The organism is Burkholderia sp. LMU1-1-1.1 (assembly GCF_040675865.1).
Lineage (GTDB): Bacteria > Pseudomonadota > Gammaproteobacteria > Burkholderiales > Burkholderiaceae_D > Rugamonas.
In genome coordinates this window covers 56,571-169,454 of the sequence record NZ_JBEGHG010000078.1, presented here as the reverse complement: position 1 = coordinate 169,454, position 112,884 = coordinate 56,571, and the positions used below count along the sequence as shown (strand labels likewise).

General features: G+C 63.6%; 106 protein-coding genes (2 of these 106 running past the window's edge). 54 read left to right on the top strand and 52 right to left on the bottom strand.

Going from position 1 to position 112,884, the window contains the following annotated elements; all coding sequences use genetic code 11:
* On the top strand, positions 1–1,564 hold the 3' portion of the coding sequence (locus tag MRBLMU1_RS30380) for a hypothetical protein (protein WP_363509920.1). Its footprint begins 56 nt before the window's first position; only the last 1,564 of its 1,620 coding nucleotides appear in the window; the start codon falls outside the window, past its left edge; the stop codon is at positions 1,562–1,564.
* 1,461 nt (positions 1,565–3,025) lie between these two features.
* Here the strand turns inward: MRBLMU1_RS30380 and MRBLMU1_RS30375 are convergent.
* Together MRBLMU1_RS30375 and MRBLMU1_RS30370 are read right to left on the bottom strand one after the other, a co-directional pair.
* Entirely contained in the window at positions 3,026–3,586 is a 561-nt protein-coding gene (locus MRBLMU1_RS30375) for a hypothetical protein (RefSeq protein WP_363509918.1), read from the bottom strand.
* A 2-nt stretch (positions 3,587–3,588) separates the two neighbouring features.
* Positions 3,589–4,974, bottom strand: coding sequence for a hypothetical protein (locus MRBLMU1_RS30370; protein ID WP_363509916.1), 1,386 nt, complete (start codon positions 4,972–4,974; stop codon positions 3,589–3,591).
* Positions 4,975–5,474: 500 nt separating this feature from the next.
* Between MRBLMU1_RS30370 and MRBLMU1_RS30365 the strand changes: the two genes are divergently transcribed.
* The 10 genes from MRBLMU1_RS30365 to MRBLMU1_RS30320 all read left to right on the top strand — a co-directional run bounded on the left by MRBLMU1_RS30365 (position 5,475) and on the right by MRBLMU1_RS30320 (position 12,263).
* Positions 5,475–6,131, top strand: a complete 657-nt coding sequence (locus MRBLMU1_RS30365) for a recombinase family protein (protein ID WP_363509914.1) — start codon at positions 5,475–5,477, stop codon at positions 6,129–6,131.
* A gap of 400 nt (positions 6,132–6,531) precedes the next feature.
* Positions 6,532–7,515 (top strand): hypothetical protein, encoded by a 984-nt coding sequence (locus MRBLMU1_RS30360; RefSeq protein ID WP_363509912.1) that lies wholly within the window; start codon positions 6,532–6,534, stop codon positions 7,513–7,515.
* A gap of 242 nt (positions 7,516–7,757) precedes the next feature.
* Positions 7,758–7,943: a hypothetical protein gene (locus MRBLMU1_RS30355; RefSeq protein ID WP_363509910.1), complete on the top strand. Its 186-nt coding sequence runs from the start codon at positions 7,758–7,760 to the stop codon at positions 7,941–7,943.
* A gap of 753 nt (positions 7,944–8,696) precedes the next feature.
* The gene (locus MRBLMU1_RS30350) at positions 8,697–8,762 is read left to right on the top strand and encodes a hypothetical protein (protein ID WP_363510261.1); all 66 of its coding nucleotides are present in this window, start codon (positions 8,697–8,699) and stop codon (positions 8,760–8,762) included.
* Between the two features lie 341 nt (positions 8,763–9,103).
* A complete protein-coding gene (locus MRBLMU1_RS30345) occupies positions 9,104–9,520 on the top strand; it encodes a PAAR domain-containing protein (protein WP_363509908.1) in 417 nt (138 codons plus the stop codon).
* Entirely contained in the window at positions 9,517–10,011 is a 495-nt protein-coding gene (locus MRBLMU1_RS30340) for a DUF4123 domain-containing protein (RefSeq protein ID WP_363509906.1), read from the top strand. The genes MRBLMU1_RS30345 and MRBLMU1_RS30340 overlap by 4 nt, the downstream gene beginning before the upstream one ends.
* 1 nt (position 10,012) lies before the next feature.
* The gene (locus MRBLMU1_RS30335; RefSeq protein WP_363509904.1) at positions 10,013–10,360 is read left to right on the top strand and encodes a hypothetical protein; all 348 of its coding nucleotides are present in this window, start codon (positions 10,013–10,015) and stop codon (positions 10,358–10,360) included.
* Entirely contained in the window at positions 10,360–10,962 is a 603-nt protein-coding gene (locus tag MRBLMU1_RS30330; RefSeq protein ID WP_363509902.1) for a restriction endonuclease fold toxin 5 domain-containing protein, read from the top strand. Before MRBLMU1_RS30335 ends, MRBLMU1_RS30330 begins: the two co-directional genes overlap by 1 nt.
* Positions 10,959–11,711 (top strand): immunity 52 family protein, encoded by a 753-nt coding sequence (locus tag MRBLMU1_RS30325; RefSeq protein ID WP_363509900.1) that lies wholly within the window; start codon positions 10,959–10,961, stop codon positions 11,709–11,711. Before MRBLMU1_RS30330 ends, MRBLMU1_RS30325 begins: the two co-directional genes overlap by 4 nt.
* Before the next feature lie 9 nt (positions 11,712–11,720).
* Positions 11,721–12,263 carry a serine/threonine protein kinase gene (locus MRBLMU1_RS30320; RefSeq protein WP_363509898.1) on the top strand — a complete coding sequence of 181 codons (543 nt, stop codon included), beginning with the start codon at positions 11,721–11,723 and terminating at the stop codon, positions 12,261–12,263.
* Positions 12,264–12,436: 173 nt separating this feature from the next.
* Here MRBLMU1_RS30320 and MRBLMU1_RS30315 read toward each other — a convergent pair whose 3' ends face one another.
* From MRBLMU1_RS30315 to MRBLMU1_RS30305, 3 genes are read right to left on the bottom strand one after another with little or no spacing between them, the layout of a single operon-like run.
* Positions 12,437–12,667 carry a hypothetical protein gene (locus MRBLMU1_RS30315; RefSeq protein WP_363509896.1) on the bottom strand — a complete coding sequence of 77 codons (231 nt, stop codon included), beginning with the start codon at positions 12,665–12,667 and terminating at the stop codon, positions 12,437–12,439.
* A gap of 15 nt (positions 12,668–12,682) precedes the next feature.
* A complete protein-coding gene (locus tag MRBLMU1_RS30310; RefSeq protein WP_363509894.1) occupies positions 12,683–13,414 on the bottom strand; it encodes a hypothetical protein in 732 nt (243 codons plus the stop codon).
* 19 nt (positions 13,415–13,433) lie between these two features.
* The gene (locus tag MRBLMU1_RS30305) at positions 13,434–14,543 is read right to left on the bottom strand and encodes a hypothetical protein (protein ID WP_363509892.1); all 1,110 of its coding nucleotides are present in this window, start codon (positions 14,541–14,543) and stop codon (positions 13,434–13,436) included.
* Between the two features lie 119 nt (positions 14,544–14,662).
* On the opposite strand from MRBLMU1_RS30305, the gene MRBLMU1_RS30300 reads away from it, so the two are divergent.
* On the top strand, positions 14,663–14,968 hold the full coding sequence (locus tag MRBLMU1_RS30300) for a helix-turn-helix domain-containing protein (RefSeq protein WP_363509890.1): 306 nt from the start codon (positions 14,663–14,665) through the stop codon (positions 14,966–14,968).
* Between the two features lie 294 nt (positions 14,969–15,262).
* On the opposite strand, the gene MRBLMU1_RS30295 is transcribed toward MRBLMU1_RS30300, so the two are convergent.
* Positions 15,263–15,457, bottom strand: coding sequence for a hypothetical protein (locus MRBLMU1_RS30295; protein WP_363509888.1), 195 nt, complete (start codon positions 15,455–15,457; stop codon positions 15,263–15,265).
* Between the two features lie 189 nt (positions 15,458–15,646).
* On the opposite strand from MRBLMU1_RS30295, the gene MRBLMU1_RS30290 reads away from it, so the two are divergent.
* The 4 genes from MRBLMU1_RS30290 to MRBLMU1_RS30275 all read left to right on the top strand — a co-directional run bounded on the left by MRBLMU1_RS30290 (position 15,647) and on the right by MRBLMU1_RS30275 (position 18,005).
* Positions 15,647–16,153 (top strand): hypothetical protein, encoded by a 507-nt coding sequence (locus MRBLMU1_RS30290; protein WP_363509886.1) that lies wholly within the window; start codon positions 15,647–15,649, stop codon positions 16,151–16,153.
* A gap of 138 nt (positions 16,154–16,291) precedes the next feature.
* Positions 16,292–17,008 carry a choice-of-anchor J family PEP-CTERM protein gene (locus tag MRBLMU1_RS30285; RefSeq protein WP_363509884.1) on the top strand — a complete coding sequence of 239 codons (717 nt, stop codon included), beginning with the start codon at positions 16,292–16,294 and terminating at the stop codon, positions 17,006–17,008.
* Positions 17,009–17,069: 61 nt separating this feature from the next.
* Entirely contained in the window at positions 17,070–17,393 is a 324-nt protein-coding gene (locus tag MRBLMU1_RS30280) for a hypothetical protein (protein WP_363509882.1), read from the top strand.
* A gap of 99 nt (positions 17,394–17,492) precedes the next feature.
* Positions 17,493–18,005 (top strand): glycine zipper 2TM domain-containing protein, encoded by a 513-nt coding sequence (locus tag MRBLMU1_RS30275; protein WP_363509880.1) that lies wholly within the window; start codon positions 17,493–17,495, stop codon positions 18,003–18,005.
* Between the two features lie 48 nt (positions 18,006–18,053).
* Here the strand turns inward: MRBLMU1_RS30275 and MRBLMU1_RS30270 are convergent, their stop codons facing one another.
* Both MRBLMU1_RS30270 and MRBLMU1_RS30265 read right to left on the bottom strand, forming a co-directional pair.
* On the bottom strand, positions 18,054–19,598 hold the full coding sequence (locus MRBLMU1_RS30270; RefSeq protein ID WP_363509878.1) for a S10 family peptidase: 1,545 nt from the start codon (positions 19,596–19,598) through the stop codon (positions 18,054–18,056).
* Positions 19,599–19,719: 121 nt separating this feature from the next.
* The gene (locus tag MRBLMU1_RS30265) at positions 19,720–21,051 is read right to left on the bottom strand and encodes a BNR repeat-containing protein (protein WP_363509876.1); all 1,332 of its coding nucleotides are present in this window, start codon (positions 21,049–21,051) and stop codon (positions 19,720–19,722) included.
* 103 nt (positions 21,052–21,154) lie between these two features.
* On the opposite strand from MRBLMU1_RS30265, the gene MRBLMU1_RS30260 reads away from it, so the two are divergent.
* Positions 21,155–21,601, top strand: coding sequence for a hypothetical protein (locus MRBLMU1_RS30260; protein WP_363509874.1), 447 nt, complete (start codon positions 21,155–21,157; stop codon positions 21,599–21,601).
* A 19-nt stretch (positions 21,602–21,620) separates the two neighbouring features.
* Here the strand turns inward: MRBLMU1_RS30260 and MRBLMU1_RS30255 are convergent, their stop codons facing one another.
* The 3 genes from MRBLMU1_RS30255 to MRBLMU1_RS30245 are packed head-to-tail and all read right to left on the bottom strand — an operon-like array spanning position 21,621 to position 24,852.
* The gene (locus tag MRBLMU1_RS30255) at positions 21,621–22,844 is read right to left on the bottom strand and encodes an ABC transporter permease (RefSeq protein ID WP_363509872.1); all 1,224 of its coding nucleotides are present in this window, start codon (positions 22,842–22,844) and stop codon (positions 21,621–21,623) included.
* Positions 22,841–23,635, bottom strand: coding sequence for an ABC transporter ATP-binding protein (locus MRBLMU1_RS30250; RefSeq protein ID WP_363509870.1), 795 nt, complete (start codon positions 23,633–23,635; stop codon positions 22,841–22,843). Before MRBLMU1_RS30250 ends, MRBLMU1_RS30255 begins: the two co-directional genes overlap by 4 nt.
* Positions 23,632–24,852, bottom strand: coding sequence for an efflux RND transporter periplasmic adaptor subunit (locus tag MRBLMU1_RS30245; RefSeq protein ID WP_363509868.1), 1,221 nt, complete (start codon positions 24,850–24,852; stop codon positions 23,632–23,634). Before MRBLMU1_RS30245 ends, MRBLMU1_RS30250 begins: the two co-directional genes overlap by 4 nt.
* Positions 24,853–25,142: 290 nt before the next feature.
* Here MRBLMU1_RS30245 and MRBLMU1_RS30240 point away from each other — a divergent pair, with 290 nt between their 5' ends.
* From MRBLMU1_RS30240 to MRBLMU1_RS30225, 4 genes are all read left to right on the top strand, one after another.
* Entirely contained in the window at positions 25,143–25,859 is a 717-nt protein-coding gene (locus tag MRBLMU1_RS30240; protein WP_363509866.1) for a dienelactone hydrolase family protein, read from the top strand.
* A gap of 34 nt (positions 25,860–25,893) precedes the next feature.
* Positions 25,894–26,880, top strand: coding sequence for an alpha/beta fold hydrolase (locus tag MRBLMU1_RS30235; protein WP_363509864.1), 987 nt, complete (start codon positions 25,894–25,896; stop codon positions 26,878–26,880).
* A 98-nt stretch (positions 26,881–26,978) separates the two neighbouring features.
* A complete protein-coding gene (locus MRBLMU1_RS30230) occupies positions 26,979–29,600 on the top strand; it encodes an MHYT domain-containing protein (protein ID WP_363509862.1) in 2,622 nt (873 codons plus the stop codon).
* Positions 29,597–30,595: an HD-GYP domain-containing protein gene (locus MRBLMU1_RS30225; RefSeq protein WP_363509860.1), complete on the top strand. Its 999-nt coding sequence runs from the start codon at positions 29,597–29,599 to the stop codon at positions 30,593–30,595. Before MRBLMU1_RS30230 ends, MRBLMU1_RS30225 begins: the two co-directional genes overlap by 4 nt.
* A gap of 19 nt (positions 30,596–30,614) precedes the next feature.
* On the opposite strand, the gene MRBLMU1_RS30220 is transcribed toward MRBLMU1_RS30225, so the two are convergent.
* The 9 genes from MRBLMU1_RS30220 to MRBLMU1_RS30180 all read right to left on the bottom strand — a co-directional run bounded on the left by MRBLMU1_RS30220 (position 30,615) and on the right by MRBLMU1_RS30180 (position 42,774).
* On the bottom strand, positions 30,615–31,880 hold the full coding sequence (locus tag MRBLMU1_RS30220) for an aminotransferase class I/II-fold pyridoxal phosphate-dependent enzyme (protein WP_363509858.1): 1,266 nt from the start codon (positions 31,878–31,880) through the stop codon (positions 30,615–30,617).
* Positions 31,881–31,940: 60 nt separating this feature from the next.
* Positions 31,941–33,365, bottom strand: coding sequence for a sensor histidine kinase (locus MRBLMU1_RS30215; RefSeq protein ID WP_363509856.1), 1,425 nt, complete (start codon positions 33,363–33,365; stop codon positions 31,941–31,943).
* A 10-nt stretch (positions 33,366–33,375) separates the two neighbouring features.
* Positions 33,376–34,095 (bottom strand): response regulator transcription factor, encoded by a 720-nt coding sequence (locus tag MRBLMU1_RS30210; protein ID WP_363510259.1) that lies wholly within the window; start codon positions 34,093–34,095, stop codon positions 33,376–33,378.
* A gap of 190 nt (positions 34,096–34,285) precedes the next feature.
* Positions 34,286–35,437 carry a glycosyltransferase family 4 protein gene (locus MRBLMU1_RS30205; protein ID WP_363509854.1) on the bottom strand — a complete coding sequence of 384 codons (1,152 nt, stop codon included), beginning with the start codon at positions 35,435–35,437 and terminating at the stop codon, positions 34,286–34,288.
* Between the two features lie 44 nt (positions 35,438–35,481).
* On the bottom strand, positions 35,482–36,648 hold the full coding sequence (locus MRBLMU1_RS30200) for a glycosyltransferase family 4 protein (protein WP_363509852.1): 1,167 nt from the start codon (positions 36,646–36,648) through the stop codon (positions 35,482–35,484).
* A gap of 5 nt (positions 36,649–36,653) precedes the next feature.
* Positions 36,654–37,574 carry a GDP-mannose 4,6-dehydratase gene (locus MRBLMU1_RS30195; protein ID WP_363509850.1) on the bottom strand — a complete coding sequence of 307 codons (921 nt, stop codon included), beginning with the start codon at positions 37,572–37,574 and terminating at the stop codon, positions 36,654–36,656.
* Between the two features lie 10 nt (positions 37,575–37,584).
* A complete protein-coding gene (gene gmd / locus MRBLMU1_RS30190) occupies positions 37,585–38,628 on the bottom strand; it encodes a GDP-mannose 4,6-dehydratase (protein ID WP_363509848.1) in 1,044 nt (347 codons plus the stop codon).
* A gap of 178 nt (positions 38,629–38,806) precedes the next feature.
* Positions 38,807–41,125, bottom strand: a complete 2,319-nt coding sequence (locus tag MRBLMU1_RS30185; protein WP_363509846.1) for an NADP-dependent malic enzyme — start codon at positions 41,123–41,125, stop codon at positions 38,807–38,809.
* Positions 41,126–41,388: 263 nt separating this feature from the next.
* Positions 41,389–42,774: an MFS transporter gene (locus MRBLMU1_RS30180; RefSeq protein WP_363509844.1), complete on the bottom strand. Its 1,386-nt coding sequence runs from the start codon at positions 42,772–42,774 to the stop codon at positions 41,389–41,391.
* Between the two features lie 260 nt (positions 42,775–43,034).
* Here MRBLMU1_RS30180 and MRBLMU1_RS30175 point away from each other — a divergent pair, with 260 nt between their 5' ends.
* From MRBLMU1_RS30175 to thiL, 4 genes are all read left to right on the top strand, one after another.
* Positions 43,035–43,988, top strand: a complete 954-nt coding sequence (locus tag MRBLMU1_RS30175; protein WP_363510257.1) for a 2-hydroxyacid dehydrogenase — start codon at positions 43,035–43,037, stop codon at positions 43,986–43,988.
* An 83-nt stretch (positions 43,989–44,071) separates the two neighbouring features.
* Positions 44,072–44,980, top strand: a complete 909-nt coding sequence (locus MRBLMU1_RS30170) for a LysR family transcriptional regulator (protein WP_363509842.1) — start codon at positions 44,072–44,074, stop codon at positions 44,978–44,980.
* Between the two features lie 34 nt (positions 44,981–45,014).
* Positions 45,015–46,136: a porin gene (locus MRBLMU1_RS30165; RefSeq protein WP_363509840.1), complete on the top strand. Its 1,122-nt coding sequence runs from the start codon at positions 45,015–45,017 to the stop codon at positions 46,134–46,136.
* Between the two features lie 75 nt (positions 46,137–46,211).
* The gene (gene thiL / locus MRBLMU1_RS30160; RefSeq protein ID WP_363509838.1) at positions 46,212–47,180 is read left to right on the top strand and encodes a thiamine-phosphate kinase; all 969 of its coding nucleotides are present in this window, start codon (positions 46,212–46,214) and stop codon (positions 47,178–47,180) included.
* On the opposite strand, the gene MRBLMU1_RS30155 is transcribed toward thiL, so the two are convergent.
* A complete protein-coding gene (locus tag MRBLMU1_RS30155) occupies positions 47,165–49,771 on the bottom strand; it encodes an EAL domain-containing protein (protein WP_363509836.1) in 2,607 nt (868 codons plus the stop codon). The genes thiL and MRBLMU1_RS30155 overlap by 16 nt on opposite strands.
* A 307-nt stretch (positions 49,772–50,078) precedes the next feature.
* On the opposite strand from MRBLMU1_RS30155, the gene MRBLMU1_RS30150 reads away from it, so the two are divergent.
* From MRBLMU1_RS30150 to MRBLMU1_RS30130, 5 genes are all read left to right on the top strand, one after another.
* Entirely contained in the window at positions 50,079–50,585 is a 507-nt protein-coding gene (locus MRBLMU1_RS30150; RefSeq protein ID WP_363509835.1) for a CinA family protein, read from the top strand.
* A gap of 138 nt (positions 50,586–50,723) precedes the next feature.
* Positions 50,724–51,476 (top strand): hypothetical protein, encoded by a 753-nt coding sequence (locus tag MRBLMU1_RS30145; RefSeq protein WP_363509833.1) that lies wholly within the window; start codon positions 50,724–50,726, stop codon positions 51,474–51,476.
* A 6-nt stretch (positions 51,477–51,482) separates the two neighbouring features.
* Complete coding sequence (locus tag MRBLMU1_RS30140; protein ID WP_363509831.1) at positions 51,483–52,049, top strand: hypothetical protein; 567 nt, start codon at positions 51,483–51,485, stop codon at positions 52,047–52,049.
* Between the two features lie 100 nt (positions 52,050–52,149).
* The gene (locus MRBLMU1_RS30135) at positions 52,150–52,476 is read left to right on the top strand and encodes an ArsR/SmtB family transcription factor (RefSeq protein WP_363509829.1); all 327 of its coding nucleotides are present in this window, start codon (positions 52,150–52,152) and stop codon (positions 52,474–52,476) included.
* Positions 52,473–53,510 (top strand): cation diffusion facilitator family transporter, encoded by a 1,038-nt coding sequence (locus MRBLMU1_RS30130; protein ID WP_363509827.1) that lies wholly within the window; start codon positions 52,473–52,475, stop codon positions 53,508–53,510. Before MRBLMU1_RS30135 ends, MRBLMU1_RS30130 begins: the two co-directional genes overlap by 4 nt.
* Here MRBLMU1_RS30130 and cysK read toward each other — a convergent pair.
* From cysK to tcdA, 3 genes are all read right to left on the bottom strand, one after another.
* Complete coding sequence (cysK, locus tag MRBLMU1_RS30125) at positions 53,507–54,439, bottom strand: cysteine synthase A (protein WP_363509825.1); 933 nt, start codon at positions 54,437–54,439, stop codon at positions 53,507–53,509. The genes MRBLMU1_RS30130 and cysK overlap by 4 nt on opposite strands.
* 71 nt (positions 54,440–54,510) lie before the next feature.
* Complete coding sequence (locus MRBLMU1_RS30120; RefSeq protein WP_363510255.1) at positions 54,511–55,035, bottom strand: FKBP-type peptidyl-prolyl cis-trans isomerase; 525 nt, start codon at positions 55,033–55,035, stop codon at positions 54,511–54,513.
* 215 nt (positions 55,036–55,250) lie between these two features.
* Complete coding sequence (gene tcdA, locus MRBLMU1_RS30115) at positions 55,251–56,084, bottom strand: tRNA cyclic N6-threonylcarbamoyladenosine(37) synthase TcdA (RefSeq protein ID WP_363509823.1); 834 nt, start codon at positions 56,082–56,084, stop codon at positions 55,251–55,253.
* A 72-nt stretch (positions 56,085–56,156) separates the two neighbouring features.
* On the opposite strand from tcdA, the gene pdxH reads away from it, so the two are divergent.
* On the top strand, positions 56,157–57,404 hold the full coding sequence (pdxH, locus tag MRBLMU1_RS30110; protein ID WP_363509821.1) for a pyridoxamine 5'-phosphate oxidase: 1,248 nt from the start codon (positions 56,157–56,159) through the stop codon (positions 57,402–57,404).
* Between the two features lie 93 nt (positions 57,405–57,497).
* Positions 57,498–58,751 (top strand): cyclopropane-fatty-acyl-phospholipid synthase family protein, encoded by a 1,254-nt coding sequence (locus MRBLMU1_RS30105; RefSeq protein ID WP_363510253.1) that lies wholly within the window; start codon positions 57,498–57,500, stop codon positions 58,749–58,751.
* Here the strand turns inward: MRBLMU1_RS30105 and msrA are convergent.
* Entirely contained in the window at positions 58,720–59,271 is a 552-nt protein-coding gene (msrA, locus tag MRBLMU1_RS30100) for a peptide-methionine (S)-S-oxide reductase MsrA (protein WP_363509819.1), read from the bottom strand. The two genes, MRBLMU1_RS30105 and msrA, sit on opposite strands and share 32 nt — an antisense overlap.
* A 146-nt stretch (positions 59,272–59,417) precedes the next feature.
* Here msrA and MRBLMU1_RS30095 point away from each other — a divergent pair, with 146 nt between their 5' ends.
* On the top strand, positions 59,418–59,921 hold the full coding sequence (locus MRBLMU1_RS30095) for a flavin reductase family protein (protein ID WP_363509817.1): 504 nt from the start codon (positions 59,418–59,420) through the stop codon (positions 59,919–59,921).
* 88 nt (positions 59,922–60,009) lie between these two features.
* Positions 60,010–61,194: an acyl-CoA dehydrogenase gene (locus MRBLMU1_RS30090; RefSeq protein ID WP_363509815.1), complete on the top strand. Its 1,185-nt coding sequence runs from the start codon at positions 60,010–60,012 to the stop codon at positions 61,192–61,194.
* Between the two features lie 45 nt (positions 61,195–61,239).
* Here the strand turns inward: MRBLMU1_RS30090 and MRBLMU1_RS30085 are convergent, their stop codons facing one another.
* From MRBLMU1_RS30085 to MRBLMU1_RS30025, 13 genes are all read right to left on the bottom strand, one after another.
* Positions 61,240–62,658: a serine hydrolase gene (locus tag MRBLMU1_RS30085; RefSeq protein ID WP_363509813.1), complete on the bottom strand. Its 1,419-nt coding sequence runs from the start codon at positions 62,656–62,658 to the stop codon at positions 61,240–61,242.
* Positions 62,659–62,790: 132 nt separating this feature from the next.
* Complete coding sequence (locus MRBLMU1_RS30080; RefSeq protein ID WP_363509811.1) at positions 62,791–63,489, bottom strand: OmpW/AlkL family protein; 699 nt, start codon at positions 63,487–63,489, stop codon at positions 62,791–62,793.
* 71 nt (positions 63,490–63,560) lie between these two features.
* The gene (locus MRBLMU1_RS30075; RefSeq protein WP_363509809.1) at positions 63,561–64,940 is read right to left on the bottom strand and encodes an esterase; all 1,380 of its coding nucleotides are present in this window, start codon (positions 64,938–64,940) and stop codon (positions 63,561–63,563) included.
* A 184-nt stretch (positions 64,941–65,124) separates the two neighbouring features.
* Positions 65,125–66,636: an alpha/beta hydrolase family protein gene (locus MRBLMU1_RS30070; protein ID WP_363509807.1), complete on the bottom strand. Its 1,512-nt coding sequence runs from the start codon at positions 66,634–66,636 to the stop codon at positions 65,125–65,127.
* Between the two features lie 121 nt (positions 66,637–66,757).
* On the bottom strand, positions 66,758–67,828 hold the full coding sequence (locus MRBLMU1_RS30065; protein WP_363509805.1) for an L-threonylcarbamoyladenylate synthase: 1,071 nt from the start codon (positions 67,826–67,828) through the stop codon (positions 66,758–66,760).
* Positions 67,825–69,030 (bottom strand): 5-(carboxyamino)imidazole ribonucleotide synthase, encoded by a 1,206-nt coding sequence (locus MRBLMU1_RS30060; RefSeq protein WP_363509803.1) that lies wholly within the window; start codon positions 69,028–69,030, stop codon positions 67,825–67,827. Before MRBLMU1_RS30060 ends, MRBLMU1_RS30065 begins: the two co-directional genes overlap by 4 nt.
* Before the next feature lie 16 nt (positions 69,031–69,046).
* Positions 69,047–69,553, bottom strand: a complete 507-nt coding sequence (purE, locus tag MRBLMU1_RS30055; protein WP_363509801.1) for a 5-(carboxyamino)imidazole ribonucleotide mutase — start codon at positions 69,551–69,553, stop codon at positions 69,047–69,049.
* Between the two features lies 1 nt (position 69,554).
* Positions 69,555–70,448, bottom strand: a complete 894-nt coding sequence (locus tag MRBLMU1_RS30050) for a phosphoribosylaminoimidazolesuccinocarboxamide synthase (RefSeq protein ID WP_363509799.1) — start codon at positions 70,446–70,448, stop codon at positions 69,555–69,557.
* 107 nt (positions 70,449–70,555) lie between these two features.
* Positions 70,556–71,620: a class II fructose-bisphosphate aldolase gene (fba, locus tag MRBLMU1_RS30045; protein WP_090325362.1), complete on the bottom strand. Its 1,065-nt coding sequence runs from the start codon at positions 71,618–71,620 to the stop codon at positions 70,556–70,558.
* Positions 71,621–71,697: 77 nt separating this feature from the next.
* Positions 71,698–73,143, bottom strand: coding sequence for a pyruvate kinase (gene pyk / locus MRBLMU1_RS30040; RefSeq protein WP_363509797.1), 1,446 nt, complete (start codon positions 73,141–73,143; stop codon positions 71,698–71,700).
* A gap of 263 nt (positions 73,144–73,406) precedes the next feature.
* On the bottom strand, positions 73,407–74,624 hold the full coding sequence (locus tag MRBLMU1_RS30035) for a phosphoglycerate kinase (RefSeq protein WP_315222350.1): 1,218 nt from the start codon (positions 74,622–74,624) through the stop codon (positions 73,407–73,409).
* A gap of 67 nt (positions 74,625–74,691) precedes the next feature.
* Entirely contained in the window at positions 74,692–75,048 is a 357-nt protein-coding gene (locus MRBLMU1_RS30030) for an AzlD domain-containing protein (protein WP_363509795.1), read from the bottom strand.
* Positions 75,041–75,811 (bottom strand): AzlC family ABC transporter permease, encoded by a 771-nt coding sequence (locus MRBLMU1_RS30025; protein ID WP_363509794.1) that lies wholly within the window; start codon positions 75,809–75,811, stop codon positions 75,041–75,043. The genes MRBLMU1_RS30030 and MRBLMU1_RS30025 overlap by 8 nt, the downstream gene beginning before the upstream one ends.
* 147 nt (positions 75,812–75,958) lie before the next feature.
* Here MRBLMU1_RS30025 and MRBLMU1_RS30020 point away from each other — a divergent pair, with 147 nt between their 5' ends.
* The 4 genes from MRBLMU1_RS30020 to MRBLMU1_RS30005 are packed head-to-tail and all read left to right on the top strand — an operon-like array spanning position 75,959 to position 78,251.
* The gene (locus tag MRBLMU1_RS30020; RefSeq protein ID WP_363509792.1) at positions 75,959–76,171 is read left to right on the top strand and encodes a zinc-finger domain-containing protein; all 213 of its coding nucleotides are present in this window, start codon (positions 75,959–75,961) and stop codon (positions 76,169–76,171) included.
* A gap of 39 nt (positions 76,172–76,210) precedes the next feature.
* Positions 76,211–76,639 (top strand): YybH family protein, encoded by a 429-nt coding sequence (locus tag MRBLMU1_RS30015; protein WP_363509790.1) that lies wholly within the window; start codon positions 76,211–76,213, stop codon positions 76,637–76,639.
* A gap of 21 nt (positions 76,640–76,660) precedes the next feature.
* Positions 76,661–77,653, top strand: a complete 993-nt coding sequence (locus MRBLMU1_RS30010; protein WP_363509788.1) for a YheT family hydrolase — start codon at positions 76,661–76,663, stop codon at positions 77,651–77,653.
* Positions 77,646–78,251, top strand: coding sequence for a DUF2946 family protein (locus MRBLMU1_RS30005; RefSeq protein WP_363509786.1), 606 nt, complete (start codon positions 77,646–77,648; stop codon positions 78,249–78,251). The genes MRBLMU1_RS30010 and MRBLMU1_RS30005 overlap by 8 nt, the downstream gene beginning before the upstream one ends.
* Here MRBLMU1_RS30005 and MRBLMU1_RS30000 read toward each other — a convergent pair.
* A complete protein-coding gene (locus MRBLMU1_RS30000; RefSeq protein WP_363510251.1) occupies positions 78,226–79,941 on the bottom strand; it encodes a M48 family metalloprotease in 1,716 nt (571 codons plus the stop codon). The genes MRBLMU1_RS30005 and MRBLMU1_RS30000 overlap by 26 nt on opposite strands.
* Positions 79,942–80,065: 124 nt before the next feature.
* On the opposite strand from MRBLMU1_RS30000, the gene moaC reads away from it, so the two are divergent.
* Positions 80,066–80,572 (top strand): cyclic pyranopterin monophosphate synthase MoaC, encoded by a 507-nt coding sequence (gene moaC / locus MRBLMU1_RS29995; RefSeq protein WP_363509785.1) that lies wholly within the window; start codon positions 80,066–80,068, stop codon positions 80,570–80,572.
* Positions 80,573–80,616: 44 nt separating this feature from the next.
* Here the strand turns inward: moaC and MRBLMU1_RS29990 are convergent, their stop codons facing one another.
* A complete protein-coding gene (locus tag MRBLMU1_RS29990; RefSeq protein WP_363509783.1) occupies positions 80,617–81,039 on the bottom strand; it encodes a hypothetical protein in 423 nt (140 codons plus the stop codon).
* A 349-nt stretch (positions 81,040–81,388) separates the two neighbouring features.
* On the opposite strand from MRBLMU1_RS29990, the gene MRBLMU1_RS29985 reads away from it, so the two are divergent.
* Entirely contained in the window at positions 81,389–82,099 is a 711-nt protein-coding gene (locus MRBLMU1_RS29985) for a flagellar brake protein (RefSeq protein WP_363509781.1), read from the top strand.
* Positions 82,100–82,260: 161 nt separating this feature from the next.
* Here the strand turns inward: MRBLMU1_RS29985 and MRBLMU1_RS29980 are convergent, their stop codons facing one another.
* The 7 genes from MRBLMU1_RS29980 to recA form a co-directional block, all read right to left on the bottom strand.
* Positions 82,261–82,731: a pilin gene (locus tag MRBLMU1_RS29980; protein ID WP_363509779.1), complete on the bottom strand. Its 471-nt coding sequence runs from the start codon at positions 82,729–82,731 to the stop codon at positions 82,261–82,263.
* A gap of 190 nt (positions 82,732–82,921) precedes the next feature.
* The gene (locus tag MRBLMU1_RS29975; protein WP_363509777.1) at positions 82,922–83,497 is read right to left on the bottom strand and encodes an FHA domain-containing protein; all 576 of its coding nucleotides are present in this window, start codon (positions 83,495–83,497) and stop codon (positions 82,922–82,924) included.
* Between the two features lie 68 nt (positions 83,498–83,565).
* Positions 83,566–84,447 carry a succinate--CoA ligase subunit alpha gene (gene sucD / locus MRBLMU1_RS29970; RefSeq protein WP_019923788.1) on the bottom strand — a complete coding sequence of 294 codons (882 nt, stop codon included), beginning with the start codon at positions 84,445–84,447 and terminating at the stop codon, positions 83,566–83,568.
* 13 nt (positions 84,448–84,460) lie between these two features.
* On the bottom strand, positions 84,461–85,630 hold the full coding sequence (sucC, locus tag MRBLMU1_RS29965) for an ADP-forming succinate--CoA ligase subunit beta (protein ID WP_363509775.1): 1,170 nt from the start codon (positions 85,628–85,630) through the stop codon (positions 84,461–84,463).
* Positions 85,631–86,159: 529 nt separating this feature from the next.
* Positions 86,160–87,758, bottom strand: a complete 1,599-nt coding sequence (locus MRBLMU1_RS29960; RefSeq protein WP_363509773.1) for a phosphoethanolamine transferase — start codon at positions 87,756–87,758, stop codon at positions 86,160–86,162.
* A gap of 86 nt (positions 87,759–87,844) precedes the next feature.
* The gene (recX, locus tag MRBLMU1_RS29955; RefSeq protein WP_363509771.1) at positions 87,845–88,303 is read right to left on the bottom strand and encodes a recombination regulator RecX; all 459 of its coding nucleotides are present in this window, start codon (positions 88,301–88,303) and stop codon (positions 87,845–87,847) included.
* 102 nt (positions 88,304–88,405) lie between these two features.
* Complete coding sequence (gene recA / locus MRBLMU1_RS29950) at positions 88,406–89,515, bottom strand: recombinase RecA (RefSeq protein WP_363509769.1); 1,110 nt, start codon at positions 89,513–89,515, stop codon at positions 88,406–88,408.
* A 173-nt stretch (positions 89,516–89,688) separates the two neighbouring features.
* On the opposite strand from recA, the gene MRBLMU1_RS29945 reads away from it, so the two are divergent.
* The 9 genes from MRBLMU1_RS29945 (at position 89,689) to MRBLMU1_RS29905 (ending at position 101,436) form a co-directional block, all read left to right on the top strand.
* Positions 89,689–90,405 (top strand): response regulator transcription factor, encoded by a 717-nt coding sequence (locus tag MRBLMU1_RS29945; protein ID WP_363509768.1) that lies wholly within the window; start codon positions 89,689–89,691, stop codon positions 90,403–90,405.
* Positions 90,406–90,428: 23 nt separating this feature from the next.
* The gene (locus MRBLMU1_RS29940; protein WP_363510249.1) at positions 90,429–91,946 is read left to right on the top strand and encodes a sensor histidine kinase; all 1,518 of its coding nucleotides are present in this window, start codon (positions 90,429–90,431) and stop codon (positions 91,944–91,946) included.
* A gap of 4 nt (positions 91,947–91,950) precedes the next feature.
* Positions 91,951–92,238: a DUF4212 domain-containing protein gene (locus tag MRBLMU1_RS29935; protein WP_363509766.1), complete on the top strand. Its 288-nt coding sequence runs from the start codon at positions 91,951–91,953 to the stop codon at positions 92,236–92,238.
* Positions 92,235–94,298 carry a sodium:solute symporter family protein gene (locus MRBLMU1_RS29930; RefSeq protein ID WP_363509764.1) on the top strand — a complete coding sequence of 688 codons (2,064 nt, stop codon included), beginning with the start codon at positions 92,235–92,237 and terminating at the stop codon, positions 94,296–94,298. The genes MRBLMU1_RS29935 and MRBLMU1_RS29930 overlap by 4 nt, the downstream gene beginning before the upstream one ends.
* 86 nt (positions 94,299–94,384) lie before the next feature.
* Positions 94,385–96,457 (top strand): alpha/beta hydrolase family protein, encoded by a 2,073-nt coding sequence (locus tag MRBLMU1_RS29925; RefSeq protein WP_363509762.1) that lies wholly within the window; start codon positions 94,385–94,387, stop codon positions 96,455–96,457.
* Positions 96,458–96,546: 89 nt separating this feature from the next.
* Positions 96,547–98,592: an alpha/beta hydrolase family protein gene (locus MRBLMU1_RS29920; protein WP_363509760.1), complete on the top strand. Its 2,046-nt coding sequence runs from the start codon at positions 96,547–96,549 to the stop codon at positions 98,590–98,592.
* A gap of 196 nt (positions 98,593–98,788) precedes the next feature.
* Positions 98,789–100,003, top strand: coding sequence for a 6-phosphofructokinase (locus tag MRBLMU1_RS29915; RefSeq protein WP_363509758.1), 1,215 nt, complete (start codon positions 98,789–98,791; stop codon positions 100,001–100,003).
* Between the two features lie 12 nt (positions 100,004–100,015).
* Entirely contained in the window at positions 100,016–100,696 is a 681-nt protein-coding gene (locus MRBLMU1_RS29910) for a polyphenol oxidase family protein (protein ID WP_363509756.1), read from the top strand.
* Entirely contained in the window at positions 100,693–101,436 is a 744-nt protein-coding gene (locus tag MRBLMU1_RS29905) for a hypothetical protein (RefSeq protein ID WP_363509754.1), read from the top strand. Before MRBLMU1_RS29910 ends, MRBLMU1_RS29905 begins: the two co-directional genes overlap by 4 nt.
* A gap of 208 nt (positions 101,437–101,644) precedes the next feature.
* On the opposite strand, the gene purM is transcribed toward MRBLMU1_RS29905, so the two are convergent.
* The gene (gene purM, locus MRBLMU1_RS29900; protein ID WP_363509752.1) at positions 101,645–102,688 is read right to left on the bottom strand and encodes a phosphoribosylformylglycinamidine cyclo-ligase; all 1,044 of its coding nucleotides are present in this window, start codon (positions 102,686–102,688) and stop codon (positions 101,645–101,647) included.
* Positions 102,689–103,047: 359 nt separating this feature from the next.
* Here purM and hda point away from each other — a divergent pair, with 359 nt between their 5' ends.
* From hda to panB, 5 genes are all read left to right on the top strand, one after another.
* Entirely contained in the window at positions 103,048–103,734 is a 687-nt protein-coding gene (hda, locus tag MRBLMU1_RS29895; protein ID WP_363509750.1) for a DnaA regulatory inactivator Hda, read from the top strand.
* A gap of 10 nt (positions 103,735–103,744) precedes the next feature.
* Entirely contained in the window at positions 103,745–104,416 is a 672-nt protein-coding gene (locus MRBLMU1_RS29890; protein WP_363509748.1) for an HAD family hydrolase, read from the top strand.
* Positions 104,409–105,827, top strand: coding sequence for a polynucleotide adenylyltransferase PcnB (gene pcnB, locus MRBLMU1_RS29885; RefSeq protein ID WP_363509746.1), 1,419 nt, complete (start codon positions 104,409–104,411; stop codon positions 105,825–105,827). Before MRBLMU1_RS29890 ends, pcnB begins: the two co-directional genes overlap by 8 nt.
* 15 nt (positions 105,828–105,842) lie before the next feature.
* Positions 105,843–106,358 (top strand): 2-amino-4-hydroxy-6-hydroxymethyldihydropteridine diphosphokinase, encoded by a 516-nt coding sequence (folK, locus tag MRBLMU1_RS29880; RefSeq protein WP_363509744.1) that lies wholly within the window; start codon positions 105,843–105,845, stop codon positions 106,356–106,358.
* Positions 106,359–106,425: 67 nt separating this feature from the next.
* Positions 106,426–107,304, top strand: a complete 879-nt coding sequence (gene panB, locus MRBLMU1_RS29875; RefSeq protein WP_363509742.1) for a 3-methyl-2-oxobutanoate hydroxymethyltransferase — start codon at positions 106,426–106,428, stop codon at positions 107,302–107,304.
* Positions 107,305–107,473: 169 nt separating this feature from the next.
* On the opposite strand, the gene MRBLMU1_RS29870 is transcribed toward panB, so the two are convergent.
* The 4 genes in view from MRBLMU1_RS29870 to MRBLMU1_RS29855 are tightly spaced (at most 15 nt apart) and all read right to left on the bottom strand, a layout consistent with a single transcriptional unit that may run on beyond the window.
* Complete coding sequence (locus MRBLMU1_RS29870) at positions 107,474–108,835, bottom strand: aspartate aminotransferase family protein (protein WP_363509740.1); 1,362 nt, start codon at positions 108,833–108,835, stop codon at positions 107,474–107,476.
* Between the two features lie 10 nt (positions 108,836–108,845).
* Entirely contained in the window at positions 108,846–110,183 is a 1,338-nt protein-coding gene (locus MRBLMU1_RS29865; protein ID WP_363509738.1) for a glutamine synthetase family protein, read from the bottom strand.
* Positions 110,184–110,195: 12 nt separating this feature from the next.
* Positions 110,196–111,530: a type III glutamate--ammonia ligase gene (gene glnT, locus MRBLMU1_RS29860; RefSeq protein WP_363509736.1), complete on the bottom strand. Its 1,335-nt coding sequence runs from the start codon at positions 111,528–111,530 to the stop codon at positions 110,196–110,198.
* 15 nt (positions 111,531–111,545) lie between these two features.
* A protein-coding gene (locus MRBLMU1_RS29855; protein ID WP_363510247.1) for an aldehyde dehydrogenase crosses the window boundary here: on the bottom strand, positions 111,546–112,884 show its 3' portion. It continues 149 nt past the right edge of the window; the window shows 1,339 of its 1,488 coding nt (coding positions 150–1,488); its start codon lies off the right edge, out of view; the stop codon is at positions 111,546–111,548.

Below are 112,884 nucleotides of genomic sequence, written 5' to 3'. Positions count from 1 at the left end.
GCAACTGGAAAATAACATAAGGGCAAAGGGAAAGATGACACCTGACGTCGTCGATGCGATCAAAGTACAATTTACAAGCTTGGGAGTGGATTACATTATCCGGGAGACAGGTGTAGTCCTGAACGAGCTTACGCCAGCGGAGCGCGCAATCGTATTTGCGATCGGGGAGTATGCAGCCGTAATGAAGCGGCAGGGGAAAACGCCAAATCGCACATTACCTCAAATCCGTTCGCGCGGTTTAATCGACGCTGCTGAAGTTTCTGTCTCGAAGAGCAAGCCGACCCAAGGCTACCAAGTTTTGGAGGAAGCGGATCTTGAGGATCTATCGTATGAAAGCATCATTCTGGAACATCCAGATGAGTTCTCCCCCAGAGCCACTTGGTATGCGCGTCGCACGCTCGGCCTAGCGAACATCAGTGACAGGCCTCCAGCGCCGACTTATAGCGATGTAAATACGCGCACAGCCAAATTGATCACTTGGCTCAAAGAGAGAACCTTTCAAGCCGGTGGACGAATCCCCCCGTTTTCCAATGCCGATGCCGCTACAGCGATTGGCCTCGGAACGCTGCAAAAATATGGGCGAGTCCATGGGAACATCCAGTCGCGTATCGATTTCGCCTGCTATCTTTGTGATTTACCTCCGCTGGGATGTGCAGCGGTGACTCCGTTCGATAAAGCCTGGTCCCAGGAGGGCCGCGCCTGGGCTTACCCGATTCCCGAGCTTCAGCAAGCAGCGCAAGGCCGTACATGGTCTCCTGATGAATTTGACCGCGTTCAGTCCGCTGTTGCAAAGCTGCCTGGCATTGCTCATCTGCCTTGGCGCGACACTCTTAGGTCCCATGAGTATCGCATTCGCAATTGGGTCACGCGATGGGCGAAATCGATAACCGAACTACCGGGCGGCGAGCGGCATCTTCAACGACTTTCGGCAGAGACCTTATCACGAGCCACACCTGAGTTTGTTTGGGCTGCGGTGCAGCGATTCTTGAACGGCTATACCAGCGAACGTTTTGCTCCTTCAACTGACTTCGACCTTATCGCGGACGATCGATGTTTTCCGCCGAAAGCAGTATTTGGTCTGGCTTTATCCTTGGCGCTTGATGATCCAGATATCGGGCCAAAACATTTCTCCGGCGGAGAGGATTCGACCTGCTTCCGCCTGCTCCGGCAAGCCGACTACTTGGTTGTGCCGAAGGGCCACGCTATCGAGGCCAAGAGTCCTTCACGGCAAGACCAAGAGGAATGGCAAGAAGGCGGCGGTCATATGGTTCCGCATTGGCGTAAAGAGCGCGCAGCTGGTCTGGCAAAGGCGAAAAAGGCGCAGCATCGGCGCGTTCACGGGAAGCTCATCTGTGAACGATGCTACATGGACCCAGTGGAACATTACAAAACCGAAGATGCTGAATCTTGCATCGAGGTACACCATGCGAAAGTTCAAGTGCGCGAAATGGAAGCCGGCCATTTGACTACGCTTGAGGATTTGCAGTGCCTCTGCGCGAATTGTCATCGTCTGGTCCATAGACTAATGGCGCTAAACACGTCAGTCGAAACGAAAGCGGTTTAAGGCACTTTGGGGCACAGAAACGGCGTCTAGCAGGCGGCACATGCGATAGCTGAGTTGCTTGACCTAGCGGTTGGCTAGGAATACCGTCGACGCGGCTTTGGACAACAATGCAGAGGAGTTGATGAGGTGGGCCTGATCGGCCGACACTGCCTCGCTCCCGCCGTTAGCAAGTACAACAAAGCGATGCGCGGCAAGATGACTGCCTGGCGTTCGCGACGCTGAAACGCTCCTAATCGCTTGTATGGTCTGACCGGGAACGAAGAAGCGGTGCCATACGGGGCCGATCTGGGTACGGTCAACGACCTGATCAATGATTGGGCGCAACTCGCCGCTGAGGGATTGGCCTCTGGGTGTCGAATTTCGCGATCCCCGACAAGGGCTTCCAAGGCGAGCTTGCATATCAGCCTCGCCGTACGCTTCCATGCACCATCCGCAGTGGAGCGTGCGCGATTGGCACGGTTCAAACTCATAGACCGTATGGGGCGGCCCTCCACGCGACGGAATACGGGTTGGCTACCTCGTGCTTGGCGCACGCGCTATCTGCGCTTGGCGGGGCGCCTGGACGGGCTGTCGGGGATGCAGTGCAGTGAAGTGCCTCAGCGGTTGGAACGTGTGACCAGGAGCGGCTGGCTCGAGGCACGCGGCTCGGCCACATCACCCGGTGATACAAACCGCATTCGGCCTATGGCCAGTAACAGGTACGTAGCGTTTACCTGTCATCGCTCGCACAGCCGCCGCTGCCACGAACTGCTAAAGCGCAGCACGCTGCGGCGGCGGTAGAGCGCGCGCGGCTTGTCCCGCTCAATCTTGCGAAGCGAATGGGCGGGCTTCCAGGCGACGCGTTACCAGCCCGGTTACTTGGTGCTGGCGCGCGCGATACGGACACCTCGCCGCCCGACTGGTGCCCTTGACGGGCATTCATAAAGCTCATGTGCGTCAGGGGTTGGAACATGGCGGGTAGTGAGTGCGAGCGGTCGATCCGATAGGGGCTGCTCGACCGGGTGCACGACTACCATCGGTATCGCCCTGGCAAAGTTGCAAGCCAAGAGTGTTTCTACGTTTGTGCATTGCTAGCTTACGCGACCGCCCAATTCATGCGATGCGCATGAGGCGCTGCAGTGTCGGAGCGACTGCCGGTCCCTGCACAAGCTCTTGGGGGGCATGTGGTGCGATGAAGGATCTGCCCCACTCGTGCTTGGCGCGCTCGACACGGCGCTTGGAGAGTCGCGATGGCCGGCACCACGACAATCGATTCGCAATAACAGCTGTTTGTGTACTGCTTCCCTGCGTTACCATTTACCCGACATGATGAAGTGCGAGGCTAGCGTCCGAGGTGCGTCAGGCTAGCGAATGCAATTATGCGATTCTGCAACACATTGAAATAATAAAATCAAATATGACCGCAGGTCCTTGTGAGGACGCTGTAGACCTTTGCGATAAGATTCAATGTGTTCAGATCGATCACTGCGCGCACTGGCTCTTGTCGTACTGAATCAGCACGTTTAAGGTCGAACTTTCAATAGATCTCCCTTCCAGTTGATATCCACAAGGCACTCTAAGCTTGCGTTGCGCTCCCGCTCCCGACATTTGAAGCCATAACGTATGCTCTTCATTAGCCGGCAAGCTCCCGCCAACATTCGGTTCGCGGCGAGGCGACATTGAGTCGCCGGGTTTTTGAGATCGTACTATTCTGATATATGTTTCACCTGACTTTTCCTTTGGTGAATCCTGCCTCGTTACTGTTATAGTCGCGTTGCTGCCCGAGTGATTTCCAAATAGTATCTGCTCGTTACCCGACCGAATACTTACGTTTGTGCCAGCTGCGCCGGATAAAATTAGCTGCAATTTTACCATATCTGCGTGCAAATCCGCCTGCCCCTTTATCAGCTCAACTTTGGCACGGTTCAGTTCTTCATCGGTTTTAGTTGTTGATTTTTGTAATTCTCGAAATTCACTTATTGGCGCACAGCCATTAATAATAAACAAAACAACTAAAATCGCGGAGATTAGACGTGGTTTCATCGTCAAGCTTTCCAGTTCAGCGTCAAATCCGGGTTAGGGGATTTCGGCAATGGCTCACAGACAAAACCGATTATTTGCATTCCTGCGCACTCTATGCCCGCTGCGGTGCGCACGAAATCGTGAGTTTTTCTATCCGTACTCCTGCTGTAGTTGCCCTTAACTGAAAAAGGCCCCCAACCCACACTCCCACTGGCAGACATCTGAGTTGCCACATGTGAATTTTCTTCGCTGGTCAAATCTATCCCGACTTTGAGATTTCTGGCAACGATGAGGGCAGTGGGATACATCCCCATTTCGCCTTTAGGCGGCATAGTTCCCTCACTGAGAACCAAATTGGAAATTTGGGGATCGAATTTCCATCCTCTATCCCAGAATACAGTTGGGTCCCACCAGCTCCTGCGGATAGGCACGCGAATTAACTCAACGTCAAACGTGGACAATTGTCCATCGCTCTTAAAATGTTGTTTTTGTTCGGCGTAAGAGGCGCTAGCGCTTAGGCTCCACATACCGAACGATGTCCCACCTCCTCCACCATAATTCGTTGTGCTGCTTTCATCCACCGTATGCAGTTCCTCATGAGACATGCTGAACTTCGTCCAGGAACTTGCGTGCGCTTCATCCCAAAATGCGGACGGAAAATATTTTGTGAAGTAGAACTCCTGACCTTCCGAGGTCTGTTGAACCCCAGCACGAAGCATTTCCAGCATATGGCTCCACCGTTCGCCCGTTCCCCTACCAAGCTCTTCAATGGTATTAATTGCAGCTTCAATTTGTATTTTCCCACCAGCGATCCAACGCTTGTATTTTGCTTCCACCTGTTTCTTTAGCACAGGTCCCTGTGAAAACCATTTTGCTTGAGCGCTTAGATCTGTCGGGCGCTGAAGAAAATCCGCCTGCAAACTCTTATAACTCATCAAGGCGTTAAGATAATCTTGTTGGCGATCTTGATAGGCTTCATATAGTGGCGTGTCCGCAGGAACTTGCTTAGTCCCTCCGGTCGTCAGATCGATAGCATCAACCAGTCGCGTTAGTGATTGCTGGGCAACCAAGAGCCTTTTCTTTTCGTCATCCGATAGTTCAACGACCGGCCGTATTGACTCATTTAGTACCCTCGAGTAATAGCTCTCAACCTTTCTATTACTAGGCTGCCAACGCCCCGAATTAGGGGGGACAGAATTTACCAAACTGGAAAAGTCAGCAGCAACATCCATCTTCGCTAGATCAATAAAACTAAAGTCGAGGTCTTCTTTCTCTATCGGAATGCCTGGGAGCGTGAATGACGCAATTGCGCCCCGATTGGCATCGATTCCATTTATATCATCTGTACCAACGACGACAGCGTAAATTTTATCGAGGAGAGAAAGCATCAAATCTTTATCGGTCGCCACGTCAACCTCCTTATTTAATTTTAGATGTAAAATTAATAACAATATGATAGTCTGATTATTACCTCGTTTTGTCAAGTAAACTTAGAATTTTTTCATGTCATATCAACAAATTCTGACATAGCGTTGTTCCTCTCATACATTCGCCATCGACAAAAGCTCGATTCCGAGTCAATGACGTCGAAGACGCCCCTCGTGCAACAGCTTTAGACCACCTGTGCTGGTGTGTTAAAAAATAGTGCTTACAGATATCGACACGCTGATTATCGTTATTTCGTTTTGAGCATTTCGAGAGCGCGGCACGACGGTATGTGGGTGCACCCGGGTTTGGCCATAAGAGGCAATATGTCGCGCTCATCTCTAAGCAGGCACCAGCCTATCAAAGGGCTTGCCCCACTGATCGGCAGGCAACGGTGAAATAAATCGATCAGTAGGGTTGTAAACGAGTCCGATAGTCAGCATTATCAATGCATCTTAATCCTATTAATAAACGGAATGCGAACATGACCATCTACGGATATGCCCGAACCTCAACCTTCGACCAGCAGTACGGGCTTGCTGACCAAGTCGAGCAGTTGAAGCGTGCCGGGTGCGATAAGATCGTCTCGGAACAGGTTAGCGCCACGGACATGGCTGGGCGCGCCCAATGGGCGACGATGATGAAGGAGCTGGAGCGCGGCGATGTTGTGACGATCACCAAGATCGACCGCGCAGCCCGCAATATCGCCGACATGGTCAACATCACCAAGCAACTGGCCGAAATCGGCGCGTCGATCCGCATCCTCGACATGAACATCGACACGACTACGGCCACGGGCACGCTGATGCTGAATATCTTCGCCAGCGTGGCACAGTTTGAACGCGACCAGATGCTGGTGCGCCAGCGTATCGGTATCGAGGCGGCAAAGGCCAAGGACAAGACATTGCCACTTGAACAGCGGACCTACAAAGGCGCGGCGCCCACGGCTCGCGCAAAGGCCGCAGAGGTGCACGCGCTGCTCGCAGCGGGCCGCAGCAAGGAGCAGGTAGCCAAGGCGTTGAACATCGGGGTCGCAAGCGTGTACCGCATCGTTCAGGCCAAGCGGAAAGAGGCGCAGAATGGTGTGCACGTGCTGACAGCACAACCGCATGAGGCGGTCACCCGTGCATCGACGGATTGAGTCCGAGGGCGGCGGTGGCGTGAGGTGGGGCAAGCCTACCGGCAGGGGGCGCACATCGCATCCATTCCCGGCGGCGAGGGTCAAATAGTCGGTCGAATAGCTAGGCGCCTGACACGATGTTGACATCACCCTCACGCGGCTTGGCCGACTACCGTATGTTCAAATCTCCCTTTCGCCGCGTGATGCGCACGCCTCCGCTGATCTCGACGGCTGACGCCTCGAAGGACGCCGCACCAAGTAAACCGCCAGACCATCTTGGCGGCATCGTACAGTCACTCCTCATGCGTTTTGATGACATATTGCTCAAGCTGGACCGTATCGAAGCAAAGGTCAATTTGCTTCCCCATGCAATGCGTGTCCCGCCGTGTAGTGACGATACGGTTCGGAATCAACGGCGTAAATGACGATGTTTCCTGGGTACAAACCCGTTCCCACGGAGAATTTTCTGCAAGAAAAGGAACGATTCCAGGACACCGGTCAGGCTTCCGCTATCGGCTGGAAACCGACAATCCGATCTGTGAAACAATCTGTTCTGAGACATAATTCCCACAACCGTATTCGCCCCTGCGGTATCGGCAGTTCTTTCATGTTAGCAATCAGAATTTCTGTCAAGATAATAGCAAATCGATATATGATGCATGCTAAGTTGCAATTGTTTTTTTACCATACGGGAGCGAGGATGTTTAAAGGACGAGGCAAGCTGATCAACCGAGCGGCTGCTCTAACAATATTTGCAGGCGTACTAGTGGGCTGTTCCGATCCACATAAGTTCGAGATCGCAAAGCTGACTGAGGAACAGAAGCAAGAGGTAGGTAAGAAGCTCACTGCCGAGGAAGGGCAGAAGCTTACTGGCTATATCATGCGAACTTCATTTGCAAGTAAGGAACTGCCCGCAGGCGTCACGGTTGGCCAAGCGATCAAAGACCAAGAGCTGTGGATCGAGAACCAGAAGGCTGAGGCCGCAAAGGCAGAAGAGCTAAAGAAGAAGGTTGAGGCCGAGCGTAAGGCCAAGCAGGAAGCCTTCGCCAAAATGCTATCCGTAGCACTCGTCGAGAAGCGCAACAACCTCGGCGAATACGACCAGCGCATGGTTATGCTCGACTTAGCCTATGAGAACAAAAGCGACAAGGATATTGCCGGCGTGAAAGGCATTCTTCATCTTAACGATATGTTCGGCGATAAAATCATAAACATACGTTGGTCATCCGACGGGGGTATTGGTGCTAAACAAACTGCCGTGGAGCGGGGAAGTGGCATCAAAATTAATCAATTCATGGATGACCATATGAAGCTTTGGAGTACGGACCAAGCCAAGATAAAAGCCAACTACGAGGTGCAGACTATCGTGTTTAAGGACGGCACTCGTCTCGACGCACCGGAGTAATAACCCGCGCTCAGGTACACGCATCCGTCAAGATAACTTCGATCATTGCATGTTGGGATCGAGACTTCCATGACCACGAAAGCACCGCACGAAGGTTCGTCGCCGATCCCGCTCGCATCGTGATCGATGATGACGTTGATCATGACTGCCAGGCCGCCTTTTGCGATAGATAGGGGAAGTTATCAAGGCGAGTCTGTCGACCACTTCGGCCTCTCTGATGCGGTTATCGAGCGCAACGAGATATGCGCGTCAAGATGATTGCCGGCGTGCGCCAAGCTGAGACCTTCCTGACCCGCCCGTCTGGCCTGACCCGCAACGAGTACGTCCTGTTGTACGCGGCCGCCAACAACGCCGATCTGGTCGACGTCAACGCCTTGTTGTGCCGCCCTACGCCGCCGGGAAGGTCGGCGGGTTGCCGCCGTTCGTGACCGCTGACCAAGGGGGGGGGAGGCAAAGGGCCACTCCCGCCTGCTCGCTCGCACCGGTCGATCCGTCAAAATTTTTCGCGCACAGATTATAAAAAAAATTTGCCGCGTTCGGTCGAATTGGTCGCGTCCTCGACAATGTTATTTTTGGCGGGTACCCGTCGCCGATCCGAACGGCTCGACGTAGACATCGGCAAGGCCAAAGCGTCCATCTGCCGGGCTGGCTATTTCAAATTATATGGGCCTGATCGACCGCTACGGCCTCGTTGGGCGGCGAGCAAGCCGCTCCAGTAAATGGCTTATACTTCTCCTACATTCAAACCCGGAGAACACCGTGTACGATCGATTAGCACACGCATGTGACGAAATGAAGAATGCAGTGATACGGGCGATTCTGGTAATGGCTTTGTTTCAAACAGCCGCTGTCGCCTGCGCCCTGGTCTGGTTTAGGTGAGCCGACGCTAGAAGCTGCTGCCTCGCCTTGCATAGCGCCTCCTTTTAAGGGGGCAGCCGAAGGCTCCCCGGGCCTACACGCAGCACACCGGTCGGTCCCTCAAAGTTTTTCGCGCATAAAATATGAAAAATTTTCTGGTGCCGCACTGGGTCGAATTGACATCGATGCCTTGAAGGCATTGCTGTTGGCCAGCGAGCGCCTCCTGCAAGAGCGTGACGAGCGATTGGCTGGCATGGCCGAACAACTGAACACGCGCCGTCGAGATCGAGCATCTCAAATCGCAGATCGCCAAACCGCGATGCATGCAGTTCGGTCGCAAGTCGGAAAAGTTCGGCCACCAGATCGAGAAGTTGGAGCTATCCACTTGAGGACTGCAAGCCGACGAGGCCAAGGCGGCGCGCGAGATGCCGGGCTTCGATCAGGCGCCACGCAAGAAGTCGGTGTGCCGGCCATCGCCCGAGCATCTACCGCGTGACGAGAAGGTGTATGCGCCGACGGAGTTTACTTTTCCGGCGTGTGGTGGCGGCCTGCGGCGTATGCAGAAGGTGATGTGATAATTGGTGAGCCTTTGCATTCAGGCAAGATGGTATCCTAGTTCGCAGCCAGAGTGCGCCCACAAGCAGACGTTCATCGTGCGCACTATACAAATTTACCAAGAATGCTATAGTAGCAACATATTTCATCACAGCATCCTATACTGGAGCATTTTGTGGATAAACCCCTCATCGTCATGGGCGATAAGACCAGCCACGGTGGAACAGTCATCACCGCCGATCTCACCTTCGACATCAACGGTAAATATGTCGCGCGCGTCGGCGACATGACGGTATGCCCCAAGTGCAAAGGAACGTTTCCCATCACATCCGGGCCGAGCGACTTAGTGGACAGCGGCGGCAACGGATACGCGCGTCATATGGACTCAACCGCTTGCGGTGCGAAATTAATTTCGAGTCAAATCACCACGACTTGGTCGGACGAATCGTCAGCGGGGGATCCGGCCGCAGAAGACAAGTCCGAAGCGCTGGCGGCCGCCTCCACAATCGCGGCGCCCACCACATCGGGCATCTGTCTAGACTGCCTGCTCAAGGCGGCCGCCACCGGTAGCGCGACCGTGGTGCGCGATTGAAGGGGCCGCACGATGTGGTGGCGCGGCTCGCGCAGTTACATCAGAGCACGGACGCGCTACGCTTGTACGCGCTGGTCGATGGCGTGCAGTATCGAAAACGGCTCGGTGAGCCTTGCACCGCTGGGGAGGGTTGCTACTCCCTATTCACCGACACGCCGGACGAGGCCCTTGCACACGCCGGGCCTTGGCTGATCGATGCCGAGCACGTCGGCGCAACGCTGGTCGACGCGTTGGTGGCTCTGGAGCAAACGGCACCCGCAGTGAGCTGGCTAATTGCTGCGCAAACCCTTGAAGGCTTGGCGCAACTGCTGCAATTGAACCTCGACACCGAATTGCCGGACGGACGCACTGCGCTGCTACGCTTTTGGGACCCGCGTGTGCTGGCCACCTTGGCCGAGGTGCTGGCGCCCGGGCAGCGTGAAACGTTCTTTGGCCACGTTCATGAATGGCATCTGCTGCACCGTGGCCAGCGCACAAGGATCGGGAGATAACGTGCTCAAGCTCAGTAAATCCCAATGGGAGCAACTTCAGGCGCGCGACACGCACCAGTTCGTCGCTGCGGTACGCGACCAGTTCTTGGGCAACCGGCCCGAGATGGGCGAGCAGCCCGGCCGCGAGGCGGTACTGACGCGCATGCAGGCCGCCTATGACTACGCCGCAATCGCCGGCTTCACCAGCACGGCACACATCGTGCGTCTGATGTACTTGGCGGCCGACGCGCCATGCATCCATGACGATCCGCAGGTCGATCGATACCTGCGCAAACCAGGCGCGACACCGGAACAGCGGCTCGATGACCTTGATGCGGTCATCAAACACAATCTACAGGGAGATCATTGATGGGAGCTTTGGCGATACCGCTCATCGAAGGAGCCGCTGCGCGAATACTGACCGCGTTGGGCGTGGGCGCTGTCGGTGGCTTGGCGGCCGAGGCAAGGGAGCGGGCTCGCAAGCGCCAAGAGGAGGCCGATAAAGCCAAGTCCACACCCATCGCCCGCGCCGACGCCACAACTACGGAACGTAAGAAGTGCAAAGACTGCCCACCGGACAAAGGCATACCGTTCCAGCGCAACTTCAAAATACGCAAAGAATGGGTAGACTATCAGGCAAGGATTACCGGAATGCCCAATGGTCCCACATTCATCATGGAATGGGATTTCGCTGGCACTAAGTTCGATGGTTTCGTGTCAGGCGAGTGCTTGTTACAGGAAGCCAAAGCCGGGTACGACCAGTTCTTTAACATATGGGGGGAGTTCAATTACGACTTCCAAGAAAATATCTTTATAGACATGTTAGCGGAGGCCGTCGCCCAGAACGCCAAGGCAATTCCGAAGCCGCCCGTTCAGCTACGGTGGTACTTCCAGCAGCCTGTCTCCTACAGACATATGCAAAAGGTTCTGCTGGCGGCGACCCCACAAATTGAAGTGACATATCAACCATGAACCCTAATCTGAACCATCAGCTCGAAGTACGTTTCAAGACAGCCGAGGAAAATGGGGCCTCCTTTGACTACCTCCTGCGTCAGATACAGCAGTTTTTGCGCACGGCCTCCGAATTTGACCCGCTGCTCAAAGACACGGAATGGTTAATCGCCACCGGCGATAAAGAAACCTCCTCCCTCTACCCTGTGTTCGACGCGAACGGGCCAACGACAGCGGCGCTGGCTGTGTTGCGTGAGCGGGCCAAGAAAAACGACATCGTCAAGTCGTTGTCTCTGTGGAACGGCCAGGAAGATCGCGCCAAAGGCGCATCCATCGCCTGTATATTCGGACGCCAAGACGGCGTCGCAAGCAGCTTCAAACTATCCATACGATCACCCCGCGAGCAGATGCGGCTGGGAGGTTGGAGCCAGGTGGCCGAGGCGCTTGGCGCCGCAGCGAAAATCTTCGCTCCGATATATGGGGTGGTGGAAACGATGTATTACGACCCCGTCTTCAAGGACCGCCCTGGCGTCGGCTGGATGCTCTACCTACCCCAGTTACTCACTGCCCAACAAGTGCCAGAGGCGCGTGCATTAATGCCTGTCATGTTCACCGGTGAAAAGGGCAAGGACAAGCAGGTTGGCACGATCATTGTCAGCGTCACCGACGAACCGTTTACCGAAGATAACCCGGAACACGTCAAAATCGCAAACGCCATCGAAATCCGACTGGTCGATCAGGACTTGCTGCCCCGATATACCGACCTCTGAGAGCAGACGATGAGCGATAACGTGACCTGGATCGTGGACTTGGACGCCTCACTTCAGGACGCTCCAAAACTTGCCGAACAAGTGAAGGCATGGCTTATCGCGCAAGGCGTTGTATCAGCAACTCCATGCCAAGCGTCCGGTGCAGACCACCTGTTGAGCAGAGGGGCATCGGCCGCCGAGTGGGATGCCTATCCTCACATATCCCCAGTCTTGATGTGTGGCCTGGAAGTCACGACTCAGCGGCAAGTTTTTCACACAGGCGACAACGGCATTGACAGTATCCGCTGTCCAGATTGCGGCGTGAGCCACAATCCCGATGAACTGCCTTGGAGTGACGCGGTAGGTTCGTGGTTTGAAGACGACGCTAACCACTGCATGACGTGTCCAGACTGCGGCGCAAGCCGAAGCATAGTGGAGTGGGAGTTCCATCATCCTTGGGGCTTCGGCAATCTCGCGTTCGGGTTCTGGAATTGGCCGATCACCGACCGACTTATGGTCGAGATATCGGCCATAACCAGCCATCGTTGCCGCCTAGTTCACGAGCACATCTGATCCGCGCCCCTTGCATGTGAAACCCTGCGTTGAACGCGTCGGAAACGATCAAATATTCTTACCGAAAAACCCTAGAATGGTAATGCAGCGCAGCGACGACCTGTTGTCGACAACAACACGGCGGCGTCAAAGCGGAGCCACATTCAGCTCCGCCAGCGCCACGCGAACTCTTGTCAGTCATCAGACCTATGTAGCTTGTAGGCCAGAACACGGAGCAGCTTGCAACCCCAATCCCCGTCGAGGCCGTCGAGCGCATTGAGGCGCTTGATATGGTCGAACCGACGCGGGCCAGTGGCTATGCGCTGAAGAAGTTCCTCGCGCTCAATGGCTCGTTCTGCTGGCGTCGGAATTGGCGGGCCGATGTCACCTATGCGAGCAATCAGCTTTTTCAGGAATAGCTTCATTGGCAGGTCACCGCACTAAATGGGTTGGAGCAGCGTGGTGCGCTGCCGTGCCAGCCGATCGATCTTGCTCGCCTTTACCTCCGAGTACCCATCCGGCACCACGGCCGCCAAGACCGCTACAGCCTCGTCAAAACGCCCCAGTTGGCGCAGCAGCTCGCCGCGCGCTACCTGCTCCTTGGGATCGTGCTCAAGCAGCTCCACGAGCCTCTGCGCGTTCGCGCGGGCAATCTCTTCCGCAACGGCTGGCTGACGCATGGCGCTTGCCTCGCTGGCGGTCACGCGGAGGTGATCGTTCGACGCCCACCACAATCGCTGGCGCAGGTGTTTTTCGCGGTCGGCCACATCCGACGGCAACGCTGCCAGCGCTTCGATGAAGTCGTCGGCGCATTTGAGGCCGTCAATCTGCTCGGCGTTCCTAATGCCAGCGGGCAGCGAATCCCATACCCGCTCATCCCGTAGGCATCCACCACGGTCACCAGTAAGTCGATGCCACGCGCGGCTCATTGGGCCAATCGGACGGGGCCTGTGAGGCGCCCGCATGATCTCGTCGGCGTCGGCGAGCCAGACAATGCCCGTGCACACTGGGCAGCGTCCGACCGAACCGCTGGCATTCGCCCACCACTGACCGCTTTTCCCGTCTGACCACTCGGTTACGGTGTCAAAGAACAACGAAATCAGCGCGTAGCGCTTGAAGTACCCTGCGCATGCTGGGCATTGATGGATGATGGGGGGCGAGAAGCGGGTCATAGTAGCAGCAGTCGATTGCCTAAATTAAAAAATCTCGCGTTGCTGCCTTTGAGCGGTTGGCTCCCTTCCATAGAGGCCGAACGTTCGTGTGATGAAAAAGTGCGATGACTTCCGCCCCTGTAGCCGCGCTACTTAGCGGCACAATATGATCTAATTCCCACTCCCCATAATTCTCCCACCTCATCCCGTCGGCGAACTGCCGGGTGATATGATCTTTGAACTCGGCAATGGTGCAACCAAGGATTGCCTGAAGCTTTGTATCTTTTTTATGCTGGTGGTTTCTAAGTGTATTACGAAGCAGAGTTTTGGTATTCCATTTCAATTTGACGAGAGGCATTTCTTTGATGCTCGTCAGTAGCCGCTGGCGCACTTCCGGCCTGCAATTGTATTCGCGCATTTGAACAAGACGTCGTTCTCTAACATCGGGCCTGCGATTGCGCTCGGATTCATACACGATGCGATGCTGCCTGAACTCAGGATCGACTGCGTAGCGATCACGATTCCTCTTGCTTGAGCAAAGCGCACATTCACTATTGCCGACGTACCTCGGTCCTATATGACCGTTCTTGCAGACTTCACGCGAGTAATAGCGAGGCAAATTTTGGGCCAACGCTTCCTCACGAGAGACGAGTGGCCACTCAGGTAATGCAGGCTGCGCCGTCGCTCCATTGAGCGCACAGAATAAGTGTTCTTTCCTTTGTTCATTAGAACCAGAACGCTTTTGCCATTCGCAGGCGACACAGGCCCCACTGGCTACCCGGCGTAAATCGATATGCCCGTGCTTGCAGATCTCGCCGGTAAAGTACCGTTGGCTACCGCTGAGAACCGCCGCTTTCAGCGGCTTCAGCGAATAAATCTGCAATAACATCTCCAGCGTCGGCCACCCGCCCAATAAAGTCGGGGCCGCTACTAAACGCTCGTTTGCTTGATCAAGACCGCCATCGCCTGCCTTAACTTGTTTGACCCGTTGTCGTTGCCGCTTTGCATTGATGCGATGGCATTCGACACAGTGCTGACCAACGACGCGTCGTTCGGCGACGTGCCCGTTAGTGCAGGGAACTCCGGTAAAGAAGCGCTTCGCGCCAATTGCCGTTGCCTCCCATAACGAGACCAACTTTTTAGACGACATACACCCTCCACCTAAAGAAAGAAGATAACTCAATCAAATGACCAGCCTCCCTCAACTAAGGAATCCTTAGTGCGCGGTCAACAGAATACTCAGAACATCTTAGTCTTTTTGGGCTACGAATGTCTGTATTCGCCGAACGGCTGAAAGAGGCGCGCATGCGCGCAGGACTGTCACAAGAAAAGCTGGGCGTGCTTGCTGGCATCGATGAGATGTCATCCAGTGCGAGGATGAACCAGTATGAGAAGGCGAAGCACGAACCAGATTTTTCCATGGTGGCGAGAATAGCCAAGGTGCTGGACGTGCCGGAGTCCTATTTCTATGCAGTCGATGACGAGGCCGCATGGCTGCTGGTCGTTTTCCATCGTCTGCCCTACCAGGCACGTCAACAGGTGCTTCAGGCTATACGTACGATGGTCGGCGATTAGGCAAAACTGCTGCAACTACCGCTGGTACAGCGCGCTCATGCTACACTCTCGGCACTGCGTTGGGATGAGACAGCCTGAGCAACATTTTGATTTGACGGTATTTTTGGCGGTACGCTACTGGGCAGCAAAGCAGCTAGGCCAGAATGGATGCGGGATGCAGAGCATTATTCGATTCCGGCTCCCGGCACCATGAATACGAATTAAGTACGAATTACACCGCACCAAACGACAAAACCCGCATCGCCATCGGCGCTGCGGGTTTTTTGTTTGTATGGCGCTAGCGCGCCAGGGCCGTCACTGGTGGCGGCGGAGGGCGTCGCTCTTGCGTCGGGTCTCCGGATAGGCCAGCACGCGGCGGATCGCTTCGGTGGGGACCTTATACGTTTGCATATACGCCCACGCGATCGCGCTCCCCTGCGACTCGGCCAACCAAATTCCATGTTCCACCGCCGCGCTCAGCGAAGCGTTGTGTCGTTGTTCTGTTTGCATGTGCTCTCTCCCAATGGACACGCAAGTTATCATAAAAATAAAAAGAGTGTCGCATGCGAATTAAAGTACCCGCTATTATACTGTATAAAAAAACAATTTCCCCATGGGAGCCGCCAAACCTTCGTTAGGCCCCGAACAGACGCCGCCCCGCTTCCCTTTTACGCTGAGCTTTTTAACTCGGGAGCAGTCATGGGCTTTGACCTCGGAAACTTATTGCAGCAGTTCGCGGGACATCCAACCGCAACCGATCCGGAAGGCGTCGCGCAGGCGTTCTCGCACGTTGTCGGCGATACGCCGCGCTCTTCCATCGCGCAGGGATTGGCGTCGGCGTTTTTGTCGAACGAGACGCCGCCTTTCGGCCAACTGGTCAGCCAATTATTCGTGCGCAGCGATCCGCAGTTGCAGGCGGGCTTGCTGAACCAATTGCTTGACGACGTCAGCCCGGCGATGTTGACCGCCCTCGCCGGCAGCGTCGGCGAACTGTTCACCGCCAACGGCCACGCGACACTGACACCCGCACAGGTCGCGGAAATCACCCCGCCACAAGTGGCCGAAATCGCCACCACCGCGCAACAGCACAACCCGGGCGTCGTCGAGCGCGTCGCGACCTTTTTTGCGGACCACCCGCAACTGCTCAATTCGCTGGACAGTGCCAGCTTGAAGGTCGCGCTGGGCAAAATGGCTCAGTTGCACTAACGGGCGCTGCCGCGACGACGAAGCAGGAATTAAACTACGGCCGGGTTGTTTTGAGTTTAATGCCAATAAATTAAGCATGCTATTTTGACCATGACGGTGGGCGTCCGCTCGCCGTTTTCCACATTACTGGAGGTTAAGATGGCTGTTCCGTTCAAATCCGCTTTGATTTCGGCTTGCGCGTTGGCGTTGTCCTTGGGCCTGAGTACCGGCGCCTCGGCCGATCCGTTGACCGAAAACTTCGACACCGGCCTGCCCGCAGGCTGGACCGTCAACAACCTGAGCCAACCGCCCGGCACGCTAGGCTGGTTCCAGGGCAACGAGTTCGTCTTTGAAGCGCACCAGGGCGCCCCGAACTCCTACCTCGCCGCCAATTTTGAATCGGGCGCGGAGGTCTCCACCCTCAGCAACTGGCTGATACTGCCCACCTCCACCTACCGCAATGGCGACACGCTGTCCTTCTACAGCCGCACCGCCGCCTTTTCGGAATGGCCGGACCGGCTGGAAGTCCGCTTCAGCAACGTCGGCGGCACCGATGTCGGCACCACCGCGACCAGCGTGGGCACCTTCTCCACGCTTCTCATCAGCATCAATCCCACGCTGCAGGTGGGCGGCTATCCGGAAGACTGGACGCGCTACAGCGCCACCTTGAGCGGCCTGACGGGCCCGACCACCGGGGCGTTCGCGTTCCGCTACACGGTGACGGACGCCGGACTGTTCGGCGCCAATTCGAACTACATCGGTATCGACACGGTACAAATCACCGCCGCCGCCGTGCCAGAACCGGGCACGTACGTGATGATGGCGTTCGGGCTGGGCATGGTCGGCTACATGCGCAGGCGTCGGTCCCGCGCTTGAGCGGGTGCCTGTGGGGCGGGCGCGCCATCCGGCGGGTCCGCCTCCGGCGTAGAATGTCGCCATGGCTACCAAATCCCCGAAATCCCCCACCTTTCCCGGTCCGTTGACGGCGCGCGGCGCCGTGCTGGCGGTGCTGCTTTCCGAGAGCGACCAATCCGGCAACCCGCCGCTGCAGGGCCGCACCTCGCTGGCCGCCATCATCAAGAGCCTGAAGCGCAAATATCACTGGCCGGTCGAGGTGAGCAGCTTTCCGTCGAACGGCGCCGATGGCCGCGCCACCTGGGCCACCGTCTACAGCCTGCCGGCGGCCGTGGTGGAACGCGCGCTCGATCGGGGCGGACGCGAATGGCTGGAGCGCCGGACCGTCGCCAAAAACGCGCCGTAACATCTGCTTACTCTCGAAACACTTTCCACGTCACCCTATTTCCTCCCGGCCCCGTTATAGGGGCAAGCGCCACACATGGCGATATCTGGAGAGAAGAAAATGGAACATACCGTACCCAACCGCATGCACCCACTGCTGGCCGTCGCCGCGTTTTCCGTGACCCTCGTCAGCCTGGTCGGCGCCGCCTCCATTCTCGGCCTGCTGCCGTACTCGCAAGCGAAGGGCAGCGCGGCGCCGGAAATCAGCGCCGTCGCCACGCCGGCAATGCAGGCGAACCAGCCACTGACCGCGCAAGCGCAGGCGCCGCAACCACAGCCGCAGCCACGCCAGGTCGTCGAGCACCGCACGGTCGTGCATCATACGTATGCGCCGGCCCGCCAGGCCAGCCGCAATGACGATCGCACCGAGGTCGCGCAAGCGCCGGTGCAGCGCGCGCCGGCTCCGGCGCCGCAGAACAGCGCCGTGGGGATCGGCCTGGGCGCGGTGGTCGGTGGGCTGCTGGGCAACCAGGTGGGCGACGGCAAAGGCCGGACGCTGGCAACCATCGCCGGCGCGGTGGGCGGCGCCTACGCCGGCAACGAAATCGCCAAGCGCAATCAACAAGAACAGTAATCCAGGGTTCCTGGTCCGGCGCTATCACGCGCCGAACCAGGAACCGGTTTAGTACTTGGCCGGCGCGTTGGGCGCCGGTGTCGCTTGGCGGATGAAGTCGCGCAGATCGTCGTTGGCGCTCGCCAAATCCTCCGACCGCAAATACATCATGTGGCCGCTGCGGTAGCCCTCAAAGCGCAGGCGGTCCTTCATCTTGCCGCTCGGGTCCAGCTGCCACATCGTGTACTTGGCGTCGAAGTAGGTGCAGGCGCCGTCGTAGTAGCCCGACTGGATCATCACCTTCAGGTAGGGATTGGCGGCCATCGCCAGGCGCAGGTTCTCGCCGGTCTTCTCGTTCTTGAAATCCCATGGATGGACGTCGCCGAACAGGTTGTACTTGATGTCGGTCTTGTAGCCCAGATCCACGCGCAAATACTGGTTGATGGCCGGCGTGAACGAGTGCAGCCACGACGTCAGTTCGGCGTTGTAATCGACCTTGTCGCCCGAATCGGTCTTGTCGATACCGAGGTAGCGCGAGTCGAGCCGGCCGACGGTCTTGCCCTGCTTGCGCAGCAGCTCCTTCCAAAAACTGTCCACCGGCACCGACAGATTATTCTGCAGCACATAGGCTTCCGACAGGCCGGAGTAGCGCGCGAATTTGGCCGCGATCTGTGCCTTCTTCTGCGGATCGATAAAGCCGCCGCGCGCCGTCGCCGGCAGCAGCTCGTCGACGGTGAAGGCTTCGACCTCCGGCAGCAAATCCTTCAGGTCGCGCGCCTGCAGGTCGGCCGGCAGCACCTTTTGATACCACGCCGTGGCGGCGAAGTAAGGCAGCGCCAGCGCGTCGGCGACGATGCCGTCGCGCTTGAGGCCCAGTTCCGTCGGCGACACCAGCACCACGCCGTTCAAATACATCCACTGGGCGTTCTGCAATTCCAGCGCCAGGCCGGCCACGCGCGACGTGCCGTAGCTCTCCCCGATCAGGTACTTCGGCGACGTCCAGCGGCCCTCGCGCGAGACGAAGGTGCTGACCCACTCGGCCAGATACGCGATGTCGGCATTGACGCCGAAGAAGCGCGCGCGGTCGCTCTTGCCGTCCAATACGCGCGAGAAGCCGGTGTTGACCGGATCGATGAAGATGATGTCGGCGACGTCGAGGATCGAATGCGGGTTGTCGCGCACGCCGTAGGGTTGGGTCGGATAGCCTTCGGCGTCGAGGTTCAACACCTTGGGGCCGGTGTAGGCGACGTGCATCCACACCGACGCCGATCCCGGGCCGCCGTTAAACGACAGCACCAGCGGACGCTTGCTCTTGTCGGCGACGTCGGTGCGCTGATAGTAAGTGTAGAACAAGGTCGCGCTGACCTTGCCATCCTTGTCCCACACCGGCTGCGTGCCCGCCGTGACCTTGTACGGCACCGCCTTGCCCTTGATGGTGACGGTCGCGGTTTTGCTCACGCGCGAGTCGGCCTTGATGACGCGCTCGTTGGCCAGCAGATCGGCCGCGCGCTCCTTGCCCAGCGCCGGCGGGGACTGTGCTTTGTCGGTATCGTGGTCCTGGGCGCAGACGGCCGCGCTGATGGTCAGCAGCATTAGGGCAAGCTTGGATTTCATGGGCTACTCTTGACGTTAAAGAATCAATGGTAGTCCAATCAAATACCAACCGACAACAAAATACCTGCCACCGGCGGTACCGATTTGTCACGTATTGTTTCAATGAGGTTTCAATGCGGTTTCAGCGTGGCCGCCAGTCCAGCACCCGCACCGGCCGGGGCGGCACCGCCGCCTGTCCCTCGCCGTCGACCTGCTGCACGTCCTGCACGAACAGGCTGAGCACACCGTTGCGCCGCCACAACTCGGTATCGAAACTGGGCTCCCACGCGCCCACCGAGGCGGCCGTCAAATCGCTGACCTGCCACTTGCCGCCGACAAAATCGCTGATGCTGACCACCGACACCTTGCTGCCGCGCTCCTCGTCGCGGAACACCAGCAGGCCGCCCGGCTTGCCGTCGCCGGGACCGGAATCGACCATGATTTGCGGGCGCGCGATCGGGATGCGCTTGGTGCCCTGCCCGCTCAGCGAAAACGCCGTCTTGCGGAAATCGAGCGCGCGCGCCGTCCAGCCGGCGCCGCTGTGGAACACCACGTGGTACTGCGGCACCGCCGAGCCGGCGTCGCGCCAGTAGCTGGCGATGTAGGGGTTGCCGTCGCGGTCGGCCGCCATCGAGGTCTGGTTGATCAGCTCGCTGTTCTGCGGGATGCGCAGCGCGTACTCGGCGCTGTCCGCGCTGATCGGCAAGGTGTAGGGCCGGCCGTCCGATGTCTCCCACGTCACGCCGCCGTCGCGCGAGCGCGCGTAGGCCAGGTCGTGGTTGCTGGCCACATCCGGCGATTCGCGCCACACCCAGGACAGATGCAGGGTGCCTTTGTGGTCGAGGAAGGCTTGCCAGTAGGCGTTGCGCTTGCCTTCGCCGGTGATCAGGTTGGTGTGCAGCCGCGACCAGCGCCGCGCCGCCGCGTCGTAGCGGTTGATGACCAGGTCGCCCCGGCCGGAACCGCCGAGGCGGTAGAAGAACAGCAGGTTGCCGTCGGGTAGACGATAGAACTCCGGATACGACACCGATTCCTCGTCGGCGCCGACCATGGACAGCTTGGCGCCCAGCTCCAGCGAACCGGGCTTGACGCCGCGCGCATAGCGCAGCGCGTTGTTGTGGTGGTCCCAGGACACGTGCAGATAGCCGGCGCCGTCGAGCATCAGGCTGATGGCGTTGTGGGCGTCGGCGGCGTTGCCGCGATACGGCGTGCGTCGCGTGGTCCAGCGCGACGTGCCCAGCTTGCGCTTGCCCAGCACCAGGTAGCGCTCGGCGTCGTAATAGCCGACGTACTGCGTGTGCTGGTCCGAGACGAGCGAATTCTTGCGGAACACCACGGCGTTGACCGAATTATTGGCCCAGCCGGGTCCGACCACCGATTCCGTCGGCGCCTTGGCGGGATCGGCTGCGGCCACCGGCCCCGCGGCGGCGACACACGCCGCCAGCAACGCCGCCGGCAACAAGATTCTGTTCATTTTAACAATCCTCATTAACGCACGACAACCGCAACTTTAGTTTCCACAGGGAAAATATGCCATATAATATCCTTCGCACCACCCGCGCCCAAAAAATGCCGCCATGACAACCGAAGCCCTCGACACCATCCCCAACGACGCCCCTCTGGAATTCTGGGAGCACCGCATCAAAGCCAGCCGGTGGTTGATCACCAAGACCATGGCGCTGGGCGCCTGCGCGGCCGTGCTGGGCGTTTTGGGCCAGGGCTGGCTGGAGGACGCGGCGCCGCTGTTCCCCTTCATCAGCCAGAATTATGGCATCTGGCAATCCGCCTATCTGCTCTCTCTCGTGATCATTTTCCTGATCTGGGCAGCCGCGATGCGGCAAAAAATGGGACTGCTGGCAAACAGCAAGAAGGGTTTTCAAGTGCAGTTGCGCATTGCCGAGTACAACGAGCGCCGCGCGCAGCAGGCGCGCGAGGCCCGCGAACGGCGCCAGAAACTGGAAGAGGACCGCGACCCGGTGCTGTTCTTCAAGAGCGCCACGCGCAGCAAAAAGTTCGACTACTAGGTTCGACTACCACGCCGTCTCACTCATAGCGCAGGCAATCGACCGGCAGCAGCTTCGACGCCCGGCGCGCCGGATAGAAACCAAAGAACACGCCCACCAGGCTGGAAAAGCCGCACGCCACCACCACCGCCTGCAAGGTGATGAACACGTCGAACTTGCCGGTGGCGGTGATCGCGGCCGCCGCCGCCGTGGCCAGCACTATCCCGAACACCCCGCCCACCAGGCAGATGACCACCGCCTCCGTCAGGAACTGCAGCAGCACGTCGCGCGGCTTGGCGCCGATCGCCATGCGGATGCCGATCTCGCGGGTGCGCTCGGTCACCGACACCAGCATGATGTTCATGATGCCGATCCCGCCGACGATCAGCGAGATCGCGCCGATCAGGCCAAGCAGCGCGGCCAGGCCGGCGCTGATGGTCTTGGCCGTCTCCGCGAACGAGGCCAGGTTATCGATGCGGAAGTCGTCCGGCTGCTCGAACTTGATGCGATGGCGGTCGCGCAGCGTTTCGTTGATGTCCTGGATGGCGTCCTGCAGGTTGCCGCCGGATTTGCCCTGCGCGACCACGTAGTGCACATTGCCGGGGAACTGCATCTTCACCAGGTTGGCGGCGGCGGCGGTGATCGGCACCAGCACGTAGTCGCTCAAATCGCCGCCGTCGACCTGCTTGCCCTCGCCGTACAGCACCCCCACCACCTGGAACGAGACGTTCTCGATGCGGATGTACTTGCCCAGCGGGTCGATCTTGTAGAAGAACTGGTCGGCGATCTTGCGGCCGATGACCACCATGCGCGCGGCCGAGCGCACGTCGGCGTCGCTGAAGGCGCTGCCCTTGTCGATCTTCCAGCCACGGATCTTGAACATGTCCGGCGTGACGCCATGCACCGTCTTCGACGCGTTCTCGTTGCCGACCGCCAGATTGAAGCCTCCCTGCAAGGTCGGCGCCGCGCCGGCCAGCGACGGCAGCCGGTTCAGCGCCGCCGCGTCGAGCATCGTCAGCGCCGGCGCGGCGCCGTTGCGCAGGCGCTGCTGCTGCGCGCGGTCGCCGCCGGGGGAGATGAACAGCATGTTGGTGCCCAGTTGCTCCAGCTGTTTGGAGATGAAGCGTTTCATGCTGTCGCCGACGGCCAGCAGCAGCACCACCGAGGCGATGCCGATGATAATGCCCAGCATCGTCAGCAAGGTGCGCAGGCGGTTCGCCAGCATCGAGCGGAACGCCTCTATCGTGATCTGTAAAGGGTTCATGGCGCCGGCACGCTGGTCGTTGGATGGGGTGGAAGCGGTGGATGGCCGAGGGCCGCCTCCTGGCCCAGCGCCATCTCGCGCAAGCCTTCGGCGGCCGGGCCGTCGTACAGCACATGACCGTCCTTGAGGCGCATCAGCCGCTTGCTGTAGGCGGCGATGTCCGGCTCGTGGGTGACCAGCAGGATGGTGATGCCGCGCTCCTGGTTCAACTGCTGGAACGAGCGCATGATCTCCTCGCTGGTCTGCGTATCGAGATTGCCGGTCGGTTCGTCGGCCAGGATCAGCGGCGGATCGCCGACCAGCGCGCGGGCGATCGCCACGCGCTGCTGCTGGCCGCCGGACAGCTGGTTCGGCGTGCGCTTGGCGTACTCCTTCAGGCCCACGCGCTCCAGTTCCACCAGCGCCTTGGCGTGCGCCTTCGCGCGCGAGACGCCGGCGTAGATCAATGGCAGCGCGACGTTCTCCGCCACGCTCATGCGCTTGATCAGGTTGAAGCTCTGGAACACGAAGCCGATGGTGCGGTTGCGGATGGTGGCCAGTTCCGCGCGCGACAGGGTCAGGGTGTCGACGCCGTTGAGGAAGTAGCTGCCGCCGGTGGCCTGGTCCAGGCAGCCGAAGATGTTCATCAAGGTCGACTTGCCGGAGCCGGACTGCCCCATCACCGCCAGGAAATCGCCGCGCGGCACCGCCAGGTCGATCCCGAACAGCACCTTGGTCTCGACGCCGCCGGAGAAGTAGCTCTTGGTGACGCCGCGTATGTCGATCAGCGGACTGCCAACTTCCGCGGTCAACGCACACCGTCCTTGTTCTCGGCGATCGCGCGGGTGACGACCTTGTCGCCCTTTTTCAAGGCGCCGCCCAACACCTCCGTGTAGCGGAAGTTCGACAGGCCGATCTTGATGTCCATCGGCTGCGGCTGATTCTTGGCGTCGAGCGTGTAGATCTTGAAGGTGCGCGTCAGATCGGCCTTGGTGCGGAAGGCGGCGTCGTCGTCCGGCGGCGGCGCGTCCAGCGCGGTGTCGGTGTCGGCGCCGGTCTTCGCGCCCTTGGCCGACCTGGCCTGCCGTTCGAGCTCCTCGTCGCTGAGGCGGAAACGCAGCGCGGCGGTCGGGATGCGCAGCACGTTTTCGCGGTTGCCCACCAGCAGGCGCACCTGCGCGGTCATGCCCGGCTTGAGCAGCTCGTCCTGGTTGTCGACGTCGAGCACCACGTTGTAGGTGACGACGTTCTGCACCACGTTGGCGGCCAGGCGGAACTGCCGCATGCGCGCCTCGAATTCCCGGTCCGGATAGGCGTCGACGACGAAGCGCGCCTGCTGCCCCTCCTTCAGCGCGCCGACGTCCGCCTCCGAGACGCTGGTGTCGATCTGCATCTTGGTCAGGTCCTGCGCGATCTGGAACAGGGTCGGCGTGGTGAACGACGCCGCCACCGTCTGCCCCAGGTCCACGGTGCGCTTGATGATCACGCCGTCGATCGGCGAGCGGATCACGCTGTTGTTCAGGTCCGCCTGCGCGCGCGCCAGCTGCGCCTGCGTCAGCTGGATGTTCGCCTGCGCCACATCGACCTCGCGCTTGGACTGGTCCAGCGCCAGCGGCGAGATGAAGCTTTGCGTCACGAGGGTCTGGTTGCGCTGGTGCGTGGCCTGCGCCAGCCGCAGCGAGGCGCGCGCCGACGCCAGCTGCGCCTCGCTCTGGCGTATCTGCGCGTTGAAAATGGTCGGGTCTAGCGTCAGCAGGACCTGGCCCTTTTTCACGCGGTCGTTGAAGTCCGCCTTCAGCACGTTGACCGTGCCCGACACCTGCGAACCGATGTTGATCAAGGCGACCGGGTTGATGGTGCCGGTGGCCGTCACCGTCTGCGTGATGGTGCCGGTGTCGATCGCCGCGACGCGGAACCGTGGCGGCTCCACCACAGGGGTCTGGCTTTTGGCATAGAACGCCAGCGCGGCGCCGCCGATCGCGATCACGCCAACCGCCAGCGCGATCTTCTTCCTGGTGAAAAAGGCCATCGTTTTTTATCTGTCTCATAGTGGAGATCCGGCCATATGCGGATCAGCCCGGCAAGTATTGAGCAGTTTTGCAAAAAACGCAATCCGGCGCTGGCAACCGCCGTCCCGCAAAGGGGGATGGCGGCCCGTATCACTTACGGGATGGGGCCCCGCCCCCTGATGGCGGGATATGCAATTTTGCAATCCAACTTTGCAGGAATGGCCGTTCCCAGCGGCGAAAATCGGGCCTACCATGCACTCCATCGCCAGGCCACAACGGCCCGAGCGGCCCAACACCACGGAGCAAAAACATGAACGCATCCTTCAAAGAATCCCTCACCGTCACGGTCGCCGACGGCAGCTTCCAGTGCTACGTCGCCCGCCCGTCCGCCGCCACGGCCGGCGGCGCGCCGGTCATCGTCGTGCTGCAGGAGATCTTCGGCGTCAACGCCGGCATCCGCAGCATCTGCGACGACTACGCCGCCAAGGGCTACATCGCCGTCGGCCCCGACCTGTTCTGGCGCGCCGCGCCGGGCCTGGACATGTCCGAGGCCAACCCCGGCGACTGGGAACGCGGCTTCTCGCTGTACAGCGCCTATGACTTCGGCGCCGGCGTCGGCGACATCGCCGCCACCGTGGCCGCGGCCCGCACGATGACCGGCGCCTCCGGCAAGGTCGGCGTGACCGGCTACTGCCTCGGCGGGCTGATGACCTTCCTCACCGCCGCCCGCGCCGACGCCGACGCCTTCGTCGCCTACTACGGCGGCGCCACCGAAAACTACGCGGCCGAAGGCGCCAACGTCAAACGCCCGCTGCTCTACCACCTGGCCGGCGAAGACGAATACATCGGCAAGGACGCGCAGGCGGTCATCCACGCCGCCCTCAAGGACAACGCCAACATCGAGATGCACACCTACCCGGGCTGCAACCACGCCTTCGCCCGCCCGGGCGGCGACCACTACGACGCCGAGGCGGCAACGCTGGCCAACGGCCGCACCGACGCCTTCTTCAAGCGCCACCTGAACTGATTTTCAAACTTCATCAACAACAAGGCAAAACACCATGTCCAACAACGATAACAATCAAGTCAATCCATCGCGCCGCTCCGCCATGGTCGGCGGCGCCTTTGCCGCCGCCGCGGCCGTCGCCACCGCGCTGCCGCTGGCCGCCGTCAGCGCCGACAGCCAGGCCGCGACCGCCGGCAAGATCCAGAAGACCGCCAGCATCATCACCACCCGCGACGGCGTCGAGATCTATTACAAGGACTGGGGCCCGCGCAACGGCCAACCGGTGATCCTCAGCCACGGCTGGCCGCTCAACGCCGACAGCTGGGAATCGGCCGCCTTCCATCTGGCGAACAACGGCTTCCGCGTCGTCAGCCACGACCGCCGTGGCCACGGCCGTTCGAGCCAGCCCTGGGACGGCAACGACATGGACCACTACGCCGACGACCTGGCGCAGCTGATCGAGGCGCTCAACCTGAACAACATCATCCTGGCCGGCTTCTCCACCGGCGGCGGCGAGGTGGCGCGCTACGTCGGCCGCCACGGCACCAAGCGCATCGCCAAGCTGGCGCTGATTTCGGCCGTCACGCCGCTGATGCTCAAGACCGACACCAATCCGGGCGGCCTGCCGCTGTCGGTGTTCGACGGCATCCGCGCGGCGTCCGAAGCCAATCGTGGCCAGCTGTACCTGGACTTCGCCTCCGGCCCGTTCTACGGCTACAACCGTCCGGGCGCCAAGCCGTCGCAGGGCCTGATCAACGCCTTCTACAGCCAGGGCATGCAGGCCGGCCACAAGAACACCTACGATTCGATCGCCGCGTTCGCCCAGACCGACTTCCGCGACGACCTGAAAAAATTCGACAAGCCGACCCTGATCATCGCCGGCGAGGACGACCAGGTGGTGCCGATCGACGCCGCCGCCCGCGCCGCCGCCAAGATCGTCAAGCATGCCAAGCTGATCACCTATCCGGGCGCGCCGCACGGCCTGACCGACACCCACAAGGAAAAGTTCAACGCCGACTTCCTGGCCTTCGCCAAGTCCTGACAGGACGCGAAACAACAGTTCTCCAAAAACCGCCTTCGGGCGGTTTTTTATGTGATATGGTCGCGGTTCTGCAGAAACCATGCAGCACCAGCTATCACATGACTATCAACCCCCTGCCGCAACTGTTCTCGCCGCCGGCCGATCCATCGCTGATCAACTACGGCGGCTACACCCCCTCGCTGGTCGCGCTCTCCATCCTGGTTGCCATCTTTTCATCATGGATGGCTTTGCAAGTGGTCGGCCTGGCGCAGGCCAGCACCAGCCGCGGGCGCGGCCTGCGCACCGTCATGCTCGGCAGCGGCAGCCTGGCGCTGGGCTGCGGCGTATGGGCCATGCACTTCATCGGCATGCTCGCCTTTAACCTGTGCACCGTGGTCGATTACGATCCCGGCACCACCCTGCTGTCGGTGCTGCCCAGCCTCGGCTCCTCCGGCGTCGCGCTGGCGATCATCAGCCGCCGCCAGCTGGGCACCGCCGCGCTGCTGACCGGCGGCCTGCTGGTGGGCGCCGGCATCGGCGCCATGCACTACACCGGCATGGCGGCGATGCGGATGGATCTCGCCCTGCGCTACGACCCGGCGATGTTCGCCTTGTCGATCGTGGTCGCCGTGGTGCTGGCCACCCTGGCGCTGTGGATCCGTTTCGGCCTGCGCGCCCTGCGCGGCCGGCTGCACCGGCACGTGCTGGATCTGATCAGCGCCAGCGTGATGGGCTGCGCCATCGCCGGCATGCACTACACCGGCATGGCGGCGGCGCGTTTCGTCGGCCGGCTGCCTCCCGGCGCCGTGCCGGAGACGCGCGGCACCTTCCTGGCGCTGGCGATCACCCTGATCACGGTCGCCATCACCATCTTCATCATGTCGGCCAACGGCATGCTGCGCTACCGCGAACTGTTCCGCCAGAAAAGCGAAAGCGAGAACTGGATGCGCGCCCTGCTCACCACCACCATCGACGGCGTCATCACCATCGACCGCGCCGGCACCATCCACGAGTTCAACATCTCAGCCGAGCGCATCTTCGGCTGGACGCGGGCACAGATCGTCGGCCGCGATATCCGCCTGCTGATGGCCGACCAGGAACGCGCCGAGCGCGAGGGCCTGCTCAAATACCTGGGGGAGGACGCCGCCACGCTCACCACCAAGGGCCGCGAGGTGCTGGGGGTGCGCAAGGACGGCTCCATCGTGCCGATACGGTTGGCGGTCGGCCACGCGGCGCTGGCCGACCGCGATCTGTTCGTGCTGTTCATCACCGACATCACCGAACGGCGCGCCATCATGCAAGCCTTGCGCGACAGCGAACTGCAATTGCGCTCCCTGATCGGCAACATCCCCGGCATCTCCTTCCGCAGCAGCATGGAGTTCGACGCGCCGCCGCTGTTCATCAGCGAAGGCATCGAGCGCCTGACGGGCTACCCGGCCAGCGATTTCACCGGTGCCGGGCGCACCCGCAAACTGAGCTCCCTGATCATGCCCGAGGACCGCGCCGGCGTGGCGGCGGAGATCGGGCGCAGCATCGCCGCGCTGGCGCCCTACAAGGTGGAGTACCGTATCGTCCACGCCGACGGCGGCATCCGCTGGGTGTGGGAAAACGGCGCCGTCACGCGCGACGAGGACCGGCCGGAGATCGTCTGGATCGACGGCGTGATCCTCGACATCACCGAACGCCATCAGATGGAGCAGGCGCTGCGCAAGGCCAAGGAGATCGCCGAACAGGCGGCGGCGGCGCGCGCCAGCTTCGTCGCCAACATGAGCCACGAGATCCGCACGCCGCTCAACGCCATCCTCGGCTTCACCAAGGTGCTGCTCGACACCGATCTCGACGCCAGCCAGCGCCACCAGCTCGGCACCGTGCACAAGGCCGGCCGCTCGCTGCTACGCCTGCTCAACGGCGTACTCGACACGGCCAAGCTGGACAAGGGCGCGGTGGAACTGGAGAACGCCGACTACAACCTGGCGGAGCTGATCGACGAACTGGCGTCCACCTTCGGCGGCAACGCCAGCAACAAGGGCTTGCGCATCGAGGTCGATTACGACGCCGCGCTGCCGGCATGGCTGCACGGCGACCAGCTGCGCATGCGCCAGGTCATCGGCAACCTGGTCGACAACGCCATCAAGTTCACCGAGGCCGGCGCCGTCACGCTGCGCGCGCGCCGCGACGACGGTTGCCTGTGCATCGAAGTCGAGGACACCGGCATCGGCATCGCGCCGGAACGGCTGCAAGCGATCTTCGACCAGTTCACCCAGGCCGACGCCTCGATGACGCGCCGCTTCGGCGGCACGGGCCTGGGCACCACCATCAGCCGCCAGCTGGTCACCCTGATGGGCGGCCGGATCTGGGCCGAGAGCGTACCGGGACGGGGCGCCACCTTCCATGTGAGACTGCCGCTGAAGGCGGCACGCGACCCGGGCGGCCTGCGCGCCGGGGCCGGCCTCCATGCGTCCGCGCCGCCGCAGGCCACAGGCAGAACGCCGCCACCGGCCGCGTACGACGCCGCGCTGGTGCGCGCCAAGGCCGGCCTGCTGCTGCCGGCGCTCGCGCGCGGAGAATTGAACGACGCCGCGCTGGCGGCGCTGGCGGCCGGCATCGGCGGCGCCGGCGCGCCGGCCGCGCTGACGCGGCGCCTGGCCGACATCGAGAACGCCCTGAACGACTTTGACCTACCGCTCGCGCACGCGACACTGGAAGCCATGCTGGAGAGCCTGGAGAAGGAAAACCCATGATCACCACCCACCAACCGAACATGCCGCTGATCCTGGCGGTGGACGACGAAGCCAACAATCTGCAGCTGCTGCGCCACATCCTGCAGGACCATTACCGCCTGCTGTACGCCAAGGACGGCGCGCGCGCGCTGGAGCTGGCGCGCCAGGAGCTGCCGCAACTGATCCTGCTCGACGTGATGATGCCGGGGATGACCGGCTACGACGTCTGCCGCGCGCTCAAGGCCGACGGCGCCACCGCCGACATCCCGGTCATCTTCGTCACCGCGCTGACCGAGGGCGAGGACGAGGTCATCGGCTTCGACGCCGGCGCCGTCGACTACATCACCAAACCGGTCAACCCGGCGATCGTGCGCGCGCGCGTGCGCACCCACCTGTCGCTGGTGCGCGTCGACGAACTCAAACGCACGCGCCTGGAGATCGTCCAGCGCCTCGGCCTGGCCGCCGAATACAAGGACAACGAGACCGGCCGCCACGTGATCCGCATGAGCCACTATTCGCGCATCCTCGGCCTGGCGCTGGGCATGGGCGAGGCCGAGGCGGACGACCTGCTGCACGCGGCGCCGATGCACGATGTCGGCAAGATCGGCATCCCGGACAGCATCCTGCGCAAACCGGGGCCGCTGGACGCGGACGAATGGAAGATCATGCAATCGCACGCCACCATCGGCGGCGAGATCATCGGCAAGCACGCGCACGGCATGCTGGCGATGGCGCACCAGCTGGCCGTGACGCACCACGAGAAATGGGATGGCAGCGGCTATCCGAACGGGCTGGCCGGCGAACAGATTCCGCTGGTGGGGCGCATCGTCGCCATCGCCGACGTGTTCGACGCGCTGACGTCGGCGCGCCCCTACAAGGAAGCGTGGCCGGTGGAAAAGGCGGCCGAGCATTTGCTGCAGCAGCGCGGCAAGCATTTCCAGCCGGAGCTGGTCGACCTGTTCCTGAAACAGATGCCCGCGCTCCTCGAAGTCAAGGAGCGCTGGGCAGAGCATTGAGTAGTGGCGAGCCCCGGCGTCAGGCCACCAGGCGCAGCTCGCGCCCGGCCATGCGCGCCATCACGCCGACCACGTGGTCGATCTGCGCCCGGGTGTGGCCGGCGTTCATCATGAAGCGCAGGCGCGCCTGGCCCACCGGCGCGGCCGGGAACTGGATCGCGTCGACATGGATGCCCTCGCGCCGCAGTTCGATGGCGTAGCGCTGGCAGGTCTCGGCGTCGCCGATCAAGACCGGCAGGATCGGCGTCTGCGTCGAGATGATGGTGTAGCCCAGCGGCGCCATCTTCTCGATGAAGTAGCGCTGGTTGTCCCACAGACGCTCGCGGCGCTGCGGCTCCTCTTCCAGCAAATCCAATGCCGCCAGCAGCGCCGCCGCCTGGTCCGGCGGCGGCGGGCAGGTGAAGCCGTAGGCGGAACTGGTCAGCCGGATCACATCGGCGACGTCGCGCTCGACGGCGACGAAGCCGCCGATCGACCCGAGCGCCTTGCTCAGGGTCCCCATCTGCATGATGTTCTCGCTGTAGCAGTTGAAATGCTCGGAGGTGCCGCCGCCGTTGGCGCCCAGGATGCCGGTGGCGTGGGCGTCGTCGATGTACAGCAGCGCGCCGTAGCGCTCGGCCAGCGCCACCAGGTCCGGCAGCGGCGCGATCGTGCCTTCCATGCTGAACACGCCGTCGCTGACGATCAGCGGCGTGGTGCCCTCCCCGGCACCGGCCTTCAGCAGCTCCTCCAGATGGTTCATGTCGCAGTGGCGGTAGTTGTAGCGCAGCGCGCCGGACATCTGGATGCCTTCGCGGATGCTGATGTGATTGAACTCGTCCGAGTAGTAGGCGTACTTGTGGCGCTTCTTGGTGCGGAAGCCGTGCAGCCGCGCCAAGGTGGCCGCCTTGACGATCGACGACAGCACGCCGATGTTGGTCATGTAGCCGGTCACGAACAGCACCGCGTCGCTCTTGTGCTTGAGCGCCCCGAGGCGCCGTTCCAGCTCGCGGTAGACTTCCAGGTCGCCGCCCAGCAAGCGCGATTCGCAGTTGCCGACGCCATAGCGGTCCAGGCCCTGCTTGGCCGCCGCCACCAGGCGCGGATGGTTGGCCAGCGCCAGGTAGTTGTTGGTGCTGAAGGAGACCACGGTCTCGCCGCGCGTGACGAAGGTCGGATCGGGCAAGGTGCTGTGCACCAGCGAGTCGTGGTGGATAGGGTGGTGCCGCAGCCAGTGGGCGATGTCGCTTAAATCATGCATGATGGTGGAGAGTCGAGTGATCGTGAAGCCATGATAGGACCGCACGCCTCTCCGCAAGATTGCGGTCACATTACGGCTAGGATAGCTTGCCGCCGCCCCCCGCCGTCACCCCGGCGCCAGCGGCAGCAGGATGCGCGCCACCAGCCCGGGCGCGCCGTCCTCCAGCGTCAGCGAGCCGCCGTGCGAAGTGGCGGTGGCGCTAACGATGGACAAACCCAGGCCGTTGCCGGGCAGATGGCGGCTCTTGTCGAGGCGATAGAACCGCTGCGTCACCTTGTCGCGCTCCGCCTCCGGGATGCCGGGGCCGTTGTCGTGGATGGCGATCGACGCCTGGCCGTGGTGCAGGCCGGCGCGCACGCGGATGGCGGCGCCCGGGCCGGCGTACTTGATGGCGTTGTCGAGCAGGCTGGCGACGGCGCTGGCCAGCAGGTTGCGGTCGCCGTCGACGTACAGCGAGGCCGGCGCGTCGACCGTCAGCGCGATGCCGCCATCCTCGGCGATGGCCTCGTACATCTCGCCGATGTCGGCCACCACCCGTCCCAGGTCGAGCCGCTCGAACAGGCGCGCGCGCATGCCCGATTCGGCCTCGGCGATCTGCAGCAGGCGCTCGAACAGGCGTATCAGATCGTCGATGTCGTCGATGGCGTCGTGGGCGGCGCCGGACAGGCGCGGCACCGTCATCTCGTGGCGCAGCGCGTCGTCGAGCCGGCCGCGGATGCGGCTGAGCGGCGTGCGCAGGTCGTGGGCGATGGCGTTGGAGACGTGGCGGATGCCCTCCATCAGCAGCTCGATGCGGTCGAGCATGCGGTTGATGTCGCGGTTGAGCAGCGCGAATTCATCGCCGCCGGAGACGGGAATGCGGTGACTGAGATTGCCCGCCTCGATCTGGGCGGCGGTGCGGCGGATCTCGCCCAGCCGCCCCTCGATGCCTCGGCGGAACAGCAGCGCGCCGCCCACCGTCAGCAGCAGCGAAACGCCGGCGCCGGCCAGCAGCGCGCGCCAGATCACCTCGCGCACCGCGTGCTGCTCGCTCAGGTCGCGCCCGACGATCAGCAGGCCGCCATCGGCCATCGGCCGCAGGTACAGGCGCGCCGGCCGCTCATGGCCATCGCGCTTGACGACGGTGGTGACCATCATCGCGCGGGGCTGCGGCGCGGGCTTGGCGCCGGCCGGCACGGCATCGAGGTTGCCGGCGGCGGGCACGCCGTTGCCGGTGATGAGCTGGAAGATCTCGCGGTCGCTGTCGACGCCGTCGGCCAGCTGGCGCCGCACTTCCTCCACCAGCGCGCCATGGCCGGGGAAGCGCGAGTGTTCGATCAAACGCTCCGACTGCATGACGATCTTGCCGTCGAGGTTATCGTCGAGCACTCCGATGGTGCCGGTGTAGAACACCGCCGACACCACCACGATAGAGAAGGTGCCCAGCAGGCCGTAGCCCAGCGCCAGCTTGGCGGCGATCGAGGCCCGTCCGAGCGGCCCGAAAGGCCGCTTGACGGGGAACCTGGCGGACAAGGAGGACAAGGAGGACAAGGAGGACCTATTAGCCAAGCGCCTGCCCCGTCTCGTCGGACGCGCCGACGCCCATGCGGTAGCCGACGCCGCGCAGCGTGTGGATCAGCATCACCGGGAAATCCTTGTCCACCTTGGCGCGCAGGCGGCTGATCTGGACGTCGATCACATTGGTCTGCGGGTCGAAGTGATAGTCCCACACCGATTCGAGCAGCATGGTGCGGGTGACGACCTGGTTCTCGTTGCGCATCAGGTACTCGAGCAGCCGGTACTCGCGCGGCTGCAGCGTGATGACCTTGGGGCCGCGCGTGACGCGCATGGTGCGCAGGTCCAGCGTGAGGTCGGCCACCTGCAGCTGGGTGCTGTCGGCGCCGGGGGCGCTGCGCCGCATCAGCGCCTCGACCCGCGCCAGCAGCTCGGAGAAGGCGAAAGGCTTGGACAGGTAGTCGTCGGCGCCGCCGCGCAGGCCCGTCACGCGGGCGTCGATGGTGGTCAGCGCGCTGACGATGATGACGGGCGTCTGCTTGCCCAGCGCGCGCAGCTTGTCGACGATGGACAGGCCGTCGATGCGGCCCGGCAGCATGCGGTCGAGGATGATCAGGTCCCACTGCTCGCCGGTGGCGTAATCGAGCCCGTCCGGACCGGTCGCGCAGGCGGTGACCAGATAGCCCGCTTCGCGCAGGCCCTTGCAGATGTAGTTCGAGGTTTCTACTTCATCTTCGATGACCAGGCAGCGCACGCGGTTCTCCATCATTGGGGGTGATGGGCGTATTTTACCCGCTTGGGGGAAGGACCACGTGGTGAACTCCCGCCCGGCCGACGTCGTTGCGTCGCACAGGGGGTGGCGTCATCATGGTAGCGCCATCAATGAGGACCGTCGGCAGGGCGCGGAGTTCGGTGCCCATGATAGCCGCCGGCCTCGGCCGAAACTTTGCGCCAGATCAAATAGCGCGGCCGCGCGGGGCCGCGCGCTTGCCACTGTGGCGCGCCGACAACTCGCGGTACAGCGCGTGGTAGTTCTCGGCCATGCGCTCGGCGGTGAACAACTCCCAGTAGCGCGCCTCGGCGCGGCGCCCCATCTCGGCGGCGCGCTCCGGCTGCTCCCACAGCAGGCGCATGGCGCCGCTGAAGGCCTGCGGGTCGTTGGGTGGCACCACCAGCCCGGTCTCGTTGTCGATGTTGATGTAGGTGGTGCCGGTGCCGATCTCGCTCGAGATCATCGGCTTGCCGAACATCGCGCCCTCCAGCAGCGAGATGCCGAACGCCTCCGAGCGCAGGTGCGACGGGAACACCATCGCGTAGCACAGCCGCAGCAGCGCGATCTTGTCCTCCTCCTCCACCGCGCCGACGAACGTCACGTGGGTCAGCCCCAGGCGGGCGGCGTGCTCCTTGAGTTCCTGCTCGATCGGGCCGGCGCCGACGATCACCACCGGATAATCGATGTTGGCCATGGCGTCGAGCAGGATGTGCAGGCCCTTGTAGTAGCGCAGCACGCCGACGAACAGGAAGAAGCGCTCGCCGCAGCGTTCGCGCCATTTGTCCATCACCGCCGCCGACGGCTGCGGATAGATGCTCTTATCGAGGCCGTAGGTGATGGTGCGGGTCTTGTGTTCGAAGCGCTTGAGCACCGGCGACGAGGCCAGATAGTTCGGCGAGGTGGCGATGATGGTGTCGACGCTGCGCAGGAAGCGGCGCTTGAGCGGGCTGTAGACGCGCAGCAGGTTCTTCTGGCGCACGATGTCCGAATGGTAGGTCACCACGCTGGGCTTGTCGATCCGGGCCATGAAGTGGGCGATGTCCATGAACGGCCACGGAAAATGGTAGTGGATCACGTCGGCCTTGCGCGCCAGCCGCGCCAACGCGCGGATCGCCCCGAACGAGAATCCCGTCGAGGCGATCTCGAAGTCCATGCGGACGCGGTGCACGGTGTGGCCCTCGAACTCGATTTGCGCCGGGCCGCTGTCGCGGGTCAGTGTCAGCACCTCGTTGGTCACACCCAGGCGGCCGGTTCCCACGCACATCTGGCGGATGACTTGCTCGATTCCGCCCCAGGTGTCGGGGTAGTAGGTCTTGTAGAAATGAAGGACGCGCATGGCTTTTGGTCGGGCTGCTCGGCGCAGCCGGGGTTAATGTGGCATTAGTGTGACAGGACGTCATGATACACGGCGGCCGTGCGCCGGGCCGCCTCGTCCCAGGTCAGTTCCAGCGCGCGGCGGTGGCCGGCGGCGACCAGGCGCTGGCGCAGCGCGTCGTCGCGGGCGATGGACGTCATGGCGGCGGTCATCTCCGGCACCGACAGCGGATCGAATTCGAGCGCGGCGCCCTGCGCCACCTCCGGCAGCGAGGTGGCGTTGGAGGTGGCCACCGGAATGCCGCTGGCGAAAGCCTCGACCAGCGGCAGGCCGAAGCCCTCGTACAGCGACGGGAAGACGAAGGCGCCGGCGCCGGCATACAGGTGGCGCAGCTGGCCGTGGTCGGTCAGCTTGTCGAGCCAGACGACGTTCTCGCCGCGCTGCCGCGCGGCCTTGACGCGGTTGACCAGCTCCTCGCTGCGCCAGCCCGGCGCGCCGACGATGACCAGCTGGCGCGACGAGCGCAGCACCGGCGGCAGCGCCAGATAGGCCTCCAGCAGGCGCGCGATGTTTTTACGGGGCTGCAGCGTGCCGACGAACAGGAAGTAGCCGGCCTGCAGCCGGTATTGCGCCAGCGTGGCGTCGCGCTGCGCCGCCTCCGGGGCGTCGAACCATTCGGCGCCGACGCCGTGGTGGACCACGCTGATGCGGCGCTCGTCGACGCCGAAGCACTCGACCAGTTCGCGGATCGAGTAGCGCGAGCCGGTGATCACATGCCGCGCCTTGCGGGCGGCCTTGACCTGCAACCAGTTCTTCAGGCGCCGCATCTTCGGGCTGCACCACTCGGGATGGGAAATCGGCAACGCGTCGTGCAAGGTCGCCACGACCGGGCAATCCATGCGCACGATGCGGTAGTCGGTGGCGTGGAACAGGTCGAGCGGCGGCGCGTCCCTGCCCATCACGCGGCTCGCGTGCAGGTGCACGCTGGCCGGCAGGATCAAGTCGCCCAGGGTCGCCAGCGGAAACGACAGCGGCAGCGCGCGGCCCACCGTCAGGCGGCCGGCGTCGCCCGGTGGGGCAAAGCTGAATGGCAGCACCTCGCAGCCGGCGCCGGGCAGATGGTCGAGCAAGGCGCGGCTGTAGACGCCGATACCGTCCAGGCGGCCGCCGGTGAGCACCGGTTCGACGGTGGTGGTGGACAGGCCGACGCGCAGCCGGGGCGTGGCGCCCACGGCACTCAAGCCTGGTACATCCAGCGCAGCGTGTCGGCCAGCGGCACGGTGGCGACCGGGCCGGTGACGGCGGCCAGGCGGCGGTTGTCGCCGACCAGCCGCACCACTTCATTGGCGCGCACAAAGGCCGGATTGACGTGGACATTGATCTTGTAGCCGGCGATGTCGGCCATCATGTCGAGCGCCTCGGCGAGCGAATAGGCGTGGCCGGAACAGATGTTGAACGCCTGACCGGCGGCGGCCGGCGCGGCCAGCAGCCGGCGGTAGCTTTGGGCCACCATGCGCACGTCGGAGAAGTCGCGCCACACGTGCAGGTTGCCCAATTCGATGTCGGCGGCCTTGCGGCGGAAGTGCGAGACGATCTTCGGCAGCAGGAAGTTCTCGTGCTGGCCGACGCCAGTGTAGTTGAACGGGCGCGCCACGATCAGCGGCAGCTTGTCCTGCCACAGGCGCGCCATGTATTCCATCGCCAGCTTGCTGACGGCGTAATCGTTGGCCGGCGCGGCCGGAACGTTCTCGTCGATCACGCCGACGTCGGTGTTGCCGTAGATATTGGCGCTCGACGCCAGCAGCACGGCCGACGGTTTTTGCTCCAGGCCGGCCAGCGCCTCGAGCAGATTGCGGGTGCCGGCGACATTGACGCGGTAGATTTGCTCGACGTCGCCATGGCCGACGAAGGCGATGGCCGCCAGGTGCGCCACCACATCGGGTCGCACCTCTTGCACCACGGCGGCCAGGCCGGCGCGGTCGTTCAAGTCGACGGGGTAGCGCCCTTCGGCCGGCGCGCCATCCGGCGAAATGGTGCCGAATACTTCATAGCCGGCCGCGCGCAGCTCCCGCTCGACGTACAGGCCGGTGAAGCCGGACAGGCCGGTGATCAGGGCCCGCTTGCCGCTACCCTCGCCGCCCTCCAGCGCCGCCGTCACCGTGTCCACCTTAGAAGGAGAAGCCGGCTTTGTTGCGGCGCAGGTCGGCGTCGACCATCATCTGGCACAGCTCTTCGAGCGTGGTCTTCGGCTTCCAGCCCAGTTTTTCGGTGGCCTTGGCCGGGTCGCCGATCAGCAGCTCGACTTCGGCCGGACGGTAGAACTTCGGATTGACACGCACCAGCACCTTGCCGGTTTTTTTGCAGGTGCCGATCTCGTTGTCGGCCGCGCCGCTCCATTCGATGGCCACGTCGATCGCCTTGAAGGCCATGCTGACGAAGTCGCGCACGGTCTCGGTGCGGTTGGTGGCCAGCACGAACGTGTCCGGCTCGTCCGCCTGCAGGATGCGCCACATGCCTTCGACGTACTCCTTGGCGTAGCCCCAGTCGCGCTTGGCGTCCATATTGCCCAGTTCGAGCACCTCGAGCTGGCCCAGATGGATCTTGGCGACCGAGTCGGTGATCTTGCGGGTGACGAACTCACGGCCGCGCAGCGGCGACTCGTGGTTGAACAGGATGCCCGACGAGCCGAAAATACCATACGACTCGCGGTAGTTCACCGTCATCCAGTGGGCGTACAGCTTGGCCACGCCGTACGGGCTGCGCGGGTAGAACGGGGTGTCTTCCTTTTGCGGCACGGCCTGCACCTTGCCGAACATTTCCGAGGTCGACGCCTGGTAGAAGCGGATCTTCGGGTTGACGATGCGGATCGCCTCGAGCAGGTGGACCGGGCCGACGCCGGTGATCTCGGCGGTGGTCAGCGGCTGGTCGAACGACACGCCGACGAAACTCTGGGCGGCCAGGTTGTACACCTCGTCCGGCTGCACCGTCTGCATCAGGCGGATGCTCGACGCCAGGTCGGTCAGGTCGTACTCGACCAGGTTCAGGTTCGGGTGCGACTGGATGCCGAGCTCTTCGATGCGCCAGAAGTTCACCGAGCTGGTGCGACGATAGGTGCCGGTGACCTGGTACCCCTTTTCCAGCAGCAGTTCGGCCAGATAGGCGCCATCTTGACCGGTGATGCCTGTGATCAGAGCTTTTTTTGTTGTCGTCATGGTATGTGGCTACAAATATAAGTAAAAATAGTCGGTTATTGTAACAGGGTCGTCACATCCCGCGGCTCGCGCGGGAAGCGAACATTACATAAATTACATCCGGTTACAGTCCCCGCGCCATGAAAAAAACCGGCCGCGCTCCGGGGGAGAGCGCGGCCGGTTCGGCGTGGCGCGCGGCTTAAGCCTTGCGCTGGGCGACCGAGTCGACCACGCACAGCGCGGTCATGTTGACGATGCGGCGCACCGTGGCCGACGGCGTCAGGATGTGCACCGCCTGCGCGCAGCCGAGCAGGATCGGGCCGACCGCGATGCCGTTGCCGGCCGCCGTCTTGACCAGGTTGTAGGCGATGTTGGCCGAGTCCATGTTCGGCGCCACCAGCAGGTTGGCGTCGCCGGTCAGGGTCGATTCCGGCATGATGGCGTGGCGCAGTTTCGAGTCGAGCGCGGTGTCGCCGTGCATCTCGCCGTCGATCTCCAGGGTCGGATCGAGCTTCTTGACCAGCGCCAGCGCGGCGCGCATCTTCTGCGCCGACTCGCTGTTGGACGAGCCGAAGTTCGAATGCGACAGCAGCGCGGCGCGCGGCGACAGGCCGAAACGGCGCATCTCCTCGGCCGCCATGACGGTGATGGCCGCCAGCTCGTTGGCGTTCGGGTTCTCGTTGACGTGGGTGTCGACCATGACGATCTGACGCTCCGGCATGATCAACACGTTCATCGCCGCGTAGACGCAGGCGCCCTCGCGCTTGCCCAGCACCTGGTCGATGTAGTGCAGGTGCAGCTGGGTGGTGCCGAAGGTGCCGCAGATCATGCCGTCGGCGTCGCCCTTCTTGATCATCATGGCGCCGATCAGCGTATGGCGGCGGCGCATTTCCAGCTTGGCGTATTCCTGCGTCACGCCCTTGCGGCTGGTCATGTCGTAGTAGGTCTGCCAGTAGTCGCGATAGCGGTCGTCGTGGTCCGGGTTGATGACGTCGAAATCGACGCCGTGCTTCAGGCGCAGGCCGAACTTGGCGATGCGCGTCTCCAGCACGGCCGGACGGCCGACCAGGATCGGGCGCGCCAGCTTCTCGTCGACGATGACCTGCACCGCGCGCAGCACGCGCTCCTCCTCGCCCTCGGCGTAGACGATGCGCTTGAGGCCCATCTCGGTCTTCTTGGCCACCTGGAACAACGGCTTCATGAAGGTGCCGCTGCGGTAGACGAATTGCTGCAGGCTGTCGGCGTACGCTTGCAGGTCCTTGATCGGACGGGTGGCGACGCCCGAATCCTCGGCCGCCTTGGCCACGGCCGGGGCGATCTTGATCAACAGGCGCGGATCGAACGGCATCGGGATCAGGTACTCGGGGCCGAACGACAGGTTGGTGAAGCCGTAGGTGGTGGCGACGATGTCGGACTGCTCGGCGTGCGCCAGTTCGGCGATCGCGTGGACCACGGCGATCTCCATCTCGCGCGTAATGGTGGTGGCGCCGCAATCGAGGGCGCCGCGGAAGATGTACGGGAAGCACAGCACGTTGTTGACCTGGTTCGGATAGTCCGAGCGGCCGGTGCAGATGATGGCGTCGCCGCGCACGGCCTTGACGTCGTCGGGCAGGATCTCCGGGTTCGGGTTGGCCAGCGCCAGGATCAGCGGATTCTTCGCCATGGACTTGACCATGTCCTGTTTGAGCACGCCGCCGGCCGACAGGCCGAGGAAGATGTCGGCGTCGGGAATCACCTCGGCCAGGGTGCGGGCCGAGGTGTCGCGCGCGAAGCGTTCCTTGTCCGGGTCCATCAGCTCGGTGCGGCCCTTGTAGACCACGCCGGCCAGGTCGGTGACATAGATGTTCTCCAGCGGGAAGCCGAGGTCGACGATCAGGTCCAGGCAGGCCAGCGCGGCCGCGCCGGCGCCGGAGACCACCAGTTTGCAGTGCTTGATGTCTTTGCCGACGTACTGGATGCCGTTCATGATGGCCGCGCCGACGATGATGGCGGTGCCGTGCTGGTCGTCGTGGAAGACCGGGATCTTCATGCGTTCGCGCAGCTGCCGCTCGATGTAGAAGCACTCGGGCGCCTTGATGTCTTCCAGGTTGACGCCGCCGAAGGTCGGCTCGAGCGAGGCGATGATGTCGACCAGCTTGTCCGGATCGAGCTCGTTGATCTCGATGTCGAACACGTCGATGCCGGCGAACTTCTTGAACAGCACGCCCTTGCCTTCCATGACGGGCTTGGCGGCCAGCGGGCCGATGTTGCCCAGGCCGAGCACGGCGGTGCCGTTGGTGATGACGGCCACCAGGTTGCCGCGCGCCGTGTATTTATAGGCGGCGGCCGGGTCGATGACGATTTCTTCGCACGGGGCGGCCACGCCCGGGGAGTAGGCGAGCGCCAGATCGCGCTGGTTGGTCAGTTGCTTGGTCGGCGTAACGCTGATTTTGCCTGGGGTCGGGAACTCGTGGTACTCGAGCGCGGCGACGCGCAATTGTTGACGAATTTCTTCTTTTTTCTCAGATGACGAATCCATGCTGTGCTGCCTTCCTGTTTGTGCGGTCGGAAAGCCTACGATTTTATCAGACCAATTCTTTCATTTAAGTAGGTATTTTCACCAACGGTGATAACAGTTATTGGCAGAATTTATTGTTCTCGCAGGCAATTGCCCGAATTTCTGGTGCTTTTAACGGCTTTAGGCTATCAATAGCTTCAATATCGTCACATTTCATCAATAATTCACTTTAGCTATTGCAATCCGATTTTTGATTGGGATTGTCAATATTGCGCCGGCATCCGTCAAAGTTCCGGTTCGGCCACCGGCTCGACCACGCTCGCCACCAGCACCACGCACAGCAGCGCGGTGCCCACCATGTACAGGAACACGCTGCCCCAGCCGTAATGGTCGAGCAGGATGCCCACCGTCAGCGGGGCGATCGCGCCGCCGATTTGTCCGAGGAAGTTGACGATGCCGAAGGCGGTCGGATAGGCCGACTTGGTGACCAGACCCATCGCGTACGCCGAGTAGCCGGCGAAGCCGATGCCGACCATCAGGCCGGAGACGAGCAGCGTGGCGCCGAGGTAGGCGGCGCTGTCGGGCGCCTCGATCAGCAGGCACAGCATCAAGGTCGTGCCGACCGCGCCGAGCAGCATCATCGGCTTGCGGCGGCCGTCGAGCAGGCGGTCGGAAATCAGGCCGCCGATCATATTGCCCGCCACCGCGCCGATGAACGGCGCCGACGCCAGAAAGCCCATCTTCACGGCCGCGTAGCCCTTCACCGTCACGAGATAGGTGGGAATCCACGACATGAAGATGTTGGTGATGCCGATCATGCAGCCGTAGCCGAGGGCGACACCGATGATATTCCAGGAACAAAACACCTGGGCCACCGAATCGAGCCGCACGACCCGCCGGGTGCGGTTGATGGCGTCGAGCAGCGGCATGCTGCGCAGCACCCGGCGCGGCGCGGCGCCGTAGGTGCGCGGCGCGCCGGGCGCGTCGCCGCCCTGGATATAGCGCCGCTCGGCAGGCGAGCAGAACCGGCTCTCGGAGGGCGAGTTGGTCACCATGAAGACCCACAGCACGGCGAACAGCAGGCCGGGCACGGCGAACACATAGAAGATCTCGCGCCAGCCCCAGATGGCGATGACGATCAGGCACACCGACGGCACCATCAGCGGCCCCAGCTTGGAGGCGGCGATCCACAGGCCGGTGGCCAGGCCCTTCTCCTGCGGCGGGAACCAGCGGTTGACGACGTTGGTGCAGCCGATGCCGAGCGGCCCCTCGGACAGGCCCAAGCCGATCCGGTACAGCTGCAGCAGTAGCACCGACGAGGTGGTGGCCATCAGGCCCGTGAACACCGACGTCATCACCATGCACACGGCCAGGAAGATGCCGCTGGCCTTCTCGCCGAGGCGCCGGTACAGGATGCCGACGGGAATTTGCACGATCGCATAGGCGAACGAGAACAGGCTGACGATCAAACCCGCTTCCGTATTGGTGATGTGGAATTCCTTCTTCATGTAGGGCAGCGCGACGCCGAAGTTGGCGCGGTCGGCGCAGGCGATGGCCCAGATGCAAAAGATCAGCCCCATGACCACCCAGCGGTAGTTGGTGCGCTTCTCCTCCAGCGGTTCAGGCGGGGTCGATGATTCCGGAATGCTCGCGGCAAGTTGCTGGCGCATGTGGTGTCTCCATTTTATGTGTGTTTTCTGGTGCTATTTTTTTATGCTCGGCAAATCGTCCCACCGGCCGGCGGTGGCGTCCAATCTTTTCTGGACATTAGGTGATCCGCAAATTGAATCACGCGGCACCGGTACAAACCCTGTATCAACTGATAGCGCTTTGGGATTGGACGCGTGAAAAAAAACCGCCCATGATGCGTTGCCATACCGATGCGAATTTGCCATCGACCAACAGGGAGTTTTTGATGAAGCCGACCGAAGTGAAACCCGACATCCTGCAACTGAACCCGATCCTGGTGCCAGCCATTAACGAGAAACTGAGCCAGCTCTACACCGTACACCGGCTGTTCGAGCAGGAGGACAAGGCCGCCTACCTGGACGCCCACGGCGCGGCGATCCGTGGCGTGATCACCGGCGGCCACACCGGCATCAGCAACGACATGATCGGCAAGCTGCCGGCGCTGCGGGTCATCGCCGTCAACGGCGTCGGCACCGACGCGGTTGACCTGGCCTTCGCCCGCGAACGCGGCATTCCCGTCACCGCCACTTTCGGCGCCCTCACCGAGGACGTGGCCGACCTGGCCATCGGCCTGATCCTGGCGGCCTGCCGCGAGATCTGCGCCGGCAACCAGTTCGTCAAGACCGGCGACTGGCAGCGCAATCCGCACCCGGGCGCGCTGCCATTGTCGCGCCGCTTCAGCGGCAAGCGCGTGGGCATCGTCGGCATGGGCAAGGTCGGCCGCGCCATCGCCCAGCGCGCGGCCGCGTTCGGCTGCCCGATCGCCTACACCGACCTGCGCGAGATCGGCGACGTGCCGCACCGCTTCGTTGCCGACCTGACGCAGCTGGCGCGCGACAGCGACATCCTGGTGCTGGCGGCGGCGGCCGACAAGGCGCAGGGCATCGTCAACGCCGCCGTGCTCGACGCGCTGGGCAAGGACGGCTACCTGATCAACATCGCCCGCGGCAAGCTGGTGGTCGAGGCCGACCTGGTCGACGCGCTCACGCGCGGCGCCATCGCCGGCGCCGGCCTGGACGTGTTCGTCGACGAGCCCAACGTGCCGGAGGCGCTGTTCCCCATGGACCGCGTGGTGTTGCAGGCGCACCGCGCCAGCGCCACCGTCGAGTCGCGCACGGCCATGGGCGAGATGGTGCTGGCCAGTCTGGCGGACGGCCTGGCCGGCCGGCGTCCCGAAGGCAGCCTGACCACCTGATCCAATGGGGGATGCGGTGCGCCCCCGTCCCGTTGCCGAATATCGCTATCATGGCTGACTCATCACGCCTTACGGGACACTCCATGCTAGATCTGGGACAGGTGCGCTGCTTCGTCGCGGCGGCCACAGAATTGAACTTCCGGCGCGCCGCCGCGCTGTTGAACATGACACAACCGCCGCTCAGCAGGCAGATCCAGCTGCTCGAGCACAACCTCGGCGTCGACCTGTTCGACCGCATCGGCCGCACGGTCAGGTTGACCACGGAGGGACGGATCTTCCTGGCCGACGCGATCCGCCTGCTGAACCTGGCCGAACAGGCGGAAACCACGGTGCGGCGCGCCAGCAAGGGCAAGACCGGGCGGGTGCGCATCGGCTTCACCGGCGCCGCCGGCTACGAGCTGATCCCGGGCCTGCTGGCCGCCGCAAGGCGGGCGCTGCCCGAGATCGACGTGGTGCTGTTCGAATTGATTTCGGTGGCGCAGATCGAGGCGTTCAACGCCAGCACCATCGACCTGGGCTTCATGCGGCCGGTGTCGTCGCGCCAGCAACTGGAACTGGTGCTGGTGGAGGAGGAGCCGCTGGTGGTGGCCTTGCCCAAGGCGCATCCGCTGTGCGCGTCCGCGTCGATCACGCTGGCGCAACTGAACGAGCAGCCCTTCATCATGCACTCGCCGGTGCAGGGCAAGTATTTTTATGACCGCCTGATGGGCATCTTTGCCAGCAACGATGTCCAGGTGAATATCACGCAGTACATCGACCAGAGTCCGACGATCTTGTCGATGGTGCGCGCCGGTCTGGGTCTGTCGATCCTGCCGGCGTCGGCGCAGCGCTTCCACTACGACAACGTCGAGTTCCGGCCGTTGGCCGACGTGGTGGCGCACGCCGAAATGAGCATGGCCTGGCGCCCCGACCAGGACAATCCCGCCGTCACCGCGTTCCGACTGCTGGCAATCGAGCACTTTGCCAACCAACAGCGCGAGGGTCCCGTGTAACGGCGGGGGTAGCCCCCACAATAACAGGAGACGTATGAACAACCGCCACACCCTCAGCATCGCGGCCGCCATGGCCGCCCTCTTCTCCACCCAGCCGGCGCAGGCCCAGGCGACGCCGTCGCCCAAACCGGGCCAGTCCTCCCTCACCATTTACGGCATCGCCGATATCGGCGTCGTCGGCGAACGCGGCGGCGCCGCCGGCAACGTCACCAAGATCACCAGCGGTCCCGCCTCGGCGTCGCGGCTCGGCTTCAGGGGCAGCGAGGATTTGGGGGGCGGCCTGTCCGCGTTCTTCATCCTCGAGGCGGGCTACAGCGTGGACACCGGCAACTTCGCCTCGGCCAACACGCCGTTCAACCGGCAGGCGCTGGTCGGACTGCGCAACGGCGCCGGCACGCTGAGCCTGGGCCGCCAGACGACGCCGTACCACAACGCGCTGGTGGCGGTCGCCGATCCGTTCGGCACCGGCTACGCCGGCAGCATCAAGAACGCGTTTCCCGACTGGGGCACCAACGCCCGCAGCAACAACACCGTGATGTACGCCACGCCGGACGTCAACGGTGTCAGCGCCGACATCGCCTACAGCCCCGGCGAACAGGCCGGCAGCGCCGAGGCGGGACGGCAACTGGGCGCGTCGGTCGGCTACAACGGCGGCCGCTTCAATGTGCGCCTGGCCTACAACCACAAGAACGCCGATACGGCGGCGACGGCCGAAGCGCCAGCGGTCCGGCGCGGCGCCGGCAGTAACAAGCTTTTGGCGGCCAACTACGACGTGGGCGTGGCCAGGCTGTTCTTCGCCGTCGGCGTCGACCGGGGTTTTAACAGCGCGCCGTTGGGCAACACCGGCAATCCTTATGGCGGCGTCGCGCCGACCGCCTCGACCGACGGCCGCGAAGTGCTGCTCGGCGTGACGGTGCCGCTGCCGACGGGAACGCTGATGGCGTCGGTCATGCGCAAGGACGACCGCACGCCGTTCAACCAGGACGCCGGCACGTGGGGTGTCGGCTACGTGCATCCGTTGTCAAAACGCACCAGCCTGTACGCGGCGTACGGCGCCATCTCGAACCGCAACGGCGCCGGTTACACCGTGGCCAACAACAGCGAGGCCGGCAGCGGCGACCGCGCGTACAACCTGGGCTTGCGGCACAGCTTCTAGGTAACGGCGCCCCCGTTCCGCCAGCGGTGGCATATTTTTTTCTGGCCTTCGACGAATCGCTGGGTACAATACGGCATGCTCTCCGAATTCGACCTCATCAAGGAATACTTCCAGCGCCCGCAGCAGCCGGGCCGGGCCACGCTCGGCATCGGCGACGACTGCGCGCTGCTCACCCCCACCCCCGGCATGCAGACGGCGATTTCGTCCGACATGCTGGTCGAGGGCCGCCACTTCTTCGCCGGCGAGGACGCCTATCGGCTCGGCCATAAAAGCCTGGCCGTCAACCTGTCGGACCTGGCGGCGATGGGCGCGCGGCCGGTCGGCTTCACCCTGGCGCTGGCGCTGCCCCTGGCCGACCGCGCCTGGCTGGCCGGCTTCTCGCAAGGTCTGTTCGCGCTGGCCGACGCCTTCAACATCGAGCTGATAGGCGGCGACACCACCAAAGGCCCGCTGACCATCTGCATCACCGTCTTCGGCGAGCTGCGTCCCGGCCAGGCGTTGCGCCGCGCCGCCGCGCAGGCGGGCGACGATATCTGGGTGTCCGGCACCCTGGGCGACGCGCGCCTGGCGCTGGCCGGCTACCGTCTCGAACAAACCCTGGATGCGGCCAGCCTGCATACGGCGTCGGTGCGCATGCACACGCCGGTGCCACGGGTGGAACTGGGCGCGGTGTTGGCCGAACAGGGCATCGCCCGCGCGGCCATCGATATCTCCGATGGCCTGGTTGGCGATCTCGGTCACATCTTGTCGATGTCGAACGTGGGCGCGACCTTGAATGTGGACGCGCTGCCGCCAGGCGAGGCGCTGGTCGCCTTCCCGCAGGAGCTGCGGCGCGCGTTCACCGCCGCCGGCGGCGACGATTACGAGTTGTGCTTCACCGCGCCGGCGTCGGCGCGCGCGGCGGTCATCGCCGCCGCCGGCAGCGTGGCCACGCCGGTCACGCGCGTCGGCAGCATCGAGGCGGCGCCGGGCCTGCGCCTGGTGGATGCCGCCGGCCAGCCGCTAGACCTCAAACTCGCGGGCTTCGATCACTTCACGTCCTGAAGCGCGGTCACGTCCTCGTCCGGCTGGCCGGCGCGCAGGCCGCTGCCGTGCATCAGCCAGTAGTGGTGGAACGCCAGCCGGATGTTGTCGCGCAGTTGGGTGTCGTCCCACGGCTTGGTGTAGAAGCGGTAGATGGCGCCCCGGTTGACCGAGTCGAGCACCGCGTCGAGCCCCATGTAGCCGGACAGGATGATGCGTATCGTCTCCGGATACATGTCCTTGACCTGGCCGAGGAACTCGGTGCCGTTCATGCCCGGCAGGCGCTGGTCGCACAGGATCACTTGCACCGGGTGCAGCGCCAGCAGCTCGAACGCCTCGGTGGCCGATCCGGCCGTCAAAATCTGGTAGGCGTCGCGCTGGAACAACTGGTCGAGCGACCATAAAATGTCCGGATTGTCGTCGACGATGAGCAGCGTTTGCGCCGGCTGGTTGGGCGCCGCCGGATCGACCGGCAGGCAGCGGCCCGATTCGACCAGCACCGCCATGTCGGCCGGCGCCACCGGCCGGCTGAAGAAATATCCCTGGATCTCATCGCAACGGCTGCGCCGCAGATATTCGAGCTGCGCACGCGTCTCGACGCCCTCGGCGATCACGCGCAGCTTGAGGCTGTGCGCCATGCTGATGATGGCGGTGGCGATGGCGGCGTCGTTCGGGTTGGTGGTGATCTCGCGCACGAAGGCGATGTCGATTTTGAGCTTGTCGATCGGGAAGCGCTGAAGATATGCCAGCGACGAGTAGCCGGTGCCGAAATCGTCGATCGCGACCTTGATGCCGATCGCCTTCAGATTGGTCAGCACCATGATCGTGCGCTCGGCGTTGGACATCAGCGCGGTCTCGGTCAGCTCCAGTTCCAGCAGCTCCGGCGGCACCTCGTGGCGCACCAGCGCCGAGCGCACCACCTGTTCCAGGTCGCCCTCGATGAACTGGCGGCTGGCGACGTTGACGGCCACGCGCACGGCGCCGACGCCGCTGCGCAGCCAGGCGCCGATCTGCTCGCAGGCGGCGTCGATGATCCAGGCGCCGACGCGCACGATCAGGCCCGTGTCCTCCAGCACCGGCACGAACTCGGACGGGAACACCAGGCCGAAGCCGGGCCGCTGCCAGCGCAGCAGCGCCTCGGCCCCGGCGATGGCGCCGGTGTGCAGGTTGACCTTGGGCTGGTAGTACAGCAGCAGTTCGTCGTTGTCGAGCGCGCGGCGCAGCGCCAGCTCCATGTCCAGCCGCGCCAGCACCTGCACGTTCATGCCGGCGGTGAAGAAGCGGTAGCCGTCGCGGCCCGCCTGCTTGGCGCGCTCCATCGCGGTGTCGGCGTATTTGAGCAGCGTTTCGGGATCGGTGGCGTCGTCCGGATACATGGCGATGCCAATGCTGGCGCTGAGCACCGCCGGGTGCCCGTTCAAATCGAACGGCAGGCGCAGCGCCTCGCGCACCTCGTTGGCCGTGTGGACGGCGTCCTGCTGGTCGCGCGGCATCGACAGGATCAGCGCGAATTCGTCGCCGCCCATGCGCCCGACCGTGTCGCGCAGGCGCACGCATTGCACCAGCCGGTTGCTGAACTGGCGCAGCAGCTCGTCGCCGAGCGCGGCGCCGAGCGAGTCGTTGATGTTCTTGAAGCGGTCCAGCGCGATGAACAGCACCACGATGCGCCACGATTTTTCCTGCGCCAGCGAGATGGCGTCGGCCAAGGTCTGGAAGAACAGCGTGCGGTTGGGCAGCCCCGTCAGGCTGTCGTAATGGGCCATGTGCTGCAGCAGTTCCTCCGAGTGGCGCCGCTCGCTGATGTCGCGCGCCACGCCCAGCATCACGGTCGCCTGGCCGGGCCGCGTGAGCAGCTGCCAGTAGATCTCCACCGGCACCGAGACCAGGTCGCGCCGCATCAATTCAAGTTCGGCCAGCTCCGGCGTGCGCGCCTGGCCGATGGCGGCGGCATAGTCCTCGAGCCGGTGCGCCTGCGCGCGCAGCAGCGCCTGCGTACCCAGCCCCAGCCGGCTGGCGGTCTGGCCCAGCATCTCGTCGCGCGGGTAGCCCAGCATGCGGCAGGCGCCGTCGTTGACGTCGACCAGTTCGGCGGTGGCCGCGTCGAGCAGGAAGATGGCGTCGGCGGTGGCGTCCATGGCGCTGCGGAAGCGCTGCAGTTCGACCGTGCGCTCGCGCACCGTCTGCTCCAGGCGCGCGTTGTAGTTGCGCGCCTCGCGGTGCAGCAGGCGCACCTCGAGCATGTTGCGGATGCGCGTGAGCACCTCGACCGGGTCGATCGGCTTGCTGAGGAAATCGCGCGCGCCCGATTCGAGCGCCTTCAGTTTATGGTCCGGCTGCGCCGTCACCACCAGCACCGGCAGCCAGGAATCGGCCTCGAGCGGGCGCAGCGCGTCCATCACCTCGAAGCCGTCCATGCCGGGCATCTGCAGGTCGAGGATGATGAGGTCGTAGCGGTGGCGGTTGTGCCAGTCGGCCACCACGCGCGGGTCGGTGGTGGAGGTGACGGCCTGGTAGCCGGTCGACTTGAGCAGGAATTCCAGCAACTCCACGTTGACGGCCTGGTCGTCGACGATCAAGATGCGTGCATGAAAAATATCGGTCTGGCTGATCATGGGATGCGCCTCCGGTGGGCTATCGAACCGGCGTGCTGGGCCGGATCAGTCCGCTTTCTTCCCGCAAGCGACTGCGGCTTGCCGGACTGGTGTGGGTTTCCGCGGTTTTTAGGCGGAGCCCGCCACACAGTGCTATTGAGTGTACGCAAGTTCAAATCGCCGGTCTAATGTTTTTATGCAAAGTTAGGGTAGCTGCTAACCAGCGGTGCTTCGCTGGCAACGATTGTGATCTGCATGGTACAGTGGCGGCACACCCTGCGGGAAATCCCAGCCGGCTCCCGAACGCCGCTTCAGAAGGAGAGTTTACATGAGTAACGAGACGAAATCCGATAACGCCGCCACCATCCTCGACCTCGCCGCGCAGGTCGGCAAGGCGCTGCAGGACAAGGGCCTGATCCTGGCCACCGCCGAGTCCTGCACCGGCGGCGGCGTGGCCCAGGCCATCACCGAGATCGCCGGTTCGACCGCGTGGTTCGACTGCGGCTTCATCGCCTATTCCAACGCCTCCAAGACCGAGCTGCTGGACGTGTCGGCCGCGCTGATCGCGCAGATGGGCAGCGTCTCGGAAGAGGTGGCGGCGGCGATGGCGAGCGGCGCCCTCGGGTCGAGCAACGCCCATCTGGCGGTGTCGACCACCGGCATCGCCGGCCCGACCGGCGCCGTGCCGGGCAAGCCGGTCGGCACCGTCTGCTTCGGCTGGGCCAACGCCGACACCGTCCACACCGAGCGCCTGGTGTTCACCGGCGACCGCAAGGCGGTGCGCGAGCAGACCGTGATCCACGCGCTGCAGGGCCTGCTGCGCTTCATCGACTGACGGCGCGGCCAGCGTCCCTCCCCCGCTCGACGGCGCCATCACAGCCGTGATGGTTGCCTTCCTGCCACAAAACAATTACTCTCGATGCGTTCGCGCGCGGTGGCGCGCCTATTTCCAGCAGATTCAGGGGTGATTTCGATGCAAAACACGGTACATTTTATTCTCCAGGGCAAAGGCGGCATCGGCAAGACCTTGGTCTCGACGATCCTCGCGCAATGGCTCGCCAGCAAGGACGCGGCCGGCGACCTCGAGGAGCAGCGCCAGCCGCTGCGCTGCTACGACACCGACCAGGAGAACGCCACGTTTTCGCGCTACAAGGCGATGGACGTCAAGCATGTGCCGGTGATGACCGACAGCCGCACCATCGATCCCAAACGCTTCGACGCGCTGATGATCGACATCCTCGAGGAGGAAGGCAACTGCGTCATCGACAACGGCGCCAACACCTTTTCGCCGCTGATGGGCTACCTGCTTGAAAACGATTGCTTCGCGCTGCTCGAGGAATCGGGCCGCAAGGTCTACATCCACACCATCGTCGGCGGCGGCGACACCCTGCACGACACCGCGATGGGCTTCGTGTCGACCGCCAAGGCCACCAAGGTGCCGCTGGTGCTGTGGGAAAACGAGCACTTCGGCCTGCTGCAATCGGCGTCCGGCAAGCAGTTCACCGAGTCGCAGACCTACGCCGACAATTCGTCGCGCGTGCGCGGGCGCATCGTGCTGTCGGCGCGCAACGCCGACACCTTCGGCGCCGACATCAAGAAGATGAACACGGCGCGCCTGACCGCCAACGAGGTGCGCGAAAGCGACAAGTTCAACGTCATGGAAAAGCAGCGCATCAAGGTGGTGTTCCGCGACCTGTTCGAGCAGCTCGACAAGGTCGAGTGGTAGGCGGCCATGGATCAGCAAAAGCTGCGGAGTCTGGTATTTGAGAAAACCGGCGTCAAGATCGACATCGACGACCCGATTTTTGCGCTGGTGGCGCTGAACGAGGCGGTGCTGGAGGAGGCGGTCGGGCGGCATATCGCGGCGATCGACGCGGCCTCGCTTGAGTTGACCCGGCATGCGCGGCAGGCCGGTGGCTTGCCGCCGGTGGCGGAGGTGGCGCGCAAGGCGGTGGTGCTGGATGCGACCAACGAGCCGTCGGCGGTGCCGGCCTCCCCCGGCTATGTGCCGACGCCGCCCGGTCCGGTGCGGCCGATCGCCACGCAGTCGCCGGCGATCACGCCGCGCGAGTTGCGCTTGCTGGGGGCGGCCGCCGGCATCGCCATTCTCAGTGCGCTGATCGTCGTCGGCGCGCAGGCGGTGTTTGCCAAACCGCCGCCGGCGCCGGTGATCGAGCAGGCCAAGGCGCTGACGCCGGAGCAGACGCTGGCCTTGCGCAACGCGGAGAAGTTGGCCAAGGCTATAGAGAAGCTGGACCCGAAGGTGCGCAGCCAATTGCAGGCGGAACTGCAGAAATAAGGGATGTCGGCGGACGCGTGGTCCGCCGTTTCGCGTTGTGCGTTTCTTTTTTCGTGCTAACATGTGAATACCTGTTCACATGATGAGTTGTACAAAATACATGAGCTGTCAACACGACTATACCGGCGTCGATCCCGCCATCGCGCAATTGGCCGACCTGTTCCACCTGCTGGGCGATCCGACCCGCTTGCGCATCGTGCTCGCCTGCGTGGCGGCGCCGATCGCGGTCAGCGACATCGCCACTTCCCTGGAACTGAGCAGTTCGCTCGTGAGCCACCACTTGCGCTTGCTGCGCGCGGCGCGCATTGTGAAGGCCGAGCGGCAAGGCAAACAAGTTTTCTACTCCGCCGCCGATGCGCACATCAGCGACGTCCTGAACGATATGCTGGAACATATCGCCGAACCTTCCAACGGGAACGAAGCATGAGCAAGCACCACGACCATCACGGCCATGACCACCATGATCACGAGCATGGACATGATCACGGCCACGCGCCCGCCAGGCAGGCCGCAAAAGGCCACTCCCACGATCATGGTCATGGTCATGGGCACGATCACGCGCACGGCCACCACCATCACGGCGATCCCAACACCATGGGCCGCGCCTTCGCCATCGCCATCGTGCTCAACCTGGCCTTCGTCGGCGTCGAGTTCTTCTACGGTTTCCTGGCCAACTCCACGGCGCTGATGGCCGACGCCGGCCACAACCTGTCCGACGTGCTGGGCCTAATGCTGGCCTGGGGCGCGGCCATCCTGGCCAAGCGCCTGCCCAACCAGCGCTACACCTACGGCCTGCGCAGCACCTCGATGCTGGCGGCGCTGTTCAACGCCATGCTGCTGATGGTCGCCTGTGGTGGCATCGCCTTCGAGGCCGTGCAGCAGCTGGCCCATCCCGAGCCGGTGGGCGGCCTGACGGTGTCGGTGGTGGCCGGCGTCGGCATTCTGATCAACGGTTTCTCGGCTTGGTTGTTTATGTCGGGCAGCAAAGACGACATCAATATCCGTGGCGCCTATCTGCACATGGCCGCCGACGCCGCGATCTCGCTGGGCGTGCTGGTGGCCGGCGTGATCGTCCGCTATTCCGGCTGGAACTGGGTCGACCCGGCGGTCAGCATGGTGATCGTGGCCATCATCGTCTACAGCACGTGGTCGCTGCTCAAGCAATCGCTGCGCATGATGCTGGCGGCCGTGCCGGACAATGTCGACCGCGGCGAGATCGAGCAGTTCCTGCGCGACCGTCCCGGCGTGACCGAGGTGCACGACCTGCATATCTGGGCGATGAGCACCACCGAGACCGCCCTTACCGCGCAACTGGTCACGCCGGCCGGTTATCCGGGCGACATGGCGGTCGATGACATTACCCGGCAGCTGCGCGAGGATTTCTCAATCCAGCACAGCACCTTGCAGGTACGGCTCGGCACCACGGTGCACGAGTGCTGCCTGCAGGAGCCGGCGCACTAATCAACAAACTTGGCATATAGCGCCGTGCTCAGGTAGCGCTCGCCGAACGACGGGATGATCGTGACGATCATCTTGCCGGCGCTTTCCGGTCGGCGCGCCACTTGCAGCGCGGCCCACAGCGCCGCGCCCGACGATATTCCCACCAGCAAACCCTCCTGGCTGGCCGCCTGGCGCGCGGTCTCGAAGGCGTTGTCGTTGCTCACGCCGATGATTTCGTCGTACACCCTTGTGTTGAGCACGGCCGGTACGAAACCGGCGCCGATGCCTTGCAGCGGGTGCGGCCCCTTGACGCCCTTGGCCAGCACCGGCGAGGCCTCCGGCTCGACCGCGACGCAGCGGAACTCCGGCTTGCGCGCCTTGATCACCTCGCCCACGCCGGTGATCGTGCCGCCGGTGCCAACGCCGGCCACCAGGATGTCGGCCCGGCCGTCGGTGTCGTTCCAGATTTCCTCGGCCGTGGTGCGGCGGTGCACATCCGGGTTGGCGGGGTTGTTGAATTGCTGCGGCATCAGGTAGCGGCGGTCGCTCTCGGCCAGCGCCTCGGCGCGGTGGATCGCGCCCAGCATGCCTTCGCCGCCCGGCGTGAGGATCAATTCGGCGCCGTAGGCGCGCAGCAGCATGCGGCGCTCGCGGCTCATGGTGTCCGGCATGACCAGCGTGCAGCGGTAGCCGCGCGCGGCGCACACCATCGCCAGCGCGATGCCGGTGTTGCCGCTGGTCGGTTCGAGGATGATGGTGTCGGGGTGGATCTGGCCGGCCGCCTCGGCCGCTTCGATCATGGACAGGCCGATGCGGTCTTTCACGCTGTGGGCCGGGTTGCAGTATTCCAGCTTGACCAGCACGTCGGCGGCCAGGCCCTTGGTCAAGCGATTCAATCGGACCAGCGGAGTGCGGCCGATCAGTTCAGTAACGTCGTTGGCAATTTGCATGGAAAAAACCTCCGCGCGATGGGGAGTAGTCAGTCTACTCCTCCCGCGCGGACAACGACGTATTTATACCCTTACTTCACATCCATCAGTTCGACGTCGAAGATCAGCGCCGAATTCGGCGGGATGCCGCTGCCCGGCGACGGACGCGAGCCGTAGGCCAGCTCCGACGGAATGATCAGGGTGCGCTTGCCGCCGACCTTCATGCCCTGGATGCCCTGGTCCCAGCCCTTGATGACGCGGCCGGCGCCGAGCACGAAGTCGAGCGGTTCGCCGCGTGGAATCGACGAGTCGAACTGCTTGCCGTGCATGTTTTTCGCCAGCGGACGATACAGCCAGCCGGTGTAGTGCATGTAGACGGTGGCGCCGGTGCTCGCTTCCTTGCCGGTGCCGACCTTGGTGTCGGTGACGATCAGCTGCTCGGCGGCCGGGCCCGGCGTGGCCGAACCGACGACCAGCGGTGGCGGTGGCGGCGCGACGGCGGGCGTGGCGGTGGTGGTGGGCGCCGCAGGCGCGGCTTGTGCGGCGGGGGCCGCTGGCGCGGCCGGAGCGGCGGGAGTCTGGGCCTGGGCCACGGAGGCCGTCAGCGCGCACAGCATTGCTACTAAAACGGAACTACGCGTCATGTTTTCTCTTTCAATGAGTTTCTGTGGACGGCACGGCGGCCGGGCCAGCGCGCATAATGATAGCAAACCTGCCTGGCGCACCGGATAAAATTGGCTGTTAGTTCAAACCGGTGTGCTTTTGCCTATGCGCCAGCGCTACCACTTAAGGGTCGTACCCCAAGGGGTACGACCCTGCATGGCACTGCGGGTCACGCCTGCTCCGCCGGCTGGGCGCCATCGGCCAGCTGGCGCAGCACGTGGCCGGCGGCGACCATGCCGAAGGTGGCCGTGACCACCATCGCCGAGCCGAAGCCGGCGCAATTCAAGCCGGTCACGCCGCCGGCGCGGTCGTCGCCGTCGACCGCGCACACCTCTCCCGTTTCGGGAAACTTCAGCGGTTCCATCGAGAACACCGCGTCCACATGGAACTTGGTTTTCTCGCCGCGCGGGTAGCCGTACTGGCTGCGCAAGACCTTGCGCACTTTTTTCAGCAGCGGCTCCTGCTCGGTGCGGGCCAGGTCGCGCACGGCGATCTGGGTCGGGTCGGTCTGGCCGCCGGCGCTGCCGATGATGACCAGCGGCAGCGCGTGCTGGCGGCAATACGCGATCATCGCGGCCTTGGCCTTGACGCTGTCGATGGCGTCGACCACGTAGTCGAACTTGCCGGCGCCTAGCATCTCGTCCAGGTTGTCGGCGCTGACGAAGTCCTCGATCTGGTGGACCACGCAGTAGGGATTGATCTGCGCGATGCGCTCGGCCAGCGCGCTGATCTTGGCCTGGCCGACGGTGCCGGTCAGCGCCTGGATCTGGCGGTTGATGTTCGACTCGGCCACGTTGTCGAGGTCGATCAAGGTCAGTTGCCCGATGGCGCTGCGGGCCAGCGCCTCGACGATCCAGGAACCGACGCCGCCGACGCCGACCACGCACACGTGGGCGCCACGGAAGCGCGCCAGCGCGCGTTCGCCGTACAATCGGGCAATGCCGCCGAAACGGCGGTCGAAGTCGACTTCCGCGTCGACATTTGGGTCAGAGATGCTGTTCATGCCGCCATTTTACCGGACGCGGCGACAAGAATTATTCTAGAATGACTTTCCCCCTAGCCTAAGCCCCACGCCATGAGCAACGCCGAGAATAAACCCCTGTTCGACACCGCCCCCGATTTCAGCCAGCCGATAGCAGTTTTGAAACATTGCCACGACCGCATCCGCAAGCAGTTGTCGACGATGCAAAACCTGCTGGCCCACCTGCCCGCGCACGGCGCCGACGCCGAGGCGCAAAAGGCCGCGCAGGCCGTGCTCAAATATTTCAACAACGCCGCCCACCTGCACCACGACGACGAAGAGCAAAACCTGATGCCGATGTTGCAGGCCACCGCCCGCGACGCCGACGCCGCGCTGCTCGACGAATTAGTGCCCGGCATCCTGGCCGACCACCAGCGCATGGACAAGGACTGGGAGATCGTGCGGGCGCAGCTGGAGAAAATCGCGGCCGGCGACAGCGCCGAGCTGTCCACGTCCGACGTACAGCGCTTCTGCGACGCCTACGCCGCCCACATGGCCAAGGAAGAAGCCAACATCGCGCCGATGGCCAAGCGCCTGTTCAGCCCGGAGCAGATGGCGCAACTGGGCAGCGCGATGCAATTGCGGCGCGGCATCACGCCCGAGCTGCCGCAAAGCCAGGTGCCGGAGCAGCGGCAAGTCCCCGTCGCCAACGTCGTGGCCGACGGCGTGGTGCTGGCCGACCTGCGCCTCGACTATGGCCGCGCCAGCCTGACGGAAGCGGACGTGCTCGACGACCCGATCGCCCAGTTCGGCAAATGGTTCGACGAGGCGCTGCACGCCAGGGTCAACGAGCCGAACGCGATGAGCGTGGCCACGGTGGGCGCCGACGGCAGGCCGACCTCGCGCATTGTTCTGATCAAGCAATTCGACCAGCGCGGCTTCACCTGGTACACCAATTATGACAGCCAAAAGGGTCAACAATTGCGTGACAACCCGCACGCAGCGCTGCTATTCTTTTGGAACGAACTCGAGCGTCAAGTGCGCATTGAAGGCAAGGTCGTCAAAACTTCAAGCGAGGAAAGTGATCAATACTTCTACAGCCGGCCGGTGAAGAGCCAGATCGCCGCGATCGCCTCGCGGCAGAGCGCGCCCATCGCCAACCGGGAACAGATGGAAGCCAATTACGATGCGTCGGCCGCCATCAGCGGCGAGCATCCGGTGCGGCCGGAACACTGGGGCGGTTACCGCCTCGAACCGGTGCGCATCGAGTTCTGGCAGGGGCGCCGCTCGCGCTTCCACGACCGGATCGTGTATGTCAAACAAGCGGATGGCCGCTGGATCAAGGAGCGCTTGCAGCCGTAGCCACGGCCGGCGAACGCGCGCCGATTCGGAACCGGACCATCGCTTGCGGTGGTCTTTTTATTTCTGAACCGGAGGTGTAACGTGTTCGCACAAGTGTTCGTACAAAATCGCTTCAGCGCCTGGATCGCCGGCATCCGGCGGCAGATCGCGCTCCCGCTGCGCATTGAACTATGGAACGGCCAGTGCGTCGACTTTTCCAACGAGGCGCCGCGCGTGACGATACGCCTGCCCGACGTGTCGTCCGCGCGCTACCTGCTCAAGCCGTCGCTGGCCAACCTGGGCACGGCCTATGTGGAAGGCGCGATCGAGGTCAAGGGCGCGGCGCGCGACATGATCGCCGTCGTCAACGCGCTGGCGCGCACCACGCTCAAGCCCGAGCGCAAGCTCTCGCGCCTCGCCCGAAGCATGAGGCACGACAAGCAAAAGGACGCCGAGGCGATCCGCTACCACTACGACGTCTCCAACGACTTCTACGCGCAGTTCCTCGATCCGAACATGGTCTATTCCTGCGCCTACTTCGAGGACGGCGACGAGGACCTGGCCACCGCCCAGCTCAAGAAGATCGACCACATCCTGCGCAAGATCGCGCTGCGGCCGCAACACACCCTGCTCGACATCGGCTGCGGCTGGGGCGCGCTGGTGATCCGCGCCGCGCAGCAATACCGGGTGCGCTGCGTCGGCGTCACCTTGTCGGAAAACCAGTATGCGCTGGCCAAGCAGCGCGTGCGGCTGGCCGGGCTCGAACACCTGGTCGAGATCCGCCTGCAGGACTACCGCGACGTGCGCGGACAATTCGACCGCATCACCAGCGTCGGCATGTTCGAGCATGTCGGCCTGCGGCATTTGCCGGAGTACTTCGCCGCCATCGAGCGCCTGCTGGCGCCGGACGGGCTGGTGATGAATCACGGCATCACCTCCACCGACGCGGACAACGGCGAGACGCCGTACGGCGGCGGCGAGTTCATCGACAAATATGTGTTCCCGCATGGCGAGCTGGCGCATATCGGCAGCGTGCTCAAGGCGATGCAGCAAGGCGGCCTGGAGGCCTACGACGTGGAAAACCTGCGCCGGCACTACGCCCGCACGTGCGCCATCTGGACCGACAATTTCGAAGCGCACGCCGAGCGCCTGCGCAAGCTGGCCGGGGACAAGCGCTACCGGATCTGGCACGTGTACCTGGCCGGCTGCAGCTACGCGTTCGAGCAGGACTGGATCAGCCTGTATCAAATCGTCGGCCACAAGGCGGGGCAACGCAGCGGCACGTTGCCGTGGTCGCGCAAATACATATACCCGGCCACGCCGGCCACCGTGGAACTCACTTCATCCGATGGCCATGGATCTTTCTGAACTTGGCCACCTTGGGCGCGACCACGAATGCGCAATACCCCTGCAACGGATGCCGGCGGAAATAATCCTGGTGATAATCCTCGGCCTTGTAGAACGGCCGGGCCGGCGACAACTCGGTGACGATGGGCGCGTCCCACACATTGGCCATCTCGGCGACGACCTGGCGCGCGGTCGCCTCCTGCTCCGGCGACTGGTGATAGATGACCGAGCGATACTGCGTGCCGACATCGTTGCCCTGGCGGTTCAGGGTGGTCGGGTCGTGGATCGTGAAGAAGATCTCCAGGATGTCGTGATAGGCGATGACGGACGGATCAAATTGCAGTTTCACCACTTCGGCGTGGCCGGTATCGCCGACGCACACTTGTTCATAGGTGGGATGGGGCACGGCGCCGCCGGTGTAACCGGACTCGACACTGACTATGCCCTTCACCTCCAGGTACACCGCCTCCAGGCACCAAAAGCAGCCGCCGCCCAGAACCGCCGTCTCCAGCGCCGCGCCCGGCGCCCCATCGCTGCCCATAGCCCCCTCCATATCGAAGCCGCCCGCCATGGGCCACTGTAACGCAATCGCGCGCCGCGCGCCGCTAGTTTTGCGCCGCGCGGCGGCGGCAATCCGTCGCCGCCACAAATCTTTGGCATAATGGCTAAAAGAACCCAGGCCGACCCATGCACACCATTTCCCCCCGCGCTGAAGAACGCGCTTTCGACACCGCCCATTTCCGCCAGGCCCTGGGCCAGTTCGCCACCGGCGTGACCGTGATCACCACCCGGCTGGCCGACGGCACGTTTCGCGGCCTGACCGCCAGTTCCTTCAACTCGGTCTCGCTCGATCCGCCGCTGGTGCTGTGGAGCCTGTCGAACGGCGCCAACAGCATGCCCATCTTCACGGGTAACTCGCATTATGTAATCAACGTGCTCAGCGCCGGCCAGGCCCACTTGGCCAAGCTGTTCGCCACGCGCGGCAGCAATCCGTGGGAAACCGTCGAATACGAACTGTCGCGCACCGGCCATCCCATCCTCAAGGGCGGCTCGGCCTGGTTCGAATGCCACAACCGCAGCCGCTATCCCGAGGGCGACCACGTCATTTTCGTCGGCGAGGTCGAGTTGTGCGAATTTACGCCGGCGCCGCCGCTGATCTTCCACGGCGGCCAGTTCGGCAGCCTGGGCTAAAAACGGAAATTGGTGTCGCCATTTGAAAAGCCGGGGTCTGCGGCGCGGCATAGAATGCTGGCAGCATTCACCATAATGAGAGACCACCATGAGCCAAGCCCGCGCCCAATTCCACTGGGATGACCCCTTGTTGCTGGACCAGCAACTGACCGACGACGAGCGCATGGTGCGCGACGCCGCCGCAGCCTATTGCCAGGACAAGCTGGCCCCGCGCATCCTGGAGGCGTTCCGCCGCGAGAAGATGGACACCTCGATCTTCCGCGAAATGGGCGAGCTGGGCCTGCTGGGCCCGACCATCCCCGACCAGTACGGCGGCCCCGGCCTGAACTACGTCTCCTACGGCCTGATCGCGCGCGAGGTCGAGCGCGTCGATTCCGGCTACCGCTCGATGATGAGCGTGCAGTCGTCGCTGGTGATGGTGCCAATCTTCGAATTCGGCACCGAGGCGCAGCGCCAGAAATACCTGCCGAAGCTGGCGACCGGCGAATGGATCGGCTGCTTCGGCCTGACCGAGCCCAACCACGGTTCCGACCCCGGTTCGATGATCACCCGCGCCAAAAAGGTGCCGGGCGGCTACGCGCTGACCGGCGCCAAGATGTGGATCACCAATTCGCCGGTGGCCGACGTGTTCGTGGTCTGGGCCAAGGACGACGAAGGCGCGATCCGTGGCTTCGTGCTGGAAAAAGGCATGGCCGGCCTGAGCGCGCCCGCCATCCACGGCAAGTTCGGCCTGCGCGCCTCGCTGACCGGCGAGATCGTGATGGACAACGTGTTCTGCCCCGAGGAAAACGCCTTCCCGGATGTGCGCGGTTTGAAGGGTCCGTTCACCTGCCTGAACTCGGCCCGTTACGGCATCGCCTGGGGCGCGCTGGGCGCGGCCGAGGCCTGCTGGCACATCGCCCGCCAGTACGTGCTGGACCGCTCGCAGTTCGGCCGTCCGCTGGCGGCCAACCAGTTGGTGCAAAAGAAGCTGGCCGACATGCAGACCGAAATCACCTTGGGCCTGCAGGGCTGCCTGCAACTGGGCCGCATGAAGGACGCCGGCACGGCGGCGGTGGAAATCACCTCGATGATGAAGCGCAATTCCTGCGGCAAGTCGCTGGACATCGCCCGGGTCGCACGCGATATGCTCGGCGGTAACGGCATCTCGGACGAGTTCGGCGTCATCCGCCACATGGTCAACCTCGAGGTGGTCAACACCTACGAGGGCACGCACGACATCCACGCCCTGATCCTTGGCCGCGCGCAGACCGGCATCCAGGCGTTCCAGTAAGCGGCACGACGCGGATTCGGCCCGACCGGCGAATCCGCGCCACCTTCATTTGGGCAAGCCCAGCGCCCGCGATTTCTCGTACAATTTCTTCGCCTTATCATTGTCGCCTTGCGCCTGGTAGGCCTCCGCCAGGCTATCCCAGGTATTCGCGGACGACGGGAACAACAGCGTATTCAGTTCGAACAAACGGATGGACTCGGCCACCCCGATGATTTCGCGCACCGCATAGCCGGTGCCGTTGACTGTGCCCTCCAGCGCCGCGCCCCGCACGGCGGCATTCGCGCGCAGTTTGTCGGCCTGCGCCGCCGCGTCGCCGTCGGCCGAAGGCTTGAGCGCGTAATCGATCAGTCCCGCCGACACCGCCTCGGTCGCGAACGTCCTGGGCGCCACCGCCGCCATCACGCTGTTCACCAAGGTGCGCGACCAGACATTCTTCACGCTGCCGCTGGTCAGGTAGATGAAAACATAGCCATCTCCGGCCGGACTATCCCGAAAAGCCCACCGAACCCGCACGCGCGCGCCGCCGTCATGGCCGACATGCCGGTACTCCCCGCTCTCGCCATATTCCCAGCCGGCGGCAAACACGCCGCGCTGGCCGTTGGACAAAGTCGGCGGCTGCCACAAACGCTCCAGCGTCGGTCGGCCCACCAGCGCGCCGCTGCGCAGCGCCTGAAAGAACGTGGCAAGATCATCCAAGGTCGAATACAGCTCGGCGTGGCCGTAGGCGTATTCCGGCCAAGGCACCACCGGACTGGGCTCCAGCCGGCCATTCTTGCTGGCATAAGCGGTCGCCGCCCGGTCTTTGGGCAACTCCCGGCCGCCCAGCGAGGTATGGTCGAGGCGCAGCCTATCGACGATGCGCTCACGCGCGATTTGCGCGTACGGCTTGCCGTAGCGCGCTTCAAGCAAAGCCGTCAACACCAGGTAATTGGTCTGCGTGTAGCGCGACGACGAACCCGGCGCAAACTGCAGCGGTTTGCCGGCAATGGTTGTCAGCGCGGCCGTCAAGGTGGCCGGAAACGGCGACGTCTCAAACATGTCGCTGTAATACTCCGGCACGCCGGACGTATGGTCGAGAAACTGGCGCACGGTGATCGCCTGCCACGCGGCCGGCAGCCATGGTACATGGGCGCTGGCCGGTCCATCGAGGTCGACCTCGCCCCTTTCGACCAGTTGCATGACAAGCGTGCTGGCGAACAGTTTCGCCAGCGAATACACGGGGAAGATGTCAGTGGTGCGCACCTGCCTGCCGCTAGCGATGTCGGCAGGCCCTTCGGCGCCACGGAACAACACTTTGCCGTTGTGCGCCACCAGCACGGCCTGCCCGGCGATGCCATAGCGCTGCTGGTTGACGTGCATCTGCCGGGCGATCGCAGCGGAAAGACGATCCGGCGCGGCGCGCGCCACGGCAGGCAATACCAGCGCCAGCATCAGTGCAAAACAATGGAAACGCCGTAAGCTCAAGATGTGTCCTCCGCAGATCAAATGCCCGCCGACCGGGCGCAACCCGACACAAGTATAAGATGGTATGGCAGATGCGTCCGGACGAAAAAAAACCGCTGCATATCGCAGCGGTTTTTTTTATCCCGGACACAATCAGAAATTGAACCCCTTGAAGTTGTAGCCGACGCTCACGCTCACGGCCAGCGGATCGAGGCGGATGTCCTGGGTCTGGCCGGTCGAGAAATGCACCTTGGTCTTGAGCTTGGTCTTGATCACGGTCGCATCGACAAACCACTGCTCGTTGATCTTGACGGTGCCGCCGATCTGGTAGCTGGCCGCCCATTTGTTGTCGACCTTGAAGGTCGCACCCGGACCGCCGGTGTTCAGGATCGCCGTCAATTGCCCCGAACCGCGCTCCTTCTGGAAGTACGCATACGTGATACCCAGCCCGACATATGGCCGGAACATCGCGTTGGCCGGCAGGAAGCGGTACTGGATGAACGCCGTCGGCGGCAGTACTTCCGAATCACCCAGCTTGCCCGTGCCCTCGATCGATCCCGAACCGTTCAGGTCATGCTTGTACGGCAGGCCCAGATCGATTTCGCCGGAAATGTTATCGGTGACCATGTAGGCGAACGCCACGCGCGGCTTGGTGTCCGGATCGATGTCGGCCTTGGTGCCCGGCAGCGCCGGCGCCGACACGTCGCCCGATTTGACCTTCGGCGTGATCTTGTTGATACCGGCGGTGACCAGCCAGGTGCCGGCGGTCTGTTGCGCCGACGCGGCCGTGGCCACCGACATCGCGGCGGCCAGCGCCAGCAGTTTTACGGTGGTGTTGAAACCCTTGTTCATATCGTCTCCTGATTTTTTATGGTGTTGTCCGGCGCGCGCCGCCCTGAATGGCGGCGCCCGCGACGACAGAATTACAGCCAGCCCTTGGTCACCAGGCTTCTGGACACGAAACGGGCCAGCAGCAGGTTGTTGAACGGGGTCGGGTGGACTTCATCGGCAAACGAGTAGTGGCTCACATCGCCCGACTTGAGGTTGCCGCCGTTGCACGCCAGCGACGTGCCCAGCGGGTTCTTGGCTGCGCTCAGGTCGCAAGCCGGCTCGGTCACGTTGGTCAGGCCGTAAGGGGCGGGATTGGTCGCCTGGTCGTGGCTGACGGCGAACACGTCGACAATCACCACTTTCGACTCGGCCGACAGGCCGGCGGTCAGCGCATTGTTGAAGGCGCTCACCATGGCGTTGATCAGCGCCTGGGTGGCGGCCGATTGGCTGCGGCCCGACGGCGTGGTGGCCACGTCCGGCAGATTGTTCACCGTCACGAAGTTGGCGCCGTTGGCGATGATTTGCGTCTTGACCAGATTGGCCAGTTCGGTGCCGGCGGTGGCCAGCGCGGCGACCAGTTCCGGTCCCTTGGCGGTGGCGTAATCGAGACCGGCCTTGTTGCCGGCGGCGGTGGCGTCGGCGGTGGCCTTGGCAACCATCGGACCGTACACAGCCTGCGAAGCGACGGCCGAATTGCCCGGCTGGACGGCGGCCGCGCCGATGGCGACCTGGGTGATGCTGGCCTGGGTGCTGCCGGCGCGCGCCGCTTCCGTTTGCGCGGCAAAGCCGATGGCTTGGGCGGCGGTCTGCGGATTGGTGGCGCCCGAGGCCAATTGCGGCACCAGGCTCTGAACATAAGCGGTGCCGCCGGCGGCGGTGCCGGCCGCGGTGGCGCCGGCGCTCAGCGCGGCCAGCTGGAACAGCACATCGTTACCGCCAGCCATGACGAACACCATTTCATCACCCTTGAACTTGCCGCCGACCGCCTTCAGGTGGTTGGCCACCTGGGTGACGACGGGAATGGTCAACGCGCCGAGCGCGCTGCCGGCCAATTTATTGCCGGGTCCAACCGGGTTGGTGACGCGGGCGCCGCCCTGGGCGTAGCCGTAGCAGCCGGCGTGGGCCACCTGGGGCACCGAGAATCCTTTACTGGCGTCGCCGTCAAGGCCGGTGACGGCCGCGCATGGCGCGGGCAGGCCCAGCTGGGCGGCGACCAGTTCGGTCCAGTTTTTGCCGGTCAAGGTGGAGGCGATCGCGGTGTTGTCGCCGTTGATGGTGAACTTGCCGCCTTTGAGCGCAGCCACGGTGCCGACCGCATACGAACCAACGTCGGACAGGCTGTCGCCGAACGACACTTGCGCGCTGTACTTGTTTTTGATGGTTTGATCACCCGGCTTCGGGTCGGCACTACCGCCGCAACCCGCCAGGACAGCCAGGGTCATTGCAGCCAGTGCAAATTTGGTGTTGCGCATGTTGTCTCCTGTAAATATTCTTTTATGGTTTGATACGAACGAGCGTGCTATTCGCATCCCAACTAATATGCCAGCGTTGGCGATGCTTGTATAGGAAAACACCCGACAAACTCAATAGTTGTGAGCAAAAAAGAACAGTTGCTCGGCTTTCCCGTTGCAAGTTTAATTTCCGTCAAATGACGAGCTATCGGCCTGGGGCAGAATCGAAAAACGCCCGTGCCTCGCGCAGGCAAAACGGCGCGACCAGGCCGGCATGATAACTATCCCTCACCGACTTGTTGGCGAGCCGCAGCGCCTCCTTGGCGGCCGCGAATTGCAGCCGACTGGTCAAATAAGGCGCCGCCAGCGACGTCTCCTCCAGATCGAGTCCCGTCACCGCGGCCGCGCCGTTGGCGGCGAAGTAGGCGCCAGCCGCCTTGGTGTTGGCGAAGGACACCACCGGGTCGTCGTTGCCGCCGCACAGGAACAGCGGCACGGCGGGCGCATAGGTGCGCAAATCGTTTTTCAGCAGCCAGCGGCGCAGCGCATTGGCCGGTGCGCAATCGAGCGGACGGGCGGCGCTGGCGTTGCACGGATTGGCCTTCAGATCGGCCAGGTAGGCGTCGCGGTAGGCGGTCCTGATCAAATGGTCGGCGCCGAAGAACGATGCGTAGCCCTCCGCCTGCGGCAACGAATCCTGCGCGAACAACACATCATCGGGCAACTTGCCGGCCGCCACCAGGTCGCCGAAACCGCGCGCGCCCGGCAGCAGCGTATCGATGCCGGTTGCGTACTTGGCTTCATAGATATCGGTCGTGGCGGTGTAGAGCGCGGCGCCGGCGCGCTGCCCGGCATTGATCACCAGGGGCAGGAAGCCGGTCGCCCCCACCGTCGGCGCGCCGCGGAAAATGGTATCGCCGGTCAACAGCAACGCATAAGGGCCGGACAGCGGCGCGGCGGCGGTGACGGCGAACTCGCCCGCGTAACCGGTCTGCATCGCGCGCTGCGTGGCCAATGCCACATAGCCGCCCTGCGAATAGCCGGTCAACATCAACCGGCTCGACGCGCTGGCCCTCATCGCGCCGAAGCTTGCGCGGGCGGCGCGCAGGGCGTCGACCATATCGCTTGATTGCTGGGCGGCGTCGAGGTAGGCGTGATAGCCCAGCGACGAGCCCGCATAGCCAGCGTAGTTGGGCGCCACCACGATATAGCCCTGGGCGGCGAACAAGGCGGCGATCAGCAACGGCTCGCTGGCCGACAGGTCGGCCATGTCGGCGGTCTTCTTCACGGTGGTACCGTGCGCGTACAGCAGCACCGGCCGGCCGCCCTGGCAAGCCGGATCCTTGCCGGATGGGACCATGACGGCGGTACTGGCATCGGTGGCGGCCGCCATCGCATCGACGGTGTGGTATTTGATGGTGTAAGTGGTAACGGCGCACACGGGCGTGCTGGTCACGTTGGTGCCCAGCACAACCGACGCATCGACCAGCAACTTCATTTCGGCGGGCTCCAGCGTACTGGCGGAGACGCCGCTGGCCAGCGCGGCCGGCACCAAGGTCGCGCCGCCGATGGGAGTCCCGCGCGGCGGCGGCGCTGGTGGCAAGACCGGCGGCTGCACCACCACCGTGCCGCTGCTCTGGCCGTTAGATCCACCGCCGCCGCCGCACGACGCCAGCACCAACGACAAGCAAATCACCCTCAATCCAGCCCAGCGCATATCGCCCCCATGCAAGATGGCCGGGCGAGCTTTTCGGCCGGCAACAATTCATCTTAGCACTGGATTCAAGAAATTTCCCGCAAACCGGCCGCAACAGAACACCCAAAAAAAACCTTGGGGGTTATTGCAGCAGGGAGTCGATGATGCCGGCGGAGCCGAACACCGAGCGGCGCAGGCGGTCGTTGACGCCCAGCCATTGGGAATCTTGCGGCGGAGTTTCGACCAGGATCAGATCCGAGCCGGTCTGGTCCATGTCGCGCAGGGCGGCGTAGAGGCCGTAGGCGTAGCCGGCCGGATCGGCGGGCAGCGTTTGCTGGCTCGGCGCCAGCTTTGGCAGCGCATGGCTGATGACGGCGACCTTGATGCCCTTGGCTTGCAATTGCTCCAGTTTGGCGGTCAAGGTGGCGCCGTCGAGCATCGTCACCGGGGTGCGCGGCGCGTAGTGCGATTCCAAGGTGCCCGAGGCGCGCGGCGCGGCCTGGTCCGGCGCGGCCGGCAGGCGGCCGATGACGTCGGCGATTTGCCGGGCACTGATATGGCCCGGACGCAGCAGCACCGGGCCGTGCGTCGCCAGCCGCGACAGGTCGACGATGGTCGATTCGATGCCGACCTGGCTGGGTCCGCCCTCCAGCACCGTATTCAATAATGCCGCCGAACAGGCGTCATCGCCCGTGATCGAGCCTTCATCCGCGTCGTCCAGCGCGAATTCGTCGCGCACGTGCTGGGCCGTGGTCGGGCTGACGTTGCCGAACTTGTTGGCCGACGGCGCGGCCACGCCGCCCTTGCCGCCCTTGAAGGCGCTCAGCAAGGCGATCGCGACCGGGTGCGACGGGCAGCGGATGCCGACCGTGTCCTGGCCGCCGGAGACGGCGTCGGGAATGTGGCCGGCGCGTTTCAAGATCAGGGTCAGCGGTCCCGGCCAGAAGGCGGCGACCAGTTGCCGCGCCTCGTCCGGGATGTCGGTGACCCAGTAGTCCAGATCGGCGCCGGGCGCGACGTGCACGATCACCGGGTGGTCGTTCGGGCGGCCCTTGGCTTGATAGATGCGGGCCACGGCGGCCGGGTTCTCGGCGTCGGCGCCCAGGCCGTAGACGGTCTCGGTCGGGAAGGCGACCAGGCCGCCCTCCTCCAGAACCGCCGCCGCCGCCGCGATGTCGGCCGCGTCGGCCACCGCGTGATGCTGTTTCTTCACGGCGCGATACCCAGGATGGCGCAGGCGGCGTTGAGCTGGCGCTGTGCCTCGTCCAAGGTCGGCGCGACGATGGTCAGGTGGCCCATCTTGCGGGCGCGGCGCGGATCGTCCTTGCCGTACAGATGCAGGCAGGCGCCCGGCAAAGCCAGGATGCGGTCCCAGGCCGGTTCGCGCGCAGTCTCAGCTCCCCCCCCGCTGTCGCCTTCGAACCAGACATCGCCGAGGATGTTGAGCATGACGGCCGGCGAATGCTGGCGCACGTCGCCCAGCGGCAAACGCGCCATCGCGCGGACCTGCTGCGCGAACTGGCTGGTGACGCAGGCGTCCATCGTGTAGTGGCCGCTGTTGTGCGGACGTGGCGCCATTTCGTTGACCACCAGGCTGCCGTCGGTCAGCACGAAGAATTCGATGCACAGCACGCCGACGTAGCCGAGTTCGGCCACGATGGCCTGCGCGGCCTGCTGCGCGATCTTGGCGCTGGCGTCCGAAACGTTCGGACCCGGCACCGTGGTGGTGAACAAAATGCCGTCGCGGTGGACGTTCTCGGCGATCGGATACACCACCGACACGCCATCGGCGCCACGCGCGGTCAGCACCGACACTTCGTAGGCCAGCGGCAGCATCTTTTCCAGCAGGCAGGTGACCTTGTCCATGCTTTCAAACGCGGCGCGCACGTCTTCGCGCGACTTCACGCGGACCTGGCCCTTGCCGTCGTAACCCATGCGCACGGTCTTGAGGATGCCCGGCAGCAGATCGTCGGCGATATCGTCGATATCCTGCTGCGTAGCGATCACTTTATGCGGCGCCGGCAGCACGCCCGAGCGCGGCGCGCAGTCGACGAAGAATTTCTTCTCGGCGATGCGGTCCTGCGCCACCGACACGCCATGCGCGTTGGGGGCGACGAATACACGCTCGGCCAAGCGCGACAAGCTGTCGGCCGGCACGTTCTCGAACTCGGTGGTGACGGCCAGGCATTGCGCAGCCAAGGCGTCGAGGCCGGCGGCGTCGCTGTAGCCGGCGTTGACCAGCCGCTGCGCGACCTGGCCGGCGGGACATTCATCCGCAGGCTCGAGCACGGCGACCTGATAACCCATGCTCTGGGCGGCCTGGGCGAACATGCGGCCCAGTTGGCCGCCGCCCATCACGCCCAGCCACGCCGCCGGATTGGCGGCGGGCAGAAGTGGAGAAAAATCTTTGCTCATCGATTTATTTCAAACGTTATTCAAGCGGCAGCGTCATGGCCTTGGCGGCTTCGGTTTGCGTCGCGCGGAAGGCTTCCAGCTTGTCGGCCAGCGCCTCGTCGTTGGCGGCGATCATGGCGACCGCCGTCAGCGCGGCATTGGCGGCCCCGGCCTCGCCGATGGCGAATGTCGACACCGGCACACCCTTCGGCATCTGCACGATGGACAACAGCGAATCCTCGCCGCGCAGATACTTCGACGGCACCGGCACGCCCAGCACCGGCACGATGGTCATGGCGGCGACCATGCCCGGCAGGTGGGCCGCGCCGCCGGCGCCGGCGATAATGGCGCGCAGGCCGCGCGCACGCGCGCTCTTGGCGTACGCGTACATCTCGTCCGGCATGCGGTGCGCGGAAATGACTTGCGCCTCGAACGGCACGCCGAACTGCTTGAGGATGGCGACCGCGTTTTGCATCACGTCCCAGTCCGAGGACGAGCCCATGATGACGCCGACCAGCGGTTTGGAGTTGTTAGCGTCCGCCATCTCAGGCCTTCAGCTTCTGGCCGGTCAGGCGCTCGATCGCCTCGAAATACTTGGCCTGGGTCTTGTCGATGACGTCGGCCGGCAGCGCCGGTGCCGGCGCGGTCTTGCCCCAGTCCAGCGTTTCCAGGTAATCGCGCACGAATTGCTTGTCGAACGACGGCGGCGACATGTCCGGCGCGTACGAATCCGCTGGCCAGAAGCGCGACGAGTCGGCGGTCAGCACTTCGTCCATCAGGTGCATGACGCCGTTTTCGTCCAGGCCGAATTCGAACTTGGTGTCGGCGATGATGATGCCGCGCGTGGCCGCGTAGTCGGCGGCGGCGGTGTACAGTTTGATGCTGATATCGCGCATTTTGGCGGCCAGTTCGGCGCCGATGCGGCTTTCCATGTCGGCAAAGCTGATGTTTTCGTCGTGCTCGCCCAGATCGGCCTTGGCGGCCGGGGTGAACAGCGGCTCGGGCAATTTCTCCGCCTGGCGCAGGCCCGCCGGCAATTGAATGCCGCAGATGCTGCCCGTCGCCTGGTAATCCTTCCAGCCCGAACCGATGATGTAGCCGCGCACCACCGCCTCGACCATGATCGGCTTCAGGCGCTTGGCGACCACGGCGCGGCCTTTGACCTGCTCCACCTCATCGGCTGCCACCACGGACTCGGGCGCGACGCCGGTCAGGTGGTTCGGCACGATGTGGCCCAGCTTCTCGAACCAGAAATCGCTCATCTGGTTCAAAACCATGCCCTTGCCGGGGATAGGCTCGTTCATGACAACGTCGAAGGCCGACAGGCGGTCGGTGGTGACGATCAGGATCTTGTCGTCGCCGACGGCGTAGTTGTCGCGGACTTTGCCATGGCCGAGCAGTGGCAGGGATTTGATGGAGGATTGGTAAAGGCTGTTCATAGCGGAGAATGTATTAACCAAACGTAGAAAAAGCGAAAACCGGCGACAAGGAAACCTTGCCAGCCGGTCAAGAGATTCGGGCCACCTTCGCCCGTCCAACCCGAATTTTACTTCACAATCTGTTGCAGCTCGCCGGCCTTGTAACGCTCGGCCATTTTTTCCAGCGTCACTTGCTTGATTTTCGACGCCTGGCCGGCGCAGCCGAACTGCTCGAAACGGGCGCGAACGATCTGTTCGGCGGCCAGACGGGCAGGCTTCAGGTAGTCGCGCGGGTCGAACTTCGACGGGTTCTGGAACATGAACTGACGGATCGCGGCGGTCATCGCCAGGCGGATGTCGGTGTCGATGTTGATCTTGCGAACGCCGTGACGGATGCCTTCCTGGATCTCTTCAACCGGCACGCCATAGGTTTCCTTCATGTCGCCGCCGAATTCGCGGATGATGGCCAGCAGTTCCTGCGGCACCGACGACGAACCGTGCATCACCAGGTGGGTGTTCGGGATGCGCGCGTGGATTTCCTTGATGCGGTCGATCGCCAGAATGTCGCCGGTCGGCTTGCGGGTGAACTTGTAGGCGCCGTGCGAGGTGCCGATGGCGATGGCCAGCGCGTCGCACTGGGTTTGCTTGACGAAGTCGGCGGCCTGGTTGACGTCGGTCAGCAGCTGCTCGCGGGTCATGGTGCCGTCGGCGCCGTGGCCGTCTTCCTTGTCGCCCTTCATCGTTTCCAGCGAACCCAGAACGCCCAGCTCGGCTTCAACGGTGACGCCGATGGCGTGCGAGAACTTGACCACTTCGCGCGACACTTCGACGTTGTACTCGTACGATGCGACCGACTTGCCGTCCGCTTCCAGCGAGCCGTCCATCATCACCGACGAGAAGCCGGAGCGGATGGCGGCCATGCAGACCGCCGGCGACTGGCCGTGATCCTGGTGCATGACGACCGGAATGTGTGGATAGGCTTCGATCGCGGCGTCGATCAGATGACGCAGGAACGCTTCGCCGGCATATTTGCGGGCGCCGGCCGAGGCTTGCATGATGACCGGGCTGTCGAGCGCGTCGGCGGCGGCCATGATGGCCTGCACTTGTTCCAGATTGTTGACGTTGAAAGCAGGGATGCCATAGCCGTTTTCAGCGGCGTGGTCCAGCAGTTGACGCATGGATACGAGGGACATGATGTGTACTCCAAACAATAAAAAAACTTGGTTGCCGGAGCGTTGCGCCCCCGTTCCGCGGGGGCGCGCTATCGGACTTACTTAATACCTACTTTGACGATCTTGAGCGCGTTGGTGCCGCCGGCTTGGCCCATCTGGCCGCCCCACGTCACGACGATCATATCGCCCTTCTTGACGATGCCGTTCTGCACCAACAAGTCTTCGGCCTGCTTCAGCACGGCGGCGCTATCGCCGGCCTGCGCCAGATTGTATGCCTTCACGTTGCGGTACAGCGCCGCTTTGCGCTGGGTCGTCACGCTTGGCGTCAACGCGTAGATCGGCGTGTCGATGTTGTGACGGCTCATCCACAGCGCGGTCGAACCGGACTCGGTCAGCGCGACGATCGCCTTGACCGCCAGGTGGTGCGCGGTGAACAGGGCGCCGTAGGCGATCGACTGGTCGATGCGGGTGAAGGTCACATTCAGGAAGTCGGCGTCGAGCTTGTTGTACTCGGACTGCTCGGCTTCCACGCAAATGGCGGCCATCATTTCCACGGTCTCGATCGGGTAGCGGCCCGAGGCGGTTTCCGCCGAGGTCATCACCGCGTCGGTACCGTCCAGCACGGCGTTGGCCACGTCCGACACTTCGGCGCGGGTCGGCACGGCGTTGAAGATCATCGACTCCATCATCTGGGTCGCGGTGATCGCCAGCTTGTTCGACTCGCGCGCCATCTTGATCATGCGCTTCTGCAACGCCGGCACCGCCGCGTTGCCCACTTCCACCGCCAGGTCGCCACGGGCGACCATGATGCCGTCGGAGGCGTCGAGGATCTCCTGCAGCACAGGGATCGCTTCGGCGCGCTCGATCTTGGCGATCATCATCGGCTTATGGTTGAACGGCTCGCCGGCGATGTTCGCCAGGGTGCGCGCCATTTCCATGTCGGTTGCGCTTTTCGGGAACGAGATCGCCAGATAATCGCACTGGAAACTCATCGCCGTCTTGATGTCTTCCATGTCCTTGGCGGTCAGCGCCGGCGCGGTCAGGCCGCCGCCCTGGCGGTTGATGCCCTTGTTATTGGACAGCTCGCCACCGATCTTCACGGTGGTGTAAATTTCATGGCCGACGATCTTGTCGACCACCAGCACGATCAAGCCGTCGTTCAGCAGCAGCTTGTCGTCGGCGCGCAAATCCTGCGGCAGCGCCTTGTAATCCAGACCGACGCGCTCCTGGTTGCCCAGTTCGCCGTTCTCGCCCCATTTGGCGTCCAGGATGAACTTGTCGCCATTGGCCAGATCGATCTTACCATTTTCAAATTTGCCCACGCGGATTTTAGGACCCTGCATGTCCGCCATGATCGCCACTTCGCGACCGCATTCGGCCGCCGCCTCGCGCACCAGCTTGGCGCGGTCGATATGGTCCTGCGCCTTGCCGTGCGAGAAATTCAAACGCACGACATCCACCCCGGCGCGTATCATTTTTACCAGAACGTTGAAATCTGTAGAGGCCGGGCCGATCGTTGCGACAATTTTGGTACTACGGGACATAGGATTCCTTAGCGTTGGGTCATGCGGAAAGCCCCCGCGGTAGCGGCGGAGACCAGGAAAAAACCAGGAAAGCTGCACTGTAAGCTCGTGCTGAGCTTGGTGTCGCCCGGTTCGAAGGTGCCAAAGTAGCTAACAATGTAGCCAAACTACAAATCTTTGTAGCAAACTTTCACAAACCGGGCTTTTTTCAGCTATTACTAGGATTTTACTGGCAATTTGCTACACCGCACGACCGTGCTTTTTACGTCACATTGATACTAAAGTTATTGCGCCGCAGCACGCTGCGTCAGGATCTCGACCGCTGGCAAGGTTTTACCTTCCAGGAACTCCAGGAAGGCGCCGCCGCCGGTCGAGATGTAACCGATCTGCTCGGTGATGCCGTATTTGGCGATCGCCGCCAGGGTATCGCCACCGCCGGCGATCGAGAACGCCTTGGAGTTGGCGATGGCCAGCGCCAGCGTCTTGGTGCCTTCGCCGAACTGGTCGAACTCGAACACGCCGACCGGGCCGTTCCACACGATGGTGCCGGCGGCGGCGATTTGCGCGGCCAAGGTGGCGGCGGTTTTAGGACCGATATCCAGGATCATGTCGTCGTCGGCGACGTCGGCCACGTCCTTGACGGTGGCGACGGCGGTTGGCGAGAATTCCTTGGCGCACACGACATCGACCGGGATCGGCACTTGCGCGCCGCGCTTGGCCATGATGTCGATGATGGCCTTGGCTTCTTCGACCAGTTCGTTCTCGACCAGCGATTTACCGATGTTCAGGCCGACGGCCTTCATGAAGGTGTTGGCGATGCCGCCGCCGACGATCAGGTTGTCGACCTTGTCGGCCAGCGCTTTCAGGATCGACAGCTTGGACGACACCTTGGAACCGGCGACGATGGCCAGCAGCGGACGGGCCGGGGCGCCCAGCGCCTTGCCCAACGCGTCCAGTTCGGCTGCCAGCAGCGGACCGGCCGACGCGACCGGCGCGAATTTGGCGATGCCGTGGGTCGACGCCTCGGCGCGGTGGGCGGTGCCGAAAGCGTCGTTGACATAGATATCGCACAACTTGGCCATTTTTTGCGCCAGTTCGTCGTTGTTCTTCTTCTCGCCCTTGTTGACGCGGACGTTTTCCAGCAGCACGACCTGGCCGGCTTGCAGGTTTTCCAGACCGGCGCCGTCGACCCAGTTCTGTTTCAGCTCGACCGGCTGGCCCAGCAGCTCGGACAGGCGCGCGGCGACCGGCGCCAGGCTGTCTTCCGGTTTGAACTCGCCTTCGGTCGGACGGCCCAGGTGGGACGTCACCATCACTTTGGCGCCGGCGGCCACGGCCGCTTTAATCGCCGGAACGGACGCGCGAATGCGCGTATCTTCGGTGATATTGCCCGCATCATCCTGCGGCACGTTCAAGTCGGCGCGGATGAAGACGCGCTTGCCTTGCAGCGCATTCTGGGCGATGAGATCTTGCAGACGGATGAAGTTCAAAACAGCGGACATGGCGACCCAAGGGTGAGTTGAAAGAAGAGCGCTATTTTACCGCAAGCCGAGCCGTGTTTTCTTGTTATTAAAATACAGGAACGAGGGTGGGCAGCAAGCTGGGAAGCAAGCGTAGTGCCGTAAAGAAAGCCATGCCGACAATGATCGTTTCCAGCATGTTGCGACGCAGCAAATAATAGCCTGTGGCGACCACCCCGGCGATTAATTTCAGGTTGCTGAAATCGAGGACGGCGTGACCGTCCGGGGCCAGCAGCAGATCAGGGAAGATAATCGCCGCCAGCGCGCAGGCGGGCGCATAGCGCAGCATTTCCTGCACCCGTTTGGGGATGGTGATGTGCTGGCCGATCAGCCAGAACGAGCTGCGCGTGGCGGCGGTGGCCAGCGCCAACACGCCGATGACGACCCAAATTTCCCAATCAGCCATTTTTGCCCTCCCGGCGGTTGCGCCACTTTTCCGTGCCCTCTTCCACCGCCATCGACGTCAACATGCCGACCAATACCGCCAACAATAATCCCAATTTGTACGGCAACCCTGCTGCGAGCACGGACACGCCGCCCGCGACGAGCACGCCGCACAATGCCGGCCGGCCCACCATCAGCGGGATCATCACGCAAATGATGGCCAACGTGCCGGCAAAACCCAGCCCCCACTCGGGCGGCACTGTGCTGCCGAGGAAAATGCCGGCGATCGAGCCAACCTGCCACGCGCCCCAGTTCGGATACATCAAGCCCTTCAAATAGGACAACTTTCCGACCTGCGGCGCTTCGGACGGATATTTTTGCAAAAACATCGCCACCGTGAGATCACCGGAGACATAGCCGAGCAAGAACCGCCGCGGCCAGGGAAGATGTGCGAAGTGCGGCGCCAACAGGGCCGCGAAGATGACGAAGCGGAGATTGACGACGAAGGCCGTCAGAAAGATGACCCAAATCGGCGCGCTCGCCGCGATCAGCGGCAACGCCGCCAACTGCGCCGATCCGGCGAACACCAGCAAGGTCATGCCCAGCGCCTGCGGCACGCTCAGCCCGGACTTGACCATCGCGATGCCCACCACCAAACCCCAGGCGCCGATGCCGAACAACGTGGGAGTGCCGACCTTCAGGCCTTCCCTCCAGGAAGGCTCATGATGTTCGGCCACGTAATGTTCGGGCCGGGGCGCGGAAGGGGTGCTGCTCGGTTCGGTCATGTGGCTTCAGGTGCTCGGGTGGTTGTGGCATTCACGCCACACAGCAGGCCACACCAGTATTGTGGAGGCGCTATTTTACCGATGATTTTTGCTCAATGCGCAATTCCGTTAAAATCGTGGTTTTCACGCCTTTCGGAGCATTACAACATGACCAACGCCAACACGTCCGCCGCAGCCGCCACCAACGCCGTTGAGCTGGATGGCAAGGATTTGCCGGCCCACTGCCCGAACCCGGCCATGCCGCTGTGGTCGTCGCACCCACGCGTGTTCCTGGAATTCAACCACGACGGCATCGCCAAGTGCCCGTACTGCGGCACCGCCTACCGCCTCAAGCCAGGCACCGTCGTCGGCCACCACTAATCACTATGCCCACCGCCAGCCGCGTCCCCCGGAGCCCGCATGCCCATTAAACGAGAAAAACAGTTGAACGGCAGCGCCGTCGAGGTGGAAACGGCGTTCTACGCCGCGCTCAACCGTGCCGACCTGGACGCGCTGATGGCCCTGTGGGCCGATGACGAGGAGATCGTCTGCGTCCATCCGGGCGGCACCCGCCTGATCGGCCACGCGGCGATCCGCTCGTCGTGGAGCAAGATCCTCGAACACGGCGGCCTGCACATCATGCCGTCGCAGCTGCACGAAACCCACAACCTGATGAGTTCCGTGCACACGGTGGTCGAAGGCACGACGGCCGCCAGCGGCGAACCGGCGCACCTGGTCGCCACCAACGTCTACGTCAAAACGCCGCGCGGCTGGCGCATCGTGCTGCACCACGTGTCGGTCGCCCCCGGTCCGGTGCCGGCCGACACGGCTGCGCAAATCCTGCACTAACGCCACCCTCCCCCGTCCGCCGTGAAGTACACCGCTCCGTTCTGGCTGCCTAGCGGTCACCTGCAAACCATCTACCCGGCCGTCGCCATCGCCAAGCCGGCGGTGACGTTCCGCCGGGAACGCTGGGACGCGCCGGACGGCGACTTCGTCGACGTCGATTTCGTCGACGGCCGGCCCGGGCAACCGTTCGTGGTGCTGTTCCACGGCCTGGAAGGCTCGTCCGACAGCCACTACGCGCGCGCCCTGATGGCCGACGTGGCCGCGCGCGGCTGGTCCGGCGCGGTGCCGCATTTCCGTGGCTGCTCCGGCGAGGCCAACCGCGCGCCGCGCTTCTACCATTCCGGCGACGCGACCGAAGTCGACTGGATCATCCGCCGCCTGCATGCCCGCCATGTCGAGCAAGGCGGCGGCAAGTTCTACGCCGCCGGCGTCTCGCTGGGCGGCAACGCGCTGCTGCGCTGGCTCGGCGAATCGCAGCACCAGGCCGACTTCGTCGACGCCGCTTGCTCGGTGTCGGCGCCGCTCGACCTGGCGCAGGGCGGCGTCTCGCTGTCGAGCGGCTTCAACATGATCTACACGCGCATGTTCCTGCAAACGCTCAAGCCCAAGTGCATCGCCAAGCTGCGCCAGTTTCCCGGCCTGTTCGACCTCGACGCGCTGCACGCGGCGCGCGACCTGTACGCCTTCGACAACGTCGTCACGGCGCCGCTGCACGGCTACCGCGACACCGACGACTACTGGGACCGCGCCAGCGCCAAGCACGTGCTCAACGACATCACCGTGCCGACCCTGGTGCTCAACGCTAAAAACGATCCCTTCCTGCCCGGGCGCCACCTGCCGCAGCGTGCGGCATCAAACGTGGTATTGGACTATCCTGACCACGGAGGCCATGTCGGCTTCGCGGTCGGCGGGCTGCCGGGCAAGCTGCACTGGCTGCCGCAGCGTCTGATTCACTTCATGGAAGGCGCCAACGACGGTATGGATACGAAACGGGCTACAAAGAAACATGGATGACATCGTCAAGCAGGCCCTGGCCAAATGGCCGAACGTGCCCCACTGCTACGGCTGGCTGGGTCTGGACGCGCGCGGCAACTGGCGCATGCGCGACGAGCGCGCCCAGCAGCAAAACCTACCCGGCGACAAGCTCGCGCACGAGGCGCTGATCGCCTTCATCGTGCGCAACTACGCAGCCGATGACCGGGGCTGCTGGTATTTCCAGAACGGCCCGCAGCGCGTGTACGTGAACCTGGAAGCGACGCCTTATATCGTGCGCACCGATCCGTCCTGCGGATGGCTGCTGCACACGGGCGCCGCGATGGGCGGCATCGACAAGGCGGTGTTGACGGAGACCGGCGCGCTGGTCCTGCGCAGCGGCGAAATCGTCGCCCAGCTGGACGACCGCGATTTCGCCCAGGTCCTGCCGTTGCTCAGGATGAACGACGAGCCGGTGGCCGACGAAACCTTGCTGGAATGGATGGAGAGCGACGCCCACGCGGTCGCCTCCACGTTGACCTTGACCGATCACGAGCGCCAGGTGCCGGTGCACCGCGTGGCCGCCGCGCAGCTGGCGGCCCACTTCGGCTTCGTCAGCGAACCGTCCGCCCCGGCGTAAGGTCCGGGGAACCCTGGCGCAGCCGGTCGAACGGATTGGTCGACTGGTTGGAGAACGGGCTGTTCGGATTGCTGATACGGTCGTCGTCCTCGGCGCGGGAACCCGAGCGCAGCTCCGCCTTGAACGCCGGGCGGCTGTCGGCCTCGCGCAAATCCTTCTTGCCCTTGTCGCCCATCTCCTCGCGCCGGCGCGCCTGCAACTCGCGTTCTCGCGCATCGATCACGGCCTGGTCGTAGAACGACGCATCGGGCGCCTTGCGCGCATAGTTAAGCTGGTCGAGCGCCGACAACACCCCGCCCTGCAACACGTACGACTCGGCCAGCGCGATATGCTGTAAGGCCACCTTGCCCTGTTTCGAATACGCCTGCGCCAGCAAGTCGTAGGCGTCCGGGTCTTCGCGATAGGACTGCACCTGGTCGCGCAGATAACTGGCCGCCTCCTCGTATTTGCCGGCGGCGATCAGCGCCTCGCCGTATAGGTGCGCAATACCGCGCGACAGCGGATAGCGCTGATGCGCCGCCTCGGCGTCGACCACCGCCTGCGCGAGGACGGCCTTGTCGTTGGGTTGCGCCAGCTTGATCTCGATGGCCGTGCTGACAAAAATCGCATCCGACGACGGCTTCGGCGCCGCGCTGAAGGTGCCGGCGGCGGGCGCCTTGCCGAACGTCGCGCGCGCCTTGTCCAGCCACACCTGCGCGTTGGCGGTATCGCCTTTTTTCAGCGCCAGGAAGGCCATGCCGTACTGCCCCGCCGTCAACTGATGACGGTTCTCCTGCAACATCTGATTCTCAAAAAACGTCTTCGACTCGGCGTAGCCCTGCGACGTCTGGTCCTGCAACACGCGCGCGCGCGAACGCACCAGATAGAAATCGAGGCTGTCGACGCGCTGCTTGTACGGCTGGTCGCGGATGCGCGCCTGGATGTCGGCGATGCGCTCGGTTGTCAGCGGGTGGCTCTGCAGATAGGCCGGCACCAGGTCGCTGTAGTTGCGCGAAGCGGCCTGCATGCGCTGGAAGAAACCCACCATGCCGGACGTATCGAAGCCGGCCTCGCCCATGATCTGGAAGCCGATGCGGTCGGCCTCGCGCTCGGCGTCGCGGCCGAAATTCAATTGACGCTGGATCGCCAGCCCCTGCCCGCCCATGAACACGCCCATGGCCGCGTCGCCGCCGGCACGGGACGCCAGCGCGGCCAGGATCATCGCCGCCAGCGGGATCAGCGCGTCCTGCTTTTGCTGGCCGATAGAACGGGCGATGTGGCGCTGCGCCACGTGGCCGATCTCGTGGCCGAGCACGGACGCCAGCTCCGATTCGGACTGCGCCGCCAGCAGCAGCGCCGAGTGGACGGCGATGAAGCCGCCCGGCAGCGCGAACGCGTTCAGGTTCGGATCGCGCACGGCGAAGAAGTAATAGTCGAAATTGGCCTCGCCGCGCGCATCGGGACGGGCCGCCACCAGCGCGTTGCCGAAGGTGTTCAGGTATTCGAGGATGGGGCCGTCGTCGAGGAAATCGCGGTCGCGGCGGATATCGCGCATGATCTCCTCGCCCAGCTTGCGCTCCATTAGCGGCGACAAGTCCTGGCGCTCGGTATCGCCCAGCGCCGGCAGGTTGGGAATTCTGGCGGGCGCAAGCGCGTTCTGCGCCATGGCCATCGGCATGGCGACCAGCAAGGCAGCCGCGATCATGCGCATGCGCAGCGGACGGCGGCCATCGTAGGTAGGGGGGCAACGGTTCGATTTCACGGTGATATGATACCCGCATCTCGGGTCCTTACGCACAGTGCCCGCCACTGAAATATTTTGTTAGCTCTTACTCATGACCGACACCAAATCCGCCCCGCCATCCGACCACCTGACGCACTTCGACGCCTCCGGGCAAGCACACATGGTCGATGTCGGCGCCAAGCAGGAGACGCACCGCATCGCGGTCGCCAGCGGGACCATCCGCATGAAGCCGGAGACCTTGGCGATCATCATCGGCGGCACGGCAAAAAAGGGGGATGTGCTGGGCATCGCGCGCATCGCCGCGATCATGGCATCGAAGCGCACCAGCGATTTGATTCCACTATGCCATCCACTGGCATTGACGCGGGTGACGGTGGATTTCGAGACGGATGTGGCCAATTCGAGCGTTCACTGCAAGGCGCAGGTCGAGACTTTCGGCAAGACCGGCGTGGAAATGGAAGCGCTTACCGCGGTGCAGGTTGGCCTGCTGACGGTGTATGACATGTGCAAGGCAGTGGACCGCGGCATGGTGATGAGCGATATCCGGGTGATGGAAAAGCATGGTGGCAAGTCGGGGGATTGGAGCGCGACGAGCTAGGCTGTACCAGCTCGGAACTGACCTGACACCACGCTAGCCCGGCCTCATTGCTTGCACTTGACTCCAATGACCTGGTTGAACTGGTTCGCTCGCCATGATGTGGCTCTCCAAAGGTAGGTTCCCGGTCCAATAAATCGCATCTCCCACTCGCGAAGTTCATCTGGGATGCCCACAAGTTCAGACCCGTACTTGATGATTAGCACATTCTTCGTCGAGCGCACCACTGTGGCCGAGTATTCGGTGACCTCATTCGCGTTGATCTTCCACTTCCTGTCGTTGTTGAAGGTGAGCGTTTTTCCATCCGAGGAAAGTTCAAGGCGCTGATGCAGGTTATCGGGCCTGCAGCCGAACTGAAAGTTGGTGCTTTCGGCCCACACGCCGTCGAGCATAGACCGATCGAACTCCTGCGCATTCACAGCACCGGCAAACAAGGCGAAGCAGATCATGCGAAAGTGCAAACTTTTCAAAATGACTCCGTATAAGTTGAGGGGGCCGGCGTTCACACGCGAGGGCAACCTCAATAGCGCAAACCACCGTTGTTTGACATCTTTCCACACGCCGTAAATTTTTGGAATGCTTGGCTAGAAGTTTCTAATGCCGGTCGAAGTAGCACGCCGGGCCTGACCGCCGATTGAGGCGCGTCCTATTCGGCGACCAAAATGCAACGCTTTGGCACATCCCCGGCTGTCCATGACATCATCGTAAATTGCCGCTTTGTTACTTTTCATTAACCTGTATATAATAAATAGCACGGAAGTAATCTTTTGACAGTTACCTTGCCGTGGTCGCCTGATGCGTCTGCGAGAAAGAAATTGAATGAGCAGCAACCCTCCCCCGAGCGAAGCCAAGACTCAGGAATACGAATTCGAACAGATGAACCTGCAGGTGGGCGGCAGGATACAGTTCATCACGCACCGGACCATCAAGCCGATCCAGCACTTCTCGACCATCATCGGTTGGGTCAAGGACGAGTACATGATCGTGAAGGTGCCGTTTGAGAACAACGCGCCGATCTCGATCAACGATGGCGACAAGCTGACCATTCGGGTGTTTTCCGGCGTGAATGTGTGCTCGTTCTCGTGCGTCGTGCAGCGCGTGTTTCCCCGGCCGTTCTTTTATGCCCATCTGTCGTTCCCGGTGTCGATTCAGGGCACCAGTCTGCGCGCGGCGATGCGTGTGAAGGTGGATATTCCGGCGCAGGTGACGACGCCGGTTGGGACGTCGTCGGTGTTTCTGGTGAACTTGAGCGTGTCGGGGGCGCTGATCGAGTCGGCGAAACGGTTGCCGGAGGATGATGCGCAGGTGGCGTTGTCGTTTTATTTGATCGCGCAGCCCGGCAATCGGCAGGTGCGCGTTAATCCGAAGGCGACGATCCGGAATATTAATGTGGTGAAGCCGGCGGCGGGGGATAAGCCGGAGGTGTTCACTTACGGTGTGCAGTTTGTGGACTTGGATCCGGTGCATTACACGATGTTGCAGAACCTGACGTATGAGGCGTTGATTGCGGATCGGCAGAAGATCGTTTGATTTGGTGGTGGCGGATGTCGGCGGCGGCTCGTAGATGGCGGATTAAGCTTCGCTAATCCGCCCTACGTGGAACCGTGGAAATTTGAAGTTTTAGAGTCCGAAGCGCTGTTGTTCCAGACGAAAAAAAACCGGCCGAGGCCGGTTTTTTTCAGCATACCTAATTAAGGTGCTTTGTTGTTCTTCGTAAGCGCGGCCAATGCTGCGGGGTTCGTTACGTTGGTGCTGACGGTCCAGTTCAGGTTGGTCGCACCGTCGGCGATGTTAGGTGCGAAGGTGACGGTTTTGCTATCGAGACCTCCACCAAGACCCGTACCCAGCGTCAGCTCGATAGTGCCGTTGTTGACGGTCGCCGACGCGACTTCCTTGGTGGCGGTCAGCGCAGCCGGCACACCATTGGCGCCCAGATCGCAGCCGTCGAGCACGCCGCCAGCTTCTTGGGCGCACAGCGCGACGGCCGTCTTCATCGAATCGGCGGCGCCTTGGATGTTGGCGACTTTGGCTTTGACCGTGTAGTCGCTGTACGCAGGGATCGCGACGGCAGCCAGAATGCCGATAATGGCAACCACGATCATCAGTTCGATCAGGGTGAAGCCGGCCTGCGCTTGTTTCTTCATCATTTTCATGGATTTCATTTTGCGACTCCTGTGGGGTGAAAAAATTGGGTGGTACACCTCTCTTATCGCAAGCGGTGTGCCAGCCTCTTTTTCAGGCAAAACGGGCCGGAATATTTTCATAAGCGCCATTTTCGCCCCCTCCACTGCCGTTTTTTGTCAGTTCTTAGCGCCGCGATTTGTCAGCAGTGACAATGCGTGACAATTATTGTCAGCCAATGCGGAAGGCCATTTGTGTGCCGCCGAGGTCGATCACGTCGCCATGACCGAGCCGCCAGGCCTGCTTGCCGAGCGCGACGCCATTGACCAGCGGCGGCTGCGCGCCTTCGATGTGTGTGAGCGTATACACATCCGGCTGGCGCTCGATGACCACCACCTGCACGCCGGCGCGGCCCAGCGTGGTCTGCGGCTTGGTCAGCGCCATTTGTTTTCCGGCATTGTTGCCATTTAAGACTTCGATGTGGGCCAAGAGCGGTTCTGCGGCCATGCTCGGCCGAACGCCGTCGGCCAGAAACTCGACCTGGAACTTGGCCATCTTGATGACGTCCTGGTGTTGCAGGAAATGCTTGCCGATGCGGTGGCCGTTGACGAAGGTGCCGTTGGTGCTGTGCAGGTCTTCCAGGAAGGAGTCGTCGAGGATGGTGACGATGACGGCGTGCTCGCCGCTGACGGCCGAATGCGACAGCACGATGTCGTTGCGCGGATGGCGGCCGATGGTCATCCGTTCCTTACTCAGCTGAACCTGCTGTTCCGTCTGGCCGTCGCGCGTGACGATAATCTTCGCCAATCCGATTCTCCAAAAATAAAGGGGAGCGCTAGGCTCCCCTTCATTATTCCACATTCAACCGGCTGTTATTACAGCATGGCTTTCAGCAGACGCGCCATTTCGGACGGGTTTTTGGTGACGGTGATGCCGCAAGCTTCCATGATTTCCAGTTTGGCTTGTGCGGTGTCGGCGCCGCCGGAGATCAGCGCGCCGGCGTGGCCCATGCGCTTGCCCGGAGGAGCGGTCACACCGGCGATGAAGCCGACGACCGGTTTTTTCATGTTGTCTTTGATCCAATAAGCCGCGTTGGCTTCGTCCGGACCGCCGATTTCGCCGATCATGATGACCGCGTCGGTGTCAGGATCGTCGTTGAACATCTTCATGACGTCGATGTGCTTCAGACCGTTGATCGGGTCGCCGCCGATGCCGACTGCCGACGATTGGCCCAGGCCCAGCGCGGTCAGCTGGCCGACTGCTTCATAGGTCAGGGTGCCCGAACGCGAAACGACGCCGATGCGGCCCTTCTTGTGGATGTGACCTGGCATGATGCCGATCTTGATTTCGTCAGGGGTGATCAGGCCTGGGCAGTTAGGACCCAGCAGCAGGGTCTTCGAGCCGGCTTTGGCCATGCGGTCCTTCAGGGCCATCATGTCGCGGACAGGGATGCCTTCGGTGATGCAAATTGCCAGGTCCAGCTCGGCTTCGACGGCTTCCCAAATAGCGGCGGCCGCGCCTGCTGGCGGGACGTAGATGACCGACACGTTGGCGCCGGTTTCTTTTTTCGCTTCAGCGACGTTGGCGAAAATTGGAATGCCTTCGAAGTCTTCGCCGGCTTTCTTCGGGTTCACGCCTGCGACGAAAGCATTTTTGCCGTTCGCGTAGTCGCGGCAGCCGCGGGTGTGGAACTGGCCGGTCTTGCCGGTGATCCCTTGGGTAACTACTTTGGTATCTTTATTGATCAGAATGGACATGTTGATTCCTTAATTAAGCTTGACCGGCAGCGGCTGCTACGACGCTCTTCGCTGCATCTTCCATGGTGTCGGCAGCGATGATAGGCAGACCGGAATCGGCCAGCATCTTCTTGCCCAGGTCTTCGTTGGTGCCCTTCATGCGGACCACCAGCGGCACGTTCAGCGAGACAGCTTTCACCGCGGTGATCACGCCTTCGGCGATCACGTCGCAGCGCATGATGCCGCCGAAGATGTTGACCAGGATAGCTTTCAGGCCTGGGTTTTTCAGCATGATCTTGAATGCTTCGGTGACTTTCTCAGCCGTCGCACCGCCGCCCACGTCCAGGAAGTTGGCCGGCTCGCCGCCGAACAGCTTGATGGTGTCCATGGTGGCCATGGCCAGACCGGCGCCGTTGACCAGGCAGCCGATGTTGCCGTCGAGGGAGATGTAAGCCAGGTCGAATTTCGATGCTTCGACTTCGGCTGGATCTTCTTCGTCCAGATCGCGGTAGGCGACGATTTCCGGTTGACGGAACAGCGAGTTGGCGTCGAAGTTGAACTTGGCGTCCAGGGCGATGACTTTGCCCGAACCGGTCAGGATCAGCGGGTTGATTTCGGCCAGCGACGAGTCGGTTTCCCAGTAGGCTTTGTACAGGCCTTGCAGGTTGGCGCGGGCGTCGGCGATCGATTCGGCAGGCACGCCGATCTTGGCGGCGATCGCGTCGGCATCGGCGTCGGTCAGGCCGACGGATGGGTCGATGGCGATCGAGTGCAGCAGTTCAGGGTGGGACTCGGCGACTTCTTCGATGTCCATGCCGCCTTCCGACGAGGCCATCAGCACGACGCGCTGCGAGACGCGGTCGGTGACCAGCGACACGTACAGTTCTTTCTTGATGTCCGCGCCTTCTTCGATCAGCAGGCGGCGTACTTTCTGGCCTTCAGGGCCGGTCTGGTGCGTGACCAGCTGCATGCCCAGGATCTGCTCGGAGAATTCTTTGACTTGTTCCAGCGATTTCGCAACTTTCACGCCGCCGCCTTTACCACGGCCACCGGCGTGGATTTGTGCTTTCACAACCCAGACCGGGCCGCCCAAGGTTTCCGCAGCTTTGACTGCTTCTTCAACGGACATGCACGGAATACCGCGCGGAACCGTCACTCCGTATTTTCGGAGGATTTCTTTGCCTTGATACTCATGGATTTTCATGCTGGCTTCCCTTCTGATGCTGATGTGTATAAATCGGTTGATACTGCGAAATGTGTGATGCTCAGATAAGCAGATGTTGCTACGCGCTACCCGGTGCTGCTTTGTCCACCCAGCGCGGGTAAAACCGGCCCGTGCGACGGCGTCGTGACGCAGTGCGGGGCAATGTTCTGGAATTGGGGGTGATCGGTACTATCAGGGGGGTGCAGCCAGCGCGATGGCCGGAGGTGAAACAGGCGTCAATCTTCCACAGGCAATCGGTGCGCGGATATGCTGGGACGACCGTGCGGAACGCACGACAGTGAACTGATATTGACAGTGACATAAGAATATACCGCTCTCGCGGCATGAGTTAGTTAGCAGCCTTGCGCATTTCTCTTATCAAAAATGCACGTTGCCGTAGCTTCTACGGACAACCACCGCACCCACGGTGCTGCAAAAACCCTAAAAGTGTAGCACACCCCAGCCCGACTTGCGACGTGCCTGATGTCAACTCATCACAAAACTGCGCGACTTTGTTGCGGTGCGGGAGTTATTTGAGGCTTTCGTACGGCGTTGCCGACAGCGCGTCAATCATGACTTTGCGCGGACGCTCTATATATAAGGGCGAGGCGAAGCTGTGGCTGGTGTCGTTGCCGTCCCAACCCACCGCGCCGATTTCAAGCAGCGTCGGGAACATGGCGGCGTGGCCGATTTTCTTTTGGCGATTGGCGCGCAGCGCCAGTTCGATGGCCGGATGGGCGGCGCGGTATGGCGCGTTCATCCATACAAGCAAGGGGACGTGGGTGTCGTGGCGGGTCGGGCCGGTCTGGGCGTGCATGAACAGATGGCGCTGGTCGTCGAACAGATTTTCGCCGTGGTCGGAGGTGTACACCATCACGGCCGGACGCGACTCGGCGCGCAGCACGTCGATCACGCGCGCGAGGAAACGGTCGGTTTCAACGACCGTGTTGTCGTAGGAGTTGATGGCGGCAGCCTTGTCGGCCGGCAGCGGCGCGTCGATGCCCAGCTCGAGCAGGGTCGGCCGGTACACGCGGGAGGCGGCGCTGTAGCGCTCCTCGTATGGGATGTGGCTGCCGATCATGTGCAGCACGACGAACTGGCGCGGCCCCGCCTGGCGGACGAAGGACGTCATCAGCGGCAGCAGGTTGGCGTCGGTGCGCAGGTGGAAGTCCTGGGAGTTGACGGCGTGCTCGACGACGTCGGCGCCACGGCTGAACGATGTCGGTTCCTGGTTGGACAGCCAGGCCGTCCGGTAGCCCGCCTCGCCGAAGGTTTGCAGGACGCTGGCGCGTTGCTTGCCAGCCGTGCCGGGCGGCAGCGAGACGATGGCGGGCATCGCGTGGTTGGTCCAGTTGGCGGTGGAGGCGACATCGGGGAACGTCAGCAGTTCCGGCCCGAGCGCGGCCAGTTGCGGCGTGGTGTCGCGCGCGTAGCCGTTGATGCCGAGGTGGTCGGCGCGCAGGCTTTCGCCGATGACCAGCACGACCAGCAATGGTTGGGCCTCGCTGCCGGTGGCCGGGCGGCCGTGGACGCTGGCGAATTCCGTGGAGCCATCCTGGTTTTGGTGGCGCGCCAGCCGCGACAGCGACATCGCCAGGCCGCTGGGGAAGGCCAGGTTGAGCGTGGATTGTTCCAGCAGCGGCGGCAGGTTGAGCTGCTGGGGTAGCGCCAGTCTGGCGACCATGGCGACGCTGACATACATCAGCAGGACGGCCAGCAGGCGTTTGCGGGTCGGCACGTCGAGCTGCCAATGGCGGCTCAGGGTCCGGGCCAGCAACACGTAGGCGAGCAGGCTGAGCGGCACGAGCCAGATGCGCCAGCCGAACGAGGCGAGCACTTGCATGCTGGTGGCGGGGCTGGTGTTCAGGGCGGAGGCCAGCATGGCGTCGCCGGGGACGCTGCTGTAGAAGAATGTCAGGTAGGCGTACGGCGGGACCAGCAGCGCCAGCGGGGTCCACAGCAGGAAATAGAGACGCGGGCGCGGTATCAGCACCAGCGGCAAGGCCAGCACGAGGAGGGAAAACGCCAGCAGCGCGAAGATGTCGGCGGCGTTTTGCAGTTGATCCGTTGTCAGCACCGCCAGGGTTGGCAGCCAGAGCCACGCCGCCAGTGTCAGTGCTTTGGCCATATCGCTTCGGGTCATGGCGTTGGATTTCTTGGGAGAAAAATCCATTTTACCGCGTTGCCGTCGGTCGCCATGAGCCGCCAACGACGTCACATCTCATCGTCCAGATCGACACCTTTCATCGCGGCCTGTACGGCGCGCTGGGAAAAACCGCGCAGCATCAGAAATCGCATCTGCTTGTTGCGCTCCTTCGGGTCGGTGGCGACTACGCCGAATTTGCGCTCCCACACTTCGCAGGCGCGCGCCGTTTCGCTGTCGGCCAAGCCGGCCTTCAGTTCCTGTAACGCCTCGCCCTTAACCCCGTGGCTTTGCAACTCCGCCACAATCCGGCTATTGCCGAAGCGCGCGGAGCGCCGGTGGATCAGCGATTCCGAAAACCGCTCCTGCGACAGCCAGTTGTTTTTTTCCAGCAGATCGAGCAGCGCTTCGACGTCGTCGCCCTCCTCCGCGTACTTGGACAGCTTGCGGCCCAGCTCCAGCCGGCTGTGTTCACGCATCGACAGAAAACGCAGCGCGCGTGCCTTCAGGCTAAGTTGAGGTGCGGCCATAAAACCCTCTGCACAATGAGAAAACCACCGGCCATGGGAATGGCGCGGTGGCTGCTAAGTCATTCCCGCGCTGGCGGGATGACGCGACCGGCAACGGGCGAATTACGCCGCGTCGGCCTTGTCGCCTTTGTCCGCTTTGTCGACGGACTTCAGCTTGACGACGCTGTCACCCTTGTCGGCGGCCAGCGGCGGCAAGGTGCGCACGCCCAGCGATTCGCGGACCTTGTTTTCGATTTCCCATGCCAGCGCCGGACGCTCCTGCAGGAAGATACGGGCGTTGTCCTTGCCCTGGCCGACGCGCTCGCCATTGTAGCTGTACCACGAACCGGACTTTTCGACGATCTTCGCCTCCACGCCCAGGTCCAGGATCTCGCCTTCGCGCGAGGTGCCGGCGCCGTACAGGATGTCGAAGTGCGCTTCCTTGAACGGTGGCGCGATCTTGTTCTTGACGACCTTGACCTTGGTTTCGTTACCGATCACCTCGTCGCCCGACTTGATCGAGCCGGTGCGGCGGATGTCCAGGCGCACGGAGGCGTAGAACTTCAGCGCGTTGCCGCCGGTGGTGGTCTCCGGCGAACCGAACATGACGCCGATCTTCATACGGATCTGGTTGATGAAGATGACCAGCGTATTGGTGCGGTTGATCGAGCCGGTCAGCTTGCGCAGCGCCTGCGACATCAGACGGGCTTGCAGGCCCGGCAGCGAATCGCCCATGTCGCCTTCGATCTCGGCGCGTGGCGTCAGCGCGGCGACGGAGTCGATGACGACCAGGTCGACCGAGCCCGAACGCACCAGCGCGTCGCAGATTTCCAGCGCTTGCTCGCCGGTGTCCGGCTGCGAGATCAGCAGCTCGTGCAGGTTGACGCCCAGTTTTTGGGCATAGCCGACGTCCAGCGCGTGTTCCGCGTCGATGAACGCGCAGGTGCCGCCCAGTTTTTGCATTTCCGCGATGGTTTGCAGGGTCAGCGTGGTTTTACCCGAAGATTCCGGACCGTAGATTTCCACCACGCGGCCGCGCGGCAAGCCACCGACGCCCAGCGCGATGTCCAGGCCCAGCGAGCCGGTCGACACCACTTGCACGTCCTCGATCGGCGCGTTGGCATCCATGCGCATGACGGAGCCTTTGCCGAATTGCTTTTCAATCTGGGCCAGCGCGGCGGCCAGCGCCTTGGCTTTTTCAGATGCGGGGATTACAGCTTTTTTGTCGTCCATAATGTGCTTTCAACCAGTGGGTGGTGGGACAATTCGTCGGTTCAGGCAGTACTGTATAAAAAAACAGTGATCAATGCAAGCGGATTTGTAGAGAATCGGCGAAATCGTACAAAAACTCGCCACCTTGCGGGAAATGAAACACAATACAGACTTCTGCCGCCGGAGTGCCTTACATGCGTATTTTACTTGCCGAAGATGACAGCGTCCTGGCCGATGGGCTGACGCGTTCGCTGCGCCAGTCCGGCTACGCCATCGATTGCGTCCGCAACGGCCAGGAGGCCGACACCGCCCTGTCGACCCAGGAATTCGATCTGCTGATCCTGGACCTGGGCCTGCCCAAGCTGTCCGGGCTGGAGGTGCTGCGCCGCCTGCGCTCGCGCGCGTCGCTGCTGCCGGTGCTGATTTTGACGGCGGCCGATTCGATCGAGCAGCGGGTCAACGGCCTCGACCTGGGCGCCGACGATTACATGGCCAAGCCGTTCGCGCTGTCCGAGCTGGAGGCGCGGGTGCGCGCGCTCACGCGCCGCGGCGCCGGCGGCGGCGCCACCATCATCAAGCACGGGCCGCTGTCGTACGACCAGGTCGGCCGCAGCGCCTATATCAACGACCAGATGCTGGACCTGTCGGCGCGCGAGCTGGGCCTGCTGGAAATCCTGCTGGCGCGCACCGGCCGCCTGGTGTCGAAAGAACAACTGGTCGACCACCTGTGCGAATGGGGCGAGGAAGTGAGCAACAACGCCATCGAGGTCTATGTGCACCGGTTGCGCAAGAAGATCGAGGTCGGCGGCGTGCGCATCGCCACCGTGCGCGGGCTGGGCTACTGCCTGGAAAAATATTCCGAAGCGGCCCGCGCCAGCTCCAACGCCGACCTCGGCGACGCCGCCAAGTGAACCGCCTGCCCGCGCCCGAGCAACTGGAGGACGCGGAGGCGGACGGCCCGGAATACCAGCCGCCCGCCGCCGAGGCCGACGAGGGCGTGCAGAACTCGCTGTTCGGCGAAATCCTCGACTGGATGCTGGCGCCGCTGTTGTTGCTGTGGCCGATGAGCATCGCCATCACCTACCTGGTCGCCAAATCGATCGCCAACCAGCCGTTCGACCACGCGCTGGAGGACAGCGTGACGGTGCTGGCGCAGCAGGTGCGCTCGGTCGACGGCAAGATCATCAAAAGCCTGTCCGGCTCGGCGCGCGACATCCTGCGCGCCGACGACGTCGACAATGTCTACTTCCAGGTCCACGGCCCGCGCGGCGAGCACATCGACGGCGACCGCGACCTGCCGCCACCGCAGATGGAAGAGGACGAGCGCTACCGCGCCGGCAGCGTGCGCTTCCGCAACGACAGCATGCACGGCACGCCGGTGCGCGTCGCCTATTCATATGTGCGGCTGGAAAGGCTCGGCGACGACGAGCCGCAGCTGGCGCTGGTGCAGGTGGCCGAGACGCTGGAAAAGCGCGGCCAGCTGGCCAACGAAATCATCAAGGGCGTGATCCTGCCGCAGTTCATCATCCTGCCGATCGTGCTGGCGCTGGTGTGGTTCGCGCTGGCGCGCGGCCTGTCGCCGCTGGCGCAGCTGCAGGAGCGCATCCGCGCGCGCGGCTCGGACGACCTGAGCCCGATCGAATCGAGCGACGTGCCGGAGGAAATTTCTCCGCTGGTGCGCTCGCTCAACGAGATGCTGGCGCGGCTGTCGCTGTCGATCGAGATGCAAAAGCGTTTCATCGCCGACGCCGCGCACCAGATGCGCACGCCGCTGGCGGGCATGCGCATGCAGTCGGAGCTGGCGCTGCGCCAGACCGACGGCGGCGAGATCCACCGCTCGCTGGAACAACTGGCCAAGAGCTCGCAGGCGGCCACGCGGCTGGTGAATCAGCTGCTGGCCCTGGCGCGCGCCGAGAACCAGCCGCAGACCGGCACGGCGATGCTGCCGCTGGAACTGTCCGAACTGGCGCGCGGCGTGGTGCAGGACTGGGTGCAGGCCTCGTTCTCGCACCGCATCGACCTGGGATTCGAGGCGCCGCCCACGCCGGTGCAGATCGTCGGCAATCCGACCATGCTGCGCGAGCTGCTGTCCAACCTGATCGACAACGCGCTGCGCTACACGCCGGCCGGCGGCAGCGTGACGGTGCGGGTGCGCGGCCACCAGGGCGAGCCCGGTTATCTGGAAGTCGAGGACACCGGGCCGGGCATCGCCAAGGCCGAGCGCGAACGGGTGTTCGAGCGCTTCTACCGCATCCTCGGCCACGCCGCCGAAGGCAGCGGGCTGGGGCTGGCGATCGTGCGCGAGATCGCCCAGCAGCACGGCGCCGAGGTCGACATCTACAGCAATCCCCGTTCGCTGCAACCGAAGCTGCCGGGCTGCCTGTTCCGCGTCGGCTTCCCGCCGCCACCGCCACCGCAGGAAGAAGAAAGCGAGCCGCCGCACTATGGATGACAACATGCTGGAACCCGCGCCGCTGACGCGCAGGCAACACTGGCGCAAGACCCGTGCCATGACCGGCTGGCTATTGCTGCTGTGGCTGCTCACCGGCTTCTGCGTCGCCTTCTTCGCGCGCGAGCTGACCGGGCTGAGCGTGTTCGGCTGGCCGCTGTCGTTCTACCTGGCCGCGCAGGGCGCCTCGCTGGTGTACCTGGCCATCCTGGGGTTCTACGCCTGGCGCATGCGCCGCCTCGATCAGGCGGCCGCGCCGGCCAAGCCATCGGCCACCAAGGAGCCACGCGTTTGAAAGAGCCCGGCACCTTCTTCCGGCGGCTGAGCCGCTACTACCTGCTGTTCACGCTCGGCTTCGTCGGCTTCCTGATTTCGCTGTCGGTGCTGGAACAGGAAGGCATGCCGCGCGTGTGGATCGGCTACCTGTTCATGTTCGCCACGATCGTGCTGTACGCCACCTTGGGCGTGCTCAGCCGCACCTCCAACGTGCTGGAATACTACGTCGCCGGGCGCCGCGTGCCGGCCATGTTCAACGGCATGGCCACCGCCGCCGACTGGATCTCGGCCGCCAGCTTCATCAGCCTGGCCGGCGGGCTGTACCTGCACGGCTTCGACGGCCTGGCCTACATCATGGGCTGGACCGGCGGCTACTGCCTGGTGGCGCTGCTGATCGCGCCCTACCTTCGCAAGTTCAGCCAGTACACCATCCCCGACTTCCTGGCCATGCGCTACGGCGGCGCCAGCGACGACAACCGGGGCGGACGCGCGGTGCGCATCATCGCCGTGATCGCCACCATCATCGTCTCGTTCACCTACGTGGTGGCGCAGATCTACGCTGTGGGGCTGATCGCCTCGCGCTTCACCGGCGTCGATTTCTCGGTCGGCATCTTCCTCGGGCTGGCCAGCATCCTGGTGTGCTCCTTCCTGGGCGGCATGCGCGCCATCACCTGGACCCAGGTGGCGCAATACATCATCATCCTGGTCGCCTTCCTGATGCCGGCCATCTGGCTGTCTGCCAAACACAGCGACAACCCGATCCCGCAGGTAGCCTACGGCAAGCTGCTGCCGCAACTGAGCGCGCGCGAGGCGGTGCTGCAGGACGATCCGAAGGAGGCCGAGGTGCGCGCCATCTTCCGCCAGCGCGCCGACGATTACCAATTGCGCCTCAACACCCTGCCGTCGTCGTGGGAGGCGGGCCGGCTGCAAATGCAGCGCAAGCTCGACGACGTCAAGCTGCGCAACGCCTCGCTGCTGGAGATCCGCAACGCCGAGCGCGCGCTGATCGCCTATCCGAAGGACGCCGACGAGGCGGCGCGCATGTGGTCGGACGCGCGCACCCAGAACCTGGCCCGCGCCGAGCCGATCACGCCGCACGCCACGCCCTACCCCGGCGACCCGGCCGCCTCCAACATCAAGCGCAACAACTTCCTGGCGCTGGTGTTCTGCCTGATGCTGGGCACGGCCGCGCTGCCGCACATCCTGATGCGCTCGTACACGACGCCGTCGGTGCACGAGACGCGCGTGTCGGTGTTCTGGACCCTGTTCTTCATCCTGCTGATCTATCTGACCATCCCGGCGCTGGCGGTGCTGGTCAAGTACGACATCTACAACGCGCTGGTCGGCAGCGACTTCGCCCACCTGCCCAACTGGGTGTCGTACTGGAGCAATGTCGACAAGGTCAATCCGCTGTTCAGCATCAACGACATCAACCGCGACGGCGTGGTGCAGCTGGCCGAGATCACCATCGACGCCGACGTGCTGGTGCTGGCCACGCCGGAGATCGCCGGCCTGCCGTACGTGGTCTCGGGCCTGGTGGCGGCCGGCGGGCTGGCGGCGGCGCTGTCGACCGCCGACGGCCTGCTGCTGGCGATCTCCAACGCGCTGTCGCACGACATCTATTACAAGATCGTCGACCGCACCGCCTCCACGCAAAAGCGCGTGACGATCTCCAAGTTGCTGCTGCTGGGGGTGGCCTTCATCGCCGCCTACGCCGCCTCGACCAAGCCCGGCGACATCATCTCGCTGGTGGGCGCGGCGTTCTCGCTGGCCGGCTCGGCGATGTTCCCGGCGCTGGCGCTGGGCGTGTTCTGGAAGCGCGCCAACCACCAGGGCGCGGTGGCCGGCATGATCGCCGGCTTCTCCGTCTGCCTCTACTATATGTTGCACACCAATCCCGTCCTCGGGGGCAGCGCGGCCGGCCAGTGGTTCCACATCGCGCCGATCTCGGCCGGCATCTTCGGCGTGCCGGCCGGCCTGCTGACGATGGTGGTTGTCAGCCTGATGACGCCGGAGCCGGGTCCCGAAACCGGCGCGCTGGTCGACTACATCCGCGCGGCCGAACACAAGGAAATGTAACGTTACATTTCAGGCATCGGCGACCTGTGGCGGATTTGATAACTGGGTGCTACGCTGCGAAAGTTATCCTACTTTCATAGAGTGCCATGAGATTCAAGCCATTGTTGCCCCCGCGTTCCACGCTGATCGCGCTGACCTTGCTGGCTATGCTGGCGTTGTCGCCGATGGCGACGGTCGCCGCCGCCGACGCGCCGGCCGCCACCGCCCCCATCGCCGCCGCGCGTCCGCCGATCGCCGACTTCTTCAGCAATCCCGAGTTCAGCGGCGCGCTGCTCTCGCCCAGCGGAAAATATCTGGCCGTGCGCATGAGCAAAAAGGACCATCGCGACATGCTGGCCGTGATCACGCTCAGCGACAACAGCGTCAAAGCCGTGGGCAACTTCAGCGACGCCGACATCGGCAGCTTCGACTGGGTCAACGACGAGCGGCTGGTGTTCACCGCCACCGACCGCACCGTCGGCCAGGGCGACGCGCGTTACGCCCCCGGCTTGTACGCGGTCAACCGCGACGGCAGCAAGTTCATCCAGCTGGCCAGCCGCGCAGGCCAGCCGTTCATTACGGCGGGCGGCGCCACCGCCATTCACAATCGCGAGCTGCTGCCGTGGAATACGTATTTACTGGGCCAACGGACCAAGCAGGATTCCGAGTTCGTCTACGTGGTCAAACCGGCCATCCAACGGCCCGGACAAATCGACTATATCGAGCTCGAGCGCCTCAACACCCTGACCGGGCGCTACACGGCGTTCAGACGGCCCGGCGACAGCATGTCCTGGCTGCTCGACAAGGACGGCGAGCCGCGCCTGACCGCCACGGTCGAGAAAGGCATCAAAACGATCTACTACCGCGACCCGGCCAAGGAGCAGGAGTGGCGCAAGCTCGTCAGCTTCAACAACTACACCGGCGGCAAGGGCGCGTTCAGGCCGCTCGCGTTCGGGCCGGACGGCACGCTGTATGTGACCAGCAACGCCGGCCAGGACAAGACGGCCGTCTACACCTTCGATTTCGCCGCCAATAAAATCTCGGACCAGCCGGTGATCGTGCTCGACGGCTACGATTTCACAGGCAATCTCATTTTCGGGGACAACAAACTGCTGGGCGTGCGGCGCCTGACCGACGCCTGGGACACGACCTGGCTCGACGCCGGCATGAAGGCGATGCAGGCCCAGATCGACGAGATGCTGCCCAACACCATCAACCTGCTGTCCCTGCCGACCCGGCCGGAGTCGCCGTGGGTGCTGGTGGAATCGTACTCGGACCTGTTTCCGCCGCGCGCGATGCTCTACAACAGCGACACCAAAAAACTCAACCTGATCGGCAGCACCCATCCGCAAATCGATCCGGCGCGGATGGCGCAACAATCCCTGGTCCACTACAAGGCGCGCGACGGCCTGGTGATTCCCGCGTGGCTGACCGTGCCGCGCGGCGCCAACAAAAACCTGCCGCTGGTGGTGCTGGTGCACGGCGGCCCCTACGTGCGCGGCGGCAGCTGGGGCTGGAACGCCGACGCCCAGTTCCTGGCCTCGCGCGGCTACGCGGTGCTGGAGCCGGAGTACCGCGGCAGCACCGGCTTCGGCAGAAAGCTGTTCCGCGCCGGCTGGAAGCAATGGGGCTTGAAAATGCAGGACGACATCGCCGATGGCGCCCGCTGGGCCATCGCCCAGGGCACGGCCGACGCCAAGCGCATCTGCATCGCCGGCGCCAGCTACGGCGGTTACGCGACCTTGATGGGCCTGGTCAACGATCCCGACCTGTACAAATGCGGCATCGACTGGGCCGGCGTGACCGACATCAACCTGCTGTATGACGGCCAATGGAATTACACCTCCGACCTGGACGACGCCTGGAAGCAGTACGGCATGCCGACCTTGGTCGGCGACCAGGTCAAGGACGCCGAACAGTTGAAGGCCACCTCGCCGTTGCTGCAGGCGTCGCGCATCAAGCAGCCATTGTTGCTGGCCTACGGCGGCGCCGACATGCGCGTGCCGCTGCCGCACGGCACCAGGTTCTACAAGGCCGTCAAGGAGGGCAATCCCAACGTCGAATGGATCGAGTACGAGGAGGAAGGCCACGGTTGGGCGTTGCCGAAGAACCGCATCGACTTCTGGGGACGGGTGGAGAAATTCCTGGACAAGAACATCGGCCAGGCCGCCGCGCCGTAGGGCGACAACAACGGCATGAAGGAGAAATGTGGCGGATTTGATAACATGGTGGTATTGTTCGACACCTCGACTATTTCACCACCCGCCCCATGCGATTTCATCAGCTGCTCGTACGCGCCACCCTGACGGCCGCGGCCGCCTTCATTGTCCAGGCCCCGGCCGCCCACGCCGCCGACGCCGCGGCCTTGGCCGCCGGGACCACGCAGGCCGCGCCGCCGATCGCCGCCTTCTTCGACAATCCCCAGTTCAGCGGCGCGCTGCTCTCGCCCAGCGGTAAATATCTGGCCGTGCGCGTGGCCGGCAATAACAGCCGCGACCGCCTGGGCGTGATCACGCTGAGCGACAACAGCGTCAAGGTGGTGGGCGCCTTCACCGACGCCGATATCGGGTCCTTCCAGTGGGTCAACGACGAGCGGCTGGTGTTCACCGCCACCGACCGCAGCGTCGGCCAGGGCGACGTGCGCTATGCGCCGGGACTGTTCGCGATCAACCGCGACGGCGGCAAGTTGCTGCAACTGGTCAGCCGCAGCGGAAAACCGTTCGTCACCAGCGGCGGCTCGGGCATCCGCAGCCGCGAACTGCTGCCATGGAACACCTATTTGCTGGGCCAGAAGAACGGCCAGGATTCCGACGACATCTACGTCACCTACCGCGCCATCACCAACCACGGCCAGATCGACTATGTCGACCTGCAACGCCTCAATACGACGACCGGCCGCTACACGTCGTTCAAACGTCCGGGCAACAGCCGCAGCTGGCTGCTCGACAACAACGGCGAGCCGCGCCTGACCACCACGATCGAGGGCAAGGTCAGCACCATTTATTACCGCGACCCGGCCAAGGACCAGGAATGGCGCAAGCTCGTCAGCTTCGACACCTACACCGGCGGCGAGGACGCCTTCAGCCCGCTGGCCTTCGGGCCGGACGGCACCTTGTACGTCATCAGCTACGCCGGCCAGGACAAGTCTGCCGTATACACCTTCGATTTCGCCACCAACAAGATTTCCGACCAGCCGGTGGTCCGGTTGGCGGACTACGACTTCAACGGCAGCCTCATCTTCGGCAAGGGCAAGCTGCTCGGCGTGCGCCGCCTGACCGACGCCCGCGACACCACCTGGCTCGACGACGGCATGAAGGCGATGCAGGCCAAGGTCGACCAGATGCTGCCCAACACCGTCAACCTGCTGGTTCTGCCGACGCGGCCGGAGTCGCCATGGGTGCTGGTGACCGCCTATTCGGACCTGTTCCCGTCGCGTACCATGATGTACAACAGCGACACCCAGAAAATGAGCCTGATCGGTAACAGCCATCCGCACATCCAGCCCGAGCGGATGGCCCGGCAAACGCTGGTGCGCTACAAGGCGCGCGACGGTCTCGAGATTCCGGCCTGGCTGACGCTGCCCAGGGGCGGCGGCAAGAACCTGCCGATGGTGGTGCTGGTCCACGGCGGCCCTTACGTGCGCGGCGGCAGCTGGGGCTGGAATGCGAACACCCAATTCCTGGCCTCGCGCGGCTACGCGGTGCTGGAACCGGAATTTCGCGGCAGCACCGGCTTCGGCACCAGGCATTTCCGCGCCGGCTGGAAGCAATGGGGCCTGAAGATGCAGGACGACATTGCCGACGGCACGCGCTGGGCCATCGCCCAGGGCATGGCCGACCCCAAGCGCATCTGCATCGCCGGCGCCAGCTACGGCGGCTACGCCACGTTGATGGGCCTGATCAACGATCCGGACCTGTACAAGTGCGGCGTCAACTGGATCGGCGTGACCGACATCAACCTGCTGTACGACGGCCACTGGAACTTCACCTCCGACCTGCCCGACGGCTGGAAACAGTACGGCATGCCGGAGCTGATCGGCGACCAGGTCAAGGACGCCGAGCAACTCAAGGCCACCTCGCCGCTGCTGCAGGCGGCGCGCATCAAGCAGCCGCTGTTGCTGGCCTACGGCGGCGCCGACCGGCGCGTGCCGCTGCCGCACGGCACCAAGTTCCACAAGGCCGTCAAGGAGGGCAACCCCGACGTCGAATGGATCGAGTACGAAGAGGAAGGCCACGGCTGGGCGCTGCCGAAAAACCGCATCGATTTCTGGGGACGGGTGGAAAAGTTCCTGGATAAAAACATCGGTCGACAATGAATCGGGGCCTTCGAGCCATTCTGAAACACGTAGGTCGGATTAGGCGGAACGCCGTAATCGGCCATCGATGAGCCGCTGGCGGCGCACGCATGGCCGATTACGCTACGCTAATCCGCCCTACGTGTTTTAGATTCGCTTTGCCGCAACACTCGCGCTATAGTCACGGCTCAGTCTTATCAACGATAAGGAGCGGAACATGTCTTCAGGGAAAATTCTGGTCGCACAGGGCGGCGGACCGACCGCCGTCATCAACCAGTCGCTGGCCGGCGTGGTGCTGGAGGCGCGCCGCTTCCGCGACGTCACCCGCGTCTACGGCGCCATGCACGGCGTGCGCGGCATCGTCAACGAGGACTTCGTCGACCTCACGCGGGAAACCAGCAACAACCTCGAACTGGTGGCGGCCACGCCGTCGTCGGCGCTCGGCTCCACCCGCGACAAGCCGGACCTCGCCTACTGCGAAGAAATCTTCAAGGTGCTGCGCGCGCACGAAATCGAACAGTTCTACTACATCGGCGGCAACGACTCGTCCGACACGGTGCGCATCGTCAGCGAGCAGGCGCAGCAGGCGGGCTATCCGCTGCGCTGCATGCACATCCCCAAGACCATCGACAACGATCTGGTCGGCAACGACCACACGCCCGGCTTCCCGTCGGCCGCGCGCTTTGTCGCGCAAGCCTTCGCCGGCGCCAACCTCGACAACGCATCGCTACCGGGCGTGTATGTCGGCGTGGTGATGGGACGGCACGCCGGCTTCCTGACGGCCGCCTCTGCGCTGGGCAAGAAGTTTTCCGACGACGGCCCGCACCTGATCTACCTGCCGGAGCGCGTGTTCTCGCTCGACCAGTTCCTGCGCGATGTGAAAGCCGTTTATGAACGCCACGGCCGCTGCGTGATCGCCGTCTCCGAAGGCATCCACGACGCCTCCGGCGAGGCCATCGCCAGCCTGCTGGCCAAGGAAGTCGAACGCGACGCCCACGGCAACGTCCAGCTGTCGGGCACCGGCGCGCTGGCCGACCTGCTGTGCGACGAGATCAAGGCCAAGCTGGGCATCAAGCGCGTGCGCGGCGACACCTTCGGCTATCTGCAACGCTCGTTCATCGGTTGCGTGTCCGACGTCGACCAGCGCGAAGCGCGCGAGGTGGCCGAAAAGGCGGTGCAGTTCGCCATGTGGGGCGACCGCGACGGCTCGGTCGCCATCAAGCGCACCGGCTTCTACTCGGTCGACTACGAACTGCAGGCGCTGCAAGCGGTGGCCGGCAAGACGCGCGTCATGGAAGACGAGTTCATCAGCGCCAGCGGCACCGACGTGACGGACGCCTTCCGCATGTATTTGCGTCCCCTGCTCGGCTCCGGCATGCCGGACGCCTTCCGCCTGCGTCCGTCGCCGGTGGAGAAAATCCTCAAACGATAGATACAGGCATCGATGGTTATCAGAAGCACGGTTTTAGCATCGCTGGAGTCGGTCGTCCACGGCTTCGGCGCGCGGCACGACGACATGGCGCAACACTTTCCGCAATACTGGGAGCGGCGTCCGATCCAGCACGAGCGGCATGGCACGCACATCGCCGTCGCCGACAGCGCGCACCAGGACTGCGGCGAGGCCGACGGCATGCTCACCGAGCGCCCCGGCCTGCTGCTGGCGATCGCCACGGCCGACTGCGTCCCGGTGCTGCTGGCGCGCAAGGACGGCAAGGCGGTGGCCGCGCTGCACGTCGGCTGGCGCGGCGCCTACGCCGGCATCATCGCGCGCTTCGCCGACATGCTGGCCGCGCGCGGCGACCGGGCCGGCGACTGGCTGGCCGCGACCGGACCGGCGGCGGGCGGCTGCTGCTATCAAGTCTCGCCCGAGCTGATCGCGCAATTCGGCGAACGTTACGCCATGCCGGCGCGCGTCATCTCCTCGGAGGCGGGCAACCTGAACCTGGCCGGCATCGCCGGCTGGCAACTGGAACGCGCCGGCTTCGCCAATGTCACCGCCGCGCCGGAATGCACCATGTGCCATCCCGGCGACGCCGGCTTCGCCTTTCACAGCTACCGGCGCGACCGCGAAACGCGCACGCCGATCAAGGACGTCCAATGGTCAGTCATCGCCATCTCCGAATGAAATCCGCTTTAACGCTGTCGCTCGCCATCGGCGCCGCCGCGCCGGCCGCGTCGGCCGCCACCCTGGACCTGACCTTGCAGGATCAGGCGCGGCAGCGCGCGATCCCGATCGAACTGTCGCTGCCGGCCGCGCCATGCACCAAGGCGCCGTGCCCGGTCGCCCTGCTCAGCGCCGGCTACGGCATCGGCTACAAGGAATACCGTTTCCTGGTCGAGGAGCTGAACCGGTCCGGCTGGCTGGTGGTCAGCGTCGACCACCAGTTGCCGACCGACGCCAAGCTCGACAGAAACGAAGATGTCGTCCCGCAACTGAAGACCATGCGGCGCCGTGGCGTCGCCAATTTGCGCTTCGTGCAGGAAAGCCTAAGCAAATCGCACCCCGGCTACGACTGGCGGCACGTGACCCTGATCGGCCACTCGCTGGGCGGCGACATTTCGGCCGAGCGCGCCAGCGAAGGCGACCCCACGATCACCCGGGTGGTCGCCCTGGACAACCGGCGCGGCGCGCTGCCACGGACCACGGCGGTCAAAGTGCTGTCGATCCGCGCCGGCGACACGCAAGCCGACGCCGGCGTGCTGCCGGACGCGCAAGAGCAAAAACAGTACGGCGCGTGCATCGTCAAGCTCCCCGGCGCCAGGCACAACGACATGTACGACGGCGGCCCCGCCGAGCTCAAGGCGGCGATCGCCAAGGTCACGCAAGCGTTCCTCCTCAAAGGCGCGTGCGAAGCCGCACCGTAATCAAAAGCAACTCCGGGGTCCGGTCCACCATTTCTACACGGGCTGGTCGGTATGGGCCGTTAGCGGCTCATGCCTGGCGGATTACGCTCCGCTAATCCGCCCTACGTGTCACTTCGGTCTGCATGCGGAACTCATTTTTGCGCAGTTTAATAAAAAAGCGGACGACGCATTGGCGTGGTCCGCTTTTTTCTCGCATGTAAATCTTGGCTTACACGACGATGGTCTGGTGCTCGTCGCCGACGCGGGCGCGGATCTTGCCGATGGTGTAGACGATCTCGCCGGCCTCTTCCAGCTGCTCGATGGCGGCGGCGGCGTTTTCCTGCGCGACGATGACCGTCATGCCGATGCCGCAGTTGAACACGCGGTGCATCTCGGCGTCGGCCACGCCGCCGTGCTGTTGCAGCCACGTGAACAGCGGTGGCAGGGTCCACGAGGTCGAATCCAGCTCGGCCACCAGGCCCGGCTGCAACACGCGCGGGATGTTCTCGACCAGGCCGCCGCCGGTGATGTGCACCATGCCTTTGACTTCCATCGCCGCCATCAGCGCCAGCAGCGGCTTGACGTAGATGCGGGTCGGCTGCATCAGCACGTCCGAAAGCTTCCTGCCGTGGAAGTCGCCTTCCAGGTCAGGCTTGGCCACTTCGATGATCTTGCGCACCAGCGAGTAACCGTTCGAGTGCACGCCCGACGAGGCCAGGCCCAGGATGACGTCGCCCGGGGCGATCTTGGTGCCGTCGATAATCTTCGATTTTTCCACCGCGCCGACCGCGAAACCGGCCAGGTCGTACTCGCCGGCCGGGTACATGCTCGGCATCTCGGCCGTCTCGCCGCCGATCAGCGCGCAACCGGCCTGCTCGCACCCCTGGGCGATGCCCTTGATCACGTCGGTGGCGATCGCCACGTCGAGCTTGCCGCAGGCGAAATAGTCGAGGAAGAACAGCGGCTCGGCGCCCTGCACCAGGATGTCGTTGACGCTCATGGCGACCAGGTCGATGCCGACCGTGTCATGACGGTTGAGCTCGAACGCCAGCTTGAGCTTGGTGCCGACGCCGTCGGTGCCGGACACCAGCACCGGCTCCTTGTACTTCTTGCTGATCTCGAACATGGCGCCGAAACCGCCCAAGCCGCCCATGACGCCCTCGCGCATGGTGCGCTTGGCGAAAGGCTTGATTGCTTCGACTAAAGCGTCGCCCGCGTCGATATCGACGCCGGCGTCACGGTAGGACAGGGAAACATTTGAAGTTTGGCTCATGGTGTATTTCGCAGCGGAGGCGGTAAAATAGAAGGCGGAGACCGTTTCGTAACAAAATCGCACGTTTTCGGCGCTTTTCTGCACAAATCCACGCAAATAAGCCTGCGCGAACCCGGTCAATCCGCTATTTTATCAAAATGCCTCGTCCACCTGCCGTTTTTAAACCATCTAAATCACATTCCATGCCATTTCCCCTCGCGCTAGAGCACAAGCACACGGCATTCTGGCTGGCGGCACGGGCGACCCCTCTCCTTGGCATTTCGGCACCACGACCCACGGCGCCCCTCTATAATGCGTGACGTATCTAAAAAAAGCGTCAAGAAAAGCGTTATGCAAACGATCAAACCAAGGCGAACGCCATGAAACAGCTGGTGCTCGATTTAGGCGCGGACCAGGCGCACAGCCTCGCATCGTTCGAGGTGGGACAGAACGCCGAGGCGGCGGCGCTGATGGCGCAATTCGCCGATCGCAGCTCGCGCGAGCACTTCGCCTACCTGTGGGGCCTGGGCGGCGTGGGCAAGACCCACCTGCTCAAGGCGCTGGCCAGCGCCGGCGGCGAGGACGAGCAGCGGCGCGCGCGCTACATCTCGCCGTTCTCGATCGAGTCCGAGTTCCTGTATTCGCCCGAGGTGGACCTGTACCTGCTCGACGACTGCGAAAAACTGTCGCCGGTGGCGCAGATCGACGCCTTCGCGCTGTTTAACGAAATCCGCGCCAACAACGCCTTCATGGTCTGCAGCGGCGCCGTCGCCCCGGCCGTGCTGCCGGTACGCGAGGACCTGCGCACCCGCATGGGCTGGGGCCTGATCTACCAGATCCACGGCCTGACCGACGACGAGAAGGTGGCCGCGCTGGGCGCCGCCGCCACCGCCCGTGGCTTGACGCTGTCGCCCGGCGTGATACCCTACCTGCTGTCCCATTTTCAGCGCGACATGCGATCGTTATCGACGATGCTTGACTCGCTGGACCAGTATTCCCTTGAAACCCAACGCCCGATCACCCTGCCGCTGTTGCGCGAGTGGTTGCAGGCGGAAGCGAAAGAATGACGAATCCCGCATGAAGCTTGCCCTCTTTGACCTTGACCACACGCTGCTGCCGATCGACTCCGACCACGAGTGGGGCGAGTTTTTAGTGCGCATCGGCGCCGTGGACGCGGCCACCTTCAAGCGCCGCAACGACGATTTCTACGCGCAGTACCAGGCCGGCACGATCGACCCGGTCGAATACCTGGAGTTCGCGCTCGGCACCCTGGCCGGCTTTTCGCCCGTGCGGCTGGCCGAAATGCAGGCGCGATTCATGAACGAGGTGATCGTGCCGGCGATCCGCCCGGCCGCGCTGGCGCTGCTGAAAAAACACCAGGACGCCGGCGACCTGGTGGCCATCGTCACGGCCACCAACCACTTCGTCACCGCGCCGATCGCCAAGGCGCTGGGCGTGGAGCACCTGATCGCCGCCATGCCGGAACGCGACGCCGAGGGCTTGATAACCGGCCGCCTGCTTGGCACGCCGACCCAGGGCGCCGGCAAGATCGTCCACACCAAGGCCTGGCTGGAAAAGATGGGCAAGACGCTGGAGGATTTCGACACCGTCTACTTCTACAGCGACTCGCACAACGACCTGCCGCTGATGTCGATCGTCTCGCACCCGATCGCGACCAACCCGAACGCCACCCTGAAAACGCACGCCACCGCTCAAGGCTGGGCTTTAATTGAACTATTCAATGATTAAGAAACTGATCCGAAAAATCCTCGGCACCAAAGACAAGACCGCCAAGGCCCGCGACACCAACACGCCGGTGATACTCGGCTCGGACGCCCACGGCATCGATCCGAAGCTGCTGTCGTCGAACGCGGTGCGCGTCACCAGCACCTTGCAGGAAGCCGGCTTCGAGGCCTTCGTCGTCGGCGGCGCGGTGCGCGACCTGCTGCTGGGCGTGAAGCCGAAAGACTTCGACATCGCCACCAACGCCACGCCGGAGCAGGTGCGCAAGCTGTTCCGCCGCGCCTTCATCATCGGCAAGCGCTTCCAGATCGTGCACGTGATGTTCGGCCAGGACCTGCTGGAGGTGACCACCTTCCGCGGCACCACCTTGGACAACGCGCCCAAGGACGACCATGGCCGCGTCCTGCGCGACAACACCTTCGGCTCGCAGGCGGAGGACGCGGTACGGCGTGACTTCACCATCAACGCCATGTACTACAACCCGGCCAACCAGCAGGTGCTGGACTACCACGGCGGCATCGAGGACATCCGCGCCAAGACGCTACGCATCATCGGCCAGCCGGAGGCGCGCTACCGCGAAGACCCGGTGCGCATGCTGCGCGTGGTGCGCTTCGCCGCCAAGCTCAAATTCACCATCGAGCCGGTCACCGCCGCGCCGATTCCCGTGATGGCGTCGCTGATCGACAACGTGCCGCCGGCGCGCGTGTTCGACGAGATGCTGAAACTGCTCATGAGCGGCCACGCGCTGGCCTGCCTGCAACAGCTGCGCAAGGAAGGCCTGCACCACGGCCTGCTGCCGCTGCTCGACGTGGTGCTGGAGCAGCCGCTCGGCTTCAAGTTCGTCACGTTGGCGCTGGACTCGACCGATGCCCGCATCGCCGCCGGCAAGACCGTGTCGCCGGGCTTCCTGTTCGCGTCGCTGCTGTGGCACCAGGTCCTGGAAAAATGGACCGCCTACCGCGCGGCGGGCGAGCAGACCATTCCGGCGCTGCACCTGGCGGCCGACGACGTGCTCGACTCGCAGACCGAGAAGCTGGCCTTGCAGCGCAAGATCGGCACCGACATGCGCGACATCTGGTCGATGCAGCCGCGCTTCGAGCGCCGCACCGGCAAGTCGCCTTACAAGCTGCTGGAGCACCTGCGCTTCCGCGCCGGCTACGACTTCCTGCTGCTGCGCTGCGCCTCCGGCGAGATCGACGCAGAACTGGGCGAATGGTGGACCGCCTTCTATGAAGGCGACGAGGCCACCCGCGAGGACTTGATCGCGACGGCCGGCCAGTCATCGTCGTCGGGCCCCGGCGGCGCGGCGACCAAACGCAAACGCGCGCCACGTCGCGGTGGCCGTAGCAAAGGCCCTGCGGCGGCGGCCGAAGGCGGCACACCCGGCGCCAGCAGCGCCGGCGGCACCGGCGAGTAATTCGTCCACGCAGGCATGGGCATCATCGGCAAAAAGGATGAAGGCGGCTTCGCCTTCACCATCGCCTACATCGGCATCGGCGCCAATCTTGGCGACGCGCGCGCCAACGTCGCCGACGCCCTCGAACGCCTGCAACGCCTGCCCGGCTGCACCCTGATGGCCGCATCGAGCATGTACCGCACCGCGCCGATCGACTCCAGCGGCGACGACTACATCAACGCCGTCGCCCGCGTCGCCACCACCATGGACGCCGAGGCACTGCTGCGGGCGCTGCACGACATCGAGCAGGCGCACGGGCGCGAACGGCCCTACCGCAACGCCCCGCGCACCCTGGACCTCGACCTGCTGCTGTACGGCGACGCCATCATCGCCAGCCCGACCTTGACCGTGCCGCACCCGCGCATGACCGAACGCGCCTTCGCGCTGGTACCGTTGCTGGAACTGGCGCCGGCGATCCATATCCCCGGACGCGGCCCGGCGAGCGACTACGCGGCCGGCGTCGCCGGCCAGGGCATTAGCCCGATCACCTGACCTTCTGCACGCGATAGCATTCAGGACTACACTATCGCGGTCCGACTTCATCTCTAAAGGAATCCCCATGTCTGGTTATTTGCAAGGAAACGAACTGGCCGCGAGCCAAAAGCCCGCCGCCACCACCTCACCTGCACCGGCCAAAGCGGCCGCCACCAAGGCTGTCACCGTCCACACGCTTGCCGCCCTGCGTTCGGCCGGTGAAAAAATCGCCATGCTGACGTGCTACGACGCCAGCTTCGCCTCGCTGATGGACCGCTGCGGCGTCGAAATGCTGCTGATCGGCGACTCGCTCGGCATGGTCTGCAACGGACATCAGTCGACGCTGCCGGTCACCGTCGCCGAAGTGGCGTACCACACCGCCTCGGTCGCGCGCGGCAGCAAGTCGGCGCTGATCGTCGCCGACCTGCCGTTCGGCGCCTACGGCACGCCGGAGACGGCGTACGCCAACTCGGTGCAGCTGATGCAGGCCGGCGCGCACATGGTCAAGCTGGAAGGCGGCGCATGGCTGGCCGACACGGTGCGCTTCCTGACCGAGCGCGCGATTCCGGTCTGCGCGCACCTGGGACTGACGCCGCAATCGGTGCACCAACTGGGCGGCTACAAGGTGCAGGGCAAGACCACCGACAGCGCGGATCTGCTGAAGGCCGACGCGTTGAAACTGCAGGCGGCCGGCGCCTCGGTGCTGGTGCTCGAAGCGATACCGTCGTCGCTGGGCAAAGAGGTCACCGACCTGCTGGCGATACCGACGATCGGCATCGGCGCGGGTCCGGACTGTTCGGGCCAGGTGCTGGTGATGCATGATCTGCTGGGTGTCTTCCCGGGCCGCAAAGCGCGCTTCGTCAAGAACTTCATGGAAGGCCAGACCAGCATCGACGCCGCCATCAGCGCGTATGTCGCGGCGGTCAAGGACGGCAGCTTCCCGGCGCTGGAGCACTGCTTCTAAAGCCGCCACCCGTGGACACGCACCCCAACGAAACCACGGAGACACGTAGGGCGGATTAGCCGGAACGGCGTAATCGGCCATCCATGAGCCGCCGAGGGCTCACGGATGGCCGATTACGCGCTGCGCGCTAATCCGCCCTACGTGTTTCAGATTGACGCGACATCCACCATCAACGCATCTCTCCGAGGCATTCATCGAACGCCGCAAGCAGGCGCGCGACATCACCCTCTGTCGTCGACGGACACACCAGCAGCATGTTGTGAAACGGCGTAATCAACAGCCCACGATTGAGCAGATACAGATGAATGATCTGTTCCAGCTCGCCGTCGAGGATCGCCTGCGCCTCCGTGCCATTGCGCGGCGCCGACGCCGCGAACTGGAACTCCGTACGCGCCCCAACTTGCGTCACGCACCACGGCAACCGGTGCCGCGCGATCACATCACGCAATCCATCCGCCAACGTTGTCGCCAACGCGAACATCCGCCGGTACGCCGCCTCCGTCATCACCTGCTCCAGATTGGCGCGCATCGCGGCCATCGCGAACATGTTCGCGCTCAGCGTGGTTCCAACGCCCGAGTGCCCAGGCGGCGCGCCTCGCTTGGCCTGCTCGACCCGGCGCGCCAGCTCCTCGGTGAATCCATACACCGCGCAGGGAATCCCGCCGCCTATCGGTTTGCCGACGACCAGCGCATCCGGCAGCATGCCATGTTCACGCGCATAGCCTCCCGGTCCGCTGCTGATGGTGTGCGTTTCATCGATCACCAGCAGCGAGCCGTGACGTCTGATGACGCCCTGCGCCGCCTCCCAGTAGCCGGCCTCCGGCAGCACCATGCCGATATTGGTCATCACCGGCTCCGCCAGCACGCAGGCGACATCGCCTTTCGCCAGCGCAGCCTCCAAGGCTGCCAGGTCATTGAACTCCACCACCACCGTATGATCCGTCAGCGCGTGAACCTGCCCCAAAAGGCTGTCGCGCTGCGTCGGCACGCCATCGACCAGATCGACAAACACATCGTCCACAGTGCCGTGGTAGCAGCCGTTAAATACCAACACCTTGTCGCGCCCCGTCGCCGCGCGCAGCCAGCGCAGTACAAAGCGGTTGGCATCCGAAGCCGATAGCGCGAACTGCCAGTACGGCAAACCGAAACGCCGCGCAAGTTCGGCCGCAACCGGCGCCGCGTCCACCGACGGCAGCATCGCCGTGTAGCCGCGCGTGGACTGGCGCGCTATCGCCTGCGCCACGGCGGGCGGCGCGTGGCCGAACATGGCGCCGGTATCGCCCAGGCAGAAATCAACGTACTCGTGACCATCGACATCGCGGAAGCGCGCGCCGGAAGCCTCGTCCACCGTCAGCGCGAAAGGCGTCGACCAGTCATTCATCCAGTGCATCGGCACGCCGAACAGCAAGTGCCGCCCCGCCTCGCCCGCCAGCCTGGCCGATTCCGGATTGCGCGAAACATAGCTTGCGCGTTCCCGCGCCGCCAGCGCTTGCGCGCGCGGCCAGTTCAATCCATCGCGTGTGTCGTGCATCTTGCGCTCCTCACACCAGCAGCATCAGATGCTCGCGCTCCCAGGAACTGATCACGCGGCTGTAGGTGGCGAATTCCAGTTCCTTGACCTCGCAGAACGCCTGAACGAACAACTCGCCCAAAATCTCGCTCAACGGTTTGCATTCGCGCAGGCGCAAAATCGCATCCTCCAGATTGCGCGGCAGCTGGTCGTGCACATGCTCCGCGCTGCCCTCGGTCGGCTCGGAAGGCGTCAAGCCGTCGACCATGCCGAGGTAGCCGCACGCCAGGGTCGCCGCCATCGCCAGATAGGGATTGACGTCGACGCCGGGCACGCGGTTCTCCACGCGGCGATTGGTCGGCGTCGAGTTGGGAATGCGGAAGCCGCAGGTCCGGTTGTCGTAGCCCCAATGCACATTGGTCGGCGCCGACATGAAGCGCGACAGCCTCCGGTAGGAATTGACGTGCGGCGCGAACAGCAGCGTGGCCGCCGCCGTGTAGTGCTCCAGGCCCGCGATATAGTTAAAGAACAAGGGGCTGGGCTCACCTTTTTTGTCGCTGAAGATGTTGTTGCCGGTCGCCGCATCGAGGATGCTTTGGTGGATGTGCATCGCGCTGCCCGGCTCCGTCTCCATCGGCTTGGCCATGAAGGTGCCGAAGATCCCGTGCCGCAGCGCCGTCTCGCGCACCGCGCGCTTGAACAGGAACACGCGGTCGGCCAGTTCCAGCGCGTCGCCATGGGTGAAGTTGATCTCCATTTGGCCTGCGCCGGCTTCGTGAATCAGCGTTTCCACGCCAAGCTGGTGCTGCTTGCAGAAGGCCGACAGCTCCAGGAAGAAGGGATCGAAGTCGTTGACCGCGTCGATCGAGTACGACTGCCGGCCGGATTCGGTCTTGCCGCTGCGGCCCAGCGGGGGTGTCAGCGGCTCGTGCGGATTGCTGCTGCGGGCGACCAGATAGAACTCCATTTCCGGCGCCACGACCGGCTGCCATCCGCGATCGGCGTACAGCTTGAGGACCTTGCGCAGCACCGCGCGCGGCGACAGCCCGACCGGCGTGCCGTCGAAGTTCTGGCAATCGTGGATCACCAGCGCGACGTTCTCCGCCGCCCACGGCACCTGCCGCAACGTGGCCAGATCCGGCACGCAGATCATGTCCGGATCGGTGGCGCCTGTGTAGGGCAGGTTGTTCGGCTGCTCGCCGTTGACGGTGTTGAGCAGGACGCTCTTGGGCAGGCGCATCTCGCCTTCGCTGAGGAACAAGTCCTTGGGCAGGATTTTGCCGCGCGCGATGCCGGTCATGTCGGCGATCACGCATTCCACCTCGTGGATGTTGCGCTCTCGTAGAAAATCCTTCATTGCCTGGCTCATGCCTCTCTCCTGTTAGAACCGGTCGATATATCGCGCGGTCTCCCACGCGCTCACATGTTGACTGTATTCGATCCACTCGGCGCGCTTCAACGCGACGAATTCCTTGATGAAGTCTTCGCCCAGGGCCGTTGCCATTGCGGTATCGGCTCGCAGCGCGGCGGCGGCCTCGCCCAGATTTTGCGGCAGTATCCGCAGCCCCAATTCAGCGCGCCGGGCATCGGACATCTCGTAGACATCCTGGTTCACCGGCTCCCCAACCTCCAGGGAGTTTTCGATGCCATCCAGGCCGGCGGCGATCACGCCGGCCAGCGCCAGATACGGATTGGCGGAGCTGTCCGGCAGCCGCCATTCGATCCGCTGGTAGACGACGCGCGCGACGGTGGTGCGGTTGTTATTGCCGTAGCCGATAAACGCCGGCGCCCAACTGGTGCCGGACAAGGACTGCCCGCACATCAGCCGTTTGTAGGAGTTGACGGTGGGTGCGCATAGGGCGGTCAGTGCCGGCGCATGGCGCAGCAGACCGGCCATGAAACGATAGGCCAGCGGCGACAAGCCGAGTTCACGGTCATCCTTATCAGCCGCGAACACCGGCTTGCCGTCTTGATCCGCCAGCGACAGATGGAAATGCAGGCCGCTGCCCGGGCGGTCGGCGAACGGCTTGGGCATCATCGAGAACAGCATGCCCTCCTCCTCGGCGATGTGATGCGCCGCCATCTTGAACAGCATGAAGTTGTCGGCGGCCTTCAACGCATCGGCGTATCTGTAATTGACTTCGAACTGGCCGGTCGCGTCCTCGTGATCGATCTGGAACACGCCCAGGCCGCACTGGTCCAGCGACGCGGTCAGCTTCTCCAGAAACGAGCGGCGGCGCAACAGGCTTCTGGTGTCGTAGGAAGGCTTTTCCAGCGTGTCGGCAGCTTCGGCGTCGTAACCGTTCTGCGCTTTTTGCAGCAGGAAAAACTCCGGCTCCAGTCCCGCGTTCAGGGTCCAGCCATGCTTTGCCAGCCGCTCCACCTGCCTGCGCAGAGTCTGGCGCGGACAGACATCAAACGGCTGGCCGGCGACATGGCCGTCGAGCACCACGCGCGCATAACCGGGCAGCCAGGGCATGGCCTGCAGGGTCGAAAGATCGGCGCGACCATAGTATTCCGAGCGCGGACCGCTGCGCGGCAGGCCGGTGCCCCAGATCGAAGGCCCCGAGAAGCCGGCGCCCGGATGGATGACATCGTCCAGGTGGGCGAGCGGTATCAGCTTGCCTTTCGCCGCGCCATGGATGTCGGTGAACTGGGCGAATATGTATTTCACGCCCTGCGCAGCCATCTCCTCCTGTCGTTCCGCGTTGCTCATCCAACTCTCTCTTGATTAGCCGATCTGAATCCAGGTGGTTTTCAGCTCGGTGTATTTATCGAACGCATGCAGCGACTTGTCGCGGCCATTGCCGGACTGCTTGTAGCCGCCGAATGGCACGGTGATGTCGTCGCCGTCGTACTGGTTCACGTGCACGGTGCCGGCACGCAGCGCGCGCGCCGTCTGTATCGCCTTGGTCATGTCGGACGTCCACACGGCGGCCTGCAAACCATAGGGCGTGGAATTGGCCTGCTTGATCGCTTCCTTCAAGTCGGTGAAAGCCAGCACCGACAGCACCGGTCCGAAGATCTCTTCGCGCGCGATGGTCATGTCGCTGTCGACCTGGTCGAACAATGTCGGCTCGACGAAGAAGCCTCCGGTCTCGGTGCGCGCCTGACGCCCGCCCGACAGCAGCTTGGCGCCGCCCGTCTTGCCGGCCTCGATGTAGCCCAGCACCGTCTTCAACTGCGTCGCATCGACGATGGCGCCCATCACCGTGTTCTCGTCGAGCGGATCGCCGGGCTGGAAGTCCGGCATCATCGCCAGCGCCTTCTCGATGAATCGGTCCTTGATCGACGCCTCCACGAACAGACGCGAAGGCGCGTTGCAGCTCTCGCCCTGGTTGAAGTAAATCGAACCGATGGCCGAGGCCACCGCCGCATCGAGGTCGGGGCAATCGGCGCAGACGATATTGGCCGACTTGCCGCCCAACTCAGTCCACGCCCGCTTGAGGTTCGACTGGCCGGCCATCTGCAAAATCTGCTTGCCGACGCGCGTGGAGCCGGTGAAGCCGATGCAGTCGACATCCATGTGCAGCGCCAGCGCGGCGCCGGCCTCGTGGCCGTATCCGGGCAGCACATTGAACACGCCGGCCGGAATGCCCGCCTCCAGCGCGATGTCGGCCAGCCGCAGCGCCGTCAGCGGCGACTTCTCCGACGGCTTGAGCACCACGCTGTTACCGGCGGCCAGCGCCGGCGCGATCTTCCATGCCGCCATGATCATCGGGTAGTTCCACGGCACGATGGCGGCGACCACGCCGACCGGCTCGCGCGTGATCAACGCGAGGCTGTTCTCGGCGGTCGGCGCGATCTCGTCATAGATCTTATCAATCGCCTCGCCATACCAGCGCAGGCAATTGGCGGTCGCGCCGACGTCCACGCTCTGGCTGTATTTGATCGGTTTGCCCATGTCCAGCGTCTCGAGCAGGGCCAGCTCCGGGCCATGCTTTTGCACCAGATCGGCGAACTTGATCATGATACGCTTGCGCTGTGCCGGCGACTTGCCCGCCCAGCTGCGCGCCTCGAAAGCCTCGCGCGCGCTGGCCACCGCCGCGTCGACATCGGCGCCGTCGCAG

Excerpts from the sequence above, each read along its gene's own strand:
- MRBLMU1_RS29910 (WP_363509756.1), top strand. The coding sequence starts at position 100,016 with ATGGTTATCAGAAGCACGGTTTTAGCATCGCTGGAGTCGGTCGTCCAC.
- MRBLMU1_RS30375 (WP_363509918.1), bottom strand. The coding sequence starts at position 3,586 with ATGAAACCACGTCTAATCTCCGCGATTTTAGTTGTTTTGTTTATTATT.
- MRBLMU1_RS30255 (WP_363509872.1), bottom strand. The coding sequence starts at position 22,844 with ATGAACCCTTTACAGATCACGATAGAGGCGTTCCGCTCGATGCTGGCG.
- MRBLMU1_RS30355 (WP_363509910.1), top strand. The coding sequence starts at position 7,758 with ATGCGCGTCAAGATGATTGCCGGCGTGCGCCAAGCTGAGACCTTCCTG.
- MRBLMU1_RS30035 (WP_315222350.1), bottom strand. The coding sequence starts at position 74,624 with ATGTCCGCTGTTTTGAACTTCATCCGTCTGCAAGATCTCATCGCCCAG.
- MRBLMU1_RS30000 (WP_363510251.1), bottom strand. The coding sequence starts at position 79,941 with ATGCGCATGATCGCGGCTGCCTTGCTGGTCGCCATGCCGATGGCCATG.
- MRBLMU1_RS30320 (WP_363509898.1), top strand. The coding sequence starts at position 11,721 with ATGAGCGATAACGTGACCTGGATCGTGGACTTGGACGCCTCACTTCAG.
- MRBLMU1_RS30315 (WP_363509896.1), bottom strand. The coding sequence starts at position 12,667 with ATGAAGCTATTCCTGAAAAAGCTGATTGCTCGCATAGGTGACATCGGC.
- MRBLMU1_RS30095 (WP_363509817.1), top strand. The coding sequence starts at position 59,418 with ATGCACACCATTTCCCCCCGCGCTGAAGAACGCGCTTTCGACACCGCC.
- thiL (WP_363509838.1), top strand. The coding sequence starts at position 46,212 with ATGCTCTCCGAATTCGACCTCATCAAGGAATACTTCCAGCGCCCGCAG.
- pyk (WP_363509797.1), bottom strand. The coding sequence starts at position 73,143 with ATGTCCCGTAGTACCAAAATTGTCGCAACGATCGGCCCGGCCTCTACA.
- MRBLMU1_RS29980 (WP_363509779.1), bottom strand. The coding sequence starts at position 82,731 with ATGAAATCCATGAAAATGATGAAGAAACAAGCGCAGGCCGGCTTCACC.
- MRBLMU1_RS30240 (WP_363509866.1), top strand. The coding sequence starts at position 25,143 with ATGAACGCATCCTTCAAAGAATCCCTCACCGTCACGGTCGCCGACGGC.
- MRBLMU1_RS30015 (WP_363509790.1), top strand. The coding sequence starts at position 76,211 with ATGCCCATTAAACGAGAAAAACAGTTGAACGGCAGCGCCGTCGAGGTG.
- MRBLMU1_RS30235 (WP_363509864.1), top strand. The coding sequence starts at position 25,894 with ATGTCCAACAACGATAACAATCAAGTCAATCCATCGCGCCGCTCCGCC.
- MRBLMU1_RS30005 (WP_363509786.1), top strand. The coding sequence starts at position 77,646 with ATGGATGACATCGTCAAGCAGGCCCTGGCCAAATGGCCGAACGTGCCC.
- MRBLMU1_RS30310 (WP_363509894.1), bottom strand. The coding sequence starts at position 13,414 with ATGACCCGCTTCTCGCCCCCCATCATCCATCAATGCCCAGCATGCGCA.
- MRBLMU1_RS30120 (WP_363510255.1), bottom strand. The coding sequence starts at position 55,035 with ATGCTGTGCGCGCTGACGGCCTCCGTGGCCCAGGCCCAGACTCCCGCC.
- hda (WP_363509750.1), top strand. The coding sequence starts at position 103,048 with ATGAAACAGCTGGTGCTCGATTTAGGCGCGGACCAGGCGCACAGCCTC.
- MRBLMU1_RS30030 (WP_363509795.1), bottom strand. The coding sequence starts at position 75,048 with ATGGCTGATTGGGAAATTTGGGTCGTCATCGGCGTGTTGGCGCTGGCC.
- MRBLMU1_RS30170 (WP_363509842.1), top strand. The coding sequence starts at position 44,072 with ATGCTAGATCTGGGACAGGTGCGCTGCTTCGTCGCGGCGGCCACAGAA.
- MRBLMU1_RS30185 (WP_363509846.1), bottom strand. The coding sequence starts at position 41,125 with ATGGATTCGTCATCTGAGAAAAAAGAAGAAATTCGTCAACAATTGCGC.
- sucD (WP_019923788.1), bottom strand. The coding sequence starts at position 84,447 with ATGTCCATTCTGATCAATAAAGATACCAAAGTAGTTACCCAAGGGATC.
- pcnB (WP_363509746.1), top strand. The coding sequence starts at position 104,409 with ATGATTAAGAAACTGATCCGAAAAATCCTCGGCACCAAAGACAAGACC.
- MRBLMU1_RS30050 (WP_363509799.1), bottom strand. The coding sequence starts at position 70,448 with ATGAACAGCCTTTACCAATCCTCCATCAAATCCCTGCCACTGCTCGGC.
- fba (WP_090325362.1), bottom strand. The coding sequence starts at position 71,620 with ATGTCCCTCGTATCCATGCGTCAACTGCTGGACCACGCCGCTGAAAAC.
- recX (WP_363509771.1), bottom strand. The coding sequence starts at position 88,303 with ATGGCCGCACCTCAACTTAGCCTGAAGGCACGCGCGCTGCGTTTTCTG.
- MRBLMU1_RS29865 (WP_363509738.1), bottom strand. The coding sequence starts at position 110,183 with ATGAGCCAGGCAATGAAGGATTTTCTACGAGAGCGCAACATCCACGAG.
- MRBLMU1_RS29960 (WP_363509773.1), bottom strand. The coding sequence starts at position 87,758 with ATGGCCAAAGCACTGACACTGGCGGCGTGGCTCTGGCTGCCAACCCTG.
- tcdA (WP_363509823.1), bottom strand. The coding sequence starts at position 56,084 with ATGAACAGCATCTCTGACCCAAATGTCGACGCGGAAGTCGACTTCGAC.
- panB (WP_363509742.1), top strand. The coding sequence starts at position 106,426 with ATGTCTGGTTATTTGCAAGGAAACGAACTGGCCGCGAGCCAAAAGCCC.
- MRBLMU1_RS30230 (WP_363509862.1), top strand. The coding sequence starts at position 26,979 with ATGACTATCAACCCCCTGCCGCAACTGTTCTCGCCGCCGGCCGATCCA.
- MRBLMU1_RS30285 (WP_363509884.1), top strand. The coding sequence starts at position 16,292 with ATGGCTGTTCCGTTCAAATCCGCTTTGATTTCGGCTTGCGCGTTGGCG.
- MRBLMU1_RS30365 (WP_363509914.1), top strand. The coding sequence starts at position 5,475 with ATGACCATCTACGGATATGCCCGAACCTCAACCTTCGACCAGCAGTAC.
- recA (WP_363509769.1), bottom strand. The coding sequence starts at position 89,515 with ATGGACGACAAAAAAGCTGTAATCCCCGCATCTGAAAAAGCCAAGGCG.
- MRBLMU1_RS30060 (WP_363509803.1), bottom strand. The coding sequence starts at position 69,030 with ATGAGCAAAGATTTTTCTCCACTTCTGCCCGCCGCCAATCCGGCGGCG.
- MRBLMU1_RS30080 (WP_363509811.1), bottom strand. The coding sequence starts at position 63,489 with ATGAACAAGGGTTTCAACACCACCGTAAAACTGCTGGCGCTGGCCGCC.
- MRBLMU1_RS30140 (WP_363509831.1), top strand. The coding sequence starts at position 51,483 with ATGGATCAGCAAAAGCTGCGGAGTCTGGTATTTGAGAAAACCGGCGTC.
- MRBLMU1_RS29890 (WP_363509748.1), top strand. The coding sequence starts at position 103,745 with ATGAAGCTTGCCCTCTTTGACCTTGACCACACGCTGCTGCCGATCGAC.
- MRBLMU1_RS30270 (WP_363509878.1), bottom strand. The coding sequence starts at position 19,598 with ATGAAATCCAAGCTTGCCCTAATGCTGCTGACCATCAGCGCGGCCGTC.
- MRBLMU1_RS29915 (WP_363509758.1), top strand. The coding sequence starts at position 98,789 with ATGTCTTCAGGGAAAATTCTGGTCGCACAGGGCGGCGGACCGACCGCC.
- MRBLMU1_RS30225 (WP_363509860.1), top strand. The coding sequence starts at position 29,597 with ATGATCACCACCCACCAACCGAACATGCCGCTGATCCTGGCGGTGGAC.
- MRBLMU1_RS30290 (WP_363509886.1), top strand. The coding sequence starts at position 15,647 with ATGGGCTTTGACCTCGGAAACTTATTGCAGCAGTTCGCGGGACATCCA.
- MRBLMU1_RS30130 (WP_363509827.1), top strand. The coding sequence starts at position 52,473 with ATGAGCAAGCACCACGACCATCACGGCCATGACCACCATGATCACGAG.
- MRBLMU1_RS30150 (WP_363509835.1), top strand. The coding sequence starts at position 50,079 with ATGAGTAACGAGACGAAATCCGATAACGCCGCCACCATCCTCGACCTC.
- MRBLMU1_RS30155 (WP_363509836.1), bottom strand. The coding sequence starts at position 49,771 with ATGATCAGCCAGACCGATATTTTTCATGCACGCATCTTGATCGTCGAC.
- MRBLMU1_RS29870 (WP_363509740.1), bottom strand. The coding sequence starts at position 108,835 with ATGCACGACACACGCGATGGATTGAACTGGCCGCGCGCGCAAGCGCTG.
- pdxH (WP_363509821.1), top strand. The coding sequence starts at position 56,157 with ATGAGCAACGCCGAGAATAAACCCCTGTTCGACACCGCCCCCGATTTC.
- MRBLMU1_RS30145 (WP_363509833.1), top strand. The coding sequence starts at position 50,724 with ATGCAAAACACGGTACATTTTATTCTCCAGGGCAAAGGCGGCATCGGC.
- msrA (WP_363509819.1), bottom strand. The coding sequence starts at position 59,271 with ATGGGCAGCGATGGGGCGCCGGGCGCGGCGCTGGAGACGGCGGTTCTG.
- moaC (WP_363509785.1), top strand. The coding sequence starts at position 80,066 with ATGACCGACACCAAATCCGCCCCGCCATCCGACCACCTGACGCACTTC.
- MRBLMU1_RS30070 (WP_363509807.1), bottom strand. The coding sequence starts at position 66,636 with ATGCGCTGGGCTGGATTGAGGGTGATTTGCTTGTCGTTGGTGCTGGCG.
- MRBLMU1_RS30260 (WP_363509874.1), top strand. The coding sequence starts at position 21,155 with ATGACAACCGAAGCCCTCGACACCATCCCCAACGACGCCCCTCTGGAA.
- MRBLMU1_RS29905 (WP_363509754.1), top strand. The coding sequence starts at position 100,693 with ATGAAATCCGCTTTAACGCTGTCGCTCGCCATCGGCGCCGCCGCGCCG.
- MRBLMU1_RS29945 (WP_363509768.1), top strand. The coding sequence starts at position 89,689 with ATGCGTATTTTACTTGCCGAAGATGACAGCGTCCTGGCCGATGGGCTG.
- MRBLMU1_RS30325 (WP_363509900.1), top strand. The coding sequence starts at position 10,959 with ATGAACCCTAATCTGAACCATCAGCTCGAAGTACGTTTCAAGACAGCC.
- folK (WP_363509744.1), top strand. The coding sequence starts at position 105,843 with ATGGGCATCATCGGCAAAAAGGATGAAGGCGGCTTCGCCTTCACCATC.
- MRBLMU1_RS30205 (WP_363509854.1), bottom strand. The coding sequence starts at position 35,437 with ATGCGCGTCCTTCATTTCTACAAGACCTACTACCCCGACACCTGGGGC.
- cysK (WP_363509825.1), bottom strand. The coding sequence starts at position 54,439 with ATGCAAATTGCCAACGACGTTACTGAACTGATCGGCCGCACTCCGCTG.
- MRBLMU1_RS30090 (WP_363509815.1), top strand. The coding sequence starts at position 60,010 with ATGAGCCAAGCCCGCGCCCAATTCCACTGGGATGACCCCTTGTTGCTG.
- sucC (WP_363509775.1), bottom strand. The coding sequence starts at position 85,630 with ATGAAAATCCATGAGTATCAAGGCAAAGAAATCCTCCGAAAATACGGA.
- MRBLMU1_RS30360 (WP_363509912.1), top strand. The coding sequence starts at position 6,532 with ATGACGATGTTTCCTGGGTACAAACCCGTTCCCACGGAGAATTTTCTG.
- MRBLMU1_RS29985 (WP_363509781.1), top strand. The coding sequence starts at position 81,389 with ATGAGCAGCAACCCTCCCCCGAGCGAAGCCAAGACTCAGGAATACGAA.
- MRBLMU1_RS30020 (WP_363509792.1), top strand. The coding sequence starts at position 75,959 with ATGACCAACGCCAACACGTCCGCCGCAGCCGCCACCAACGCCGTTGAG.
- MRBLMU1_RS30025 (WP_363509794.1), bottom strand. The coding sequence starts at position 75,811 with ATGACCGAACCGAGCAGCACCCCTTCCGCGCCCCGGCCCGAACATTAC.
- MRBLMU1_RS29935 (WP_363509766.1), top strand. The coding sequence starts at position 91,951 with ATGCTGGAACCCGCGCCGCTGACGCGCAGGCAACACTGGCGCAAGACC.
- gmd (WP_363509848.1), bottom strand. The coding sequence starts at position 38,628 with ATGACGACAACAAAAAAAGCTCTGATCACAGGCATCACCGGTCAAGAT.
- MRBLMU1_RS30245 (WP_363509868.1), bottom strand. The coding sequence starts at position 24,852 with ATGGCCTTTTTCACCAGGAAGAAGATCGCGCTGGCGGTTGGCGTGATC.
- MRBLMU1_RS30280 (WP_363509882.1), top strand. The coding sequence starts at position 17,070 with ATGGCTACCAAATCCCCGAAATCCCCCACCTTTCCCGGTCCGTTGACG.
- MRBLMU1_RS30075 (WP_363509809.1), bottom strand. The coding sequence starts at position 64,940 with ATGCGCAACACCAAATTTGCACTGGCTGCAATGACCCTGGCTGTCCTG.
- MRBLMU1_RS30305 (WP_363509892.1), bottom strand. The coding sequence starts at position 14,543 with ATGTCGTCTAAAAAGTTGGTCTCGTTATGGGAGGCAACGGCAATTGGC.
- MRBLMU1_RS30165 (WP_363509840.1), top strand. The coding sequence starts at position 45,015 with ATGAACAACCGCCACACCCTCAGCATCGCGGCCGCCATGGCCGCCCTC.
- purM (WP_363509752.1), bottom strand. The coding sequence starts at position 102,688 with ATGAGCCAAACTTCAAATGTTTCCCTGTCCTACCGTGACGCCGGCGTC.
- MRBLMU1_RS30300 (WP_363509890.1), top strand. The coding sequence starts at position 14,663 with ATGTCTGTATTCGCCGAACGGCTGAAAGAGGCGCGCATGCGCGCAGGA.
- purE (WP_363509801.1), bottom strand. The coding sequence starts at position 69,553 with ATGGCGGACGCTAACAACTCCAAACCGCTGGTCGGCGTCATCATGGGC.
- MRBLMU1_RS30295 (WP_363509888.1), bottom strand. The coding sequence starts at position 15,457 with ATGCAAACAGAACAACGACACAACGCTTCGCTGAGCGCGGCGGTGGAA.
- MRBLMU1_RS30275 (WP_363509880.1), top strand. The coding sequence starts at position 17,493 with ATGGAACATACCGTACCCAACCGCATGCACCCACTGCTGGCCGTCGCC.
- MRBLMU1_RS30180 (WP_363509844.1), bottom strand. The coding sequence starts at position 42,774 with ATGCGCCAGCAACTTGCCGCGAGCATTCCGGAATCATCGACCCCGCCT.
- glnT (WP_363509736.1), bottom strand. The coding sequence starts at position 111,530 with ATGAGCAACGCGGAACGACAGGAGGAGATGGCTGCGCAGGGCGTGAAA.
- MRBLMU1_RS30330 (WP_363509902.1), top strand. The coding sequence starts at position 10,360 with ATGGGAGCTTTGGCGATACCGCTCATCGAAGGAGCCGCTGCGCGAATA.
- MRBLMU1_RS29920 (WP_363509760.1), top strand. The coding sequence starts at position 96,547 with ATGCGATTTCATCAGCTGCTCGTACGCGCCACCCTGACGGCCGCGGCC.
- MRBLMU1_RS30265 (WP_363509876.1), bottom strand. The coding sequence starts at position 21,051 with ATGAACAGAATCTTGTTGCCGGCGGCGTTGCTGGCGGCGTGTGTCGCC.
- MRBLMU1_RS29925 (WP_363509762.1), top strand. The coding sequence starts at position 94,385 with ATGAGATTCAAGCCATTGTTGCCCCCGCGTTCCACGCTGATCGCGCTG.
- MRBLMU1_RS30135 (WP_363509829.1), top strand. The coding sequence starts at position 52,150 with ATGAGCTGTCAACACGACTATACCGGCGTCGATCCCGCCATCGCGCAA.
- MRBLMU1_RS30210 (WP_363510259.1), bottom strand. The coding sequence starts at position 34,095 with ATGGAGAACCGCGTGCGCTGCCTGGTCATCGAAGATGAAGTAGAAACC.